The sequence below is a fragment of the Streptomyces solicavernae genome, from assembly GCF_029968095.1.
In the GTDB taxonomy this organism is placed as follows: Bacteria; Actinomycetota; Actinomycetes; order Streptomycetales; family Streptomycetaceae; genus Streptomyces; species Streptomyces solicavernae.
The window spans coordinates 1-114,834 of sequence record NZ_JASCIR010000012.1; the positions used below are offsets into that span (position 1 = coordinate 1).

At 73.2% G+C, this 114,834-nt stretch carries 98 protein-coding genes and 2 pseudogenes; 57 read left to right on the forward strand and 43 right to left on the reverse strand.

The annotated features are described in order from the left end of the window. From QIS99_RS15930 to QIS99_RS15940, 3 genes are all read right to left on the reverse strand, one after another. On the reverse strand, positions 1–345 hold a 345-nt coding region (locus tag QIS99_RS15930), incomplete at its 3' end, for a hypothetical protein (RefSeq protein WP_282514015.1). Between the two features lie 78 nt (positions 346–423). After that, positions 424–1,893, reverse strand: coding sequence for a YlbE family protein (locus QIS99_RS15935; protein WP_282514016.1), 1,470 nt, complete (start codon positions 1,891–1,893; stop codon positions 424–426). Further along, complete coding sequence (locus tag QIS99_RS15940; protein WP_282514017.1) at positions 1,890–3,455, reverse strand: transcriptional regulator; 1,566 nt, start codon at positions 3,453–3,455, stop codon at positions 1,890–1,892. The genes QIS99_RS15935 and QIS99_RS15940 overlap by 4 nt, the downstream gene beginning before the upstream one ends. 48 nt (positions 3,456–3,503) lie before the next feature. On the opposite strand from QIS99_RS15940, the gene QIS99_RS15945 reads away from it, so the two are divergent. Beyond that, positions 3,504–3,719 (forward strand): hypothetical protein, encoded by a 216-nt coding sequence (locus tag QIS99_RS15945; protein WP_282514028.1) that lies wholly within the window; start codon positions 3,504–3,506, stop codon positions 3,717–3,719. 84 nt (positions 3,720–3,803) lie between these two features. Then, the gene (locus QIS99_RS15950) at positions 3,804–5,225 is read left to right on the forward strand and encodes a purine-cytosine permease family protein (RefSeq protein WP_282514030.1); all 1,422 of its coding nucleotides are present in this window, start codon (positions 3,804–3,806) and stop codon (positions 5,223–5,225) included. Here QIS99_RS15950 and QIS99_RS15955 read toward each other — a convergent pair. Next, positions 5,206–6,789 carry a PucR family transcriptional regulator gene (locus tag QIS99_RS15955; protein ID WP_282514031.1) on the reverse strand — a complete coding sequence of 528 codons (1,584 nt, stop codon included), beginning with the start codon at positions 6,787–6,789 and terminating at the stop codon, positions 5,206–5,208. The genes QIS99_RS15950 and QIS99_RS15955 overlap by 20 nt on opposite strands. Positions 6,790–7,011: 222 nt before the next feature. Between QIS99_RS15955 and QIS99_RS15960 the strand changes: the two genes are divergently transcribed. The 4 genes from QIS99_RS15960 to QIS99_RS15975 all read left to right on the forward strand — a co-directional run bounded on the left by QIS99_RS15960 (position 7,012) and on the right by QIS99_RS15975 (position 11,556). After that, positions 7,012–8,100, forward strand: coding sequence for a carbamate kinase (locus QIS99_RS15960; RefSeq protein ID WP_282514032.1), 1,089 nt, complete (start codon positions 7,012–7,014; stop codon positions 8,098–8,100). Positions 8,101–8,278: 178 nt separating this feature from the next. After that, positions 8,279–9,406, forward strand: a complete 1,128-nt coding sequence (locus QIS99_RS15965; protein WP_282514033.1) for an acetamidase/formamidase family protein — start codon at positions 8,279–8,281, stop codon at positions 9,404–9,406. A gap of 66 nt (positions 9,407–9,472) precedes the next feature. Further along, the gene (locus QIS99_RS15970; RefSeq protein ID WP_282514034.1) at positions 9,473–10,882 is read left to right on the forward strand and encodes an amidohydrolase family protein; all 1,410 of its coding nucleotides are present in this window, start codon (positions 9,473–9,475) and stop codon (positions 10,880–10,882) included. Further along, a complete protein-coding gene (locus tag QIS99_RS15975) occupies positions 10,879–11,556 on the forward strand; it encodes a DUF1097 domain-containing protein (RefSeq protein ID WP_282514035.1) in 678 nt (225 codons plus the stop codon). Before QIS99_RS15970 ends, QIS99_RS15975 begins: the two co-directional genes overlap by 4 nt. Before the next feature lie 69 nt (positions 11,557–11,625). Here the strand turns inward: QIS99_RS15975 and QIS99_RS15980 are convergent, their stop codons facing one another. Further along, the gene (locus QIS99_RS15980; RefSeq protein WP_282514036.1) at positions 11,626–12,402 is read right to left on the reverse strand and encodes an SDR family NAD(P)-dependent oxidoreductase; all 777 of its coding nucleotides are present in this window, start codon (positions 12,400–12,402) and stop codon (positions 11,626–11,628) included. 353 nt (positions 12,403–12,755) lie between these two features. On the opposite strand from QIS99_RS15980, the gene QIS99_RS15985 reads away from it, so the two are divergent. Further along, complete coding sequence (locus QIS99_RS15985; RefSeq protein ID WP_282514037.1) at positions 12,756–14,147, forward strand: NADP-dependent succinic semialdehyde dehydrogenase; 1,392 nt, start codon at positions 12,756–12,758, stop codon at positions 14,145–14,147. Between the two features lie 117 nt (positions 14,148–14,264). Here the strand turns inward: QIS99_RS15985 and QIS99_RS15990 are convergent, their stop codons facing one another. The 4 genes from QIS99_RS15990 to QIS99_RS16005 all read right to left on the reverse strand — a co-directional run bounded on the left by QIS99_RS15990 (position 14,265) and on the right by QIS99_RS16005 (position 18,826). Beyond that, complete coding sequence (locus QIS99_RS15990; RefSeq protein WP_282514038.1) at positions 14,265–15,566, reverse strand: amidohydrolase family protein; 1,302 nt, start codon at positions 15,564–15,566, stop codon at positions 14,265–14,267. 100 nt (positions 15,567–15,666) lie between these two features. Next, entirely contained in the window at positions 15,667–16,968 is a 1,302-nt protein-coding gene (locus QIS99_RS15995; RefSeq protein ID WP_282514039.1) for an amidohydrolase family protein, read from the reverse strand. Between the two features lie 203 nt (positions 16,969–17,171). Further along, positions 17,172–17,837 (reverse strand): GntR family transcriptional regulator, encoded by a 666-nt coding sequence (locus QIS99_RS16000; protein ID WP_282514186.1) that lies wholly within the window; start codon positions 17,835–17,837, stop codon positions 17,172–17,174. A gap of 413 nt (positions 17,838–18,250) precedes the next feature. Continuing rightward, on the reverse strand, positions 18,251–18,826 hold the full coding sequence (locus QIS99_RS16005; RefSeq protein WP_282514040.1) for a TetR/AcrR family transcriptional regulator: 576 nt from the start codon (positions 18,824–18,826) through the stop codon (positions 18,251–18,253). A gap of 371 nt (positions 18,827–19,197) precedes the next feature. Between QIS99_RS16005 and QIS99_RS16010 the strand changes: the two genes are divergently transcribed. Further along, positions 19,198–20,148: an ArsR/SmtB family transcription factor gene (locus QIS99_RS16010; RefSeq protein ID WP_282514187.1), complete on the forward strand. Its 951-nt coding sequence runs from the start codon at positions 19,198–19,200 to the stop codon at positions 20,146–20,148. 287 nt (positions 20,149–20,435) lie between these two features. Here the strand turns inward: QIS99_RS16010 and QIS99_RS16015 are convergent, their stop codons facing one another. Next, positions 20,436–21,272 (reverse strand): dienelactone hydrolase family protein, encoded by an 837-nt coding sequence (locus QIS99_RS16015; protein ID WP_282514041.1) that lies wholly within the window; start codon positions 21,270–21,272, stop codon positions 20,436–20,438. A 294-nt stretch (positions 21,273–21,566) separates the two neighbouring features. On the opposite strand from QIS99_RS16015, the gene QIS99_RS16020 reads away from it, so the two are divergent. Then, positions 21,567–22,460 carry a L,D-transpeptidase gene (locus tag QIS99_RS16020; protein ID WP_282514042.1) on the forward strand — a complete coding sequence of 298 codons (894 nt, stop codon included), beginning with the start codon at positions 21,567–21,569 and terminating at the stop codon, positions 22,458–22,460. Between the two features lie 84 nt (positions 22,461–22,544). Here QIS99_RS16020 and QIS99_RS16025 read toward each other — a convergent pair whose 3' ends face one another. After that, positions 22,545–23,483: a choice-of-anchor P family protein gene (locus tag QIS99_RS16025; protein WP_282514043.1), complete on the reverse strand. Its 939-nt coding sequence runs from the start codon at positions 23,481–23,483 to the stop codon at positions 22,545–22,547. Positions 23,484–23,748: 265 nt separating this feature from the next. Next, positions 23,749–24,549, reverse strand: a pseudogene (locus tag QIS99_RS16030) (amidohydrolase); the annotation flags it as partial. Here QIS99_RS16030 and QIS99_RS16035 point away from each other — a divergent pair. Further along, complete coding sequence (locus QIS99_RS16035; RefSeq protein WP_282514044.1) at positions 24,509–24,895, forward strand: hypothetical protein; 387 nt, start codon at positions 24,509–24,511, stop codon at positions 24,893–24,895. The pseudogene QIS99_RS16030 and the gene QIS99_RS16035 overlap by 41 nt on opposite strands. A 178-nt stretch (positions 24,896–25,073) precedes the next feature. Beyond that, positions 25,074–27,179, forward strand: a complete 2,106-nt coding sequence (locus tag QIS99_RS16040; protein WP_282514046.1) for a SpoIIE family protein phosphatase — start codon at positions 25,074–25,076, stop codon at positions 27,177–27,179. A 225-nt stretch (positions 27,180–27,404) separates the two neighbouring features. Here the strand turns inward: QIS99_RS16040 and QIS99_RS16045 are convergent, their stop codons facing one another. Next, positions 27,405–29,312: an ATP-binding protein gene (locus QIS99_RS16045; protein ID WP_282514047.1), complete on the reverse strand. Its 1,908-nt coding sequence runs from the start codon at positions 29,310–29,312 to the stop codon at positions 27,405–27,407. Positions 29,313–29,822: 510 nt separating this feature from the next. Here QIS99_RS16045 and QIS99_RS16050 point away from each other — a divergent pair. The 3 genes from QIS99_RS16050 (at position 29,823) to QIS99_RS16060 (ending at position 32,397) form a co-directional block, all read left to right on the forward strand. Beyond that, positions 29,823–31,037, forward strand: coding sequence for an acyltransferase family protein (locus QIS99_RS16050; RefSeq protein WP_282514048.1), 1,215 nt, complete (start codon positions 29,823–29,825; stop codon positions 31,035–31,037). A gap of 9 nt (positions 31,038–31,046) precedes the next feature. Then, on the forward strand, positions 31,047–31,412 hold the full coding sequence (locus QIS99_RS16055) for an iron chaperone (protein WP_282514049.1): 366 nt from the start codon (positions 31,047–31,049) through the stop codon (positions 31,410–31,412). Between the two features lie 139 nt (positions 31,413–31,551). After that, positions 31,552–32,397: a mechanosensitive ion channel family protein gene (locus QIS99_RS16060; RefSeq protein ID WP_282514050.1), complete on the forward strand. Its 846-nt coding sequence runs from the start codon at positions 31,552–31,554 to the stop codon at positions 32,395–32,397. 144 nt (positions 32,398–32,541) lie between these two features. On the opposite strand, the gene QIS99_RS16065 is transcribed toward QIS99_RS16060, so the two are convergent. Beyond that, the gene (locus tag QIS99_RS16065) at positions 32,542–32,853 is read right to left on the reverse strand and encodes a DUF6401 family natural product biosynthesis protein (RefSeq protein ID WP_282514052.1); all 312 of its coding nucleotides are present in this window, start codon (positions 32,851–32,853) and stop codon (positions 32,542–32,544) included. A gap of 115 nt (positions 32,854–32,968) precedes the next feature. After that, positions 32,969–33,373, reverse strand: a complete 405-nt coding sequence (locus QIS99_RS16070) for a RidA family protein (protein ID WP_282514053.1) — start codon at positions 33,371–33,373, stop codon at positions 32,969–32,971. 284 nt (positions 33,374–33,657) lie between these two features. Here QIS99_RS16070 and QIS99_RS16075 point away from each other — a divergent pair, with 284 nt between their 5' ends. Next, positions 33,658–34,626: an alpha/beta hydrolase gene (locus tag QIS99_RS16075; protein WP_282514054.1), complete on the forward strand. Its 969-nt coding sequence runs from the start codon at positions 33,658–33,660 to the stop codon at positions 34,624–34,626. On the opposite strand, the gene QIS99_RS16080 is transcribed toward QIS99_RS16075, so the two are convergent. Then, a complete protein-coding gene (locus QIS99_RS16080; RefSeq protein ID WP_282514055.1) occupies positions 34,604–35,104 on the reverse strand; it encodes a hypothetical protein in 501 nt (166 codons plus the stop codon). The two genes, QIS99_RS16075 and QIS99_RS16080, sit on opposite strands and share 23 nt — an antisense overlap. A 25-nt stretch (positions 35,105–35,129) precedes the next feature. Beyond that, on the reverse strand, positions 35,130–35,633 hold the full coding sequence (locus tag QIS99_RS16085; RefSeq protein ID WP_282514056.1) for a nitroreductase family deazaflavin-dependent oxidoreductase: 504 nt from the start codon (positions 35,631–35,633) through the stop codon (positions 35,130–35,132). Between the two features lie 221 nt (positions 35,634–35,854). Here QIS99_RS16085 and QIS99_RS16090 point away from each other — a divergent pair, with 221 nt between their 5' ends. From QIS99_RS16090 to QIS99_RS16100, 3 genes are all read left to right on the forward strand, one after another. Further along, on the forward strand, positions 35,855–36,940 hold the full coding sequence (locus tag QIS99_RS16090; protein ID WP_282514057.1) for a PP2C family protein-serine/threonine phosphatase: 1,086 nt from the start codon (positions 35,855–35,857) through the stop codon (positions 36,938–36,940). A gap of 75 nt (positions 36,941–37,015) precedes the next feature. After that, positions 37,016–37,531 (forward strand): MarR family winged helix-turn-helix transcriptional regulator, encoded by a 516-nt coding sequence (locus QIS99_RS16095; RefSeq protein ID WP_282514058.1) that lies wholly within the window; start codon positions 37,016–37,018, stop codon positions 37,529–37,531. A gap of 40 nt (positions 37,532–37,571) precedes the next feature. Next, positions 37,572–38,003: a VOC family protein gene (locus QIS99_RS16100; protein WP_282514059.1), complete on the forward strand. Its 432-nt coding sequence runs from the start codon at positions 37,572–37,574 to the stop codon at positions 38,001–38,003. 41 nt (positions 38,004–38,044) lie between these two features. On the opposite strand, the pseudogene QIS99_RS16105 reads toward QIS99_RS16100, so the two are convergent. Next, positions 38,045–38,718, reverse strand: a pseudogene (locus QIS99_RS16105) (FGGY family carbohydrate kinase); the annotation flags it as partial. A 33-nt stretch (positions 38,719–38,751) separates the two neighbouring features. Here QIS99_RS16105 and xylA point away from each other — a divergent pair. Further along, positions 38,752–39,918 (forward strand): xylose isomerase, encoded by a 1,167-nt coding sequence (gene xylA / locus QIS99_RS16110; RefSeq protein WP_282514060.1) that lies wholly within the window; start codon positions 38,752–38,754, stop codon positions 39,916–39,918. Between the two features lie 104 nt (positions 39,919–40,022). On the opposite strand, the gene QIS99_RS16115 is transcribed toward xylA, so the two are convergent. From QIS99_RS16115 to QIS99_RS16130, 4 genes are all read right to left on the reverse strand, one after another. Beyond that, positions 40,023–41,294 carry an ROK family protein gene (locus QIS99_RS16115; protein WP_282514061.1) on the reverse strand — a complete coding sequence of 424 codons (1,272 nt, stop codon included), beginning with the start codon at positions 41,292–41,294 and terminating at the stop codon, positions 40,023–40,025. A gap of 145 nt (positions 41,295–41,439) precedes the next feature. Beyond that, on the reverse strand, positions 41,440–41,703 hold the full coding sequence (locus QIS99_RS16120; RefSeq protein ID WP_282514188.1) for a hypothetical protein: 264 nt from the start codon (positions 41,701–41,703) through the stop codon (positions 41,440–41,442). 188 nt (positions 41,704–41,891) lie between these two features. Then, positions 41,892–42,302, reverse strand: a complete 411-nt coding sequence (locus QIS99_RS16125) for a MerR family transcriptional regulator (RefSeq protein ID WP_282514062.1) — start codon at positions 42,300–42,302, stop codon at positions 41,892–41,894. Further along, positions 42,299–42,805 carry a hypothetical protein gene (locus QIS99_RS16130; RefSeq protein ID WP_282514063.1) on the reverse strand — a complete coding sequence of 169 codons (507 nt, stop codon included), beginning with the start codon at positions 42,803–42,805 and terminating at the stop codon, positions 42,299–42,301. Before QIS99_RS16130 ends, QIS99_RS16125 begins: the two co-directional genes overlap by 4 nt. Positions 42,806–43,107: 302 nt before the next feature. On the opposite strand from QIS99_RS16130, the gene QIS99_RS16135 reads away from it, so the two are divergent. Next, on the forward strand, positions 43,108–43,959 hold the full coding sequence (locus QIS99_RS16135; RefSeq protein ID WP_282514064.1) for an endonuclease I family protein: 852 nt from the start codon (positions 43,108–43,110) through the stop codon (positions 43,957–43,959). A gap of 161 nt (positions 43,960–44,120) precedes the next feature. Here QIS99_RS16135 and QIS99_RS16140 read toward each other — a convergent pair whose 3' ends face one another. Continuing rightward, positions 44,121–44,735 carry a GNAT family N-acetyltransferase gene (locus QIS99_RS16140; RefSeq protein ID WP_282514065.1) on the reverse strand — a complete coding sequence of 205 codons (615 nt, stop codon included), beginning with the start codon at positions 44,733–44,735 and terminating at the stop codon, positions 44,121–44,123. 197 nt (positions 44,736–44,932) lie between these two features. Between QIS99_RS16140 and QIS99_RS16145 the strand changes: the two genes are divergently transcribed. Continuing rightward, entirely contained in the window at positions 44,933–46,966 is a 2,034-nt protein-coding gene (locus tag QIS99_RS16145) for a hypothetical protein (RefSeq protein WP_282514066.1), read from the forward strand. After that, entirely contained in the window at positions 46,966–48,555 is a 1,590-nt protein-coding gene (locus tag QIS99_RS16150) for an ABC transporter substrate-binding protein (RefSeq protein WP_282514067.1), read from the forward strand. The genes QIS99_RS16145 and QIS99_RS16150 overlap by 1 nt, the downstream gene beginning before the upstream one ends. Before the next feature lie 26 nt (positions 48,556–48,581). Here QIS99_RS16150 and QIS99_RS16155 read toward each other — a convergent pair whose 3' ends face one another. Continuing rightward, positions 48,582–49,511 (reverse strand): aminoglycoside phosphotransferase family protein, encoded by a 930-nt coding sequence (locus QIS99_RS16155; protein ID WP_282514068.1) that lies wholly within the window; start codon positions 49,509–49,511, stop codon positions 48,582–48,584. Between the two features lie 187 nt (positions 49,512–49,698). On the opposite strand from QIS99_RS16155, the gene QIS99_RS16160 reads away from it, so the two are divergent. Together QIS99_RS16160 and ligA are read left to right on the forward strand one after the other, a co-directional pair. After that, positions 49,699–50,541 carry a Rieske 2Fe-2S domain-containing protein gene (locus QIS99_RS16160; RefSeq protein ID WP_282514069.1) on the forward strand — a complete coding sequence of 281 codons (843 nt, stop codon included), beginning with the start codon at positions 49,699–49,701 and terminating at the stop codon, positions 50,539–50,541. A gap of 205 nt (positions 50,542–50,746) precedes the next feature. Further along, positions 50,747–52,891, forward strand: coding sequence for an NAD-dependent DNA ligase LigA (gene ligA, locus QIS99_RS16165; protein ID WP_282514070.1), 2,145 nt, complete (start codon positions 50,747–50,749; stop codon positions 52,889–52,891). A gap of 96 nt (positions 52,892–52,987) precedes the next feature. Here ligA and QIS99_RS16170 read toward each other — a convergent pair whose 3' ends face one another. After that, a complete protein-coding gene (locus tag QIS99_RS16170) occupies positions 52,988–54,187 on the reverse strand; it encodes a PQQ-dependent sugar dehydrogenase (protein WP_282514071.1) in 1,200 nt (399 codons plus the stop codon). 388 nt (positions 54,188–54,575) lie between these two features. On the opposite strand from QIS99_RS16170, the gene QIS99_RS16175 reads away from it, so the two are divergent. Next, positions 54,576–55,046 carry a DUF2690 domain-containing protein gene (locus tag QIS99_RS16175; protein WP_282514072.1) on the forward strand — a complete coding sequence of 157 codons (471 nt, stop codon included), beginning with the start codon at positions 54,576–54,578 and terminating at the stop codon, positions 55,044–55,046. A 120-nt stretch (positions 55,047–55,166) separates the two neighbouring features. On the opposite strand, the gene QIS99_RS16180 is transcribed toward QIS99_RS16175, so the two are convergent. The 3 genes from QIS99_RS16180 to QIS99_RS16190 all read right to left on the reverse strand — a co-directional run bounded on the left by QIS99_RS16180 (position 55,167) and on the right by QIS99_RS16190 (position 58,795). Next, the gene (locus tag QIS99_RS16180) at positions 55,167–56,072 is read right to left on the reverse strand and encodes a polysaccharide deacetylase family protein (protein ID WP_282514073.1); all 906 of its coding nucleotides are present in this window, start codon (positions 56,070–56,072) and stop codon (positions 55,167–55,169) included. Positions 56,073–56,174: 102 nt separating this feature from the next. Next, positions 56,175–57,473, reverse strand: a complete 1,299-nt coding sequence (locus tag QIS99_RS16185; RefSeq protein ID WP_282514074.1) for a maleate cis-trans isomerase family protein — start codon at positions 57,471–57,473, stop codon at positions 56,175–56,177. Next, on the reverse strand, positions 57,470–58,795 hold the full coding sequence (locus QIS99_RS16190; RefSeq protein WP_282514075.1) for an MFS transporter: 1,326 nt from the start codon (positions 58,793–58,795) through the stop codon (positions 57,470–57,472). Before QIS99_RS16190 ends, QIS99_RS16185 begins: the two co-directional genes overlap by 4 nt. A 236-nt stretch (positions 58,796–59,031) precedes the next feature. Here QIS99_RS16190 and QIS99_RS16195 point away from each other — a divergent pair, with 236 nt between their 5' ends. The 6 genes from QIS99_RS16195 (at position 59,032) to QIS99_RS16220 (ending at position 66,910) form a co-directional block, all read left to right on the forward strand. Continuing rightward, a complete protein-coding gene (locus QIS99_RS16195; RefSeq protein ID WP_282514076.1) occupies positions 59,032–59,721 on the forward strand; it encodes a GntR family transcriptional regulator in 690 nt (229 codons plus the stop codon). A 307-nt stretch (positions 59,722–60,028) separates the two neighbouring features. Continuing rightward, entirely contained in the window at positions 60,029–61,021 is a 993-nt protein-coding gene (locus tag QIS99_RS16200; RefSeq protein WP_282514077.1) for a LacI family DNA-binding transcriptional regulator, read from the forward strand. Between the two features lie 166 nt (positions 61,022–61,187). After that, positions 61,188–62,192, forward strand: coding sequence for a 2-hydroxyacid dehydrogenase (locus QIS99_RS16205; protein WP_282514078.1), 1,005 nt, complete (start codon positions 61,188–61,190; stop codon positions 62,190–62,192). Positions 62,193–62,302: 110 nt separating this feature from the next. Then, complete coding sequence (locus tag QIS99_RS16210) at positions 62,303–63,778, forward strand: MFS transporter (RefSeq protein WP_282514079.1); 1,476 nt, start codon at positions 62,303–62,305, stop codon at positions 63,776–63,778. A 346-nt stretch (positions 63,779–64,124) separates the two neighbouring features. Beyond that, positions 64,125–65,504 (forward strand): NAD-binding protein, encoded by a 1,380-nt coding sequence (locus tag QIS99_RS16215; RefSeq protein WP_282514080.1) that lies wholly within the window; start codon positions 64,125–64,127, stop codon positions 65,502–65,504. A 356-nt stretch (positions 65,505–65,860) separates the two neighbouring features. After that, on the forward strand, positions 65,861–66,910 hold the full coding sequence (locus QIS99_RS16220) for a LacI family DNA-binding transcriptional regulator (RefSeq protein ID WP_282514081.1): 1,050 nt from the start codon (positions 65,861–65,863) through the stop codon (positions 66,908–66,910). A 13-nt stretch (positions 66,911–66,923) separates the two neighbouring features. Here QIS99_RS16220 and QIS99_RS16225 read toward each other — a convergent pair whose 3' ends face one another. The 4 genes from QIS99_RS16225 to QIS99_RS16240 all read right to left on the reverse strand — a co-directional run bounded on the left by QIS99_RS16225 (position 66,924) and on the right by QIS99_RS16240 (position 73,992). After that, positions 66,924–67,634, reverse strand: a complete 711-nt coding sequence (locus QIS99_RS16225) for a sulfite exporter TauE/SafE family protein (protein ID WP_282514082.1) — start codon at positions 67,632–67,634, stop codon at positions 66,924–66,926. Further along, on the reverse strand, positions 67,631–69,079 hold the full coding sequence (locus QIS99_RS16230) for an amidohydrolase family protein (protein ID WP_282514083.1): 1,449 nt from the start codon (positions 69,077–69,079) through the stop codon (positions 67,631–67,633). The genes QIS99_RS16225 and QIS99_RS16230 overlap by 4 nt, the downstream gene beginning before the upstream one ends. Further along, entirely contained in the window at positions 69,076–70,395 is a 1,320-nt protein-coding gene (locus tag QIS99_RS16235) for a uracil-xanthine permease family protein (RefSeq protein ID WP_408909570.1), read from the reverse strand. The genes QIS99_RS16230 and QIS99_RS16235 overlap by 4 nt, the downstream gene beginning before the upstream one ends. 501 nt (positions 70,396–70,896) lie before the next feature. Next, positions 70,897–73,992 (reverse strand): AMP-binding protein, encoded by a 3,096-nt coding sequence (locus QIS99_RS16240; protein ID WP_282514085.1) that lies wholly within the window; start codon positions 73,990–73,992, stop codon positions 70,897–70,899. On the opposite strand from QIS99_RS16240, the gene QIS99_RS16245 reads away from it, so the two are divergent. The 3 genes from QIS99_RS16245 (at position 73,981) to QIS99_RS16255 (ending at position 75,698) form a co-directional block, all read left to right on the forward strand. Next, positions 73,981–74,853 carry a GntR family transcriptional regulator gene (locus QIS99_RS16245; RefSeq protein ID WP_282514086.1) on the forward strand — a complete coding sequence of 291 codons (873 nt, stop codon included), beginning with the start codon at positions 73,981–73,983 and terminating at the stop codon, positions 74,851–74,853. The two genes, QIS99_RS16240 and QIS99_RS16245, sit on opposite strands and share 12 nt — an antisense overlap. Positions 74,854–74,998: 145 nt before the next feature. Then, entirely contained in the window at positions 74,999–75,535 is a 537-nt protein-coding gene (locus tag QIS99_RS16250; RefSeq protein WP_282514190.1) for a hypothetical protein, read from the forward strand. 40 nt (positions 75,536–75,575) lie between these two features. Next, positions 75,576–75,698 (forward strand): hypothetical protein, encoded by a 123-nt coding sequence (locus QIS99_RS16255; RefSeq protein WP_282514087.1) that lies wholly within the window; start codon positions 75,576–75,578, stop codon positions 75,696–75,698. A gap of 46 nt (positions 75,699–75,744) precedes the next feature. On the opposite strand, the gene QIS99_RS16260 is transcribed toward QIS99_RS16255, so the two are convergent. The 3 genes from QIS99_RS16260 to QIS99_RS16270 all read right to left on the reverse strand — a co-directional run bounded on the left by QIS99_RS16260 (position 75,745) and on the right by QIS99_RS16270 (position 79,480). Continuing rightward, positions 75,745–76,491 carry a class I SAM-dependent methyltransferase gene (locus QIS99_RS16260; protein WP_282514088.1) on the reverse strand — a complete coding sequence of 249 codons (747 nt, stop codon included), beginning with the start codon at positions 76,489–76,491 and terminating at the stop codon, positions 75,745–75,747. Positions 76,492–76,623: 132 nt separating this feature from the next. Next, entirely contained in the window at positions 76,624–77,916 is a 1,293-nt protein-coding gene (locus QIS99_RS16265; RefSeq protein WP_282514089.1) for a cytochrome P450, read from the reverse strand. Positions 77,917–78,085: 169 nt separating this feature from the next. Beyond that, the gene (locus QIS99_RS16270) at positions 78,086–79,480 is read right to left on the reverse strand and encodes a glutamine synthetase family protein (RefSeq protein ID WP_282514090.1); all 1,395 of its coding nucleotides are present in this window, start codon (positions 79,478–79,480) and stop codon (positions 78,086–78,088) included. Between the two features lie 361 nt (positions 79,481–79,841). Here QIS99_RS16270 and QIS99_RS16275 point away from each other — a divergent pair, with 361 nt between their 5' ends. The 11 genes from QIS99_RS16275 (at position 79,842) to QIS99_RS16325 (ending at position 91,398) form a co-directional block, all read left to right on the forward strand. Continuing rightward, on the forward strand, positions 79,842–80,030 hold the full coding sequence (locus tag QIS99_RS16275) for a ferredoxin (protein ID WP_282514091.1): 189 nt from the start codon (positions 79,842–79,844) through the stop codon (positions 80,028–80,030). A 3-nt stretch (positions 80,031–80,033) separates the two neighbouring features. Next, on the forward strand, positions 80,034–81,266 hold the full coding sequence (locus tag QIS99_RS16280) for an NAD(P)/FAD-dependent oxidoreductase (protein WP_282514092.1): 1,233 nt from the start codon (positions 80,034–80,036) through the stop codon (positions 81,264–81,266). A gap of 10 nt (positions 81,267–81,276) precedes the next feature. Next, positions 81,277–82,083, forward strand: coding sequence for an acetoacetate decarboxylase family protein (locus tag QIS99_RS16285; RefSeq protein ID WP_282514093.1), 807 nt, complete (start codon positions 81,277–81,279; stop codon positions 82,081–82,083). A 31-nt stretch (positions 82,084–82,114) separates the two neighbouring features. Next, positions 82,115–83,578: an aldehyde dehydrogenase gene (locus QIS99_RS16290; RefSeq protein ID WP_282514094.1), complete on the forward strand. Its 1,464-nt coding sequence runs from the start codon at positions 82,115–82,117 to the stop codon at positions 83,576–83,578. Continuing rightward, on the forward strand, positions 83,571–84,458 hold the full coding sequence (locus QIS99_RS16295) for a 3,4-dihydroxyphenylacetate 2,3-dioxygenase (protein WP_282514095.1): 888 nt from the start codon (positions 83,571–83,573) through the stop codon (positions 84,456–84,458). The genes QIS99_RS16290 and QIS99_RS16295 overlap by 8 nt, the downstream gene beginning before the upstream one ends. Positions 84,459–84,528: 70 nt before the next feature. Then, on the forward strand, positions 84,529–85,374 hold the full coding sequence (locus QIS99_RS16300; RefSeq protein ID WP_282514096.1) for a fumarylacetoacetate hydrolase family protein: 846 nt from the start codon (positions 84,529–84,531) through the stop codon (positions 85,372–85,374). A gap of 28 nt (positions 85,375–85,402) precedes the next feature. Continuing rightward, complete coding sequence (locus tag QIS99_RS16305; RefSeq protein ID WP_282514097.1) at positions 85,403–86,101, forward strand: TetR/AcrR family transcriptional regulator; 699 nt, start codon at positions 85,403–85,405, stop codon at positions 86,099–86,101. 191 nt (positions 86,102–86,292) lie between these two features. Beyond that, positions 86,293–87,750, forward strand: a complete 1,458-nt coding sequence (locus QIS99_RS16310; RefSeq protein ID WP_282514098.1) for an APC family permease — start codon at positions 86,293–86,295, stop codon at positions 87,748–87,750. Between the two features lie 98 nt (positions 87,751–87,848). Then, the gene (locus QIS99_RS16315) at positions 87,849–89,012 is read left to right on the forward strand and encodes an MBL fold metallo-hydrolase (RefSeq protein WP_282514099.1); all 1,164 of its coding nucleotides are present in this window, start codon (positions 87,849–87,851) and stop codon (positions 89,010–89,012) included. A 59-nt stretch (positions 89,013–89,071) separates the two neighbouring features. Further along, positions 89,072–90,565: an aldehyde dehydrogenase gene (locus QIS99_RS16320; RefSeq protein ID WP_282514192.1), complete on the forward strand. Its 1,494-nt coding sequence runs from the start codon at positions 89,072–89,074 to the stop codon at positions 90,563–90,565. Between the two features lie 113 nt (positions 90,566–90,678). Further along, on the forward strand, positions 90,679–91,398 hold the full coding sequence (locus QIS99_RS16325; protein WP_282514193.1) for a gamma-glutamyl-gamma-aminobutyrate hydrolase family protein: 720 nt from the start codon (positions 90,679–90,681) through the stop codon (positions 91,396–91,398). A gap of 21 nt (positions 91,399–91,419) precedes the next feature. Here the strand turns inward: QIS99_RS16325 and QIS99_RS16330 are convergent, their stop codons facing one another. Both QIS99_RS16330 and QIS99_RS16335 read right to left on the reverse strand, forming a co-directional pair. Then, entirely contained in the window at positions 91,420–91,992 is a 573-nt protein-coding gene (locus QIS99_RS16330; protein WP_282514100.1) for a MarR family winged helix-turn-helix transcriptional regulator, read from the reverse strand. A gap of 131 nt (positions 91,993–92,123) precedes the next feature. Next, positions 92,124–93,185 (reverse strand): Lrp/AsnC family transcriptional regulator, encoded by a 1,062-nt coding sequence (locus QIS99_RS16335; RefSeq protein ID WP_282514101.1) that lies wholly within the window; start codon positions 93,183–93,185, stop codon positions 92,124–92,126. Between the two features lie 92 nt (positions 93,186–93,277). Between QIS99_RS16335 and QIS99_RS16340 the strand changes: the two genes are divergently transcribed. Beyond that, positions 93,278–94,480, forward strand: a complete 1,203-nt coding sequence (locus QIS99_RS16340; RefSeq protein WP_282514102.1) for a M20 metallopeptidase family protein — start codon at positions 93,278–93,280, stop codon at positions 94,478–94,480. 83 nt (positions 94,481–94,563) lie between these two features. Continuing rightward, complete coding sequence (locus tag QIS99_RS16345; protein WP_282514103.1) at positions 94,564–95,940, forward strand: MFS transporter; 1,377 nt, start codon at positions 94,564–94,566, stop codon at positions 95,938–95,940. Between the two features lie 128 nt (positions 95,941–96,068). Here the strand turns inward: QIS99_RS16345 and QIS99_RS16350 are convergent, their stop codons facing one another. Together QIS99_RS16350 and QIS99_RS16355 are read right to left on the reverse strand one after the other, a co-directional pair. After that, positions 96,069–96,833 carry a glucose 1-dehydrogenase gene (locus QIS99_RS16350; RefSeq protein WP_282514104.1) on the reverse strand — a complete coding sequence of 255 codons (765 nt, stop codon included), beginning with the start codon at positions 96,831–96,833 and terminating at the stop codon, positions 96,069–96,071. Further along, positions 96,830–97,483, reverse strand: a complete 654-nt coding sequence (locus tag QIS99_RS16355; RefSeq protein WP_282514105.1) for a TetR/AcrR family transcriptional regulator — start codon at positions 97,481–97,483, stop codon at positions 96,830–96,832. The genes QIS99_RS16350 and QIS99_RS16355 overlap by 4 nt, the downstream gene beginning before the upstream one ends. A gap of 250 nt (positions 97,484–97,733) precedes the next feature. Between QIS99_RS16355 and QIS99_RS16360 the strand changes: the two genes are divergently transcribed. The 4 genes from QIS99_RS16360 (at position 97,734) to rph (ending at position 104,663) form a co-directional block, all read left to right on the forward strand. Further along, positions 97,734–98,990 (forward strand): extracellular solute-binding protein, encoded by a 1,257-nt coding sequence (locus QIS99_RS16360; RefSeq protein ID WP_282514106.1) that lies wholly within the window; start codon positions 97,734–97,736, stop codon positions 98,988–98,990. A gap of 169 nt (positions 98,991–99,159) precedes the next feature. After that, entirely contained in the window at positions 99,160–99,735 is a 576-nt protein-coding gene (locus QIS99_RS16365) for a dihydrofolate reductase family protein (protein ID WP_282514107.1), read from the forward strand. A 368-nt stretch (positions 99,736–100,103) separates the two neighbouring features. After that, on the forward strand, positions 100,104–101,651 hold the full coding sequence (locus QIS99_RS16370) for an AMP-binding protein (protein WP_282514108.1): 1,548 nt from the start codon (positions 100,104–100,106) through the stop codon (positions 101,649–101,651). Between the two features lie 282 nt (positions 101,652–101,933). Further along, positions 101,934–104,663 carry a rifamycin-inactivating phosphotransferase gene (rph, locus tag QIS99_RS16375; protein WP_282514109.1) on the forward strand — a complete coding sequence of 910 codons (2,730 nt, stop codon included), beginning with the start codon at positions 101,934–101,936 and terminating at the stop codon, positions 104,661–104,663. Between the two features lie 45 nt (positions 104,664–104,708). Here the strand turns inward: rph and QIS99_RS16380 are convergent, their stop codons facing one another. Then, a complete protein-coding gene (locus tag QIS99_RS16380) occupies positions 104,709–105,077 on the reverse strand; it encodes a hypothetical protein (RefSeq protein WP_282514110.1) in 369 nt (122 codons plus the stop codon). A 218-nt stretch (positions 105,078–105,295) separates the two neighbouring features. Further along, a complete protein-coding gene (locus QIS99_RS16385; RefSeq protein WP_282514111.1) occupies positions 105,296–105,628 on the reverse strand; it encodes a DUF4333 domain-containing protein in 333 nt (110 codons plus the stop codon). A 188-nt stretch (positions 105,629–105,816) separates the two neighbouring features. Here QIS99_RS16385 and QIS99_RS16390 point away from each other — a divergent pair, with 188 nt between their 5' ends. The 4 genes from QIS99_RS16390 (at position 105,817) to QIS99_RS16405 (ending at position 110,225) form a co-directional block, all read left to right on the forward strand. Continuing rightward, positions 105,817–106,806 carry an Lrp/AsnC family transcriptional regulator gene (locus QIS99_RS16390; RefSeq protein WP_282514112.1) on the forward strand — a complete coding sequence of 330 codons (990 nt, stop codon included), beginning with the start codon at positions 105,817–105,819 and terminating at the stop codon, positions 106,804–106,806. 170 nt (positions 106,807–106,976) lie between these two features. Further along, on the forward strand, positions 106,977–108,401 hold the full coding sequence (locus QIS99_RS16395) for an amidase (RefSeq protein WP_282514113.1): 1,425 nt from the start codon (positions 106,977–106,979) through the stop codon (positions 108,399–108,401). Between the two features lie 61 nt (positions 108,402–108,462). Further along, positions 108,463–108,678 carry a hypothetical protein gene (locus tag QIS99_RS16400; protein WP_282514114.1) on the forward strand — a complete coding sequence of 72 codons (216 nt, stop codon included), beginning with the start codon at positions 108,463–108,465 and terminating at the stop codon, positions 108,676–108,678. Further along, positions 108,675–110,225 carry a sodium:solute symporter family protein gene (locus QIS99_RS16405; protein WP_282514115.1) on the forward strand — a complete coding sequence of 517 codons (1,551 nt, stop codon included), beginning with the start codon at positions 108,675–108,677 and terminating at the stop codon, positions 110,223–110,225. The genes QIS99_RS16400 and QIS99_RS16405 overlap by 4 nt, the downstream gene beginning before the upstream one ends. A gap of 141 nt (positions 110,226–110,366) precedes the next feature. Here the strand turns inward: QIS99_RS16405 and QIS99_RS16410 are convergent, their stop codons facing one another. After that, the gene (locus tag QIS99_RS16410; RefSeq protein WP_282514116.1) at positions 110,367–110,888 is read right to left on the reverse strand and encodes a GNAT family N-acetyltransferase; all 522 of its coding nucleotides are present in this window, start codon (positions 110,886–110,888) and stop codon (positions 110,367–110,369) included. On the opposite strand from QIS99_RS16410, the gene QIS99_RS16415 reads away from it, so the two are divergent. Together QIS99_RS16415 and QIS99_RS16420 are read left to right on the forward strand one after the other, a co-directional pair. Beyond that, the gene (locus QIS99_RS16415; protein WP_282514117.1) at positions 110,887–111,477 is read left to right on the forward strand and encodes a helix-turn-helix domain-containing protein; all 591 of its coding nucleotides are present in this window, start codon (positions 110,887–110,889) and stop codon (positions 111,475–111,477) included. The two genes, QIS99_RS16410 and QIS99_RS16415, sit on opposite strands and share 2 nt — an antisense overlap. Further along, a complete protein-coding gene (locus QIS99_RS16420; RefSeq protein ID WP_282514118.1) occupies positions 111,474–112,829 on the forward strand; it encodes an MFS transporter in 1,356 nt (451 codons plus the stop codon). The genes QIS99_RS16415 and QIS99_RS16420 overlap by 4 nt, the downstream gene beginning before the upstream one ends. A 203-nt stretch (positions 112,830–113,032) precedes the next feature. On the opposite strand, the gene QIS99_RS16425 is transcribed toward QIS99_RS16420, so the two are convergent. Continuing rightward, on the reverse strand, positions 113,033–114,499 hold the full coding sequence (locus QIS99_RS16425) for a catalase (protein WP_282514119.1): 1,467 nt from the start codon (positions 114,497–114,499) through the stop codon (positions 113,033–113,035). Between the last annotated feature and the right edge of the window lie 335 nt (positions 114,500–114,834).

A 114,834-nucleotide genomic window follows, 5' to 3' on the forward strand; every position in this document is an offset into this window, starting at 1 on the left:
GGCGGGGGGGGGGGCGGGCCCCCCCCACACCCCCGCCGTCAGGCGCAGCGCCCCGACGGCGATCCGGCCACCGCCGACCCGGCCGCCCCGGCCGACAGCCAGCCCCGCGAAGGGGCCCGTGGAGGGCCCGGTCCCCGCGAGGAGTCCCGCGCACCGGGGCAGTACGACGGCGGACGGCACCCGCACCGCGTCGTACGCCACCAGCGCGAGCGGCGCCGCACTGCCCCGCACGAGCAGGTACAGCGCACCCCGCGTGGCGGCGACCACACGCGCGGGGCGCGGCGGCCCCAGCACATCGGCGGCGGTGAGGGTCGACGCCGCCCCGCACAGGGCCGCCGGGCTCACGCCGACACGCCCACGGCCGGCACGCCGGTGGCCGGGCTCACGCCGACACGCCCACGGCCGGCACGCCGGTGGCCGGGCTCACGCCGACACGTCCACGGCCGGCACACCGGTGGCCGCCACGCTGGTGGCCGGTACCGGGAACGCCTGGAGTGCCTTGTGGAAGCACTCCAGCGGGGCGTGTGTGAGGCCCGCGCCGATCTGGCCGATGCCGGGCTCGCGGTGCGAGATGCCGGTCGTGATCACCGGGACGATGCCCGTGTCGAGCACCGCCCGCAGGTCGATGCCCACGGGTGCGCCGATCCCGCCGAGCAGCGGCAGCCGGTACGCCTCGTGCCGGGTCAGCGTGATGCGGGCCATGTCCCGGCTGATCCGCACCGCCTCCTCGACCGTCCCGCCGACGAAACCGGTGATCGCCGGTGCCGCCGCGAGCGAGAAGCCGCCGAGCCCGTACGTCTCCGCGATCGCACTGTCGCCGATGTCCGGGTTGGCGTCGTCCGGCCCGTACCCGGCGAAGTACATGCCGCGGATCCGGGTCGCGGGCGCCGTGAACCAGGCGTCGCCGAGGCCGCTGACGCGGATGCCGACCTCGACGCCGTTGCGCGCGAAGGCCGTCACGAGCGTCGAGTGCGGTACGCCGGCCGCCGCTGACGTGGAGAGTTTGGCCGCCGCCATCGAGAAGTTGAGGAACCAGTAGTGGTTGCCGGCGAGGAAGCCGATGACCTCGGGGCCGTTCTCCGTACGGGCCAGAGACGCGGCCAGTTCGTGAAGCAGCAGCATGGACGCGGCCGTGTTGCGGCTGTGGCACTCGTCGCCCATCTGCAGCGCCTGGGCGGTGACCGCGCGCAGGTCGACCCCGTCAGGCCGGGCCCGCAGTGCGCTGCGCAGGGCGGGCGCGAGGATGCCGCCCATCCAGCGGAGGCGGTCCAGCACGTCGTCGCCGAGCGCCCCGTACCGCAGGCAACGGCCCGCGCCCTCGTTGAGGTTGGAGTAGGCGCGCCGGCCGGTCGCCGGGTCCTCGACGACGAGCAGCGGCATCGACGGCGAGACCACCCCGCCCATCGGGCCGACCGTGTCGTGATGGTGGCACGGCTCGAAGTCGATCGCACCGGAGTCCGCGAGCCGTCCGGCGGCCTCCGGGGTGTCCGCCCAGCCTTCGAGGAGCGCGGCGCCGACGACGCCCGCCCGCATCGGCCCGCACATCCGGTCCCAGCCGAGGGGCGGCCCGGCGTGCAGCAGCACCCGGCGGCCGCTCGCCCGGTCGTCCAGTACCGGCAGAGCCTCACGCGCGGTGACCACGTCCCGCCAGACCGGGCGGACGGCAAGCAGCCGGGAAACCGCCTCCGCGTTGGCGGCCTCCACGCGCGCGTGCGCGGTGAGTTCGGCCAGCTTCCAGGCGAGGTCCGGCTCACCGGAGGCGGGCGGCCGCCAGTCGAGCGCCGTGACGTCGGCCCCGGCGGTCCGGGGCACGTCGGCGAAGTCCGGCACGCCGACGGCGGCGATGTGAGCGGGCGCCGCACCGAGCAGCGCTCCGACGGGGACCGTGCTCATGCGTGTCCTCCCGCAGGGGTCAGATCGGTTGGCGCCGGGTCGGTCGGCGCCGGGTCGGTCGGCGTCGGGTCGGTTGGCGTCGGGTCGGTTGGCGTCAGACCGGTTTCCGCACGCCCGCGTGGTGCACGATCCGGAAGGAGGGCCACCGCGGTGCGAGCGGCGTCCGTGCTGTTCGGCGCGAGCAGCGCGCCCGCCCCCCGCAGCCGCTCCCGCTGTCCGGCGGCGTCCTGCGGATCGCGATCGGTGCCCACCACGTACGCCACGACGTGCGGGCGGCGGCGGGCCGGCACCTGCTCCAGCTCCGCGGCGAGCTCCAGCTCGGCGGCGAGCGGTCCGGCCGGGTCCGGGCCCGCGCCGTGCCCGAGCACCACGTCCACGACCACCACGGCGGTACGCGGATCACGCAGCGCCGCCCGCAGGTGCGCGGCGCGCACGGCCGGGTCGATCATCGGGTGCGGGCGGCCCGCGGTGTACGCGTCGTCGCCCAGGTCGAGGATCAAGTCCCGGTCGGGCAGGGCGATGTCGCCCCCGGGCGCGGCCGGGGTCTCCGTGACCGCCGACGGCAGCAGCTGCCGGGCCTCGTACGCGAACGTCCCGCCCGCGTACAGCGCCCGCAGCAAGTGGCCGCCGGGCGAGGGGAGTCGAGGCGGCGTGAAGGGCTCGGGGACCACGCCGCCGAGGAGACGTACCGCCGTGTACGCGGCGTCGCGCAGCGTGCCGGTCACGGTGAGCCTGCCCGAGGTGTACGGCCGCGTCCCGTCGAGGAAGCACGCGACCACCGGCTTCGCCGAGCGCCGGGCGCGCTCCAGGACCCGCTCGGCGACCTCGGGCGCAGGCGGCTTCGACACCAGCAGGATCAGCGCACAGCCAGGGTCGGCGTCGAGCAGTTCGAACGCGTCGAGCGTCGTGACCCCGCCGACCTCCGCGCTCAGGTCGCGCCCGCCGGTGCCGATCATCTGCCGTACGCCCTCGCCGCAGGCGTCCAGGAGGCACGACACCTGCTGAAGTCCCGTGCCGGACGCGCCGATCAGGCCCGTACGACCCGGGCGCAGGGCGTTCGCGAAGCCGAGCGGCACCCCGTCGATCAGGGCGGTGCCGCAGTCGGGGCCCATGGCGAGCAGCCCGCGCGCGTGCGCCTCGCGCTTGATCGCGACCTCCTGGGCGAGCGGCACGTTGTCGCTGAACACGAAGGCGTGCAGGCCGCAGCGGAGCGCCTTCAGCGCCTCGGCGCCCGCGTACGGACCGGGTGTGGAGATCAGCGCGAGCGCGGCGGCCGGGTCCGTCTCGGTGAGCGCGCGGGGCGCGGGTTCCGCGGGGGAGGCCCCGCTCCCCGTACCGCCGCTGTCGGGCCGGTCGAGCAGTCCGCTCATGCCGTCGAGGGCGGCCGCGAGCGCGTCGGGCGCGCCGCGCAGCGCCACGACCAGGTCGCTGGGCCGGGCCGCGCGCCCCTCGTCGGTGAGGAGGCCCGCGTCGGCGAGCTGCCGCAGATTGGCCGCGGTCGCCATGACCAGGCCGGCGGCGCCGACACCGGGCAGCTCGGAGAGGTGCCGCGCGGCCCGCATCAGGGCGACGGAGTCGGCGTAAGTGTCACGGCGTACGGAGTTGAGGACGTGTTCTTCACCGAGGTTTTCTTCACCGAGGTCTTCTTCACCAAGGTTCTCTTCACCAAGGTTCTCTTCGCCAAGGTTCTCTTCGCCAAGGTCCATGGCTCGACCGTACGGTTCACGCCCCCGCGGGTCTTCGGCGAACGGTGCCAGCGCACACCCGGAGATCACCGGCACCCGCTGACAGTGACCGGCGGTGCCGGGGCGGCGACCCTCTCCTGAACACCCATCTCGTACGCGGCGTGCCACCCGGAGAACTCCCCGTGACTCCCCAACTCCCGTACCGAAGCCGAGAGGTGTCCGCGCATGTCCCTCACACCCACCGACCCACCCACCGGCCCACCCACCGACCCACCAACCGGCCCACCCACAGAAGAACCCGACTCCGGCCCCGTGCAGACGGATGGGGGCTCCCGGGCCAGGCGCGCCGCCGAGGCCACCGAGGACTTCGCCGCCGACCGGCTGCCGCCGGGCCAGTCCCGCTCCACCCTGTCCATCACGCTGGTCCGGATGGGGTTCACGGTGTCCGCGACCGATCTGCTGTACGGCATGTCGCTCGGCCTGTTCTTCCCGTTCTGGACGGCGCTCGCCATCGCCCTCGGCTCCTCGCTCGTCGTCAGCGCCGTGTCGATCCTGTGCGGTCTGATGGGGCAGCGCGAACGCGTCACCACCGCACTCGGTCTGAAGGCGGCCTTCGGGCGCAACGGCAGCCGGCTGCCGTCCTTCGTGATCGCGCTGCTGTCCGCCGGGTTCGTCGGCTACAGCACCGGCATCACCGCGGGCGTCCTGCCCGGCGGCGACGACCCGTGGCTCGGCCTCGCGTACTGCGTGCTGCTCAGCGCCGTCTACACCGCCCTGTCCATCGTCGGCTTCGGCAAGGGCCTGACCTGGGTCGGCCGGATCAGTGTGCCGCTCATGCTGGTCACCGTGATCGTCGCCGTCGTGGCCGCCGTGCAGCACGCGGGCGGACTCGGCGCGATCGTGGGCGCCGAACCGGCCCGCGCGGGCGAGGCCACCGCGCTCGCCATGTTCGCGCTCGGCGTGAACAAGTGGATGACCGGCGCCACCGTCACCCCCGACATCACGCGTTTCGGCAAGTCCCCGACCACCGTGTACACCACCACCCTCGCCGAGTTCATGGTCGGCAACTTCGGCTTCAACCTGCTCGGCATCATGCTCGGACTGGGCGTCGGCATGGGCGACATGGGCGCCGCCTTCGGCGCGGTCGGCGTGGGCGTGCTCGCCGCGTTCGCGATCTTCGTGCAGGGCTTCCCGCACGAGGTCAACAACATGTACGCGGCCAGCCTCGCCGGGCGCACCGCGGTCGACCTGCCCCGGATCGCCGTCAACGTCATCGCGGGCGCCCTGGCCTGCGCGCTCGCGTACTACGGCCTGTCGGCGGGCATCCTGGACGCGTTCCTCACCTACCTCGGCTACCTCGGGTACGCGATCCCGCTGATCCCGGGCATCCTCGTCGCCGACTACTTCCTGCTGCGGCGCGGCCGCTACGACCTCTCCGAGGCCGCCGTCGCCGCCGTCAACTGGCGTGCCGTGGCGGCCTACACGGCCGGTCTCGCCGTCAACCTCGTCCTGGGCTTCGGCTTCGGCGACCGGCTGTGGCACGCGCTGCCGCTGACCGGGGCACTGCTCTACGTGCTGTTCTCGCTGCCCCAGCTGCGCGCGGCCCGCGCACGCCCCGCCCCGGACGTCAGCGCGCCCGTGCGCTGAGCAACCGGTGGGCGTGCACGGCGAGTTCGGTCTGCAGCCGGCGCATCGGGTCCTTGTCCGGTGCGCCGGTGAGCCGTTCGATCTGCTTCAGCCGGTAGCGCAGGGTGTTGTAGTGGATGTGCAGCTCGTCGGCGGTCTCCACGCCGTTGCGGTCGCGGCGCAGATAGGCGGCGAGGCTGTGCACGAGCGACCCGTCGTGCTCGGCGTCGTACGCGAGCAGAGGCCCCAGCGCGTCGTCGACCAGGGCGCGCAGCTCGTCCGTGGGCAGCTGGTCGAGCAGCCGGTAGACCCCGCCCTCGGCGTGGAGCCGTACAAAACTGCCCGTGGCGCCGTCGAGTTCACGGCCGAGCGCGAGCGTGGACAGGGCCTCGCTGTGGCTCAGGTGCAGCTCGGCGAAGTCGTCCCGGACCGTGCCCGCGGCGAGCGCGACCGTGCGCCCGGGGCAGGCGGCGAGCACCGCGCGCTGCAGCGCCTCGCACGTCACGCCGAGCGAACGCCCCGGCTCCACCAGGAGCGTGAGGCCGCCCGGCGTACCCCACGCCGGGGTGGGCGAGCCGAGCGCGGTACGCGCCGCGCACAACAGCCGCTCCTCCTGCCCCCGTACGTCCCCGGCGCCCGCGCCCCCCGCCACCTCGACGACCACCGCCGCCCGCGCCCGCGCCAGGTCCCAGCCGAGCGCGGCGGCCCGCCGGGCGGACTCGGCCCGGTCGCGCGGCGGATGCGAGACCAGTTCGGTGAGCAGCAACGTCCGGTAGCGGCGCTCCCGTTCGGCGAGCACCCGCTCCTGCACGGCCAGCATCGCGGCCAGGCTCGCCACGTGCTCGACGGCCAGCACCTGCTCCTCGTCCAGCGCGCGGCCCGCGGGCGCCCACAGGGCGACCTCCCCGCCGGAGCGGCTGCCCACGGCGATCGGCCGCGTCACGCTCGCCGCCGTACCCTCGGGCGGCGCGCCCGCCGCGGCGAGCACCGAACCGTCCGCGGACCGTACGGCGACGGCGGCGCCGGTCTCCGCCGCCAGGGCCTCGACCAGGTCGCGGTGGCCGCCGCCGTGCAGGACCGCCTGCGAGAGCCGGTCCCGCAGCGCCTGCGACCGCTCCAGGCTCAGCGCCTGCCGGTTCAGGACCGTGCCGATCACCTCGGACAGGATGTCGTTCAGCATCACCTCGCCCGGCAACTCCACGATGGGAAAGCCGAGTTCGTCCGCGCACCGCAGCATCGCCGCGGGCAGCATCGGCAGATACGGGCCCACCTTCACGCCGAGCGCGGCGAGCCCGCGGCCCGACAGCTCGGGCACCAGCGCGGTCAGCGCCCGCTCGTCGTCGCGGACCGCGTACGCGGTGGTCAGCAGGAACTCGCCGCCGCGCATCCAGCGGATGATGTCGGGCACTTCCATGATGTTGGCGACCCGGATCGCCCGCCGCGCCCCGTCCCGCCCCGCCACGAGCCGCGCCCCGCTGAGCGCGGGCAGCTCCAGGGCGCGGGCGACGGTCAGCACGGCCGGCGGGGGCACGGCTGCGGACCCCGGCTCGGCGGGCGGCGACGCGGTGCTCGGTCCTCTGGCCACGCCGCCCACTATGAGTGGGTACGCGAGGGCTGTAAACGCTGTCGGCAGAATGTTGTATACGAATCGGGGGCGCCCCGATACCCCCGCGGCCACCGCCGCCCTACGTCGCGGGCGTCCCGCAGCACCCGCCCCCGGACACTGGCAGCAGGCGTCAACACACCCCCGTACGTACTGGCACCGCCTGCCCATGACCTTGCGCGCCGGCCTTCCTATCGTCCTGGCATGCCTCGACGACCTGCGCCTTCCGCGCCTTCCGCGCCCGCCGCGCCCGCCGCGCCCGCCGCGCCGCTCACCGTCCTCGCCGTCGGCGGCAACGCACTGCTGCGCGAGGGCCGGCCCGCCACGTTCACCGAGCAGTACGAGGCCGCCAGGCGGCTCGCCGGGCCGGTGGCCGCGCTGGTGCGGGCCGGCCACCGGGTCGTCGTCACGCACGGCAACGGCCCGCAGGTCGGCCTCATCAAGCGGCGGGCCGACCTCGCCGCCGCGGTCGACCCTCAACTTCCGTCCCCTGAGCTGGACATGTGTGTCGCGGACTCGCAGGGCGGCCTCGGCTGCATCCTGACCCGCGCCCTCGCCACCGCACTCCCGGCAGCCGGGCCGCCGCCCGTCGCCGTGCTCACCCACACCGTCGTGGACACCGCCGACCCCGCCTTCGCGCACCCCACCAAGCCGATCGGCGCCCACCTCTCGCGCGCCGAGGCCGAACGGCTCGCCGACCGGCACGGCTGGACCGTCGGCGAGGACGCGGGCCGCGGCTGGCGCCGCCTGGTGCCCTCACCGGCCCCGCTCCGCATCGTCGAACTGGCCGCCGTGGCCGCCCTGTCGGCCGCCGGACACGTGGTCGTCGCGGGCGGGGGCGGTGGCATCCCGGTGGCCGTGGGGCCCGGCGGAGTGCTGCGCGGCGTCGAGGCGGTCGTCGACAAGGACGCCACCTCGGCGCTGCTCGCCACCGGCATCGGCGCCGACGAGCTGATCGTCACCACCGGCGTGGACCGCATCGCCCTGGACTGGGGCACGCCCCGCGCCCGCGAGCTGCGCCGCCTCGACCAGGACCGGGCCCGCCGCCACCTCGCGGACGGCCAGTTCCCCGAGGGCAGCATGGGCCCGAAGGTCCGCGCGGCCCTGGACTTCCTCGCGGCGGGCGGCGCCGGCGTCCTCGTCACCTCGCCCGAGGCGCTGGGCCGCGCCCTGCGCGGCCGCTCCGGCACCCGCATCGTGCCCGGGCCTGCTGCCAAACCTCGGGTGCGGCACGGCACTTCGCCTACGGCGGCACGCGTCCCCGCACGGAACGCCCCGGCCACCGACGCGTGACACCCGGCCGACGCGTGTCACCCCGCCGACGCGGGGCCGCACCCCTCGACCCGACCAGCGCGCGGCGATCAACATGCAGCGACCGAAGGACCCGCCCCGAAGGACCCGCCCCGAAGGACCCGCCCCGAAGGACCGACCCGACGCACCCCACCCGACGCACCCCACCCGAAGGACACGTATGCCTCACAGTGCCGCTCCCGCCGTGGCCGCCGCGCACGGCGCGTCGTACGCGCCCGGTCCCGGTGATCTCCCCGTCGACGGCCGCCACCACCTGCGCACCACCGTCGACACGGCCCGCTGGGGCGAGTTGCCGAACGCCGCGCGCGAGCCGGTGCTCGCCGTGGCCGACGGGGACACGCTCACCCTCGACCTGGTCTCGCACGAGGGGATCCTGCCCGACCAGGGCCGCGACCCGGTCGCGTTCTTCGGCGCCTTCGGGGTGCCGGAGCGTGCGGTACTCGCCGACGCCCGGGAGATCGCGGCGTCCGGCCTCGCACCGGACGACCGGCTCGGGCCGCACATCGTCACCGGACCGGTCGCGGTGCGCGGTGCCCGGCCCGGCGACCTGCTGCGCGTCGAGACCCTGTCCCTGTACCGGCGCACCCACTACGGCGTCATCTCCAACCGCCACGGCCGCGGCGCCCTGCCCGGCGAACTCCCGGACGAAGCAGCCGAGTTGGTCGACCCGGACACGCGCCGCACCCCGACCGGCACCGTCACCTCCTTCTGTACGGTCGAACGGCGGCCGGACGGTGCCGAGTTCGGGCTGCTGCGGTACGGGCCCTCGGGCACGGCACGGTTCCCGCTCAACCCGTTCGTCGGGATCATGGGTGTCGCGAGCGCCGCCGGCGGCCCGGTGCACTCCGTCCCGCCCGGCCGCCACGGCGGCAACCTCGACGTCAGGCATCTCGGCTGCGGCTCCTCCCTCTACCTGCCCGTGCAGGTCGACGGCGCCGGATTCCACGCCGGGGACCCGCACTTCGCGCAGGGCAACGGCGAGGTCGCTCTCACCGCCCTGGAGGCCCCGCTCCGCGCGACGGTCCGGCTCTCGGTCGTACGCGGCGAGGCGGCGCGGCGTGTGACGGGGCTGCTCGGCGAGCCGTTCGCCGAGACCCGTACGCACTGGATCGCCCTCGGCCTCGACGCGGACCTGAACGAGGCGATGCGCCAGGCCGTGCGCTCCGCGCTCGCGTTCCTCACCGCCCGTACCGGCATGGACCGCGCGACCGCCTACGCCTACCTCAGCGCCGCCGCCGACTTCGAGGTGTCGCAGGTGGTGGACGGAGTGAAGGGCGTGCACGGGTGATCCGCAAGGCGGACTTCCCGGGCGTCCTCTGAACGTTCCCGGCCGCACGACACACAGGAGACCGCCGTGACCGCTCTGCTGCTGCGCAACGCCCGCCTGGAGGCCGCACCCGACCCCACCGACGTACTGATCCGGGACGGCCGCATCCACGCGGTCGGCCCCCGGCCCGAGGCCGACCGGACAGCCCGACGCCCGCAGTCCGCCGCGGAACTCCCCCAGTCCGCCGCGGAACTCCAGCAGTCTGCCGCGGGACTCCCGCAGTCCGCCGTAGAACTCCCGCAGTCCGCCGCGGAACTCCCGCAATCCGTCGCGGAGTTCGACTGCGCGGGCCGCGTCGTCCTGCCCGGCTTCGTCGAGGCCCATCTGCACCCCGACAAGGCGCTCCTCGACCTCACCCACCCGCAGCCCGCCGGCACCCTCGCCGACGCCATCCGCGTCACCGCCGAACTCAAGGCGGGCTTCACCCACGACGAGGTGCGCGCCCGCGCCGAACGGGTGCTGCGGATGTGCGTCGCGCACGGCACCACCACCCTGCGCGCCCACCCCGACGTCGACCCGGTCGCCGGACTCACCGGACTCGACGTACTGCTCGAACTCCGCGACACCTGGGCGGAGTTGATCACCCTGCAAGTCGTCGCCTTCCCGCAGGAGGGAATCCTCAAGGCGCCCGGCACGACCGAACTCCTGCGCCGGGCGCTCGCCGCGGGCGCGGACGCGGTCGGCGGCTGCACGTACGGCGAGGTCTCACCGGAGGACTGCCGACGCCACGTCGAACTCGTCCTCGACCTGGCCGTCGAGTACGGCGTACCGGCCGATCTGCACGCCGACTTCGCCGACGACGGCTCCGATCCGCGGTTCGCGCTCGCCGAGTTCATCGCCGAGCAGACCGCCGCGCGCGGACTCGGCGGGCGGGTCACGCTCGGCCACGCCACCTCGCTGGGCGGCCGCCCGCCCGGGGAGCGACGCGCGGTCCTGAAGGCGCTCGCCGAGGCGGGCGTCGCCGTGGTGCCGCTGCCCGCCACCGACCTGTTCCTCGGCGGCCGCGGCGACACCACCGCCGTACGCCGCGGCCTCGCCCCGGTCCGCGAACTCTGGGACGCGGGCGTGCTCACCGCCTGCTCCAGCAACAACATCCGCAACGCCTTCACCCCGTACGGCACCGGCGACGTCCTCGACACAGCCCTCCTCCTCGCCCGCCTCGGCCACCTCTCCGGACCCGCTGACCTGCGCCGGGTGCTGCGCATGGTCACGTACGACGCGGCCCGCGTGGTGGGTCTGGCGGAGGGGGACTACGGCACCCATGTGGGCGCCGTGGCCGATCTGGTCGTCGTCGACACCGAGGATTGTGACTCGGTCCTCATCGAGCGGCCGGTGCGCACGGCCGTAGTCAAGTCCGGGCGGATCGTGGCCCGTTCGACCCGTACGACGGAGCTGGCGGCCGCCGCCCCGGCCGTGAGCGCGGAGGTGGCACGATGACCGGAACCCACGATCCCGCGACCGGCGCCGAACCTCCGAGGATTGCCGAGCCTCCGAGCAGTGCCGAGCCTCCGAGCAGTGCCGAGCTCCCGGCGGGCGCCGAGCCCCAGACCGCCGCCGAGCTCCCGACCGCCGCCGGGCCGCCCGTGGTCCGGGAGCGGATCCCGCACGAGATCGTCGCCTCCGTGCTCGCCGCGACCACCGCCTTCATCGGCGGCACCGCGCTGCATCTGCCGCCGTGGGCGATCTTCATCTCCTGGGCAGGCATGTTCCTGCTGAGCCCGCGGCCCACCCTCGCCAACGCCCAACGGCTCTGGCGGGCCATGCCGATGGGCTCCACCTATGCCCTCGTCATCGTGCTCCTTGAGACCAACGCGGGCACGGTCCTCGGCGACGGCAGGCTCGCCCGCAACGCCTTCGCCGCGCTGTGCATCCTCGTCGTCAACACGACCCTCATGTACACGGGCAGGCTCGCCTTCTTCTCCCTGATCCCCGGCATGTTCCTCGGCTTCGCCAGTTACTTCGCCACGTACTTCGGCGGCTTCGGCTACGACCCGGGCAACCCGTGGGCCGCCTGGGTCTGCGTCGTCGCCATGAACGCCCTCGGACCGGTCTACGCCTACCTGTCGCGCCGCCTGGCGTTCCCGGCCGCGAGGGAGGCCGGGCCGGGGTAGAGCCGGGCCGGGGTAAGAGCCGGGGGCGGCCATGCCGACGGGCCGCTGCCGTCCGCCGGTTCGCAACGCTCAGACGCTGTATCCGCCGTCCACCGCCAGGCTCTGCCCGGTGATGAAGGCGGCCCTGTCCGAGGCCAGGAACGCCACCGCCTCGGCGATGTCCTGCGCCCGGCCGAAGCGGCGCAGCGGGATGTTCCGCCGCGTCACCGCAAGGGCCTCCTCGTCCAGCTCCCCGCTGTCGATGAGGCGGGCCGCGATGCCGTCGGTGAGCATCCCCGGGCCGACGCAGTTGACCCGCACGCCGTACCGCCCCTCCTCCGCGGCGAGGGCGCGCGCGACCGCCTCCACCGCGCCCTTGGTCCCGGTGGACAGCCCGTCGCGCACCGGGAAGCGGCTGGTGGCCGCCGTCGTCACCGCGACCAGACTGCCGCCGCTCGCCCGCAGTGCGGGCAGCGCGGGGTGGACCAGCTGGTAGAACGCCGCCGCGTCCGCGTGCAGTTGCTCCCGGTAGCGGGCGGGCGGCACCTGGCTGAGGTGCACCATCGGCACATGCGGCCCGGCCGCGTACACCACGGTGTGCAGACCGTCGTGCCCGTCCGCGGCCGCCTCGACCGCCCCCGCGGCGGCCGCCTCGTCCGCCAGGTCGGCCCGCAGCGCGTGCACGTGCAGGCCGTCGGCGGCCAGCTCGGAGACCAGCCGGTGGGCGGCCACCTCACTGCTGCGGTACGTGAACATCACCTCGCTGCCCCGACGCGCCAACGTCCGCACGACCGCCGCCCCGATCCCGCCGGTGCCGCCCGCGACCAGGGCGGCGCCCCTGCGGCCGGAGAATTCCTCGACGCTCATCGGCGGTGCCGCCTTCCGTTGGGGGTCCACCAGAATGGGGGAAGGCGGTCGCGGCAACAAGAGTGAGTTCCCGTCAGAGGCCGCCGTGAACAGGGGAGTTGGAGTGAGGGGAGGAGAGCGGGGGTGGCCCGCCGCCCGCTGAACTCCCAGATGATCCCGACCGTCGCGTCCGCGTCCACCGTCGGCACCGCGTCGGATTCGTGGGCCTGAGCCGTGGGCGTCTCATCGGTCACCCCGGGCAAGGCCGTGACCGGCTCCGCGTACGGACACCGGAAACCGCCGCGTTGCGTCCGGGGCCGGGGCGCGCGAGGGTCGAGGGGGCCGAGCCGAGTCCGTCCGCGAGGAGGAACCCCATGCCCATCGCCACCGTCAACCCCGCCACGGGCGAGACGCTGAAGACCTTCGACGCGCTCACCCCCGAGGAGGTGGAGCGACGGCTCGCCACCGCCGAGGCCGCGTACCGCGAGCACCGCCTCACCTCCTTCGCCGACCGCAGGACTCTCCTCGAACGCGCGGCGGACGTCCTGGAGGCGGACGTGGAGGACGTGGCCCGCACCATGACCCTGGAGATGGGCAAACCCCTCAAGGCGGCCCGCGCCGAGGCCGCGAAGTGCGTGAAGGCGATGCGCTGGTACGCGGCGAACGCCGAGTCCCTGCTCGCCGACGAGCACCCCGAACCGCGGGACGTGGAGGACTCGGGCGCCGTCCGCGCCGTCGTCCGCTACCGCCCCATCGGCCCCGTCCTCGCCGTGATGCCGTGGAACTTCCCGCTGTGGCAGGTCGTACGCTTCGCCGCCCCGGCCCTGATGGCGGGCAACGTCGGCCTGCTCAAGCACGCGTCGAACGTCCCGCAGACCGCCCTCTACCTGGAGGAACTCTTCCTGCGTGCCGGATACCGGGAGGGCTGCTTCCAGACGCTGCTGATCGGCTCCGGCGCGGTCGACGGTGTCCTGCGCGACGCGCGCGTGGCCGCGGCGACCCTGACGGGCAGCGAACCCGCGGGCCGTGCCGTCGCCTCGACCGCCGGCGACGAGGTGAAGAAGACCGTCCTCGAACTGGGCGGCAGCGATCCGTACGTGGTGCTGCCCAGCGCCGACGTCGAGAAGGCGGCGAAGACGGCGGTCACCGCGCGCGTGCAGAACAACGGCCAGTCCTGCATCGCCGCGAAGCGCTTCATCGTGCACGCCGACGTGTACGACGCGTTCCGCGACCGGTTCGTCGCCGGGATGCGGGAGCTGACCGTCGGCGACCCGATGTCCGAGGAGACCGACGTCGGCCCGCTCTCCTCCGAGCAGGGCCTGGGGGACCTGGAGGAACTGGTCGAGGACGCGGTCGCCAAGGGCGCGGCGGTGCTGTGCGGCGGCGCCCGCCCGGACCGGCCGGTCAGCGGCTGGTTCTACACGCCCACGGTCCTCGCCGGCATCACGGAGGGGATGCGCATCCACCGCGAGGAGGCCTTCGGCCCGGTCGCGACCCTCTACCGGGTGGACAGCCTCGACGAGGCCGTCGCCCTCGCCAACGACACCCCGTTCGGCCTGAGCTCCAACGTCTGGACCCGGGACGACGACGACATCGCCCGCTGCGTACGGGACATCCAGGCGGGCGGCGTCTTCTTCAACGGCATGACCGCCTCCCACCCCGGCCTCCCCTTCGGCGGCGCCAAACGCTCCGGCTACGGCAGGGAGTTGGCGGGGGAGGGGATCCGGGAGTTCTGCAACGCGACGACGGTGTGGTACGGGCCGTAGACGGGGCTGAGGGGGCAGCCCCGTCCGGCGCTTGAGGACGAGCCCGCAGGCGATCGAGGGCGCGGCGGCCGACAGTGCGGGACGTGCCCCGGAAGGGCCCCGGGGCCGGGCCTCGCCTCAGACCAGCTCGCCGTCCCGCGCCACGATCCGCCCGCCGTGCACGACCAGGTCGCGCTGCGGCATGTCCACCACGATCTGCGGCGCGCCCTCGCCCTTGACGAGGACGAAGTCCGCGGGCGAGCCGGGCTTCAGGTCGGCGCGGTCGAGGCTCATGACGTCCGAGCCGCCGTGCGCGGCCACGTCGTACACATGGTTCAGCTCGTCGTCCAGACGGACGTCGGTGACCCAGCCGAGGATGTGCGCGCGGTGCAGCATGTCGGCGTTGCCGAACGGGCTCCACGAGTCCCGCACCCCGTCCGAGCCGAGGCCGACGCGCACGCCGTGCTCCTGCAGTTTGCCGATCGGCAGCACCAGCGACTCGTTCGGCGCGACCGTCGTCAGGGAGATGTCCAGGTCGCCCAAGTCCTCCGCCATCGCTCCGAGTTCGGCGTCGGACAGGCCCGGCAGGCAGAAGACGTGACTGACCGTGACCTTGCCGCGCAGGGACAGCGCCCGGGTGCGCTCGATGATTGCCCGCATCACCTCCAGGCCCTTCTCGTCCCGGTCGTGCAGGTGGATGTCGACACCCACGCCGTGCCGGTCCGCGAGCCCGAAGACCAGGTCGAGCTGCTCGTCCATCGCGTGGTCGAAGCTGATCGGGTCGATGCCGCCGACGAAGTCGATCCGACCGCCGCGCGCCGCCTCCTCCAGGAGCTCCGCCGTGCCGGGCGTACGCACCACACCGTGCTGCGGGAACGCCACGACCTGCACGTCGAGCGCGTGCTGCAGCTTCTCGCGGGCCTCGGCCACCCCCTCCACCCCGGCCAGGTCGTAGGCGGGCGCCACGTCCACGTGGGCGCGCATCGCGCGGGTGCCGCGGGTCACGGCGTGCGCCATCAGCCCGTACGCCCGCTCCCCGATCGGCCGCTTCTGGCTCTTGAACAGCTCGACGTCCTGCTCGCAGTACTCGGCGATGCTGCTCGCCGGCTTGCGGGAGACCCACTCGCCGCCCCAGGACGTCTTGTCCGGGTGGATGTGCGCGTCCACGAGCGACGGCAGGGCGACCCGCCCGCCACCGTCGACGACGCGCGCCCCGCGCGGGGCCGGGCCGTCCGTGATCCGGCCGTCGACGACGGTCAGGTCCACGGCCTCGGCGGCCCCGAACGGCCGGACGTCGCGGAAGACCACGGCCCGGCCGGGGCGGTCGTCGTGCCGCTCACGCGGCGCGGCGGACGAGGCGGCACCGGCCGACAGCGCGGTGGCGGTACCGGCCAGCGCGGCCGCACCGGCGATCATGCCGCGACGGGACAGAGGCGTCATGGGGTCTCCTTCGGGATCGGGCGAGAACGTGGACGAGATGGACGAGACGTACGGCTGCACGGGGCCGGCCTGTGCGCGTACCGCCGTGCGGCAGGAAAGGTCAGAGCGCGACGCCCGAACGCACCACGCGCTTGGGCGACTTGAGGACGCGCACATCGGCCAGCGGGTCGCCGTCCACGAGCACCACGTCACCGGCGAAGCCGCGCGCCAGGCGCCCGGCCCTGGTCTCCAGGCCGAGCAGCTTCGCGGCGCCGGTGGTGGCGGTGCGGATCGCGTCGAGCGCGGGCAGACCGGCCTCCCGCATCAGCTCCACCTCGCGGCCGATCGGGTCGACCTCGCCACCGGAGGAGTCGGTGCCCGCGGCGAGCGGCACACCCACCTCGTGCGCGGCGAGCGCCCTCTTCTTGGCGGCCGCCAGGAACGTGCGGCCCCGCTCGGCGAGGATCGGGTCGGAGGAGTCGGCCATGCCGGCCATCGCGGCGAGGGTCGGCGTGAAGTACGTGCCCCGGCGCTTCATCTCGTGCAGGGTGCGCTCGCCGATGAACGCGCCGTGCTCGATGGACCGCACGCCCGCCATGACGGCGTCCTGGCAGCCCTTCTCGCTGTAGCTGTGGCACAGCACGCCCTTGCCGCGGCGCCGCGCGGCCGCGACGATCGCGGACAGCTGCTCGCGGTCGTACACCTGGGCCAGCGGGTCCTGCTCCGGCAGTCCGGCGCGCTCGTTGACGCGGGTCTTGATCACGTCGGCGCCGCGCGCCAGGTTGACCTCCACGACGCGGCGCAGCGCCTCCGGGGAGCGGACGCCGTCCTTCAGCCTGGCCAGCGGGGTGAGGTCGGGGTCGGCGAGGATCGTGTCGCCCAGGTCGGGGGTGACGAACACCCCGGCGGCCCGCAGCCGCGGCGCCAGCTGCGGCACCTGCCGCGCCAACTCCCGTACGGCGATGTCCTGGTAGAAGCTGGTCGAGCCGCTGCGCGCGCTGGTGGCGCCCTTGAGGACGGCCTCGCGCGCCTCGGCCGCGGTGCTCAGGTGGATGTGCGCCTCGACCAGGCCGGGCAGGATCCAGCGGCCGTGCGCGTCCAGCTTCTCGATGCCGTCGGGGACGTGCGTGCGGCCGCGCGCCCCGGCGGCCCGCACCACGCCGTCGACGATCACGACCACCGCGTCCTCGGTGACCTCTCCGGTCGCCGGGTCGAGCAGCGTGCCGCCCTCGACGACCAGGTCACCCGTCGTGGCCCGGCCGGTGCTCGGGCCACGGCCCGTCCGGCCGTCGTCGGCGGCAGCGGCGGTACGGGGCGCGACCGCGGACAGCGCGGCCGTGGTGCCCGCGAGCGCGGCGGCGCCCGCGAGGATGCCGCGCCGGGTCAGCCGGGACGCAGGGGGCGGGGTGTTCTCGACGCACATGAGTGGCTCCAGGGCGGTAGGGCGGGGGACGGGTGTACGACGGAGCGGAGGGACCCCGTCCGGCCATTTTGTATACCGAGCCCGCGCGCATGGCAAGGAGTCGTGCGTAATCTTCGCGTTGTTGTGGGGTGTTTGACGGGAAGGTCTGCTAGGTCAGTCAGCCCTGGTATACCGGCAGGGTGCGGCTCTCGGGCCGGCCGCTCTCAGGCCTGCCCCTCGTCCTCGAACAGCGACCGCAGCGCCACGGCCCGGCTGTCCCGCACGTGAAGCAGCGTGCTCGCCGCCGCCGTCTCCTCGTCGCCCGCCGCGATGTGCCGGAAGATCAGGTGGTGCTGGGCCCGCATGTGGTCCGGTTCGGCGCGCATCCCGAACAGCAGCTGCAACTGCCAGCTCAGCTGCTCCATCATCCGCTCCAGGAGGGGATTGCCCGCCAGCGCGACAATGCCCTCGTGGAACGCCGTGTGCGCGGCCACCTCGCGCGGCCCGTCGTCGGACCGCGAGGCCGTGTCCGCGTGCTCCAGCGTGCTGCGCAGCCGTACGAGACCGGCCGCCTCCTCGGCCGCTTCCCTTGGTGCGTGCTCGGCCACCCGCCGCGCCGCGAGCCGCGAGGCCTGTACGGCCAGGGGCTCCCACACCTCGTACAGGTGCTGGACGTCGGAGCGCTCCAGGCGCCTGACCCGCACCCCGCTGTGCGGCAGCAGTTCGAGCAGGCCCTCGGTGACGAGCGCGCGCAGCGCCTCCCGGACGGGCACGCGCGACATCTGCAGCTCATCGGCGATCTCCCGCTCGACGAGCCGCGAGCCCAGCGCGTACCGCCGGTCGACGATGCGGTCGCGGACCGCCTCGCGCGCCTGGGCGCTCAACGACATCCGCTCCGTACTGCCACCCGCGCTGCTCGCCACGTGCACCGTCCTCCGCTCACACCTTCCGGCCCCGCAGTGGAGGATACGGCGCGGCCGACGGCCCCGGCCCCGCGTCATGCGCCACGATCTGTGCCTTCGCCCCGCAGCGCAGTCCTTGATCGGCGCGTACAGCTCAAGCAGCGCGAACGCGTACGGGAGTTGGGGTGCGAAGCGGAGGACCGCGCGAAGCGGTCCGTACCGCCGGGCGCGTCACCGCCGGAGCAGCGACCCGGCGGACGCCCAGGGCCTGCTCGGCGGGTCCGGACAGAAGGGGGGACGGGCAGAGGCCCTTCTCGCGCGCGCAGGCCTCAGGCGCGCAGGCCTCAGGCGCGCAGGCCCGTCTCACGCGCGCAGGCCCGTCTCACGCGCGCAGGACCGCCTCACCCGCGCAGGCCCGCCTCCAGGACGGCACGCGCCGCCTGCCGCGCGTGCCGGGCGGCGCCCGTGTCGCCGGTGAAGGTGGCCAACGCCATCGCGCCGTCGAACAGCACCGCCAGCTGCGCGCCCACCGCATCCGCCTCCCGTATGCCGACGTCGGCCACGAGGCCGGTCAGCAGCTCGCGCACGCTCTGCTTGTGGGCCTGCACGGCGGTCACCACGACCGGGGCGGCGGCGCCGGCCTCACCGAAGGCGCCCGCGAACACACAGCCGCGGAAGCCGGGTTGGTGGAACCAGTCGTCCAGGAAGTCGAACACGGACAGCGTCCGCGCGACGGGGTCGTCGTGCTGCTCCGCGCGGGCGGCGAGGGCGGAGCGCGCGATCCGGTCGCGCCGCTCCAGGCACGCGGCGAGCAGCGCGTCCTTGGACGGGAACATGCCGTAGAGCTTCTTCAGCGGCACCCCGGCCTCCGACCGGATCCGCTGCATCGTCACCGCGTGCACCCCGTGCGTGAAGAAGAGGTCGTCGGCCACCGCCACGACACGGGTGAGCGGTTCGCCCTCCACCTGGCCTTCCATGCGCTGCCGAGCCCTTCCGGAACGTGGAACGTGGAACGGGGAACGTGGGTTCTGTGGTCCACGCCGGGAGCGCGCGCGAGTGAAGCGGCGTGAGAACCGCCATTCTCACCTGTCCGGAAGTGTTCTGTCCATGGGGGAGCGGGCCGGTGCGGGGCGCGTGCGCCGTCGCCCGGCGCGGCGGAAATGCGCCGGTACCGCCCCTCGCGCCCCGTTCAATGCCTTGAGCACCACGGTGCCCGTCAGTACAGTCGCACCAAGAGAACGGCCATTCTCCCGAGCGGCGGGGCCCGGCGAGCGGGCCCCGTCGAGGGGATCGGGAACAGCGGCCGCTTGAACATCGTCGGGGGACTTCGGGGGAAGTCGTGCTGCGCATGCACTTCAGCGCCGGTGATCTGGCGCGCACCAGGATCGCGGACGGTCCGGACCCACTGTGGGAGACCGTCCTGAGCATGCAACAACTCGGTGAGCTGCGGCCCGAACCGCTGCTCGACGCCTGGCGGCGCAGAGCCTGCCACCGCGGCCGGTCCGCCCAGCGGATCCTGGCCCCGCTGATGCCGAGGCGCGGCTACTTCCCGGACTTCCTCACGCCCGCCGCGGCCGCAGGCGGCCTGGAGGAGGGCATCGACGCCGTACTGAGCACCCCGCGCCGCCAACTGCGCACGGAACTCGGCCTGCTCGCCGACGCCAACCCCCTGCCGTCCTGGGCCCGTTCACTGGCCGACGGAGAGACCGGCACCTTGCGGCGGCTCGGCGCCGTGCTGCGCCAGTACCACTCGTCCGTGCTCGGCCCCGCCTGGCCGGACATCACCGCCCGCGTCGAGCGCGACCGGCTGCACCGCACGGGCACGCAGGCCCGCGGCGACACGAACGCGATGCTGCGCACGTTCGCCCCGATGCTCCACTGGCAGCCGCCCGTGCTGTGCGCCGACTACCCGGTGGACCGCGACATGTACCTGGAGGGCCGCGGACTCCTCCTCGTACCCTCGTACTTCTGCCGCCGCACCCCCGTCGCGCTGCTCAACGAGACCCTGCTGCCGGTGCTCGTCTACCCGGCCCGCGCGCCGCGGCCGCAGCAACCGCCGAGCGCCTGCCGCAGGCTCGGCCCGCTGCTCGGGCACACCCGCGCGGCCGTGCTGCAGACCCTCCGGGAGCCGCGCACCACCAGCGAGTTGGCGCAGTACGCCGGGGTCTCGCTGTCGTCGGCCAGCGAACACGCCGCCGTGCTGCGCGGCGCGGGCCTCGTCATCAGCACCAGAGAACGGCATCGCGTACGGCACGCCCTGACGCCCCTCGGAATGGACCTGCTCACCGGGCACGGGTGAGACCGGGGCCCCAGGCCCCAGGCCCGAAGCCCCGGCCCCCTCAGCCCGCCGCGCGCACCTCACCCGCCGCGTGCCCCTCAGCCCGCAGCGAGGAGCGTCGCGGGCAGGAACGGCGACTCCCGGAACGCCCGCCACCGCTCCCGGCCCGAGGGCACCCGCCCGTGCCTCCGTGCGGAGCAGGGGTGCGCTGTTCGGCGCTGGGTCCGTCGCTCGGCTCGTCCATGCCCTCACGGTGAGCAGCCGTACGCGGGCATCCCTACCGGTGAGGGCCCGTCCGGGGCTCCCGTTCAGTCCGTGCCGCCGCCCGCCGGCAGCAGCCGCGTACGCAGCAGGTCGAGCACCCCGTCGAGGGCCGCCCGCGTCGCCTGCCCCGGCTCGTCGATCAGGTGCTCCGTGAGCACGGAGTGCGGGTCCCGCACCGCCTCCGGGTCGGCGTCGGCGTCGTCCAGCTCGACGGCCACGAACGCCTCGCCCAGCTCGCGCCGGAGGAACGCGAAGCGCTCGTCCGGCACCAGCCTGTCGCTGCGGAACCGCAGGCCGTGCACCCGCAGACCGTCGCGCGCACAGCGGTCCTTGACCTTGGCGAGGTCCGCGGAGGAGATGTCGATCCCCGCCGCGCGGCGCCCGGTGGCCGGCATCGGCAGCGAGGGCTGCGAGAGGACCGGCGCGAGCATCCGCTCGTCGGCGGCCATCGCCAGCGCGAACCCGCCCGTGAAGCACATCCCGACGGCCCCCACCCCGGGCCCGCCGCACCGCTCGTGCTCGTACGCGGCAAGGCCCCGCAGCCAGTCCACCACCGGGGAGCTGCGGCCGACCGCGAACGCGGTGAACTCCCGGCTCACGCACACCCGCAGAATGCTCGACGCCAGATAGGCGCGGGCCTTCAGCTTGCCGTGCGCCGCCGGGTGCGGGTCGCGCCCCGGCCTGCCGAACAGGACCGGCAGCACGGCCGTGCACCCGATGGCGGCCACGCGCTCGGCGAACGCCAGCACCTTCGGTGTGATGCCGGGCATCTCCGCGATGACGACGACGGCCGGTCCGTCCCCGCACCGCAGCACGTCGTGGGTGACACCGCGGTACGTGAACGAGTCGCGCTCGAAACCGGACAGATCGTGGTCGGCCATCGTGGCGTTCCCCCTCATTTCCCTTGCGGGTGCTGGTAGTTGAGACCGTTTCCGTACGTCTGCGACCGAGCATGCCACCCCGGTGATCACCGCACCCGGCGTTCCCTTCCCGCTGCGACGGACACCACACGCACGGCAGTCCGCGGGGGCCGCGCAGTGACACAGGCGAACTGGCGGGCCGATCCGCTCGGCCATGCGGAGCAGTTGCCCGGCGCAGCCCGCCATGCCCGCTTAGAACCGATGCAGAGTCATGTCTCCGGTTCCCTCGCCGAGGGAGAAAGGTCGGTGCGCGTCGTGTCGTCGCGTCTGTCTTCCGCCGCAGGGCTCGCCTGCTCGGCGGCCCTGGCCGGTCAGTTATTGGCCTCCCCGCCGGCGCTCGCCCAGGAGGGCCTGCCCCCAAGCGCCCCGGTCAAGCCGTGCACGGCCCCGTCCGGCGCCTACCAGTGGCAGTTGGAGAAGAAGCTGGGGCTGCCCCAGGACGGCGTCCAGAGCACCCGGGACTGCCTCACCATCCGGAAGGCGCAGCGGTTCCTCGGCATCAAGCCCGCCACCGGCAAGGCGGACCTCAGGACCTACCGGCTGGTGCTCGTCCACGAGGTCAGGAAGAACCCCAACGCCCAGGGCAAATGCCCGGTCCGCAAGTTCCGGGTGACGTGCGTGGACCTGAACCGGCAGATCCTGTGGGTGCAGAAGGGCGGGAAGCTCGTCTTCGCGCCCGTCCCGATCCGCAGCGGCAAGAACGGGTACGAGACCCGCCGCGGCTGGCACAAGATCTACCTGAAGCGCGCCCGGCACTTCTCGACGATCTACAACAACGCCCCCATGCCGCACTCGCAGTTCTTCAGCGGCGGGCAGGCCCTCCACGGCACTTACTCCGACCTGTTCAAGTCCGGCTCGCACGGCTGCGTCAACATGTACGCGGCCGACGCGAAGCGGCTGTTCAAGCTGCTGAAGGTCGGCGACCGGGTGTACGTCTGGGGCACCAAGCCGGGCACGGGCAAGCGCTACGGCGGCCACTCCGACGACGTCCTGATCGCCCAGGGCTTCGGCTCGTTCGGCATCGCCGAGGACCCGACGGCCGAGCAGCCGCCGACGGCCGCGGAGCTGGAAGCGGCTCTGCTGGAATCGGCTCTGGCGGAATCGGCTCTGGCGGAAGCGGCTCCGCTGGAAGCGGCTCCGGCGGAGTGACCGGGCACGACGCCTGACCGCAGCACACGAAGCGGGCGGGGCGGCCGCGCGGCCGCTTCGCCCGCTTCGTCCGGGGAGAGGGCGTCAGCCCTTCTTGCCCTTCTCCTCCGGGATCACGAAGCGCACGTACCGGTGGTTGCCGTTGACGGCGATGTCGTCCTTGCAGCGCGGCTTCGGCATGCTGTAGCCGTCGGGCACGTCGATCACACAGACCTTGTACGTGCCGGCCGACAGGTTCGGGAACGTGCAGTAGCCCATGCTGTTGCCGGTGCAGGACGGGGCGGCGGCGCGGCGGCTGGTCTGCTGCAGGTCGAAGGCGACGTTGCCGACGCGGTCGCCCTGGTCGTCGACCGCGTAGGGGGTGATCGCGCCCTTCTCCGCCGTGCCGGCCTTGCAGGTGGCCGAGGCGACGACGAGGTCACCGCGGAGCGGCGAGCTCGCGGCCACCCTGACGTGCAGCGCGTTGACGGTCAGGGAGCCGTCGGCGTTCCTGATCTGCTCGTTGAGCGTGATGGACCCGAGACCGGCGGGCAGGGTGAGCCTGGTGTTCGGGCCCGGGTTGACCGGGAGCCTCAGGGCGACGCCGCCGAGCGCGGTCCTGACGGTGCCGTTGACGATCCGGGCCGCGCCCTTCGGGGCCGAGCCGGGCTTGGCGTCGCACCGCGCGCCGATCGCGTCCGCGCCGACCGTGGCGAGCTTCAGGTTCACGGCAGCCTTGGCGGTCCTCGCGGTCGACTTCGTGACGCCGGTCGTCGAGCTGCCGGTCGCCGTGGCGTTGACCGCGTTGATGGAGCCGACACCCGGGATCGCGACCCTGGCCAGGTAGGCCGACGGGGGACCGCCGGGGTAGGCGGCCTTGACCGTCTCGGGGACGGTGACCGGGCCGAGCTTGGCCTTGACGCCGTACGCGGAGCTCTCACCCGAGGCGGCGTGTGCCGTACCGGCTGTCGTCGCGACCAGGGAGGCGGCGAAGACGGCACCGAGCGCGGCCCGCCCTGCCACGCCCATCTTGACTGAGGCCATGAGTTTCCCTTCGTGAACGTCGGACACGGCGCCCGACGTCGGCCACTCGTACCCCCTCGAAGGGCGCCCCTTATCCGCCATCCAGTCAAATGGTCTTTTTTATTCACCTGACTGGCCAAATCGGGCGCGGCATGGTTGCGGGTATCCGTTGCGGCCCCCCGCACACCGACGCGGCCGCCCGCACACTGACGCCTCCGCCTCGTCCCGACGCGGCCGCGCTGAGTTCACATCGTCCCCGGGCCAACTCCCGTACCACTCCAGGTGCTTAGAGCGTGGCGGCCCGATGCGTGGGGCGGCCGTCGAGGACCGTCAGGAGCACCGGCAGGTCCGGCAGGTCCGTGGCCGTGGTGGTCAGCGGGCTCTCCGCGAACACCGTCAGATCGGCGTGGTGGCCGACGGCCAGGCGCCCGGCCCGGTCCTCCTCGCCCGCCGCGTACGCCGCGTTGACCGTCATCGCGCGCAGCGACTCCAGGGCGGTGAGGGCCTGTTCCGGTCCGTGCGGAGGCTGCGTCAGATCGCGGGTCGGGCGGCGGTGCCGGGCGCCCGCCATCACCTGCAGCGGCGGGTACGGGGCGATCGGCCAGTCCGAGCCGAGCACCACCGTGGCCCCCGAGTCCCACAGGTCACGGCAGCGCCAGGCGCGCGCGGCCCGCTCCTCGCCGAGCCGCCGCGACCAGTTGTCGGTGTGGTCGGCGCGTGTGAAGTCGCAGCAGTGGGTGGGCTGCATGGAGGCGACGACGCCGAGCTCCGCGAAGCGCCGCAGGGTGTCGTCCGGCACGGTCTCGATGTGCTCCACCCGATGCCGTACGCCCCTGTCCTTGCCGCCGCCCGCCAGGGCCACCGCTTCGAGTACGTGCCGCACCGCCGCGTCCCCGATGGCATGCGTGGCCGTGGGCACACCGGCCCGGTGCAGCTCGGCGACGACGCGCGTGAAGGCGGCCGGGTCGGGCCGGAAGGCGTGGGTGGACTCGCCGTGGCAGTCCGGGCGCTCCAGCCAGGCCGTGCCGTTGTCGACGGTGCCGTCCATGAACAGCTTCACGCCGTCCACCCGCCACAGGTCACCGCCCAACGTCCTCCAGCTGACCGTCGTCCTGCTCGGCCCGAGCATGTCCCTCTACGCCGCCGACATCGCCCTGCGCCGCAACCGCTACGACGGGCCCGCCCTCACCGACGAGTCCCGGCACAGCCCGTTCTGGTACGACGGCGGCGTCAACTGGGCCGGCGCCTGCGCCCTGACCGGCGGCGTCACCGCCTCTGCCCTCAGCGTCAACACCCTCTGCACCGGCCCGATCGCCGCCGCCCCGAACGGCGTCGACCTCGCCCTGCCCGCCGGTCTCGTCGTCTCACCGCTCCTCTACCTCCTGCTCATGCACACCCGTCTCGCCGGCCCGACCCACGTCCGCGGCCTTTAGAGGGGCCCACGCCGTCCGAGCCCCGGAATCGCTCTCCGTACGCGAATGGCGGCACCCCCACCCGATGGGGATGATGGAGAGATCTTCGGCCGTGCCGGAGGGCAGACAGGAGACGCGACCTCGGGGAGACTCGGGAGGCCGACCGACACGGTGGCCGACGGGAGAAGGGAGCGGACCGATGAACGCGGCGGACGCCCTGCCTCCCCGCCTCGACCCGGAGGACCCCGACCCACTCCTGGAACCCGGGGGGCTCCTCGACGCGCTCGGCGTCGCCGCCGTCGTCCTCGACGCCGAGGGCCACATCGCGCTGTGGAGCCCCCAGGCCGAGAACCTCTTCGGGTACACCGCCGCCGAGGCCCTGGGCCACCCCGCCGCCCGGCTCCTCGTCGACGAGGAACACCTCGACCTGGTCCTCTCCCTCTTCACCGAGGTCATGGCCACCGGAGAACCCTGGGCCGGCGTCTTCCCCGTACGCCACAAGGAGGCCGGCACCCGCCTCGCCGAGTTCCGCAACATGCGCCTGGAGGACCAGCGGGGCAACGTCTACGCCCTCGGCCTCGCCTCCGAACGCGCCACCCTCCAGCGCATGGAACGGGACCTGGCGCTCTCCCTGCGCCTGGTCAGCCAGTCCCCGATCGGCCTCGCCGTGATGGACACCGACCTGCGGTACGTGATGGTCAACCCGGCCCTGGAACGCATCAACGGCATCTCCGCCGCCGAGCACATCGGGCACACCGTCTCCGAGGCGCTGCCGTTCCTCGACGGCGAGTCCATCGAGTCCGCCATGCGCGAGGTCCTCGCCACCGGCACCCCCGCCCTCGACACCTTCACCGTCGGCCGCACCCCCGCCGACCCCGAGACCGACCACGCCTGGTCCGTTTCCCTGCACCGGCTGGAGGGCTCCGGCCGGGAGAAGGTCATCGGCCTCGCCGTCTCCGTCGTCGACATCACCGAACAGCACCGCGCCGCCACCGCCGCCGCCCGCGCCCAACGCCGGCTCGCGATGATCGCCGACGCCACCGAACGCATCGGCACCACCCTCGACCTCGACCGCACCGCCCGCGAGCTCGCCGACTGCCTCGTCCCCGAGTTCGCCGACATCGCCGCCGTCGACCTGCTCGACAGCGTGCTGAAGTTCAGCAGCCCGGCCCGCCCGCCCGCCTCCGGAGGCGCCCTGTTCCGCGCGGTCGCCGTCGCCGCGGCCGCGCACCCCAGCTTCGCCGAGCGGGCCTCCGAACCCGCGGAGCTGACCTCCCGGTACGAGTCCACCCGCCTCGTCGCCCAGTGCGTACGCTCCGGCCGCCCCACCCTCATCGCCCACGTCCGGCAGCAGGACCTCGCCAGGATCGGCCGCGACCGCGATGTGTCCGCCCTGCTCGAAGCGGCCGGCACGCACTCGTACATGGCCATCCCGTTGAAGGCGCGCGGCACCGTGCTCGGCGCCCTCACCCTGGCCAGGACCCGCAACCCGCTGCCCTTCGACCACGACGACCTGATGCTCGCCGGGGAGCTGGCCGCCCGCGCCGCCGTCTCCATCGACAACGCCCGCGGCTACCAGCAGCAGAGCCACGCCGCGCTCTCCCTGCAACGCCACCTGCTGCCCCACCGGCCGGCCAAACCCCCCGGCCTCGACATCGCGTACCGCTACCAGCCCGCCACCACCGCGGGCGAGGTCGGCGGCGACTGGTTCGACGTGATCCGGCTCGCCGGGGAACGCTCCGCCCTCGTCGTCGGCGACGTCATGGGCAGCGGCATCAACGCCGCCGCCTCCATGGGCCAACTCCGCACCGCCACCCGCACGCTGGCCGGACTCGGACTCGCCCCCGCGGACGTCCTCAGCCACCTCGACCGGATCGCCGCCGAACTCGACGAGACCCTGGCCACCTGCGTCTACGCCGAGTACGACCCGCACTCCGGCCGGTGCCGCATCGCCACCGCGGGCCACCTCCCGCCCGTCCGGTGCCGCCCGGACGAACGCCCGCAGCTGCTCTCGCTGCCCACCGGCGCGCCCCTCGGCGTGGGCGGAGTGCCGTTCGAGGCGGCCGACTTCGACCTCACCGACGGCGACGAGCTTCTCCTCTACACCGACGGCCTGGTGGAGACCCGCGACGAGGACATCGGCACCCGCCTCGCCACCCTCATCGACGTCCTCGACCAGCCGCGGCGCTCCCTGGAGGAGACCTGCGACCTCCTCCTCACCCGGCTGCGCCGCCACGGCGACCCGGACGACGTCGCCGTCCTCATCGCCCGCACCCACCCCCTGCCTCCGGCGGACGGCAGCTGAGGCCTACGGGCGGTCACCGGTCTGTCCCGAGGGTGTTGAGGTGTGGGGCGGGGGTGCGTTTCCGCTCGGCGGGGGCCGTTGAGTCCTCGGGCCCGCCGCTCCCGCTTTCCCGGCCCACACCGGCTGACCCCTCCGGTCCGCGCCTCTCCGCCCCCGCCTACGGCAGCTCCCCCCCCCGGCCGACGGCGGCTGCGGGGGTGCCGGGGCGGGGAACCGTCCCGGGATCTACGGGGCTTCCCGCAGGGCGCCGCGCGCGAGGCTGCCGTCGGCGCCCGGCTCCGCGTGCCGGGCCGGTGCGTCGCGGCGCCTGCGCGGGACGCGCCGGCGGTCGGGCAGTGCCGGGGCCGAGGCCGGGACGCGCTGGATCTCGGCGAGCAGGCGCTCGACGACCACCGTCCCCAGCGGGTTGCCCAGCACCTCCGCCTCCCGCAGCGCCCGCCGCGCCCGCCGCCAGGCCCGGGCCGGGCGCCCCGCCAGGTGGTCCACGAACGCCAGCGCGTACGCCGTCGTGCAGCGCGCCCACCGGTCGTCCCTGGTACGCCGCAACGCCACCGCGTACCGCACGGAGCGGCGCGCAGCGGCGAGCGAGGTGTGCGCCTGGTTGCAGGCGAGCACCGCCCAACTGTGCGCCACCGAAGGCCCGTAGCACACCTCCTCCGGAATCAGCCGCACCGCGTCCCGCAGGCAGGCGATCGCCAGGTCCCGGTCGCCCAGGAACGCCGCCAGCACCCCCGACGCGTCCGCGACGTGCCCGAGGGTGGTGTCGTCACCGACCAGCACCGCCACCTCCCCGGCCGCGCGCAGCGCCTCGGCCGCGTCGTCCTCCCCGCACCGCACCGCGAGCCACCCGGCCAGCCACAGCGCCCGCGCCCGCAGCAGCGTGGCCTCGGGGGAGAGTGGAAGGAGCCGTTGCAGATACGAGCGGCCCTGCCCGGTGTGCCCGCACACGCCCCACCAGAACCAGAGCGCCACCACCGCGTGCAGCGCGGTCTCGGCCTGCGCCGCCGACCGCGGCGGCCGCACGAGCGCCGCCCGCAGATTCGCCTCCTCGGCGCACACCAGAGCGACCGCCTGCCGCTGCAGCCCCGCCTGCCACAGCCGCTGCGCGGACTCGGCCGCGTCCCGGCACCACAGCAGGTGCCGCTCGACCGCCTCGGCCGCCTCGCCCGCGTCCCGCAGCCGCTCGAAGCCGAACTCCCGCGCCGCCGCCGCCATCCGGTACCGGCCCGGCCGTACGCCTCCGGGGTCGCGCACCGGCTCCAGGACCGAGGCCAGCGCCAGCCGGGCCAGGCAGGCCGGGACGTCCCGCGTACGCAACCGCCCGCCCGCCGCGACGCGTACGGCGGTGTCCTCGTCGAAGTCGCCGCCGAGCACGCTCAGCCGGGCCCAGGTGATGCGGTCGGCCCGCTCGCACAGGGCGTAGCTCGCGCCGAGCGCCGCGTGCAGCGAGCGGTGCCGCCACCCTCCGCCGTCCCCGGCGAGCCGGCACTGCGCGGTCTCCACCAGCGTGGCCACCTCGGCGAGCGGGCGCCGGCCCACCTGTTCGGCGGCGAGCCGCAGCGCGAGCGGCACGCCCTGGAGCCGGGCGCAGAGGTCGAGCACGGTCCGGCCCGCGGCGCCGGCGGCGACCGGCCGCGCCGACCGCGGCGGCAGCCGGGACAGGAACATCCGGACCGCCGCACTCGGCGTGCCGTCGCCGGACGGTACGAGGGACAGCGGGCCGAGGCGCAGCACCACCTCGTCGCCCAGGCCGAGCGGCTGCCGGCCGGAGAGCAGCACGCGCAGTTCGGGCAGGGCCTGCAGCAGCCGCTGGACCAGGGTGACGCAGCCGCCGCGCACCGGGTCGACGTCGTCGAGGAAGAGCAGCCGCGGCCCGCCGCGCAGCGCCTCGGCGACCGCGTCGAACCCGGCCGTGACGGGCAGGCCGAGCGCCGTGGCCACCCCGGTGAGCGCGTCCGGGCCGCCCGCAGGGCCCTGAGTCCACCAGCGCGCCCGGGTCACCTCCACGTCGCGCCGCTCCACCGCCGTCCGGGCGAGGCGGCTCTTGCCGACCCCGGCCGCGCCGGTCACGGCGACCAGGCGGTGCCGGGCGAGGAGGCCGTCGAGGTGCGCCAACTCCTCGTCCCTGCCCACCAGTTGGCCCGGTGTGCCCGGGCCCGGCCGTTGCTGCCTCTGGCCCCGGCCGTGCCGGACGGACGAGCCACGAAGGCGGTCAAACACTGTCCTGCTCCTGATCGCTTCCTGCGCCGGCGCGAGACGTCCTGCGTCTCCCGGGCCGAATCCGGCTGCAGGAACGCTCCTGCAGTGAGCCGACCACAGAGGGAACTGGCGCGGACCGCAAGGGGTAGCGACCCCGAGCGCCCCATCACTCACGGGGACGACGAGGAGAACGCCCGTACGGGCAACGCCCTCCGTCCACCCGGCCGTCGCGAGGGGGACCGTCTGACCCTTACGGCAGGGAGTGCGCGCGGCCGAATTGACCGTTCCGGAGCAATCGGCGTCCGGAATTGAATGCGTGTGGGTGATTTCCTGCGCGTGTAAAGAGCATTGGCGTTCATATGGCTTTCTTTCGGTGAGGCTATGACTTCGCCCGTTCTCCGTCGCGTGCGTCCGCGACCCGATGCGTGAGAGGTCGGCCCCTTCGTGCGGAGCAGTAATCGTCAGTACCTGGTGTCGGTGGATCACCTGCGGGCCTTCGCCGCCGTGCTCGTGCTCCTTTACCACGGCACGTACATGATGCTCACCGAGATCGACCGCAACCGTGAGGGCTGGCTCTACGCGGACAATCCCCTCGGCGCGCTCGTCGCCGAAGGGCATACCGCGGTCGCCCTTTTCATGGTGCTTTCCGGATTCATCTTCACGATCGGCACCCTGGGCAAGGACATTCACTACGGCCGCTTCATCGGAAACCGCGTCCTGCGGATCTTCCCGCTCTATCTGGTCCTGATCATCATGGGCACGGGCGCGTACCGCGGCGACGCCGATCTGCTGTCCGTCGTGCAGTCCCTCGTCGGACTCGGCAATCTCCCGGGCTCGCTGCACCTCGGCAATGTCTCGCACATGTGGTGGGCGATCGCCGTCGAGCTGCAGTTCTACCTGCTGTTCCCGCTGCTCAGCAGGATCCTCACGCGCCGTGGCCCGACCGCCCTGGTGCAGCTGATGGCCGCGATCGCGGTGATCCGCGGACTCGTCTGGCTCTCCGGCGGCGGCAAGATCGCCGCGAACAGTTTCCTCTACTACAGCCTCGCGGGCCGTATCGACCAGTTTCTGCTCGGCATGCTGGCGGCCTGGCTCTTCGTCCATCACCGCGACCGGTTCCAGAGCCCGGCGAAGGTGCTGATCGCCGCCACCCTCGCGCTCGTCACGATCTGGGCCTTCAACCGCAGCCACGCCTATCAGGAGGGCCGTACCGTGCGGCTCATCTGGATCGACGTCGAGGGATTCGTGTGGGCGCTGCTCGTCCTCACCTATGTCGCGACGGTCACTTCGACCTGCCTGGCCTCCCGCGCCCTCGCGAAAGTCGGCGAGATGAGTTTCTCGCTCTATCTGCTGCACTTTCTCGTCATCACGGTGTTCCTCGCCCGGAACCGCTGGATCGAGCCGACCGGAAATCCCGTGTGGGACGCGTTCTTCACGACTGTTCTCGGGGTGCTGCCGGTCAGCCTCGCCATCGCCGCGGTGACCTTCCACGGCATCGAACGCCCCTTCCTGCGCTGGCGCCGCCCCTATCTCGATCCGGACAAGCCCCGGATCGCCGCGCAGGCCGACGGCACCAGGGCTCTCCCCGACGCGGCCCCGGCGGAGCCCGCACCCCGGCCCCGGACGGCGGAGCGGAGCGTGGGGACGGCGGATCGGTAGGGTCGGGGCATGGTGCAGAGCAGCGCTCCGGACGTCGACACGTATCTCGCCGAGCTGCCCGAGGGGCTGCGCGCGGCGCTGACCCGGCTGCGGCAGCTGTGCCGCACCGAACTCCCGGGCTTCACCGAGGTGATGGCGTACGGCATGCCCGTGTACGAACGGGACGGCCGCGGCGAGATCGCCTTTGCCGGACAGAAGCAGTACATCTCGTTCTATCTGATGCGCGACGACGTCCGCGAGGAGTTCGCCGACCGGCTCGCGCCTCAGGACATGGGCAAGGGCTGCCTCCGCTTCCGCAGGCCCGAGCAGATCGACTTCGCTCTCGTACGCGACCTGCTGCGCGCCGTCGCGGCCCGCCCGGGCCCGGTCTGCTGACCCCGCAGCGCACCGACGGCACCGCCGCGGCGAGGTTAGCAGAGCCCGGCCGTCATCCGAATGGGCCATCATGGCGCGGCGCTCGGCGTGGGAGCTTGCCCATCATGTGGGAAGGGGACCGCACCGACGAAGGGCTCCCATGAACACACTTGCCGTCAATTTCACGCAAGGTCTCGACGACGCGTGGTCCAAGATCGCGCAGTTCGTGCCGAAACTCCTCGGCTTCCTGGTCATCCTGGCCATCGGCTGGTTCGTGTCCAAGCTGATCGTCCGGGTGCTCGACCGGGTCCTGCGCAAGGTGGGCTCGGAACGGCTCGCGGAGCGGTCGGGCGCGGCACGCATGCTGCAAGGGTCGAAATTCGACCTCACGGGCCTCGTCTGCAAGATCATCTACTACGCGCTGATGCTGATCACCATCCAGCTGGCGCTCGGCGTCTTCGGGCCGAACCCGGTCAGCACGATGATCAACGGCATCGTCGCCTGGCTGCCGCGAGCGATCGTCGCCGTCGTCCTGATCGTGGTGGCCATGGCCATCGCCAACGCGGTCCGCTCGATCGTGGCCGGCGCCCTGTCCAGTGCCTCGTACGGCGCCACCGTCGCCAAGATCGTCTGGGCCTGCATCGTGGTGCTCGGCGTGATCGCGGCCCTGGGGCAGGCGGGCATCGCCACTGCGGTGACCCAGCCGCTCCTGATCGCCGCCCTCGCGGCCGCGGCCGGCATCCTCGTCGTCGGTGTCGGCGGAGGCATGATCCAGCCGATGCGGCAGCGTTGGGAGCGGTGGCTGGACAGCGCCGAACGCGAGACGACCCGCGTCCGCCCCGGTGTCACGGACTACCAGGCCGGCCGTGAGGACGCCCTGGCCAACCAGCCCGTGCAGGAGCGGGAGCAGCAGCGTGGTGGCCGGGACATGCGAGGTGGCCCGGACATGCGAGGTGGCCCGGACATGCCCGGGGGCCCGGACATGCCCGGGAGCCCGGAGAGGTGAGGCGCCCGCCCCGCCAGTGAACGCGTTCGACCCCGTCCGCCCGGGGTCCGGCCAGGTGCCGGAGTCCGGGCGGACGGGGTCGAACGCGTCTGGGCGCCGGCCCTTCGGCGGGCGGGTGGCGGACCGCCGGGGCGTGGGACGGTCTCAGTCCCGGACTTCGGGCAGCAGGTCGTGGGCGTGGACGAGCCAGGTGATCGCGGTCAGACGGCACACCGCGTAGTCGTGTCCGACGGGTTCGCGCCAGTCGATCTCGGTCAGCGCGTCCAGGAACCCGAGGGCGTAGTCGGTCAGCCGCTCCGGGTCGGGCGGCGCGAGGTCCAGGCCGGGGCCGTCGGCGCCGAGGCGCGCGCGTACGTCAGCGACATGCTGATCGACCATGGCGACGAACGCGGGCTCGAATGCGAACTCCGCGAACCGCTGTCGGTACGTACTGCTGATCTCGGCCAACGAAAACACCTGACCACGGTAGGCCGCGCCGGAACCGCGAAGTACCCGAAACGGACATGAGGTGCGTCACGTCGGGCCGGCGCCGCCCCGCAGTCCCGCCCCGCAGTCCCGCCCCGCGGCCCCGTCACGGCCGCACCGCCACCGCGTCCACCTCGAACAGCATCCCCGGCAGCGCGAGGGAGGCGACGCCGCTGAGTGTCTGGGCGGGCAGCCGGCCGCCGAAGCGGGCCTGCAGCGCCTTGCCGAGGATCTGCAGCTTGTCCTGGTCGTGGTCGACGATGAAGGTGCCGAGCCGCACCACGTGCTCGTACCCGAGGCCGACGCCCCGCAGGGCCGACAGCAGGTGGTCGAAGGCGAGCTCGACCTGTTCGGCGAAGGGGCCGGCGACCACGGAGCCGGTGGCGTCGGAGGAGTACTGGCCGCCGATGAAGACCTGCTCGCCGGGGGCGGAGACCGCGTGGCTGTAGCCGAACGGGGTCGGGTCGTGGAGGGTGGGCGGGTTGGTGATCGTGCGCTGATCGGTACTCATGCCGGGCTCAACGCCCGTTGACGGGGGCGGCATTCCGGGATCACGCGATCACTCTCTACGGCAACTCCGTTGCACGGAAGCGGAGTTGATGGCTCCTGCTCGGCTCGGGCTCGGCTCGGGCTCGGCTCCTGCTCGGCTCCGCTCGGCTCTGCGCCCCTCCGCACGGCGGCGCCCGGATGCCGGGGCGGCGATGTCAGTGGGCGGCGTTAGCGTGGAGTCGCATCCGGTCGAGCCATGGCCGGCGATGTCCCGGGGGAGCACTCCAGGGCGATGAGGAGGAACGCGTGCGACTCGCGCTTGACGCACTGTCCGCGGACGTGCCCGCGGACCAGGTCGAGGAGGCCCGTGCCTTCTACCGGTCGAGGGCGCCGGGTCGCGGCCCGGCCACCTGGGCCGAGCTCAAGGAAGTGCGGGCGGCGAGGCCCGCTCCGCGCGCGGCCGAGCCGCCCGCCGTCGAGGAGACGGTCGGGGCGGGGGACGCGTGCGTGCCGGTCCGGATCTTCACGCCGGCCGCGGGTCCGCCGCGGGGCGTGTACCTGGACATCCACGGAGGCGGCTTCTACATGGACTGCGCGGCACAGGGCGACGTACGCAACCGCGCGCTCGCGGAGGCCCTGCGGCTCGCCGTCGTCAGCGTCGACTACCGGCTCGCGCCCGAGCACCCCTGGCCCGCCGCCCCCGACGACTGCGAGGCGGCGGCGCTGTGGCTCGTCGAGGAGGCCGCCGCCCGCTTCGGCACCTCCCGGCTCGCGATCGGCGGCACCTCCGCGGGAGCCACCCTCGCCCTGGCGACGCTGCTCCGGCTGCGGGACAGAGGCGCCGTCGCCCGATTCGCCGGAGCCGCCCTGCAGTTCGGGACGTACGACCTGAGCGCGCGCACCCCGGCCGGTCGCCGGATCGCGGACGAGTACTTCATCGAGGCGTACGCGGGCCGGGCGGCCGACCGCACCCTGCCCGACATCTCGCCCCTCTACGGCGACCTCGGGGGTCTTCCCCCGACGCTGCTCGTCGTCGGCGCCGCGGACGTGCTGCTTGAGGACAACCTGGCGATGGCGGGCCGCTTGTCGGCGGCGGGCAACGAGGTCGAGGTCCGCGTCTACCCCGAGTCCCCCCACGGCTTCACGAGCCACCCCACGACACTGGCCGGAACGGCACGCCACGCCATCCACACCTGGCTGCGCGACCGGACCGCGGGGCCGGAGAGGGCCGCGCCGGTCTCGGGGACAGCTCCTAACCCGGCGGCGGAGAAGTGAACACCGCAGGAGAAGTGAACACCGCAGGGGACGGGGAGGCCTCGGCTGTCGGCTGGTCCGTGGGGGCGGGCTCCGACTCCTGGAGGACTACTCCCGGGCGCTCGCCCGGCCGGTTCGTGCCGTTCGGCAGCAGCGTGACCATGGCCATGACCGTCGCGAACAGCGCCAGCGCGCCCAACACGCGTGCCGCGCGCGCGAGTCGGCCCCGGCCGTCGAGGTCGCGCCACGCCGACGACTCCGGCACCGGGCGCGGGCGCCACAGCTCGCCGACCGCGTCCGAGCCCGGCCCACCCGAGGGGCCCCCTGCGCTGTGCGCGCCGGACCCGCCGGGCCCGGAAACCACCACCCCGGCGCCGGAAGCCCCGGACGGTTCGACCCCCGCCCCCGCCCGCTCCCGCGCCGACGGCTCCCTCGGCGCGGTCCGTCGTATCGCGGCCTCGTCGTCCCGCAGGAACCGCTCCCACACCTCGTCCGGCACCCCCGGCTGCTCCTCCCGGCGCACGTCAGCCGCGCCCGGGCGAGGAGTCGAGGCGTACGAACGGGATGTGCCGGCCCGCGTCGCGGTACGACGCCATGCTGCCGTCCACGTCGAAGCCCATGAAGGCGCACAGGCGGCGGGCCGTGCGCGGATGCCGGGGTGTGTACCGGGCCATGACCTCGCCGCCCTCGTCCGCGCTCAGGAAGTGCGCGGTGACGCGGTGGCGGCGGCGGCCGACCTGGACCGTCGTCGTCGGCGTGCGGCGGAGGTTCTGGTACCAGGCGGACTGCGGGCCGAAACCGGAGGCGAGGGGCCGGCTGCCGCGCTCGCGGTCGTACGCGACCACCTCAAGGACCACGCGCCGGTCGAGGCCGGAGTTGCGCCCGACGTGGTGCAGGAGCAGCAGCCGCCCGCCGAACAGCGGGCCGAGGCCCGCGCGGTACAGCGCGATCGGCAGCCTGGCGAGCAAGCGTCGCCAGCCGCGCGGGAGTTGCGGCCGCGCGGGGCCCGCAGGCCGGTCGGATGCCATCGACGTCCCTTCCCCCCGACAGGTCGTACGCCGGTCCCCCGACAGGTCGTACGCCGGACTCGATCGGGTAACGAGCACCCGTTGTCCGCAATGGTTCCACGCAATCTTTGCATAGTCTAAACGCGGGGGAGGCCGCCCGCCACGGGTGGCCGCACAGCCGGCGCGGACCACGCACTCGCGCGCCGGCGACGACCTTGTCGGACAACCTTGTTGGGGGTGCCATGACCGCTCCGGAGCATCGGGACGCCCGAGCCGGGCGCGGAGACGCCCGTGCCGTGCTGACCTGGCTGCCGGCCGGGGTGATGACGGTCGTGGCCGTCGCCGACGTGATCGGCGGCCCCGGCGTGGGACTGCTGCCGCTCGTCTCCCTCGGCCCCGCCTTCTCCGGCCTCATCGGCACCTGGCGGCGCACCGCGGTCACCGGCGCGGTGGCGCTGCTGCTCTGCCTCGGACTCGGCGTCTACAACGGCCTGTTCGACACCCGGCGCGGCTACACCGCCCTCGTCTCCGTCGCCGGGGTCACCGGCGCGGGCGTAGCCGCCGCAGTGATGCGCGGCCGCCGCGAGGCCGAACTGGCCAGCGTCCGCTCGGTGGCCGAGGTCGCCCAGCGCGTGCTGCTGCGCCCGGTGCCGCGCAGCGCCGGGCCGTTGGGCGTCGCCGTCTCGTACACCTCGGCCGCCGCGGAGGCCCGGATCGGCGGCGATCTGTACGAGGTGGTGGCCTCGCCGTACGGGGTGCGCGTGATCGTCGGCGATGTCCAGGGCAAGGGCCTCGCCGCCGTGGAGACGGCCGCCCTCGTCCTCGGCTCGTTCCGTGAGGCCGCGCACGAGGAGCCCGACCTGGTGGCGCTCGCCGCCCGCCTGGAACGCAGTGTGGCGCGGGAGTTGAACGCCGAGAAGTTCGTGACCGCCGTCCTCGCCGAGGTCCACGCCGACGAGGAGCGGGTCGTCCTGGTCGACTGCGGCCACCCGCCGCCGCTGCTCGTACGGGCCGACGGAACCGTCGAGTTCCCCCGCCCGCCCGCGTACGCCCTGCCCCTCGGGCTCGGCGTGCACGGCGGGGAGCCGCCGCTGCCGTACGAGGTGCGCTTCGCGCCCGGCGAGCAGCTGCTGTTCTACACGGACGGCGTGACCGAGGCGCGGGACGCCGCCGGGACGTTCTACCCGCTCCAGGAGCGGGCCGGCCTCCTCAAGGAGCCCGACGCGCAGGCCGCCCTGGAGGCGCTGCGCGAGGACGTGGTCCGGTACGCCGGCGGCCCGCCGCACGACGACGCGGCGATGCTGCTGCTGCGCTACCAGCGCGGATGAGACGCGAGGGGCGCCCCGGGGCGGTTGGCGCGGTGTGTGGTGTCGGGGGCCCGGGGCCGCGCGGTACAAAGAGGTATGGCTGAGCGAAGCGGCGTGGACGAGGGTGCGGTCGAGGTCGACGAGGTCACGCGGGCCGTACTGACCGCGTCCCGCGTCCTGGTCGCGGTCTCCGCGCGCTCGCTCGCCGCAGTCGAGGACCGGGTGACGCTGCCGCAGTTCCGGATGCTGATCGTGCTCTCCAGCCGCGGGGCCACCAAACTCGTCGACCTGGCCGAGCTGTTGGGCGTCGCGCCCTCGACCGCGATGCGCATGGTCGACCGGCTGATCGCCGCCGGGCTCGCGGACCGGCGCGTCAACCCGCGCAACCGCCGCGAGACTCTCCTGCAACTCACCGACGCGGGCCGCCGCATCGTCACGGACGTCACCGCACGCCGCCGCCAGGAGATCGCCGGCATCGTCGAACGCCTCACGCCCGAACGGCGCGCGGCACTCGTCGCCGCGCTCACCGCGTTCAGCGAGGCGAGCGGTGAGCCCCCGGCCCCGGAGGCGGACGAGGCCTCGGGCCTGCACCCCCTGGGCTGGGCCCAGTGAACGAACCCCCGCTCCGACCCGCACACGGAAAGGCACTGCCATGACCGGACCCGACGCACCCATCCCGCGGTTCCACCTGGCCATGCCCGTGGACGACCTCACCGCGGCCCGCCACTTCTACGGCGAGGTCCTCGGCCTCGACGAAGGCCGCAGCGCCGACACCTGGGTCGACTGGAACCTGCACGGCCACCAGTTCGTCACCCACCTCGCCCCCGCCCGCCCGCAGCGCGTCCACAACCCGGTCGACGGCCACGACGTCCCCGTACCGCACTTCGGCCTGATCCTGACGATCCCCGACTTCCAGAAGCTGGCCCAACGGCTGCGCGACGCGGGCACGGAGTTCGTGATCGAGCCGTACGTCCGCTTCGAGGGGCAGCCGGGCGAGCAGTGGACGATGTTCCTCCGTGACCCGGCGGGCAACGCGCTGGAGTTCAAGGCGTTCGCGGACGACGGGCAGGTCTTCGCGGTGTGAGGCGGTACGAGGCGGTGTGGTCGCGGGGTCTTTCAGCGTCACGTGCAGCCGAGGGGCAGATGGTGGCCGTCGGCCGAGGCGAAGCCGGCCAGTGCGGGCACCGCGGGCCGGGTGCGGCTCGCCGCGAAGACCGTGCCGGACGTGCCGAGGCTCACCGCCGGGTGGTCGAGCAGCCCTGCACCGCCGAGGCCGAGCCCGACCGCGGCGGCCATGTTGTCCCCGGTGCCGGCCGCTACCGGCAGACCCGCCCGCAGCCCGAGATGCGCGGCGGCGACCCCGGTCAGGCGCCCCGCGATGCTGCCGCCGCCCGGCGCGACGGGGGACAGCAACTCCTCGGCCATGCCGGTGAGTTCGAGCAGCACCGGGTCGTACGCGGAGTCCGCCGTGGACCACCAGAGGGTGCCGGAGGCGTCGCCACCGCGATCCCGGTCACGTCCCGCGCGTCCACGCCCGCCCCGCGCAGCCCCTCGGCGACCGCTGTGGCCAGCGCCCGCCACCACGCCTCGGGGTCGGTCTCGCGGGCGCCGTCCGTCCCGGTCACGGTGTGCGGGGCGCCGCTCGCCGCGTCGGTGACGGCGGCCTTGGTGGACTGGGTGGAGCTGTCCACGCCGATGACCACGGGGGTCCCCTGCGGACACGGCCCAGGGGGCCGGGGCGATGCGTCATCTCGTACCTCATGGTTGACGGGAGAGGCTTCCTGCGTATTAGTAAGCATAGAAAACAAATTGCTCGCGAAGAAGGGGCGACCATGACGGACCGCTTCACCCCGACCCCCGACGACAACTTCACCTTCGGCCTGTGGACCGTGGGCTGGCAGGGCGTCGACCCGTTCGGCACGGCCACCAGGCCCGCGCTCGACCCGGTGGAGTCCGTCGAGCGGCTCGCGGAGCTCGGCGCGTACGGAGTGACCTTCCACGACGACGACCTCGTGCCGTTCGGGTCCTCCGACGCCGAGCGCGAGGCCGTCGTCAAGCGGTTCCGCGCCGCCCTCGAAGCGACCGGCATGAAGGTGCCGATGGCGACGACGAACCTGTTCACGCACCCCGTCTTCAAGGACGGCGGCTTCACGGCGAACGACCGGGACGTACGCCGGTACGCGCTGCGCAAGACCCTCCGCAACATCGACCTCGCCGTCGAACTCGGCGCCACCACCTACGTCGCCTGGGGCGGCCGCGAGGGCGCCGAGTCAGGCGGGGCGAAGGACGTGCGGCTCGCCCTCGACCGGATGAAGGAGGCCTTCGACCTGCTCGGCGAGTACGTCACCGGCCAGGGCTACGACCTGCGCTTCGCCATCGAACCCAAGCCGAACGAGCCGCGCGGCGACATCCTGCTGCCCACCATCGGCCACGCCCTCGCCTTCATCGAGCGCCTGGAGCGCCCCGAACTCGTCGGCGTCAACCCGGAGGTGGGCCACGAGCAGATGGCCGGCCTCAACTTTCCGCACGGCATCGCGCAGGCCCTCTGGTCCGGCAAGCTCTTCCACCTCGACCTCAACGGCCAGTCCGGCATCAAGTACGACCAGGACCTCCGCTTCGGCGCCGGGGACCTGCGCCAGGCGTTCTGGCTGGTCGACCTCCTGGAGGACGCCGGGTACGCGGGGCCGCGCCACTTCGACTTCAAACCGGTGCGCACGGACGGCTTCGACGGGGTGTGGGAGTCCGCGAAGAACTGCATGCGGAACTACCTCATCCTCAAGGAGCGCGCCGCCGCCTTCCGCGCCGACCCGGCCGTGCGGCAGGCGCTGCGCGACTCCCGCCTCCACGAGCTCGCCGAGCCCACCGCGGCGGACGGCCTCGCCGGACTCCTCGCCGACCGCAGCGCGTACGAGTCCTTCGACGTGACCGCGGCCGCCGGGCGGTCCATGGCCTTCGAACGGCTCGACCAGCTGGCCATGGAACATCTGCTGGGCGTCTGAGCCCGCCCGGGGGCGTCTCACGGAATTGCGACCCCGCGCCGTCGGCGGGTCAACTTCCCGTCGGCGTAAGGTGGTTCAGTGCGGGCGCGGTACGGTACGCCGCCTCAGCGCGCGGCCCGCTCCGCGTACGCCAGTGGGTCCGCGAGGACGTCCCGTACGACCAGGGCGGCCGAACCGCGGGCCGCGTCACCGGCCGAGGACGAGGCGCGCAGCCGGCCGCTGTCCGCGGACCACAGGCCCGACACCACGCGCCGCTCCAGGCGTTCGGCGATCGGCGGGGCCAGCCACTGCAGCAGCGGGCGGAAGGTGCCGCCGAGCACGATCGCGTCCGGGTCGAACAGGTTCACCGCCCCGGACAGCACCAGGCCGAGCGTGCGGCCCGCACCGGTGAGCGCGGCGACCGCGGGCGCGTCCCCGTCCCGGGCGCGGCGCTCCAGCTCCGTGACGCCCGGCCGGCCCGCGTCCGCGGCCAGACCGGCCGCCCGCAGCAGCGCCGCCTGGCCCGCGTACTGCTCCAGGCAGCCCCGCGCGCCGCAGCGGCACAGCGGGCCGTCCTCGTCCACCACCACATGCCCTATCTCGCCCGCGAACCCGTGGGCGCCGCGCAGCAGTTCACCGTCGACGACCAGTGCGCCGCCGATGCCGATCTCGCCCGACAGGTACAGGAAGCTGCGCGGCCCGCGCCCCCCGTCGCCCGCCGGGCCGCCGAACCACAGCTCGGCCAGCGCCGCCGCGTCCGCCTCGTTGCCCGAGCCGACCGGCAGCGGCGGCGGAGCGGCCTCGGGGGCGAGCCGCAGCCGCAGGCCGGCCAGGGCCTGCGCGAAGATCCCCTCGGCGGCCACCCGGCTCCAGCCCAGGTTCGGGGCCTGCCGCACCGTCCCGCCGGACACCAGCCCCGGCAGCGCCAGCTGCGCCCCGGCCGGCCGCAGCTCCTGTGCCGTCGCCGACTCCAGGGCGTCCGCGGTGATCCGGGCGGCCCGCGCGAGCACGTCGGCGGGCGGCACACCCCGGTTGTCGAGGTGCTCGGTCAGGCGTACGCGGTCGGTGCCGGACAGGTCGACCACGCAGACCGTCACGTAATCGACGTTGATCTCCACGCCGACCCCCGCGCAGCCCGTCCGGGCCACCTTCAGGACGGTGCCGGGGCGCCCGGCCTGGCCGCTGAACGACTTTCCGGACTCGCTCAGGAAGCCGCTCGCGAGCAGCTGCTCGACCAGCGAGGACACGGCCGCGCGGGTCAGCCCCGAACGCCCGGCGACGGCGGCCCGCGTCGTTACGCCCTCGTCGTGGACGGCCCGCAGCACGAGGCTCAGGTTGTGCCGCCGCACGGCGGCCTTGTCGGCCTTGGGCTGCAGAGGGGCTCGGCGGTTGTTCATCGTGCCGTCGAGCCTATCGGGCGGCTCTGACATCGGGCGGCTCGGACAGTGGGGTGGCTCTGACTGTCGGGCGGCTCTGACTGTCGGGCGGCTCTGACTGTCGGGCGGCTCTGACTGTCGGGCGGCAGAACCCGACGGCTCGGGATCAGGCCGTCAGCCAGCGGTGCAGGGCTTCGTGGACGCTGTGCGGGAGCGCGCTGAGCTGGTCGATGGCCTCGCGGTCGCCGGGCAGCGGTGCGATCCCGGCCGCCGTCAGGGCCGCGTTGAGTTCGAGGCGGCGCAGGTCGCGCGGGTCGAGCACCGCCGCGCGGGAGGGCTCCATGCGCTGGGCCGGGTTCGGCGGCGGGAGGAGGAAGTCGTCCTGCGGCCAGGTGCGGAACGTCGAGTCGGCTACGTGAGGGGCAGTCATCGTGTGCACAACGCTCTCCTTCGCTACGGGGTACCGTCGTCGACGGCACGGCATGAGAGGCGCGCACGGCCGCATCCGGTTGCGGGACCGGCCACGGATCACCCGGTCGGTGCAATCCGCCGCTCATCGCACTCGCCCCCGCGCCCCCTGGACAAGCCGCCCCGAACGGCCGGTCAGCGCCCCGGAGTTCACCGTACGACCGGGTCCTCCGCCGCACCCCCGACGAGCGCCGCCTCGACGGGGCACGCGCACGCCCCCACCTCACCCGCGTCGGCGACCGCGGCGAGCGCCGTCCGCATCCGGGTGAGGTCGGCGATGCGCGCGTCCAGGTCGTCCAGTTTCGCGTCGACCACCGCACGCAGCCGCGCGCCCGGCACCGCACCGCCGCGCGCGAGCGCCAGGAACGCGGCCACGTCGCCCATCCCGAACCCCAGCTCCCCGGCCCGCCGCACGAAACGGACCCGCCGTACATCCGCCTCCGTGTACCGCCGGTACCCGGAATGCGGGTCACGCGCGGGGGTGAGGAAGCCGCGCCGCTCGTAGTAGCGCAGGGTGCTCGGCGGTACGTCGGCGGCGCGTGCGGCGTCGGCGGAATTCACGGGCTGACCGTCTCCTGAGTGCGTGAAGTGGGCGGGCTGGTACGTGTACGGGCGGGCCGGGACCGTGTCAACTGCCGTGCCTGCGCCAGCAGGAACCCGGCCTCGACGACGAGGAACCCGGCGAGCACCGGCGTGGCCCCGGCGGCCAGGGCGGCCGTCATCAGCAGGGCGAACGCGGCCCGCCCCGCGGTGTCCGCGACCCCGGTCACCCGGTCGCCCCGCACGAGCCGCACCACCGCCCACATGGTCACCAGTACGCCGAAGAACGTGACGAACAGCAGGTGTTCGGGCGCGAACGGCGCGGGGGCCCGGCCGGGCAGACCGAGCGCGGCGTGCGCGGCGCGGACGGCGTCCAGGGCGAGCGCGGCGGTCCAGGGAGTGGTGAAGGGGAGGGCGACGGCCAGGTCGTACCAGGCGCCGATGCGGACGGCGCCGGGGCTGCGGCGGGTGGTGGCGTCTCCGGTGCGTGGTGCCGGAGCGGTCGGTGTCGTCGTGGCGGTCATGACCGTCACGGTGCACCCTGCACCGCGGTGCAGGGTCAAGTGCGGGCGTGCGGGCGTGCGGGCGTGTGGGCGTGTGGGCGTGCGGGCGTGCGGGTGTGGGGGTGTAGGCGAGCGGCTGCCTCGGGGGGCGGCTGCGCGCGTTCATGTGTTCGGCATGAGACAGACGGGTCGGGGCTACCCCGGGAACCGGGTGGCGTGGCAGGGTGCGGGGGTCGATGCTTCGTCAACTGCCATCCGGGGGACGAGTGTTGGTGAAACGTTGTTGCTCCGTTGCCCAGTTCGGGAGAGGACACCCCCACGACATGTCCGCTCATGCCGCCCATTCCGCCCGCCGCCGTTGGCGCCGCCCGCTGCTCGTCGCGGCCGCCGCAGCCGCGATAGCCGTCCCCTCCGTGGCCTTCGCCACGGAGGGTGCCACCGACAGCACAACCGCCGACCCCGGCGCCCGCACCGCGGTCCAGGCCCTGGACGACACGTACTACCAGGACGCGATCGGCAAGACCGGCCCCGAGCTGAAGGCCGCGCTGCACACGATCATCAGCGACCAGACCAAGCTCTCGTACGACCAGGTCTGGGACGCCCTCAAGAAGACCGACGAGGACCCGGCCAACACGTCCAACGTCATCCTGCTCTACAGCGGCCGCTCGCAGTCCAAGGACACCAACGGCGGCGACCCGGACCAGTGGAACCGCGAGCACGTCTGGGCCAAGTCCCACGGCGACTTCGGCACGTCCACCGGCCCCGGCACCGACGTCCACCACCTGCGCCCCACCGACGTGTCGGTCAACGGCACGCGCGGCAACAAGGACTTCGACAACGGCGGCGAGGAACTCTCCGAGGCGCCCGGCAACTTCACCGACGACGACTCGTACGAGCCGCGCGACGCGGTCAAGGGCGATGTCGCCCGCATGATCCTCTACATGGCCGTGCGCTACGACGGTGACGACGGCTTCGCCGACCTGGAGCCCAACGACGAGGTGAACAACGGCTCGGCGCCCGCCATCGGCCGCCTCTCGGTCCTCAAGCAGTGGCACGCCGAGGACCCGCCGGACGACTTCGAGAAGCGCCGCAACCAGGTCATCTTCGACGACATCCAGCACAACCGGAACCCGTTCATCGATCACCCCGAGTGGGTCGCGGAGATCTGGAAGTAACGATTCGCCCGCCGAGGCGTACGCATGGGGCCCGGACCGCGTCGGGTCCGCATCGGGTCTGCATCGGGACCGCATCAGGACCGCATCATCGGACCGGGCCCCGTGGCGTTCTGCGGCCCGCGAGAGGACCGTTGGACGCCTACCTGCCGCAGGCTGGCTGTTCAGGCACCGGCTCGCCGGGGTGCACGGCGCATGGCCCACAACACGGGCCCGCCGCCGGGGAGTTGGGCCTCGCCGAGTACCTCGAAGCCGTAGTGCTCGTAGAACGGCACGTTGTCCGGCTTCGAGGACTCCAGGTGGACCGGCAGGCCCGCCGCGTCCGCCTGGGCGAGGCCGGAGCGGAGCAGGGCCGAGCCGTGGCCCTGGCCTCGGGCGGCCGGGTCGGCGCCGACGACCGCGAGGTACCAGTGCGGCTCCTTCGGCGAGTGCTCCGCCGCCGCCTCGACCGCGGCGCGGAACACCGGGGCGCGGTCGCCGAGGATGTCCTGCAGCTCCTGGACGGTCCCTGCGTCCGGCACGGCCTTCTCCTGGCCCTCCGGTGCCACCCAGAACGCGGCCGCGGCGTCGGTGCGTTCACACACGCCGTGCAGGCCGTACTGCCGGGTGAAGAGGGTGTGGAAGTAGCGGCGCAGTCCTGCCTCGCGGGTGGTGTCCTCGGGGAAGAACCAGCGCATCATCGGGTCGTCGTCGAAGGCCAGGGCGAGGGTGCGGCTGATCGCTTCGGCGTCGTCGGACGTCGCCTTCGTCGGGGCGTTGATTTTCGGCACACCGCTCATTCTGCACACCTGTTGATCTTCGTCTGCGGCTGGGCCCGCCCATGGGTGGAGAGCGCGGTGGTACGAGGGTGACCGCACCCTGACCGGGGCCCGCGCCCGCTGAGCAGATCGGACCCGCCCACGCGTGCGATCAACTGCCTTGCCTCATCGTGCAGTTGGTACGACGATGAAGCCTCCCGAAGCCGAGGGGAGGCCCGGTGGCGTACCAGGAGTGGGCGGGGGCGTCCGGGCGGGACCTGGTCCTCGACGACTGGTTCGCCCGGCAGCTCGTCGCCGCGAGCGGAAGCAGGCACGGGCGGGACGTGCACGTGCTGCTCGGCGGCCCGGGCAGCGGCAAGTCCAGCCTGCTCGCCGCGTTCGAGGAGCGCGCCGCCAACACCTACGTCGCCCACATCGACTGTGCCGGGCTCCCGGACGGTGTGCGCGAACCCGCGGACGTCGTGGCCCGCGTCGCCTTCCAGCTCAGCGCCGAAGTGCCCGGCCTGCCGCCCATGCAGTTGCCCGCCTACGCGGCGCTGCGGCTCGCCCTCGCCGTACGCACCGACCAGGCCGACCGGGACACCGCCCTGGCCGAGCTGAGCGCCGCCCTGGACGAGGGGCGCGGCCGGGAGCAGTCCCTCGACCTGTACCTGTCGCTCGCCGAGAAGCTCGGCTCGCTCGCCGGCATGCCCGCCTGGGGGCTCGCGGCCCTGCCGTTCCTCTCCGAAGGCATGCGGCGCCTGCAGGAACACCGTGTCCGGCGCGCCCTGGCCCGGCATGTGCACGCGCCCGCCTCCCCGGAGGACTTCCTCGTCGGGCTCGGCCACGGCCTCCAGCACGGCGACGACCGGCAGCGGCGGCGCGCCCAGGAAGTGCTGCTGCGCGCCTTCCTCGACGACCTGCGCCGCGCCTACGACACCGCCAAGGGCCACGAACTGCGCACCCTGCGCTGCCTGCTGCTCCTCGACAACGCCGACGACGACCGCGGCCAGGCCTTCCTCGACACCCTGCGCACCGCCCGCCGGGGCGGCCCGGAGGACGGCGACCCCCTGCTCGTCCTGGCCGCCGCCCGCAGCCGCCCCCGCCTGGTCGAACCGCTCGACGTCCCCGCGGGCCGCCTGCTGACCTGCTGGTCCTCGTACGCGGAGCGCACACCGGACCCGTACGCCGAAGCGGACGAGGAGCACTTCGAACCGCTCGACGTGCGCGGCAGACCGCATGTGCGCGTCGCCCAGCTGCGCCCGCTCACCCGCGCCGAGGTGGCCGAGCAGTGCCGGCCGCTCCTCGCGCACCTGCCGGACCCGGCGGGCGTGCGCCGTCCGGTGGACTGGCTGGCCAGGATCGTCCACGACCTCACCGGTGGACAGCCCTTCGCGACGGCGGCCGTCCTGCGCCGACTCCTCCGCTTCGACGACGAGTTGCCCGTCGACACGCGGCTGCGCCGGATCTTCACCCTCGCCCCGCACCGGCCCTCCGTCGCCGAGGAGGCGTACGAGCGGCTCTTCGGTGACGTGCCCGCAGCCGTCCGCGCCCGCCTCCCGCGCGTGGCCGCGGCCGCCGTTCCCGTACAGGCCCTGGCGGCGGACACCTTGTGGGGCAGGGGCAACCATCTCCTCTACCAGGTCACGGAGTTGATCGGCGACGAGCTGCGCTTCGACGTGGTGGAACTCGACGGCGGCGACGTCCTCACCGTGCCGCCGATCGCCCGCCGCCACCTCCTGCAGCGCCTCGCCCGCAGCGAGGACAGCGCCGAGGCCGGAACCTGGACCGGGGCCCACCGCAGGCTCCGGGACGCCCAGCGCGGCCGGGACGCCGCGTACCACCACCTCGCACTCGGCGACGTACCGGCCGCGACCCGGTTCCTGCACGGCCTCCTCCAGGACGTCAAGGAGGGCGGCGTGCACATGGCCGAGTGGTGCCGGGCCCTGTCGTGGGTGCAGCGCGCCCCGCACCCGCGCATCGCCGCGCCCGACGACGGTACGCAGGAGTACGAGGCCGCCGTGGAACGCCTCGGCACCCGTGTCCCCGCCGAGCAACTCCCCGTCGCACGGCTCCTGATCGCCGGCCAGCTCACCGTGCACCCGCCGGCCGACCCGTACGCCTCGCTCTGGTCGGACCCGCTGTGGGACCCGACGGCGCGGCTGCGCACGGAGATCGCCGTCCATCTGCAGCAGCTCAGCGAGGACGTTCCGCACCTGCGCGGGCTCCCGCTGCACGAGCGCGTCCAGTCCTACGACAAGGAGCCGTGGTGATGCCCGGATCGCCCGAACGGGACCGGCCCGACCGCCGCGGTCCCCTCGCCCGCCCCGACCCGGCGCCCGTCCCGTGGTGGCGCAACCGCCGCAACCTCACCGCGGGCGCGGTCGGCGCGGTCGTCCTCGCCCTCTGCGGCTATCTGGCCCTCGGCTCCGGCTGGGGCTCGATCCGCTACCTCACCCAGCGCTGCGCCGAGCGCGTCTGGGAGCGCGGGCCCGCCGAGGAGTGCACCGGTGTGAGCGACGGCGGCTTCGTCTTCGGCGAACTCGACGACATCTCCGCGGCCATCGAGAAGGAGAACCGCCGCGTCACCCGCGGCAGCCTCCCGTACGTCACCGTGGCCCTGCTCATCCCCCTGACCACCGACGAGACCGACCCGAACCGCGAGGCCGCCGTCCGCGACCAGATCCGCCACGAGGTGCAGGGCGCCCACCTCGCGCAGCTCCGCATGAACGACCGCGGCTCACCGGCCGTCCGTCTGGTGCTCGCCAACCCCGGCCTCGGCAGCGCCCACTACGCGGCCGTGGCGGAGGAACTGGACGAGATGGCACGGTCGAAGGAGCACAACCTGCGGGCCGTGGTGGGCTTCGACATGAGCGAGGAGAACACCAAGAACGCCATCCGGCACCTGACGGCCGACCTCGGCATCCCCGTCGTCGGCGGCCCCATCACCGCCTCCGACCTGACCATGCCCGGCCTCGCCCGGATCGTCCCGCCCAACGACGACCAGGCCGAGGTCCTTGCGAGCCTGCCCGGCGACGACAACGTGTTCCTGGTCGAGGACACCCGGCCGGGCGACAGCTACGTGGACACCCTCCGGGACGCGTTCAACGCGAAGCGGCCGAGCGGCGCCCTGGAGTCCGAGCAGTACCGCTCGTCCGGTGGCTCCGACGACGACCCCAGCCTCGCCGGCGACTTCGAGAACATCGCCCAGAACATCTGCCAGTCCGGCGCCAAGGACATCTACTTCGCCGGACGGCCGCCCCAACTGCGCATGCTGGTCCTTGAGCTGGGCCGCCAGCCGTGCGCCAGGACGAAGAACAGCTTCCGCGTGATCACCGGCTCTGGCGCGTCCACGGTCGACTCGTACGTCACACGCGACGACCTGGACGAGTGGCGCAGGGCCCTGGAGCGGGTCACCGTCGAGTACGCGGCCGTGGGGCACCCCGAGGCCTGGGAGGACAGCAAGGCCCCGGAGGCGGAGGACGCCCGCACCGAGATGCGGCACCTGAGGGCGGCGGCGGCCGGGCTGAAGGACGCCGACCTGGAGGACTCCCGCCTCATGACGATCTACGACGCGACGCGCACCGCCGTCATCAACATCCGCCGCCAGGCCGAGGGCGGCCGCCGCATCCCGCGCCTCGACGAAGTCGCCAGCGGCTGGCACCAGTTGAAGAGCGTCAACAAGATCAGGGGTACGACGGGCTGGATCTGCCTCGACAACCAGGGCAACGCGTACAACAAGGCCGTGCACCGCGTACGGCTCGACCCGAAGTGGCAGCCGGACCAGAAGCTCGACTTCGTCGGCGTGGCCTGGCCGGAGGGCAAGCCCCTCGAAGCGACGTGCACGGCACCGCGGCGGTGATGAACCGGCCCGTTCTCGTGCGCCCTTCAGGAAGTCAGGGTCTGCGCGAACTGCTCGGCGAACGCCACCAGCCGCCCCAGCTCCGCGCCGCCCGCCCGGGTCACCCGGAAACCGTGCCGCCGCCCCCAGAACGCGGCCTGCACGGCGTGCAGTTGGGCCCAGCGCCGCAGCCGCACCGGGTCGAGCCCCGCGGCCTCGGAGAACACGTCCAGCGAGCGCAGCGCCGCCCGCCGCAGGTCGTCCGCCTCCAGGAAGGCGAGCGCCCGCGACTTGAGGAACGTGCCGCCGTCGTACGCGGGGTCGCCGACCTGCCCCTTGGGGTCGACGGCCAGCCACGGCTCGCGGTCGGCGCGCAGCACGTTCCGGGGGTGGAGGTCGCCGTGGACGAGGGTGTCCGGCTGAGAGGCGGCGAGTTCCCGGACCGTCGCGAGGGCGGCGCCGAGCGCGCGGTCCGACACCCGGTGCGTCAACTCCTCGGCGTCCCGGCGGAGTTCGGCCTCCCACTCCCCGGCCCGGTCCTGCAGCCGGGGGAGTCCGGGAGGCGCCGCCACCGCCAGGCGGCGGCTCAGCAGTCCCGCGACCGTCGCGACCTCGTCGCCGTCCTCGACCTCCGCGAGGGTCGCCGTACGGACCCGCTCCAGGAGCATCGCGAACCGGTCGTCGTCCCGCTCGTACAGGCGGACCGCGCCACGGCCTCGCCAGGCGGCGAAGGCGTCCGGTTCGTGGACGTTGCCGGGGTGCGGGAACGACACCTTCAGGACGGCGGCGCTCCCGTCCCGCGCACGCACGGGAACGACGACCCCGACGCCCCCGTGCCGCACGGCCCCGTCGGGCGCGCAGCCCCACTGTTCGAGCAGCGCGCTCACGACACCGGGCAGCCGGCCGAGCCAGACGGCCCCCGGCTCGCCCTCGCGCGCGACGGTCGCCTCGGCGAACGTGTCCGGTACGTCGATCACCCGGGTCACCTTACGCGCGCCGCCCGTTGTCAGCGCCGCGTGCCAGAATCCGACGGGTGAAGATCAGTGCGGCGCTCTGTCTGTAGGGGGCGCTCTGTTTGTGGGGCCACCCGGAGTTCCTTATCGTGCGAACAGCGGGCGGTGGCGCTCCACGACGAGAACTCACCCCACGACGAGAGAAGCGGCCATGGCACAGAGTCTGATCAGGCAGATCGAAGGCATGGAAGCGCTGGACGGTGTCTGCCACAGGCTTTCCGGCCTGGTGGGACGGGTCACGGGTGCCGAAAAGGTGAAGAACGCGCTGTCGGGAACGTGGCTGGGCCACCCGCTGCACCCCGTGCTGACGGACGTGCCCATCGGGGCGTACGTCATGGCGTCCGTCCTTGACGTGACCGCGGGTCCCGCCGGGGCCGGGGCCGCGCGTCGTCTGGTGGGCGTGGGACTGCTCGCGACGGTCCCGACGGCCGCCTCGGGGGCTTCGGACTGGTCCGACACCTACGGCCCCGAACGGCGGGTCGGCGTCGTGCACGCGGTGTGCAACGCGACCGCGTCCACCCTGCAGGCGGCGAGCCTCGTGGCACGCCGGAAGGGCCGGCGCGGCGTCGGCGCGGTGTTGAGCGGCATCGGGCTCGGGTTCACCCTGAGCTCCGCCTACCTGGGCGGTCACCTCTCGCTCGTGCGCGGCGTCGGCGTCAACCACACCGCGTTCCAGCCGACGGTCGGCCAGTGGACGGACGTGGCGGCGCTGTCCGACCTGGGCGACGGCAAGCCGCTGCGGGTCACGGCGGGGGGCGTACCGGTCGTGCTCGTACGCCGGGGCGAGACGGTCCACGCCCTGTCGGCCGTCTGCACCCACGCCGGCGGACCGCTCGACGAGGGCGAGATCCGGGACGGCTGCATCCGGTGCCCCTGGCACGGCAGCGAGTTCCGCCTGACGGACGGCGCCGCGGTCCGCGGTCCCGCCGCGGTCGACGCGCCCCGCTGGGACACGAAGGTCGACGACGGGCGCGTTCAGGTCCGTTCGGCCTGACCCTGTGCGGGGCTGACCTGCAGCGCGTCGCCGACGCGTGCTCAACCGCCGCCCCGGGCGCCCCTCCGCGTCCGTGCCCGTGCCCGTGCCCGTGCCCCCGCTCGTGCCCGTGCCCCCGCCCGCGCCCGTGCCCGCGCCCGCCCCGAGGGCGGCTGCCGGGCGGCCGTCGAGGCCGATTGTCAGTGGGGCACGGCAGGATGGGGGCATGACGACAACCTCTGCCGTTCCTTCCGCTGTTCCTGCTGGTCAAGCGCCCGCCGAGGCCATCGCGCTGCCCTCCGCCACGGCCTACGCCGAGGCGGTCGGGCAGGCGGTCCGCGCTGCCGCCGCGTACTACGACAACGGCAGCTCCGCCCTGGACGACGACGCGTACGACCGACTGGTGCGCGCGATCGCCGCGTACGAGGCGGCCCACCCCGGCGAGAACCTGCCCGACTCGCCCTCGGGCAAGGTGGCCGGCGGCGCGGTCGAGGGGGACGTGCCGCACACGGTCCCGATGCTCAGCCTCGACAACGCCTTCTCCGACGAGGAGTTCACCGCCTGGGCCGCCTCCCTGGAGCGCAGGATCGCCCGGCCGGTCGCGTCCTGGAACGTCCAGCCGAAGCTGGACGGCCTCGCGATCGCCGCCCGGTACCGGCAGGGCCGCCTCACCCAACTGGTCACCCGTGGCGACGGCACAGCCGGGGAGGACGTCTCGCACGCCATCGGCACCATAGAGGGGCTGCCCGCCGAGCTGACCGAACCCGCCACCGTCGAGGTGCGCGGCGAAGTCCTCATGACGACCGCCCAGTTCGAGTACGCCAACGAGGTGCGCACCCAGCACGGCGGGGACCCGTTCGCCAACCCGCGCAACGCCGCCGCAGGCACCCTGCGCGCCAAGGACCGCGCGTACACCGTCCCCATGACGTTCTTCGGGTACGGCCTGCTTCCGCTGCCCGGCACCGGCGACGGCCTCGCCGCCGAGCTCGCCGACTCCGCGCACGGCGCCCTGATGGACCGGGCCGTGCGGTACGGCGTCAACACCCCGGCGAGCACGCAGGTGCCGGGCACGGTCGTCAGCACGGTCGACGAGGTCCTGGCACGCGTGCGGGAGATCGGTGCGCTGCGCGCCCAACTCCCCTTCGGCATCGACGGCATCGTCATCAAGGCCGACCTCGCCGCCGACCAGCAGGCGGCCGGGGAAGGCTCCCGCGCCCCGCGCTGGGCCCTCGCCTTCAAGCTCCCCGCCGTGGAGAAGATCACCAAGCTGATTGACGTGGAGTGGAACGTCGGCCGCACCGGCATCATCGCGCCCCGAGCGGTCCTCGAACCCGTCGACATCGACGGCTCCACGGTCACGTACGCCACCTTGCACAACCCGGCCGACATCACGCGGCGCGGCCTGCGGCTCGGGGACCACGTCATGGTCTACAAGGCAGGCGACATCATCCCCCGGGTGGAGGCCCCGGTGGCCCACCTGCGGACGGGCGAGGAGCGGGAGATCGCGTTCCCCGCGGCCTGTCCGCAGTGCGGCTCGGGGATCGACACCGGCGAGCAGCGGTGGCGCTGCGAGCGCGGCCGCAACTGCCACCTGGTCGCCTCCGTCGCGTACGCGGCCGGGCGCGACCAGCTCGACATCGAGGGCCTCGGCCACTCCCGGGTGGTGCAACTCGTCGAAGCGGGGCTGGTCTCCGCGCTCCCGGACCTGTTCGACCGCCTGACCCGGGACGACCTGCTCGGCCTGGAACGGATGGGGGAGACCAGCACCGACAACCTCCTCGCCGCCCTGGACGCAGCCAAGCGGCAGCCGTTGTCGCGGGTGCTGTGCGCCCTCGGCATCCGGGGCACGGGACGCTCGATGTCGCGCCGCATCGCCCGCCACTTCGCCACGATGGAGCTGATCCGCGCGGCGGACGCGGAGGCGATGCAGCAGGTCGAGGGCATCGGCGGGGAGAAGGCCCCGGTGATCGTCGCCGAACTGGCCGAGCTCGGCGACCAGATCGACCGGCTCGCGGCGGCCGGCCTGTCCATGACGGAGCCCGGCGCCACACCGCCCGCACCGGCCACCGAGCCCGACGCGACAGATGCGAGCGAGAAGTCACAACCTTCTGCCGCCTCAGGCCCGTTGGCGGGCATGAAGGTCGTGGTGACCGGTGCGATGACCGGCCCACTGGAGAAGCTCTCCCGCAACGAGATGAACGAACTCGTCGAGCGAGCCGGAGGCAAGGCGTCGGGCAGCGTGTCGAAGAACACCAGCCTGGTCGTCGCGGGCGAGGGCGCGGGCTCGAAGCGCACGAAGGCCGAAACCCTGGGGATACGCCTGGTCGCGCCGGACGAATTCGCGGCGCTGGTGGGCGAGTTCATACGGTGACGGGCCCGCCGGCTTCAGGGTGACGGCGAGCCCGGCCCCGCCGGGGTGCGCGGGGCCGGGCCGGGGTCAGGCGGGGTGCGCTGGGCCGGGCCGGGGTCAGGCGGGATCGATCCGGGACACGCTTCCACCGAGGTCGAGGACGTACAGCTCACCGTCGCCGTCCTGCGCGAACGAGACGACCTCGCCGCCGTTGACCCCGAGGTCGTGCTCGCCGGTCACCTTGCCGTTCTCGATCTCCAGCGAGCGCAGGGTGCCGTCGCAGTAGTCGCTGAACACGTAATGTCCCTGAAGCCCCGGGACCTTGTCGCCCCGGTAGACGTAGCCGCCGGTCACCGAGCAGCCGAGGCCGTTGCGGTCGTACTCGTGGATCGGCGGGACATGGTTCGCGGGCTCGGTGCCGCCCCGGAAGGGATGGTTGCCCTCCATCGCGGACCAGCCGTAGTTCTCGCCGCCCTTGCTGTCGGCCGGAGCCCAGTCGATCTCCTCCCAGGCGCTCTGGCCGACGTCACCGATCAGCAGATCGCCCGTACCCGAGTCGAAGGAGAACTTCCATGGGTTGCGCAGCCCGTACGCCCAGATCTCGTCCCTCGCCTCCGGATCGTCGACGAACGGGTTGTCCGCGGGCACGGCGTACGGGTCGCCGCCGCTCGGGTCGATCCGCAGCAGCTTGCCGAGGAGGGTGCCGAGGTTCTGTCCGTTGCCGTGCGGGTCCCCGCCGGAGCCGCCGTCGCCGAGCGCGATGTACAGATAGCCGTCGGGGCCGAACCTGATGTCGCCGCCGTTGTGGTTCGCGTACGGCTGCGTCTGGGTGAGGACGGTGCGCCGGGTGCCGGGCTGCAGCTTGCCGTCCTCGACGGCGAACTCGTCGACGGTGCTGGTGCCTTCGCGGTCGGTGAACGAGATGTAGAAGTGGCTGAAGTCCTGGTCGAAGGCGATGCCGAGGAGGCCGCGCTCGCCGTCGGTGGTGGTCTCGCCGGAGATGTCGAGGACGGGTTCGCCGAGGCCCTGGTCACCCAGGACCCGTACGGTTCCGGCGCGTTCGGCGATCCAGACGGCGCCACCGGGACCGGCGGTTCCTGCGGACGGATTCTTGGCGGTGGCCACTTCCTTGAGCGCGACTTGCGGGGCCTGCGGGGCCTGTGCGGCTCGGGCCGCGTGTGCGGCCTGGGCGGTGGTCCGTGCGCGGGCGGTGCCGGTGTCGGCCTCCTCGGCGGAGGCCGTGGCGAGGGCGAGGGAGGCGATGAGGCAGACGGCGGCGGTGCCGACGACGGCCGAGCTTCTGGTGCGTAAGTTCACCGTGGCCCTCCTAGGGGCGGCGAAGGGCGAGGTCGCACAGTGCAGGGCACGGGCGCCGATCTGCGCTCCGCTGTGCCCGCGGCGACACTCGACCGGGGTGGGGGGATGGTGTGTCACGGATGGTGTGTCACTGGCTACGGCTGAGGATACGGAGACGTCGGCGGCTGGCATAGACCAATGCCGGGATTCCTCCCCGAATGGCGGCTGCCGGCCCCTCGGCCCCCGGCGGGTCCGCCCTCGGCCGCTCAGGCCCGAGCTGCCGTGTTTCGGGCAGGCCCGAAACATCCCCGCGGCCTCTGGTTGACCGGGGGACTGGTCCGTCAAGCTGCCTGGGCAACGAGGAAAACGGGTCTGGAACGATCATCCATGTTCAAACGGGGAGGAACTGATGGCACGTGTCCGCCTGGCGACCGCAGCGGCATCACTCACGCTGGCTACCGGGTCGCTCGTTCTCGCACCTGCTGCTGCAACTGCGGCCGAGCAGGCACCTACCGGAGGATGCTGGAACTGGGGATGCGAGGGGAAGAACCCCGCCGCCTACTGCGGCGGTGACGCACGTACCGTTGACAGTGCGCGTCTCGGCGGCAGCAATGGCGCCCTGCTGGAGCTGCGCTACAGCCCTTCGTGCGAGGCGATCTGGGCCCGGCTGTCCGACGCCCCCTTCGACGAGAACAACGCGAAGGCCGGAGACGCGCAGATCCAGCGCAATGGCTCCAGCAAGGACTACTGGTGCCAGGTTCCGGTCAACGGCTCGTCCTGCTACACGGAGATGCTCGCGGATCACAACATGACCGCGTATGCGTGGGCCGACTACGACACCTCGGTCTACTACTACAAGGGCCGCACCGGCTCCTACTGACCGACAGCATCACGACAACGCCTGCCCCTGAGGCCCCGAGGCCCCGAGGCCCCGGGGCGGGCGTTGCCGTGTGTCCGTCCCGGGCTGTTCGTCAGCGCCGCCGAGGACCGCCCGCCCCGCTCACCGCATGTCCACCGGCCGCTCCTTCCCCGCGAACGGGAAGCGGGCGCGGAAGTCGTCCGCCGCGTCCTCAAGCGTGCAGAAACTGACGCCCTCGTGGCCCGAGACGTACTCGATGAACCGCTCCAGCATCAGCAGCACCTGCGGGCGGCCGGAGACGTCCGGGTGCAGCGTGACGGGGATGACCGCGTAGTCCAACTCCCGGTGCACCCAGTCGAACTGGTCCTTCCAGTCCTGCTCCAGGGCGCGCGGGCTGACGTAGCCGTGGCTGTTGTGGGAGTGCTTGTTGAACATCATCGGCGGCAGGTCGTCCACGTACCAGTTGCCGCAGAACTCCACCAGGTCCACCTCGTGGCCGTGGACCAGGGGCTTCATCCAGTCCGCCGCGTCCTTGGTGTAGTCGATCTTCGTCCAGCTGTCGCCGACGCGGGCGTAGAACGGGGTGAAGTCCCGGTAGTTCTGGGAGTGGTCGTAGGAGAAGCCGTACTTGTGCAGCAGCGCGGCCGTCTGGGCGGACATTTCCCACCAGGGGGCGACGTAGCCGCGCGGCTTGCGGCCCGCGAAGGACTCGATCAGCTCGACGCTGCGGGCGAGGACGTCCTCCTCCTGCCGTGGGGTCATCGCGATGGGGTTCTCGTGCGAGTAGCCGTGCGCGCCGATCTCGTGACCGGCCTCGATCACCATCTCGGTCTGCGCCGGGAAGGTCTCGATGGAGTGGCCGGGGATGAACCAGGAGGTGCGGATGGAGTACCGCTCGAACAGCTTCAGCAGCCGCGGGGTGCCGACCTCGCCGGCGAAGACGCCGCGCTGGATGTCGTTGGGCGAGTCCTCACCGCCGTACGAGCCGAGCCAGCCGGCGACGGCGTCGACGTCCACGCCGAGTGCGATCTTGATGTCCTTGGCCATGTGGGGTCCTTGTCTACGTACGAATACGTACGGATACATACGAATACATACGGATATCTACGGATATCTACGGATACGTGGGATGGGGTACCAGAATCGGGTTCAGTGGGCGTCGTCGAGCGCCGCGTGGATGCGCGCGACCGCGTCGGCGACGGCCGCGGAGTCCTGCTCGCTCCACTCGCGTTCGGCCATGCTGTGCACCGAGATCCAGCCGGCCATCGCCCCGTCCCGCTCCACAGGAGCGAGCAGCTGCGCGTGCACCCCGTACACGTCGACCAACGCCTGCGGCGGCTGCGGATCGGTGCGGAAGTGCGGCTGTACGAGCGGCCTGCGGTGCTGCTCCAGCCACTCCACGGTGTTGAGGCGGCGCTGGTCCAGCGAGGCGTCGCGGCGGATGGAGCGGATGCCGTCGCCCAGCGCCTCCCCGGCGGTGAGGTCCACGGTGAGGCCGTGCCCGGGCAGGTCGACGCGGAACGTGGTGCGGTCCGCGCCGGTGGCCCCGCGCAGCTCGGTCAGGGCCCGCTGGATGCGGGCGCGCAGGCTGCCGGAGCGCAGCAGGTCGCCGTGGCCGGGCAGCGCCGGGTGTGCGTCCGCCAGGTCGAGGGCCTGCCAGAGGGTGGCGGCGACCGAGTCGAACACCGGGATTCCCAGGGCGGGTTCGAGCTCGGCGGCGGGCCGGGCCCCGTACACGTTGGTGCAGACGACGGCGACGGCGTGCGCGTCCCCGGCGGCGCCCCCCGCGGTGTCCCCGGCGGCTGCCGCGGCCTCGATCTGCCGGGCGACGTCCCGCTCCGGGACCCGCGCGAACGCCTCGTTCTCGCTGATGCCGAGCGGCTCGGCGAGCGTGCAGGCCACGCCCTCCTTCGCGTACGTCCGCACGATCCGCTCGGCGACGTCCCGCGTGTACGGCACCGCGAGCCCGAGGCTGCTCACGCCGTACGCGGCGCAGGCGCCGAGCAGCGCGAGGGTGGACGTGGTGGCGGGGACGCCGGTCTCGGCGGTGATCGACTCGCACAGCGCGCGGTCGCGGTCGACGCCGAGCCACGAGCCGGAGGTGCCGTTCCAGGCGATGACGTCGACCTGCGCGTCGGCGAGCTGCAGCGCGGCCGCGAGCATGGGCGCCGGGTCGAACTGCGCGTCGGACCCGGAGTCGAGGGCGATCCTGGTGACCGGCACCCGGGCGAAGTGCGCCGTGGCCGTGGCCGTGGCCGTGGCCGTAGCCGCGGCCTCGCCGGAGCCGGTGCCCGAGCGCGTGCCCGTGCCCTTGCCCGTTCCCGCGGTGGAGCCGTGCAGCAGGTCGTTTCCCGTGCCCGTGGCGGAGCCGTGCAGCAGGTCGTAAGTGACCGGTTCCAGGCAGGTGTTGGAGGACGGGGTGAGCATCCCGATACGGACGGAACTCATCGGACGGACAGCCTCCTGCTGTAGTCGAGGACGAGGGACGAGGCGGTGAAGAGGAGACCGGCGCCGACGAAGTAGAGCAGCGCCCAGGTGTACGAGCCGGTGCCGCCGACGATGAAGCCGACCGCGATCGGCGTCACGATGCCCGCGATGTTCCCGGCGAGATTCATCGCACCGCCCATCACCCCGGCGTTGGCGCGCCCGCCGAGCAGCGACGGAAGGGACCAGTACAGGCCCGCCCAGCGCAGGAAGAACAGCACGCCGGAGAGCAGCAGTACGGCGGTCAGCGCGTCCGGCACCAGGACCACGCCGAGCAGCCCGCCGACGACGGCCGCGCCCGCGGTGCCCATCAGGGTCCGCAGGACGCGGTTGGCGCCCGCGCCCCGGGACCGCCAGTGGTCGGCCAGCCAGCCGCCGATGAGCTCGCCGACGAAGCCCGCGCCGAAGATGACGAGCGTGGACCAGCCGATGGCGGCGATGTCGAAGCCCTTGGTCTCGGAGAGATACAGCGGGCCCCAGGTGAGCAGCCCGTAGAAGACCCCGTTGAAGCCCATCCAGCCCAGGCACATCGCCCAGAACGAGCGGTACTTGAGGTACGGGCGCAGGCCGGTGCGCTCGTCCGTGGCGTCCGCCTCGGCGTCCTCCTCGGCGTGTGCGCGCTCGATGTACGCGGCCTCCGCCTCGTTGACGGCGGGGTGCTCGCGCGGGGTGTCGCGTACGTACCAGTAGGCGAGCAGGCCCACCACGACGGTGGCGACGCCCGCGATGACGAAGCTGGTGCGCCAGCTTCCCGTCAGGCCGATCAGGGCGGAGATGATGATGCCGCCGAGTGCGGCGCCGAGCGGTGCGCCGCCGTCGAGGAGGACGGCGCCGCGGCCGCGCTCCTTCGCGGGCAGCCACTGGGCGTTGAGCTTGCCGCCGGCGGGCATGACGGGCGCTTCGACGGCGCCGAGCAGCAGCCGGTAGCCGAGCAGCGAGCCGACGCCGGTCGCGGCGGCGGTGACGCCCTGGGCGACGCCCCAGCCGACGCAGGCCCCGGAGGCCATCAGGCGCGGGCCGAACCGGTCGATGAGCCAGCCGCCGGGGATCTGCATCAGGGCGTACGTCCAGAAGAACGCGCTGAGCACAAAGCCGGTGGTCTCCTTGCTGAGCCCCAGATCCTCGGTGATCAGGGGCAGGGCCACGGAAACGGAGCCGCGGTCGATGTAGTTGAGCGAGACCACGCCGAGCAGCAGGACGAACATCTTCCAACGGACCCGGCTCGGCCGGTCCTTCGCGGTCCGTCTGTCGGCGGTGGTGGACTGTGGGGCCGTGCGTGAACTCATGGCATACCCTCAATTCGGGCAGGGGCAGGGAGAGGCTGCAGGCAGGGGTGAGGCAGAGATGACGCGCCGATGACCTGGGGGTTTCCCGTTATGGCATACCAAAAAGTAGGGGCGCTCCGCTGGGGCGTCAAGAGTTTGGTATACCGTAAGTGGAAGATCTTTTACGGGGACGCACACGAGGGCGCACACGAGGACGTACACGAGGACGTACACGGGGGCGTACACGGGGAGGAAACGTGACTCAGGACGGATCGCAGCCGGCAGCCAGGCGGCCCGCATCCCTCACCAGGACGGCCTGGCTGCGCGACCAGGTCTGCGAGGAGCTGCGCGACCGCATCATCACCGGCCGGCTCGGCCCCGGCGACCGGCTCGTGGAGCGCGATCTGGCCGAGGAGTTCAGCGTCTCCCGCGTGCCCGTGCGCGAGGCGATCCGCATCCTGCTCGCCGAGGGGTTCCTCACCGCGGCGTCGCCGCGCCGGATCGTCGTCAAGGGGTACGACCGCAAGGACGTGGAGAACCTTTTCGACCTCCGCGAGGCCCTGGAGGTCCTTGCGGTCCGCCGCGCCGCCGAACGCTGCGACGCGGCCGGACTCGCCGTCCTGAAACGCCTGTTGGAGAACGCCCGCCGGGCGACGCTCTCCGGCAGGCCCGACCGCATCTCCCGCGCCAACGCGGCGTTTCACCACCAGATCATGGAGCTCGCCGACAACGAACTCCTCGCCTCCACGGTCGAACCTCTGGAGGGCCGGCTCCGCTGGCTGTTCCAGCAGGTCGACGAGCCGGGCGCGCTCTGGGAGGAGCACAACTCCCTCTACCGCGCGATCGCTTCGGGCGACGCGGACGCCTCGGCGGAGGCGTCACTGCGTCATGTACGCCACTACCGGGCGGTGGCGTTGGGGATGCTGTTCGGGGAGGGGGAAGGGTAGGGGGGCAGGGGTAGGGGGGCAGGGGCAGGTGAAGCCCCTGCTCACGCCTTGAACGCGTCCCGAACGCCCCCGGAAGCGCCCCCGGAACCGCCCCCGGAACCGCGCCCGGGTGCCCCGGAACCGCGCCCGGGTGCCCCGGAACCGCCCCGAACGCCGCTGAACTCCGACTGGACTCCCGCGTACGGAAACCTCTGCGGCAAGCATTGACAACCTTGCGCAATCCTTCGCAGGATAGGCGCCACCGGTCACCGATGACCGGCCGCGTCCCGGCGCTTCGCCGGGGCAACTGCACTCCGGAGGTGGACCGTTGGCGGCAACGCTCACCGATGTGGCCAAGTGCGCCGAGGTCGCCCTGTCGACCGCGTCCCGCGCCTTCAGCGACCCGGGCCGGCTCGGCCCCGCGACCCTCCGCAAGGTCCTGTCCGCGGCACAGGAACTCGGCTACGCACCGCCGGCCGCCCGCCAGGCCGCGCCGGAACCGGCGGGCGCGACCGTCGCCGTCGTCGTCCCCGACATCGCCCACCCGTTGTTCGGCGTGTTCGTCAAGGCCGCCCAGGCCGCCGGACGTGGCCGCCGTACGACCGTCGTCCTCGCCGACACCGACTTCCGGCCCGAGCGGGAGCGCGAGGTCATCGCCCAACTCCGCGACCGGGCCGACGGGTTGCTGCTCTGCACCCCCTGGCTGGAGACCGACGAACTGCTCGGTCTGTGCGGCGCCACCCCGGTCGTGCTCGTCAACCGCGAGGCGCCCGGCACGGCCTGCGTGCTCACCGACACCGCGGACGGGCTGCGGCAGGCCTGCGAGCACCTGGCCGCGCTCGGCCACCGCCGGCTCGCGTACGTACAGGGTGAGCGCCGCTCCCGGCTCAACCGGGAACGCCTCGAACAGGCCCGCACCGCCGCGAAGGAAGCCGGTCTCGCACTCCTCCCGCTCGGCTGGCAGGCCCAGACGTACGAGGGCGGGAAGGCCGCCGCGGCCGGGGTCCTCGCCACCGGGGCGAGCGCGGTCCTCACCCACAACGACCCGATGGCGCTCGGCGTCGTCGCGGGCGCCCGCGCGCTCGGCGCCCGCGTGCCCGAGGACCTGAGCGTCGTCGGCGTGGACGGCATCCCCTTCGCGGAACTCGCCCAGCCCGCGTTGACCACCGTCGCGGTGCCGCTGCGGGAGGCCGGCGGCGCGGCGCTCGACCTGCTCGAACTGTCCCTCGGCGGAGCCCCGGCCACCCCGCGCACCGTCACCCTTCCCACTCAGCTCGTCGTACGCGACACCACCGGGCCCGCCCCCGCTCCGCGGGCCTGAGCTGCCGGACCCCGGGCGTCAAGCACACCAGCCACGGCTGGTCACGGCCGGTCACCGTCGGTCATCGTCGGTCACCGCCGCCACCACCAGCCGCCGCCGGACGTCCCCGGCAAGCTCGGCAACCCTCGGCAACATCCCGCAAGCCCCGCTCAGAAGGGCCTTACCCGTGAACACTCGTGCCCTGCGCGTCGTCATGGCCGACGCCAGCATCAAGCCCCAGCGCGAACGTCTCGAAGCGCAACTCCCCGAGGGGACCGTCACCGACTGGCCCGACCCCCGCGACCCCGCCGCCGTCGAGGCCGCCGTCGCCGACGCCGACGTGCTGGTCTCCGGGCAGTGCCCCGCCCCGATCGCCACCGCGGGCAAGCGGCTGCGCCTGGTGCACGCCGCGGGTGCGGGCACCGACCGGATCGACGTCGCCGCCCTGCCGCCCGGCACGGTCGTCGCCAACACGCACCACCACGAGGAGTCCATCGCCGAGTACGCCGTCGCCTCCGCCGTCCTGCTGCACCGCGGCTTCCTCGCCCAGGACGCCGCCCTGCGCCGCGACACCTGGGACAGCCCCGCCTACGACCCCACCGCCGCCTGGCGGGACTCCCTGGCCGGGTCCACCGTCGGCTTCGTCGGCTTCGGGCACATCGGGCGCACCGCCTGGCAGCGCTTCGCCGCGTTCGGCACCCGCGGCATCGCCGTGACCGGCAGCGGCTCGACGGACGCCGCCGCCGAGGGCCTGGCCTGGGCGGGCCGCACCGACACCCGGCTCCCCGCGCTCCTCGCGGAGTCGGACACCGTCGTCGTCTCCGCCCCGCACACCCCGGCGACCACCGGCCTCATCGGCGCCGCCGCACTGGCCCGGATGAAGCCGACCGCCGTCCTCGTCAACGTCGGCCGCGGCCCCGTCGTCGACCAGCACGCCCTCCACGACGCGCTGCGCGAGCGGACCATCGGCGCCGCCGCGATCGACGTCTGGTACCAGTACCCGGCCGCCGGCCACCACGGCGCCCCCGCCGCGCACCCGTTCCACGCGCTGGACAACGTCCTGATGACCCCGCACTCCTCCGCCCTCACCCGGCAGACCTTCCAGCGTCGTGCGGACGACATCGCGGCCAACATCCGCCGCCTCGCCGCGGGCGAGCAGCTCCAGCGCGTGGTCACGGTCACCCCCGCCTGACCCACCCCCCGGCATCCCCGCCCATCACCCCGGCATCACCCCGGCATCACCCCGGCATCCCCCGGCATTCCCCCCGACATCCCCGTCACCCACCCGAGGAAGTGTGGCCCGTGACCTCCAACTCTCCATCCGGCAAGGCCCCTTCGCCGCGCAGAGCCGCCTGGGCCGGATTCATCGGCACCGCTCTGGAGCAGTACGACTTCGTCATCTACGGCACCGCGTCGGCCCTGGTGTTCAGCAAGCTGTTCTTCCCCAACGTCTCGCCCGCCGTCGGCATCCTCGCCAGCTTCTCCACGTACGCCGTCGGCTTCGCCGCGCGCCCCCTCGGCGGGCTGTTCTTCTCCCGCTACGGCGACCGCCTCGGCCGCAAGTGGGTCCTGGTGATGACGCTGCTCCTGATGGGCGGCTCGACGCTGGCCATCGGATTCCTGCCCACGTACGAGCACGTCGGCCTCCTCGCCCCCGTACTGCTGCTCCTGTGCCGCATGGCCCAGGGCCTCGGCGCCGGAGCGGAGCAGTCCGGCGGCGCCACCCTGCTGACGGAGACGGCACGGCCCGGACGGCGCGGCCGCACCGCCTCGCTCGTCATGTCCGGGGCGGCGCTCGGCACCGCGCTCGGGGCCGTCGCCTGGATCCTCGTCCAGCTCCTGCCGCACGACGCGCTGATGAGCTGGGGCTGGCGCCTGGTCTTCGCCAGCAGCCTGCTCGTCACGGTCACCGCGCTCGTCCTGCGGCGCAAGCTCCGGGAGAGCCCCGTCTTCGAGGAGATCAAGGAGGAACGGGAGGATCCGCCGGCCCCCGTCAAGGAGGTCTTCACGCGCGGGCGCAAGCCGCTGCTCCTGGTCATCCTCATGAACGTCGGCTCCAACGCCCAGTCGTACACCTTCCAGGTCTTCATGGCGTCCTACCTGATCACCACGGTCGGCGTCGCCGAGGACTTCCCGCCCAAGGCCCTGCTGCTCGGGGCGCTCTGCGGATCCGCCGCGGCGTTCGGCTTCGGGGCCCTGTCCGACCGGGTCGGCCGCCGGCCCGTGTACGCGACGATCATGGCCAGCCTCGTGGTGCTGCCCGTGCCCGCCTTCCTCGCCCTCAACACCGGCTCCGCCCTGGCCATCACGCTCGTCATCTGCCTGGGCTTCGTGCTTCCGGCGTACGGTGCGGTCGGCGTGCAGACCAGCTACTTCCCGGAGCTCTTCGGCAGCCGCTACCGCTACGCCGGTGTCACGATGGGCCGCGAGATCTCCGCCGTGCTCGGCGGCGGTATCGCCCCGCTCGTCGCGGCCGCCCTGCAGACCGCGTTCGGCGGCTCGTGGATCCCGATCGCCGCCTACATGATGCTCGTCGCCGCGATCAGCACCTGGGCCGCGGTCCGGTCCCCGGAGACCCTCGACCGTGACCTGACCGACCCGCGGGACGCCACCGACAGTACGGCAGCCCTCCCCTCGCTCCGGCCGGGCGCCGACGCCGTCCCGGCCCAGCCGTCCGGCGCCGGGACCCGCACCTCCGGGACCCGCACCTCCGGGACCCGCACCTCCGGGACCGGTACGTCCGGAACCAGCACCTCCGAGACCCGCACCAAGGCCTGACCCCGGGGCACCCCCCTCGTACGGCACCGGGCCGGCTGCGCGCATTCGACAGATGCACGTAGTCGGCCGCCCGTTTTTGTACACGCCGACGAATCGGAGCCCCCTGGCCTGCTGCTAGAAAGAAACCCGTCAGAAAGAATCCCGCCAGTAAAATCCCGCTTCACCACGCCCCGGCCGCGCTCCTCACCCCGTGAGCGCGAGCGACCGGGGCGCGCGCACACCCGGACCGAACCGGGCGGCGCCGAAGCGTATGCGCCAGCCTCGACCAGGCACTGCCGCGCCTTCCGGAGCAAGGGGCGCCGGGGATCTCCCCCTCGGCCCCCGATGTCGTAGAGAGGCCGACAGCTTGAGCCCGCAGATAACCAGAGCCGCCCGGGACCGGCGCGGCGAACCGCGTTCGCACGTCCCCGCCACCGGCCGCAACGTCGTGATCATCGAGGACGACGAGACCCTGGGCCGCTCCGCCGCGGCCTGCATCGAACGCTGGGGCAGCACCGCGCACCGCCTGCCGCGCCCCGACGACGACGCCCTGCGACGGCAGCTGAGCGGCCCCGTCGACAGCGTCGCCATCGTGTCCCGCGACGACATGGTCGCCCTGCGCTACGCCCTCCTCGCCGAACACCTCAAGCCCGGCGTCCGCCTGGTCGTGACGATCTTCGACCGTACGGTCGCCGAGGAGGTCTCCCGTACCGTCCCCAACTGCACGGCGCTGAGCATGACCGACGCGATCCTGCCCAGCCTCCTCGCGAACTGCCTCGCCCCGCAGTACGCGATGCTGCAGCCCGTCGGCGACGACCTGGTGGGCGTACGGCGGGAGGGCGTCACCACCAACGTCGAGCACCTGCCGCGCCGCGCGCTGGCCACCGCGCCCGAGCCGCACCGGCGCAGCCCGCTCGGCACCTGGTTCCGCTCCCTCGGCACCTCCGCGAAGGCGCTGGTAGCGAGCCTGCTCGCGCTGCTGCTCGCGTTCTCAGTGGACGTGGCGCTCGGCGTCCTCGTCCTGCACGAGCACTGGACCGAGGCCGTCTGGAACGCGGCCCGTACGCTCACCACGATCGGCTCCTCGCACGCCGCCGAGCACGGGCCCGGCTGGTACAAGGTGTTCTCCGCGGCCTCGATGATCGGCGTCCTGGCCCTGGCGGCCGTGTTCACCGCGGGCGTCGTCGACCGGTTCACCGGCCACCGCATGACCAGCATTCTCGGCGCCCGCTCCATCCCGCGCCGCAACCACGTCATCGTCGTCGGCCTCGGCCAGGTCGGGCTTCGGCTCTCGGCGCGGCTGCGGGACCTCGGCGTGAAGGTCGTCGCCGTCGAACGCAACCGTCAGGCCGCGTGCCTGCCGCTGGCCCGCTCCCTCGACATCCCCGTCGTCATCGGCCGCGGCGGCGACCGGTTCCTCCTGGAACGTCTCTCCGTACGACGCGCCCGCGCGCTGGCCGCGGTCGCCTCGGACGGCCTGGAGAACATCGCCGTCGCCGTCGCCACGCGCGCGGTGGCGGGCGATCAGCGCATCGTGCTGCGCGCGGGCGGCGACGCGGTCACGACGGAGTCGCAGTCGCTGTTCCGCATCGGCGCGGTGTGCGACTTCCCGCTGATCGTCAGCACGTTCGTCGCGGCAACGGTCCTGGACGCGGAGCTGCGCAGCGTGTTCGTGGCGGACGGCCGCACGTGCGCGCTGTTCGCGGACGACCGCGTACTGGACCTGGCCACGTGGAACGCACCCTGAGCACGGGGTCCAGGCGTTGCGCAGCCGACGCGTCTTCCTACCCTGCCCCGCCCCGCACCGCCCCCGAGTCGCCCGTGCCGCCCCAACTCCCGCTCGGTGGCGGCCAGTTCCTCCGGAGTACCCCCGGAAGGCGGGGCCGCAGTGGGGTGGGAGACGGTCCAGGGGTGCAGCCGGCGCAGCAGCGGTTCGGCGTGCGCGACCCGGACCAGGTGGGCGAACGGCCGCAGTAGCGGAGGCCCGCGGCCCCCGCCGCGCCCCAAAGCACCGCCGAAACCGCACCGGCCCGCACGCCCGCCACTCCCATCGGCGAAGATGGACGCGTCCGCCCGCCCCAGCAGCGAGGAGCACGCGCGCAGATGGCCAGTTCCGGCTCCACCCCGAGGCCGCCGACGATCGCCGACGTCGCGCGGGTCGCCGGGGTCTCGCGTACGACCGTGTCGCACGCGCTCAACGACCTCGGCAAGGTCGACCCCCGGACGCGGGAGCGGATCAAGCAGGTCGCGGCCGAGCTCGGCTACCGGCCCAACCTGCGTGCGCAGCGGCTGCGGAGGGGGCAGGCGAAGGCCATCGCGCTCGCCTCGTCCATGCCGTTCGCGGTCGCCGGCGGGCCCTCGCGGCTCGGGTTCTACATGGAGGTCGCGGCCGCCGCCGCGGAGAGCGCGCTGCTGCACGACTACGCCCTCGTCCTCGTACCGCCGGTGCAGTCCGGCTCCGCGCTGTACTCCGTGGACATCGACGGCGCCATCGTCGTCGAACCCGACGTGCAGGACGCCGCCGCCGCCCAACTGCGCGAGCGCGGCCTGCCGTACGTGGCGCTCGGGCGGCCGGTGGCACCCGACGAGGACGCCCCGTACGTCGACCTGCACGGCGGGCTCGTCGCCGAGCTGCTCCTGGCCCACCTGCACGAACAGGGCGCCCGGCGACCGGCGTTGATGGTCGGCGCAGGCTCCCGGCACTCGACCGTCGACGCGCTCGCCGCGTACGGGCGCAGCTCCGCCGAGCACGGCTGGGAGCCGATCGTGGCCAAGGTCCCGGAGTCCGGCGGCGAGCAGGCGGGCTACGAGCAGTGCGCCGCGCTGCTCGCCGAACACCCCGGCATCGACGCGGTCTGCGCCCTCGTGGACGCCTTCGCGGTGGGCGCCGTCCGGGCCGTCACGGACAGCGGGCGCCGGGTGCCCGACGACGTCATGGTCGTCACCCGCTACGACGGGCTCCGCGCCCGCACCTGCGAACCGCCCCTGACCGCCGTCGACCTGCACCTGGACAAGGTCGCGGCCGACGCGGTGGAGCTCCTCCTCGGGCGGCTGCGCGGCGACACCGGCGCCGCCGAGGCGAGGACGGCGGCGCCCGAGCCCCGCCTGATCGCCCGGCAGTCGTCGGTCCGCAGCACGCCGCAGAGAGGCTGAGGCGGCCCCGCCCTCACACGCCCAGCATCAGCACCACCCCCGACACCAGCGCGAAGACCAGCACGAACAACCGCATCCGGCGCGCGTCCAGGCGGTGGTGCACCAGGCGGCTCAGCCACGCGCCGAGCGCGATCGCCGGCAGCAGCAGCACCGCGTCGCCGAGCTCCGCGACCTGCGCCCTGCCCGTCGCGAACAGCAGCACCAGGGACGCCACTTCCCCCACGAGGAAGCACGCGGCCACCGTCGAACGCAGTTCGGCCGGCGGCCGGTGCTGATACACCAGGGCCAGCGGCGGACCGCCCACCCCGGTCGCCGTCTCCGTGAGCCCGGTCACCGCACCCGCACCGAGGTACGCACCCTTGCCCGGCGTGAACGAGGGCGCGGCCAGGCTCGCCACCGCCGCAAGCACCGTCGCGACGCCCACGAACAGGCCCAGGCTGCGCTCCGGGATCAGCCACAGCAGCGCAAGCCCGGCCGGGGTCGCCGCGAGCCGCGCACCCGTGATCCAGCCCGCGCCGCGCAGATCGAGCGAGGCCCGCTCACGCCACGCGACGTACAGGTTGAGCGGGATCATCGAGGCGAGCACGAAGACCGGTACCAGAGCGGGGTCCACGATCCCGGCCACCGGCGCCACGATCAGCGCGAAGCCGAGACCGCTGCTGCCCTGGACGAACGCGGCGACCGCGACCGTGACGGCGAGCACCGCCAACGTCATGACGCTCACTGTGCCGTACCCCGCTCTCGTACGCGGGCGGCCTCCCGCGCACGGACCACCTCCCGCGCCGCCATGGACGGCGGATGCGCCCGGGTGATCTCCGCGCGGCCCACGGCCGCCCGCGCCAGCTCCGCGGCCCGCCGCACCAGTGCGGGACCGTCCCAGTCCGTGGGCCGGCCGTGCCACATCCGCAGCCGGCCGTCGACGAACACGGCGCTGATCTGGTCCCGGTTGCCGCGTCGCACCAGCTCCCACGGCAGGTCCCAGGAGAACGCCAGCTCCGGCGTCTCCACGTCGACGAGCAGGAAGTCGGCCGCAAGCCCCGCGGCGACCGTGCCCGTCACCGCGCCCAGGCCGACCGCGTCGGCACCGCCCCGGCTCGCCTGCTCCAGCCATGTCCAGCCCGCGCCGCACGAGGAGTCGCCGGTGGTCAGCCCGTACGCGAGGCGCTGCGCGAACTCGGCGGCCTCCGCGAGCCGGAAGCCGTCGCCGCGCGTGCCGTCCGTGCCGAGGCCGAAGCGGATGCCGCGCTCGGCCATGGCGGTGGCGGGCGCCACGGCGTTGCCCTTCCAGGCGCTGGCGACGGGGTTGTAGCTGATCGCCGTGCCGGTGTCGGCGAGCAGCGTCAGCTCGCGCGGCGTCAGCAACGTGGCGTGCGCGCCGAGGAGTTGAGGCCCGAGCACGCCGATGCTGTGCAGATACTCCAGCGGGCGCAGGCCGTGCCGTACGAGGGAGCGCTCCACGCCCGCGAGGTGCTCGTTGACATGGATCTGCACGACCGCCCCGGCCTCCCTGGCCAGCCGTGCCGTGCCCCGCAGGGTCGCCTCGGTGGCGGCCTCCGGGATGGAGACGGCCAGGGAGGCGTGCACGAGCCGGTCGTCGGCGTAGCGCGCGAGATGCTTCCCGGCGCCGTCGAGGACGGGCCCGCCCGGGCTGTCCGCGTCGTTGCACACCAGGCCGAGCACGCACCGCACGCCGGCGTCCCGCGCGGCCGAGGCGACGACCTCCACGTCCACATCGGCCCGCGTACCGGCGTCCGCGACGGTCGTGAACCCGCCGCGCAACGCCTCGTACGCCGCCAACTTGGCCGCCGTATAGGCCGATTCCTCGTCGAGCGCGCCTTCCAGGGGCACCCAGACCCGGCGGAAGATCTCCGAGGGCTCCCCGAAGGCGAGCGCGGAGCCGAAGCTCTGCGTGAGGTGGTGGTGCGCGTCCACGAACCCGGGCATCAGCAGGTGCCCCGGCAGTCGTACGGCCTGGAGCTGCGGGTGCGTACGAGCCAACTCCTCGGCGGGGCCGACGGCTTGGAAGCGGCCGTCGTCCACGAGGACCGCCAGGCCGTCGACGGGACCCTCGGGCAGCAGCACCGCGCCGGGGACGATCAGGAGCGGGCCGGGGGCGGAGAGGGCACTTCGGTCGGGGGCGGAGAGGGAATGCCGGTCGGGGTGGTTCATCGGTCGCTTTCTGTGCGTACGGTCGACAGGCGGGCGGCGATGCCCGGCCTGACGTGGTGGAACAGGACGTTGAGGACGGCCGCGGTGAACGCGCCGACGGCGACGCCGCTCTCCAGGAGGATGCGGACGTTCGGCGGGAAGCCCCCGTACACGCCGGGCACGAGGATCGGCAGCAGGCCGAGGGCGAGCGCGACGGCGCAGATGAACGTCGAGGTGTGCCGGTCGAGGTCGCTGCGGCCGAGCATCTGGATGCCGAGCACGGTGATCACGGCGAACACGACCATGGCGGTGCCGCCCACGACCGCGGACGGGATCACGCTGATGGCGTGCGTCACCGGCGCCAGGAACCCGATGACGATGAGCACCGCGCCGGCCGCGGCGGTGACGAAGCGGCTGCGTACGCCCGTGACGCGGACGATACCGATGTTCTCGCCGCTGGTGACGATCAGCGGGAGGCCGAAGAACCCGCCGAAGAGGCTGGTCAGCGCGTCGCCCCTGACCGTCTTCGGCACGTCGGTGCGCCGGTCGATCTTCTTGCCGACGGCCTCGGCGTTGATCACGGTCTGGCCGGTGGCCTCGGCCATGGAGGCCAGGCTGTAGAGCATCAGCGGCAGCGCGGCGACAAGGTTGAACTGCGGCGAGCCGAACGGCATCAGCTGCGGCAGGTTCACCAGACCGCCGCCGCCCGCCTGCCCGAAGTCGACGGCACCGACCGCGGCCGCGAGCGCGGTACCGGCCAACAGGCCCAGCATCACCGCGAGTTGGCGTACGACACCGGAGAACAGGAGGTAGAACGCGACGGTGAAACCGATGGTCGCCAGGCCGAGCCCGAGGTTGCCGGGATCGGCGAAGCCGGGCGTGCCGGGGCGCCCGGTGACGAGGACCGCGCCCACCTTTACCAGATTCACCCCGACGATCACGATCATCGTGCCGATGACCAGGGCGGGGAAGAACTTGAGCAGCCGCGAGAACACGGGCAGGACCACGAAGCAGAACAGCGCCGTCAGGACGACCGCGCCGGTGGCGGTGCGCAGCCCGTGCTGCTCGGCGATCGCGAGGAACAGGATGAGCGGCGCCCCGCCCGGCAGCATCACGAACGGCAGCCGCGGCCCGAACTTCCACGGCCCGAGCGACTGGATCAGCGACCCGACGCCGGACAGCACGAAGGCCGCGGAGAGCAGATCGACGGTGAGCCCGGCGTCCAGGCGGAGCGTGGCGCTCATCAGGAAGATCGCCGAGATGGGCGTGGCCGCCATGACGAGCACATGCTGAATCCCGAACAGCAGGATCCGCCCGAAGGGCCGGGACTCGTCCACGGGGTGAGGGGCGTGCTTCTCCGGGCTGGGGGCGGCCGGGCTGGGGCTGGGGCTGGGGTGGGGATCAGGTGCGGAGGTGGAGCTGGGGTCGGGGGCGGAGGTGGGGTCGAGGGCGGAGGTGGTCGACGTCGCTGGTCCGGACTCGGGTGCTTCCGCGGGTCCGGGCCGACGCTGGCGGGGACTGAACACGTTCGGGCTCCGTTCGGGGGCTACGGCACGCTCGGGTTCTTCAGCCGCGATCCGGCCCTGGACGGAGAGCCAAATCGATTTGGCCAAATCGATTTGGCTGCCAGTATGGGAGGGGGGTGGGGGAGCGTCAAGGGCAGTGGAGCGTCAAGGGGAGTGCGGGATGGAGCGTCGCGTGGAGTCCGGGGGGTGCTCAGGCTCCGCGGCCGGGTGGGCCGGGTGGGCCGGGTGGAGGGGGCGCCGCCTGCCCCCTCCGCTGCACGGCCTTGCGTACGCTCCGTAGGCGGGCGGAGTAACAGTCACAGCCCGGGGTGCCTACGGTTGCTCCGCCCCCTCGCCTGCGAACAACCCCGCATACCGAGCCCGGAGTTCCGCCTTCTGGACCTTGCCCATGACGTTGCGCGGCAGTGCGTCCACGACGCGGACGGCGCGGGGGTGTTTGAAGCGGGCGAGGTCGTCGGCGACCGAGGCGAGCAGCGCGTCGGGGCGCGGTCGCGCGCCCGGGGCCGGGACGACGACGGCCACCACCGTCTCCCCGAAGTCCGGGTGCGGCACACCGATCACGGCGGATTCGAGGACGTCGGGGTGGGCGTCGAGGAGCTCCTCGATCTCCTTGGGGTAGATGTTGTAGCCGCCGGAGATCACCATGTCCTTGCCGCGCCCGACGATGCACAGATAGCCGTCCTCGTCGATCCGGCCCAGGTCGCCGGTGATGAAGAAGCCGTCCGCGCGGAACTCGGAGGCGGTCTTCTCGGGCAGCTGCCAGTAGCCGGTGAACACGTTGGGGCCGCGCACCTCGATGCCGCCGACCTCGCCGTCCGGCAGGGCCAGGCCGGTCTTCTCGTCCACCACCCGGACCTCGGTGCCGGGCAGCGGCCGGCCCACGGTGCCGGGCTTGCGGGGGCCGCCCTCGTACGGGTTGGTGGTGTTCATGCCGGTCTCGGTCATGCCGTACCGCTCCAGGATGGCGTGGCCGGTGCGGGCCTCGAACGCCTGGTGGTCGGCGGCAAGCAGCGGGGCCGAGCCGGACACGAACAGCCGCATCGACGCGCAGGACTCCGCGGTCAGGCCGTCGTGCTGCAACAGCCGCGTGTAGAAGGTCGGTACGCCCATCAGCACCGTGGCCCGGGGCAGCAGCCGCACGATCGCGTCGGCATCGAACCTGGACAGGAAGGACATCGAGGCCCCGGCGGTCAGGGTCATGTTGGCGGCGACGAACAGCCCGTGGATGTGGAAGATCGGCAGGGCGTGGATCAGCCGGTCGTCGGCCGTGAACCGCCAAGCCTCCAGCAGGGCACGGCAGTTGGAGGCCAGGTTGCCGTGCGAGAGCACCGCGCCCTTGGAGCGCCCGGTGGTGCCGGAGGTGTAGAGGATCGCGGCCGGGTCGTCGGCGGAGGCTTTGAACACCTCGGGAGCGCCGGGTGCGTCGGGCGCGCCGGGCGCGCCGGGCGGGCCGGGCTTGTCTTGCCCATGGGACGCGTTCGATCCGTCGGTGGGGCGGGTGTCGCCAGCGAGGAGCGTGCCGTCGCCGGACACGCCGAGGGTTTCCACGACGCACCCGTCGCCCTCACCGAGCACCCCGTCGGCCGCGCGCTCGGGAGAGCGGACGAGCACGCGGGGCCGGGCGTCGCCGATGAAGTACGCCGTCTCCGTGTCCGTGTACGCGGTGTTGAGCGGCAGGAACACCCCGCCGACCCGCAGCGTCGCCAGGTACAGCGCGACGGCCTCGGGGGACTTCTCCACCTGCATCGCCACCCGGTCGCCGGGGGTGACACCGTCCGCGACCAGCCGGGCCGCGATGCGCCGCACGGTCTCCTCGGTCTCCGCATACGTGACGCTCCGACCGTCGGGCAGCTCGAAGAGTGCCTTGCCGGGCCGCAGGCGGACCTGCTCGGCGAAGGACTGGTAGACGGTGGTGACGGGTGGCATCGCGGGTGTTCCCTTCTCGTGCTCGTGCTCGTGCTCGTGCTCGTGCTCGTGGTCGTGCTCGTGGTCGTGCTCGTGGTCGTGCTGGTTCTCGTTCTGGTTCTTGTTCCGGCTCTCGTACTCGCACGCGCGCGCCGGGGCGGTGTCAGCGTCGGCAGCCGCCGCGCGCAGCGGTCCGCCGAGCGCCACGGTGCGGCGGCGGACGTAGTCCTCGTGGCGGCGCTCCAACTCCCCGGGTTCGTAGCGGTAGTTGATCATCACGCCGTACGACTGCTCCCAGGCCTCGGCCGCATGGTTGGCCGGCCAGTTCAGCTGCCAGGCCGCCGCGCCGTTGCCCAGGTGGAAGCGGGCGACCGGGTCGAGCGGCCGCCCGTCGTCCCGCCGCTCGACCGTGACGTACCGGGCGACGGCGCGCAGCAGCCGGGGGCGCAGCCGCTCGACCTCCGCCGGGCCGAGCTCCGCCACGCCGTCCACCTCGGCCAACTCGGCGGCCAGCGAACGGAGTCCGGGCTCGCGCCCCGACTGCGCGGCGAGCCAGCCGCGGAACCCGGGCACGGGCGAGAGCGTCGCGAACCGCGTCAGATGCGGCAGCTGCTCGCCCACGTCCTCGATCACCTGCTTGATCAGGAAGCTGCCGAAGGAGACCCCGGCGAGGCCGTCGAGCGCGTTGTTGATGGAGTACAGCGCCGCCGTGTCCGCGTCCCGCGGGTCGAGCGCGGGGCCGGGGTCAAGGAGCGGGGCGATGCGGTCCGGGAGTCCGCGGACCAGGGCGACCTCCACGAAGATCAGCGGTACGTCGCCGGTCGCCGGGTGGAAGAACGCGTACACCCGCCGGTCGGCCGGCTGCACCCGGCGGCGCAGCTCGTCGAGGCCCGCCATCGGGTGGACCCGCTCGCCCCGTACCAGACGGTCGTGCAGCTCGGCGGGCGCGTCCCAGGTGACCTCGGCCATGCGCAGGAAGCCCCGGTTGAACCAGGAGGTGAGCAGATGGTGGAAGTCGTGGTCGAGGGCGCGCAGCTCCGGCCGGCCCGGCAGCAGCCTGCGCAGGTCGGCACGCATCCCGACCAGGGCGAGCGTGGCGTCCGGCGCGTGGTTCATCCGGCGCAGCAGCTGCTGGCGGGCCGGCTCCACCACGTCGAAGAGCCGCACCAGCTCCAGCTCGCCGCGCGCCCCGGAGTCCCGGGCGGACTCCCAGCGGCGGAACGCGGCGCGGACCCGGTCGGCGTCGACGTCGTAGGTCCGCGTGACGTGCGTGAAGAACGCCGCCTTGGCCGCGTCGTCGAGTGCCGCGTACGCGGCCAGGGCCCGGCCCGCGACCGCGCGCAGGGAGGCCTCGCCGACGTCGCTCATCAGGACCTCGCAGGCGGCCAGGAGCTGGTCGAGCGGGGTTCCGGGCGCGGCCTCCGCGGTGGACCGGGTGGCGCGGTCCGGACTCCCGAGCGCCCGGAACAGATCGGTCAGCAGCCAGCTGTCGTGGCGTTCCATCCGGTTCCCTTCGCGGTACGGCGTACGGACAGCAACGCGTCTAAGGTATACATCGAACCCACTGATGTATATAACGTCGTTCCGGAGAACCCGGAGAACCCGGAGAACATCGCCCCGGAGGTGCCCATGGCCAGAGTCCCGGAATCACAGCGCGTGCGGGACGCGCTGGAGAACGCCGTCGTCGACGGCCGCTACCGCCCCGGCGAACGCCTCGACCCGGCCGAGCTGGAGCGGGAGTTCGGCTGCTCCCGCACCCCGGTCCGCGAGGCCCTGCAGGCCCTGCAGCGCTCGGGACTCGTACAGATCCGCCCCAAACAGGGCACCTACGTGACGGAGCTGAGCGTCGCCGAACTCGCCGAGCGCTTCGAGGTGATGGCGGAGCTCGAAGGGATGGCGGCCCGGCTCGCCGCGAGCCGCATCGAGCGCCGGGACCTCGCCGAGCTTGAGGGTGCCCTCGTCGAGTGCGAGACGCACGCGAGCGCCGGTGACGCGGACCGCTACTACTACGCCAACGCCCGCTTCCACGACACGATCTACGGGGCCTGCGGCAACGCGTACCTGCGGCAGCAGGCGCACGCGCTCCAGCGCGCCCTGCAGCCCTACCGGCGGCTGCAGCTCCGTGTGCCGGACCGGATGCGGCGCTCCCTCGCCGAGCACCGGCGGATCGCCGTGGCCGTCACGGACGGCGACGGGGACGCCGCGGAGAACGCGGCCCGCGACCATGTGCTGGTGCAGGTCAAGGAGTTCAGCCACCTCGTCCGTGCCTGGAACCAGGTGCGGGAAGCGGGGCCGGCGAAGGCGGAGCCGACGGGGCCGACGGGGCCGACGGAGGCGGCAGGTCAGGGGGCCGGTGGCCGGTAGTCCGGTGAATCGGCTGAATCGGCTGAATCGGCTGCATTCGCCGTACGCGCGTCTCCTCGGCGGTCTACTGTGCGGAGATGTAGTCGTACGTACACGCCGCGTTGCCAACTGCCGTTCCATGAGGAGGAATTCCGTGCCTTCGCCCATGCCCTCGCCCTGCGACCCCGGGGACGCCCCCGCCGGCGACGTGGGCACGGCCCTGATGCTGATCGACTCCCGCCTCAAGGCCATCCACGCGGGCAGTGCCGGGACCGGCACCGAACAGGAGGTCCTGGCCGCGCAGTTCGCCGCGTCCCTCGGCCCCACGGGAGCGGACGACCTCCTGGACGGCGCCTGCACGCTCATCTACATGTACATGCAGTGGCTGTGCCGGGTGTACGAGGAGCACGACGAGGACGTCATCGGCGGCGTCGTGCCCAACATCGTGGCCTCCCTGCGCATGATGCCCAAGAGCGTCCGCCCGGAGGCCGTCCCGACCATGGCCGGACTGCTCATCGCCGCGGGCACGGGCCTGAGCCCGAGCCTGTGGCGCAAGCAGTACGGCTACTGGACGAAGGAGGAGATGAACCCCCTGGAGGCCACGGCGTTCCTGCTCGCGGAGCACATCAACCGCGTCACCGACGACCCCGACTTCGCCACCCGCCTGATCAGCGAGGCCCTGAGCGCGGTCGAGGGGGACTGACCGACCCGGCGGGCGGGCGGCCACGGCCGGTCAGGAGACCGTGGCCGGTCAGGAGACCGTGGCCGGTCAGGAGACCGTGGCCGGTCAGGAGACCGTGGCCGGTCAGGAGACCGTGGCCGGTCAGGAGACCGTGGCCGGTCAGGAGACCGTGGCCTTCAGGTGACCGCGCCGGTTCAGGCGACCGTGGCCGGTCAGGCGACCGCGCCCGTTCAGGCCCGGCAGCGGAACATCGCAAGCGGCGGGTTCGTCAGCAACTGGGCCCAGAACTCCTGGCCGTACTCCCGGATCCCCGCCTCGGAGATCTGCAGCGGAACCCACTCCACCGCACCGAACCCGGCCGCCTTCAGGCACTGCTCGTACACCTCCCGGCGCGGAGTGGCGACCCGGATCGTGATCGGCTCCGGCTCCAGGAGTGCGGTGACCTGCGAGCGCGGGCCGGTCTCCAGCTCCCCTTCGGCCCGCTCGCACCGGAACCCGTACTTGTCCAGGGGCGGACCGTCGAACCGGTAGTCGGGCTGCTGGCACAGCACGAAGAACTCGCCGCCCGGCACCAGACTGCGGTGAACGGTGCGGCACATCCGCTCCATCTCCGCGATGTTCCCGGCGTAGTTGAGGCACTGCACCCCCAGGGCGACATCGAACTTCCGCTCCAGGGGCCGCAGTTCGGCGACATCCCCGACCTCGTACCGCACACCCAGCGGGTCACGCTCCTCGAATTCCCGCGCGGCGGCGATCATCTCGACGGAGATGTCCACACCGAACACGTCCGTGGCACCGCGCCGCTTGAACTCCCTGCTGTAGAAGCCGGTGCCGCACGCCAGGTCGAGCACCGACTTGCCGGTCACGTCCCCGACCATCCCGAGAAAGCTCGGCACCTCCCCGTACCGCATCAACGGCAGGGACTTGAACCCCTCGAATGCCTCGCCGATCCCGTCGTACTGATGCTGCACGGTCATGCGCCGCCCCTCCTGTGGGTCGTTCGGTACGAGTACGCGCGACCGAGTCTGCTGCGCCGGGGCCGACAGGCCGTACTGGCAGATGACACGAAGAACCGGCCAGGTCTCCCTCGTATCACCCAACCAGCGTTTTCAGACGCGTGTGACCTCCACCGGCAGCTCCTTGATGCCGTTGACGAAGTTGGAGCGCACCCGCGGCACCGGTCCCGCGAGGCGGATGTCCGCCAGGCGCGGGATCAACTCCTCGAACATGATGCGGATCTCGGTACGGGCCAGCAGATTGCCCAGGCACAGGTGCGGGCTGCCCTTGCCGAACGTGACGTGGTCGTTGTCCTGCCGGGCGACGTCGAAGTCGTACGGGTTGCCGAAGACCTCCTCGTCCCGGTTGCCGGAGGCGAACCACATCACCACCTTGTCGCCCTCCTTGACCTGCTTGCCGCCCAGTTCGACGTCCCGTGTCGCGGTCCGCCGGAAGTGGTAGACGGGGGAGGCCCAGCGCAGGAACTCCTCCACCGCCGTGGGGATCAGCGACGGGTCGTCCCGCAGGCGGGCCAGCTGCTCGGGGTGCTGGAGCAGCGCCAGCATCGAGTGCGTGATGGTGTGCCGCGTCGTCTCGTTGCCGGCGACGACCAGGAGCAGGAAGTAGTTGTCGAAGTCCTGCGCGGAGAGCGGCACCCCGTCGCGCGGGGTCTCGTTGACGAGCCGCGAGATCAGGTCCGTGCCGCTGCCGCCGCGCCGCTGCCGGGCCAACTCCCTTCCGTACGCGAAGACTTCGAGGGAGGCGGGGGAGCGGAACGGCAGATCGCGGTACTGCTCGCTCTCCGCGCTGTGCAGCAGCACGTCCGCGTAGTCCGGGTCGGTGTTGCCGATGATGCGGTTGCCCCAGTCGATGAGCTGCTGGTTGTCCTCGGGCGGCACGTCCAGGAGGCGGGCCAGGACGTTGATGGGGAAGTCCGCCGACACCTCCTTGACGAAGTCGAAGGTGCCCTTGGCGAGGGCGGTGTCGAGAGTGGTGGCGGTCAGGCCGCGCAGGAAGTCCGCGTAGCTGTTGATCACGCTCGCGCCGAACTGCCGCTGCAGCACGCTGCGCAGCGCCCGGTGGCGGACGCCGTCCAGCTCCAGGATGGAGGCGCGCTTCTTGATCTGGTCCTCGTCGACCTCCTCCAGGTTCACGAACCTCGTGGACGTGAAGGTCTCCGCGTCCCGGTCGACCCGGGCGATGTCGGCGTGCCGGGTCACCGACCAGAAGCCGGAGTTGGGCGCGTCCTCCGCCTGCCAGTGCACCGGGTCCTCGTGCCGCAGGGTGTGGAACATCCGCCAGGGCGTCACGCCGTCGGTGAAGCGGTCCAGGTCGGCGAGGTCCACATCGGCGAGGGGGAGGGGTTCGCGGACGGCTTCGGTCAGGGGGCTGGTGGTCGTGGTCATAGGGCGATCTCTCTTCGGATTCGGTGTGACGGTGTTGCAGGCGGCACAGGCGGCACAGGCGGCACAGGCGGCACAGGCGGCACAGGCGGCACAGGCGGCACAGGCGGCACAGGCGGCACAGGCGGTACAGGCGGTACAGGCGGTACAGGCGTCACAGGCGTCACAGGCGTCACAGGTGGAAGGCGTACTCCGTGAACTCCCAGTCGGTGACGTGCCGTTGGAAGCGGGCCACCTCGTCGCGCTTGTACGTCAGGTAGGAGGCGGTGAACTCCTTGCCGAGGACGTCGGCGAGGGCGGTGTCCGCCTCCAGGGCGTCCAGGGCGGCGGGCAGGTTCTGGGGCAGCAGGGCGGACCTGGCGGTGTCGTAGCCGTAGCCCTCCAGCGGGGCGGGCGGCTCCTCTCCGGCGAGCACGCCGAGCAGCGCGGCGGCGATCGTCCCGGCGATCATCAGGTACGGGTTGGCGCTGGCGTCCCCGAGCCGGACCTCCAGGCGCGCCCCGGAGCCGCGCTCGGGCGGGATCCGGACCAGGGCGCTGCGGTTGTCCAGGCCCCAGTCGACCAGCCACGGGGCGAGGGTGTCCGGGCCGAACCGCTTGAACGAGTTGACCGTCGGGTTGGCGAGCGCCGTGAGCGCCGGGGCGTGCGCGAGCACCCCGGCCACGGCGTGCCGGGCGGCGGCGGAGAGCCCGTACGGCGCCGAGGGGTCGTCGAAGGCGTTCGCCCCGCCGCCACCTGCACTGCCGCCCTCCTCGGTGCCGTCTCCCGCGTCCGTGAGGCACGACAGGTGCAGATGGAAACCGGAACCGCCCGCGTCGTTGAACGGCTTGGCCATGAACGTGGCCAGCCTGCCCTCCTTACGGGCGAGTTCCTTGATCGCCGACTTGAAGCGGAAGGACCGGTCGGCGGCGTCCATGGCGTCCGTGTGGGTCAGGTTGATCTCGAACTGCCCGCCGTCGAACTCGTGGTTGCCGTTGGTCACGCCGATGCCGAGCTCGCGCAGCTGGCGCAGGGTGCGCAGCAGGTGGTTGTCGCCGTCGGCGCGCAGGCCCGCCGTGTACACGACGCCGGCGGCCTCGTCGTAGCGCCGCCAGCCGGTCGGGGTGCCGGGTGCGGGATCGCAGAGGAAGTACTCCAGCTCCGGGCCGATCACCGGGTGCAGGCCGTGCTGCGCGCACCGGTCGAGGACGGTACGGAGCAGGTCCCGCGGCGACTCGGGGGCGGGCCGGCCGGTCGCCGGGTCGGTGACGTCGCCCAGGCAGCTCGCGACGCCGGGCTCCCACGGCAGCGCGGTGAGCGTGTCGAGGTCGGGGCGTACGCAGATGTCGGGCAGCCCGGCGTCCAGGCCGCCGGCGACCGGGACCACGTCGCCCTGCGGGCTCGTGTGGTAGACGGCGCGGCAGAAGGCGAGCCCGTGGTCGCAGGCCGAGGGCAGATGGCCGAGCAGGACGTCACGGGCCCGGTCGCTGCCGATGAGGTCGGGATAGGTCACCCGGACCACGTCGATGCCCTCGGCGGCGAGCCGCTCCATGTGCCGGTGTGCGGGGTGGGTTTCGGATGCGCTCACCGATGTCTCCTCAAGGGGAAGTGGGGCGCCTCCCAGGGCGCGAAAGGCACTGGGGGAAGGGGGGGGGGGGGGACGGTGGACGCGGCGACGCACCGCGTGGGGAACGCGGGGCCGCATCCGAATCCGTCGTTTGGCGTCAAACCGTAGGGACGGAAGTCATCGGCCCGCAAGGGGTCGGCAACAGAAATTTATCCATCCGGATAGCTATTGACCAGGGTCCCGCGGGTTCCTATGTTGTTTGACACCAAACGAGAGCGGGCGGTGCTCACCGCCCACGCCGGCCGGACCCGTCCCCGCACGCCCCGGCCCGCCCCGGCTCTTCCTCTCCCTGCCCGACGCCCCAGTACCCGGAGGTACGGCCATGAAGGTCGTCGTCGACATGAACAAGTGCCAGGACCACGGCCAGTGCGTCTTCGCCGCCCCCGATGTCTTCAGCTTCGACGACGCCGGTCGTCTCGCCTACGTCGGCGACCCCGACGACGCGCTGCGCGACGAGGTCGAGGAAGCCGCGGACGTCTGCCCCCTGCAGGCCATCCGGATCGAGGGCTGAGCGATGAGCACGCCCACCGTGCGGGCCGTGCGCGCACCCGTCGTGGTGGCCGGCGCGTCCATGGCCGGACTGCGCGCCGCCGAACAGCTGCGCGCCGCCGGCTGGGACGGCCCGGTCACGCTCGTCGGCGCCGAGCCCCACATGCCGTACAACCGGCCCCCGCTGTCCAAGGAGGTGCTGGCCGGGAAGGCGTCCTTCGAGTCCCTCGCCTTCCGGCCCCGGGCGAGCGTCGCCGACGTGACCTGGCGCCTCGGCACCCGCGTCACCGCGGCCGACCTGGACCGGCGCACCGTCCGGCTCGACGACGGCGACACCCTCCCGTACGCCGGACTCGTGATCGCCACCGGTATGCGCCCGCGCCGCCTGACCTGCCCCGGACCGCTCGCCGGCCGGCACGCCGTCCGCACCCTCGACGACGCCCGGGGGCTGCGCGCCGCGCTGACCCGGCCCGGGGCGCGGGTGGTCGTGGTGGGGGCCGGGTTCATCGGCTGCGAGGTCGCCGCCACCGCCGTCGCGCTCGGTGCCGCCGAGGTCACCGTCGTCGACCCGCTGCCGCTGCCGATGGTCGGCCCGCTCGGCGAACTCCTCGCCGCCGCCCTCCGGAAACGCCACGAGAACCGCGGGGTCCGCTTCGCGCTCGGCACCGGAGTGACCGCCTTCGAGGGCGAGGACCACGTCACCGGGGTCGTCCTCGGCGACGGCGCCGTCCTGCCCGCCGACGTGGTCGTGGAGTCGGTCGGCTCCGTCGCCAACACCGAGTGGCTGGACGGCAACGGGCTCGACCTCGCCGACGGCGTCCGCACCGACGCCCACCTGCGCGCGGGCGGACGGCCCGAGGTGGTCGCCGTGGGCGACGTGGCGCGCTTCCCCAACGCCCGCTACGACGGTGTCCCGCGCCGCGTCGAGCACTGGTCGATCCCCACCGACACCGCCAGGCACGCGGCCCGCGTCCTCACCGCCCGGCTCACCGGTGAACAGCACGACCCGGACCCGTTCGCGCCGCTGCCCACCTTCTGGAGCGACCAGCACGACTTCCGCCTGCAGTCCTTCGGCGCCCCAGCCCTCGGCAAGGCCGACGTACGCGTCCTGGACGGCGACCCCGACGGCGACGTCCTCGCCGGATACCACCGAGGCGGCCGCCTCGTGGGCGTCGTCGCCCTCGGTGGCCCGACCGCGGCGGCGGCCGCCGCCCGGCACCGCACCGCACTCCTCAAGCAGCCCGCCCGCACCGCGTAAGGAACCCCAAGTGCCCCCAGTCCGTGGATACTTCCACCCCAAGACCGCGACCGGCGACGCCTCGCTCATCCCCGCCCCGCCCTGGCGCTACTCCGGCGACCTGCTCACCGTCGAGTACCGCACCGACCCCGCCCGCGTACGCGAACTCCTCCCGCAGCCCCTGGAGCCGGCCGAGGACGACCCCGGCGCGGTGGCGCTGATCTGGGCCGACTGGCAGTCCTGCTCGGCCGACGGCCACGAACTCCTCGACCCGGTGCTCGCCCAGTACAAGGAGGCCTTCGCGGTCGTCCGCTGCACCTACCGGGGGCGGACCTACAGCCGCTGTGTGCACATCTGGGTCGACAAGGACTTCGCCATCGCGCGCGGTCTGCACCAGGGCTACCCGAAGAAGCTGGGCTCCATCCACCAGACCCGCCCGCACCCGTACGGACCCGCCCCGCGCATCGAGGCCGGCGCCCGCTTCGGCGCGACCCTCGCCGCCGCCGACCGGCGCCTCGCCCAGGCCGTCGTCACCCTGCGCGAGCCGTCCGAGAGCAACGGTTTCGTCAACGGGCACCCCATGGCCCACCACCGCTGGCTGCCGTCCGTCGAGAAGGGCAAGGGGCTCGCCCTCGACGAGCTGATCGAGACCGGCGCCGCCTCCTTCGAGGCCGGCCAAGCCTGGGTCGGCGACGCCGAGTTGGAGCTGTTCGAGGCGCCCACCGAGGAGCTGGCCCGCCTGGAGGTGCGCGAGCCGATCGCCGCGTACTACCGGCAGGTCGGCGTCGTCTGGGACGGCGGCCGGCTCCTGGAGTCGCACACCTCCGGCGCCGAGTGACCCCCGCCCACCCACACGAGGAGCCTGACCCATGACCGAGCACACCCTCACCGTGGCCGGTGTCACCGTCGACACCCGGCACTGGATCGGCGGCGAACGCCTCGCCTCCGCCGCCACGTTCACCGATGTCTCGCCCGTCGACGGCGCCGTGATCGGCGAGATCTCCCGCGGCACGCCGCAGGAGGCCGAGGCCGCCGTCGCCGCGGCCAAGGCCGCCTTCCCCGGCTGGGCCGCCACCCCGCGCGCCGAACGCGCACGCCTGCTGCACGCCGTCGCCGACGGCGTCGAGAAGCGCCTCGAAGAGCTCGCGATCGTCGAGACCACCGACAACGGCGCGCTGCTCCGCTCCCACCGGCGCGGCGTCATGCCCCGCGTCGCGCACAACTTCCGCTTCTTCGCCGACTGGCTGCTCACCCTCGGCCACGAGGACTTCGAGACCCGCGGCCACACCAACCACGTCAGCTGGGACCCGGCCGGGCCCTGCGTGCTGATCACCCCGTGGAACGCGCCGCTGATGATGGCCTCCTGGAAGATCGCCCCGGCCCTCGCGGCGGGAAACACCGTCGTCCTGAAGCCCGCCGAGTGGACCCCGCTCACCGCCTCGCTGCTCGCGGACATCGCCGCCGAGGCCGGTCTGCCCGCCGGTGTCCTCAACATCGTCCAGGGGTACGGCTCCGAAGTCGGCGACGCGCTCACCTCCCACCCGGACGTGGCCCGCATCAGCTTCACCGGCTCGGTGCCCACCGCACGGCACATCGCCGCCCAGGCCGCCCCGCAGCTCACCCCGCTCAGCCTCGAACTCGGCGGCAAGTCACCGCTGCTGGTGTTCGCCGACGCCGACCTGGACCTGGCCGCCGACCTCGCCGTCGAGCAGTACGACAACGCCGGGCAGGTGTGCCTCGCGGCGACCCGCATCCTCGTCGAGGAGAGCGTGGCCGAGGAGTTCACCCGCCGCTTCACCGCGAGGGCGGCCCGGCTCAGGCAGGGCGACCCGCGTGACGAGGCCACCGACATCGGCCCGAACATCCACCCCCGCCAGCTCGACAAGATCGACGGCTTCGTGCAGCGCGCCCTCGCGGCCGGCGCCCGCGCGGTCGTCGGCGGCCACCGCGGCGAGGGCCAGTACTACGAGCCCACGCTCCTCACCGACGTCGCCCAGGACTCGGAGATCGTGCAGGAGGAGGTCTTCGGCCCCGTACTGACCCTGCAGACCTTCCGCACCGAGGACGAGGCCGTCCGCCTCGCCGACGACACCCGCTTCGGCCTGGCCGCCACCCTCGCCACCGGCAGCCGTGAGCGCGCCGAACGCGTCACCGCACGGCTCGTCGCGGGCACGGTCTGGGTCAACTGCTTCTTCGTACGCGACCTCCAGGCGCCCTTCGGCGGCTCCCGCCAGTCCGGCGTCGGACGCGAGGGCGGCACCTGGAGCTTCGACTTCTACTGCGACCTGAAGAACACCGTCACCGCACCGAAGGGATGGCAGGACCATGGGTGAGATCGTCGGCGCGGGCCTCCTCGCGCACGTCCCCACGATCGTCCTCCCCGAGGCCGTCCGGTGGGAGCTGAACGAGGGCAAGGAGATCACCCTCGTCACCGGCCTCAAGGAGCTCCGCGCGGACGTCTTCGACAGCGACGCCTACGACACCGTCGTCGTCCTCGACTCGCACTGGGCCACCACCGTCGAGTTCGTGGTCACCGCCCAGGACCGCAGGGCAGGGCTGTTCACCTCCGAGGAACTGCCGCGCGGCATGTGCCGAATGCCGTACGACTACCCCGGCGACCCCGAACTCGCCCGCAACATCGCCTCGTTCGCGGACCGGCACGGCACCTGGATCACCCCGATCGACGATGCCTACCTGCCCGTCTACTACGCCACCATCAACCTCTGGAAATACCTCGGCGAGGGCCTGCCCGACAAGAAGTGGGTGACCGTCGGCGTCTGCCAGACCGGCGACATGGAGGACCACCTGCGCCTCGGCCGCGCCCTGGCCGACGGCATCGCCGCCACCCCCGGCCGCCGCGTCCTGCTCATCGCCTCCGGCGCCCTCTCGCACACCTTCTGGCCGCTGCGCGAACTGCGCGACCACGAGTCGAGCGACCCGGCGCACATCTTCACCCCCGAGGCCCGCGCCGCCGACCTCGAACGCATCGCCTGGTTCAAGGAGGGCCGACACGACAAGGTCCTCGACACCATGGACGAGTTCTGGAAGTACAAGCCGGAGGCGAAGTTCTTCCACTACCTGATGATGGCCGGCGCCCTCGGCGAACAGGCCTGCACCGCCCCGGCCCGCCAGTACGGGGAGTACGAGAACTCCATCGGCACCGGCCAGGTCCACCTCTGGTTCGACCGCCCGGCCTCCGGCTGGACCCAGTGACCCAGTGACCCAGTGACCCAGTGATCCGGGGTGACCCGGTAACCGTCAACCCTTGAACCCAGGAGCCCTCATGCCCGAGTACCGCCGCATCCTCCTCGACGGCGCCGCCGTCCAGGTCACCGTCGACGGGGACGAACTCGTCGCCGGCGACGGCCGCCGCGTCAAGACCGAGGACGCGCGCCACCTGCCGCCGGTCGTCCCCTCCAAGGTCATCGCCGTCCACCTCAACCACCGCAGCCGCGTCGACGAATTCGGCATCGGGCTGCCCGACACCCCCACCTACTTCCACAAGCCCACCTCCGCCCTCAACTCCCACCAGGGTGCGATCGTCCGCCCCGAGGGCTGCACCTGGCTCAACTACGAGGGCGAGGTCGCCATCGTCATCGGCCGCACCGCCCGCAACATCGCGCCTCAGGAGGCGGGCGAGTACATCGCCGGGTACACCGTCGCCAACGACTACGGCCTGCACGACTTCCGCGACACCGACGCCGGGTCCATGCTGCGCGTGAAGGGCTCCGACACCCTCTGCCCGCTCGGCCCCGGCCTGGTCACCGACTGGGACTTCCACGGCAAGCGGCTGCGGACGTACGTCAACGGCGAGGTCGTCCAGGACGGTTCCACGGACGAGATGACCTGGGACATGCACTACCTCGTCGCCGACATCGCCCGCACCATCACCCTGTACCCCGGCGACGTCCTGCTCTCCGGCACCCCGGCCAACTCCCGGCCCGTGCGGCCCGGGGACATCGTCGAGGTGGAGGTCGAGGGCCTGGGCCGGCTCAGCAACCACGTCGTCACCGGGCCCACCGCGATCCGCGCCGACGTGGGCGCGCAGCCCACCGAGTCCGAGGAGGTGCTGTCCACGGCACTCGGCGGCGACTGGGAGTTCCGTGGCATCCGCCCGCCGAGGCGCTGAGCGGAGCGGAGTCGGTAGGCTCCTCGGCATGAGCGAGCCCGTCGAATCCGCAGGTTCCGCAGCTTCCGCAGGTTCTGCAGCTTCTGCGGCTTCTGCGGCTTCCGCGGCTGGGAACCGTCCGCGCAAGCGGGTGCGGAACTACGGCACGGGCCGCGTCGCCCTCCTGGAGGCCGCCGTGCGCGTGGTGGCCGCCGGCGGTCTGCGCAAGCTGACCTACCGGGCCGTCGCCGAGGAGGCCGGCGTCACGCACGGACTCGTCGTCCACCACTTCGGCACCCGCGACGCCCTCATCGAGGAGACCGTCGGCCACGCCATCCGCTCCTCGCTCAGCGTGAGCACCCTCGGCCTCGGCACCGGCAAGGCCGCCGACTTCGCCACCGGACTCGTCGACATGGTCGAGTCCGGGCCCGACGTGCAGGCCTTCCAGTACGAGCTGCTCCTTGAGGCCCGCCGCCGCCCCGAACTCCTCCCGCAGCTGCGGCACTTGTACGAGGAGTACTTCGAGGCCACCCGCAGCGAACTGGCCCGCCTGCTTCCCGGTGAGCCGCGCCAGGGGCTGTCCCGCCTGGTCTTCGCCGCCCTGGAAGGACTCGTCCTGCACCAGCTGGTCTTCGGCGAGCGGGACGTGACCGAGGACGCGCTGACCGAACTGCGTGGGCTGCTGGGGGAGTTGGCCGACCGGGAGCAGGGCGAGCGCTCGCCGGGCGCGGCGGACGGCGACGCCTGACCCTCGCCGGTCACGCCCGGACGGGTAACCGTCCACACCTGACCCTCGCCGGTCACGCCCGGACGCGTAGCTGTCCACTCCACACCCCTTGCCAAACGGATAGTTCCGGCCCACGATGAGGCCACTCGTTTGGCCTGAAACGATCCTTGGCCCGATGTGGCCCTCCCCTCTCCCTCTGGCAGGTGATCCGAGTGGACAGTCAGACGCTCTCCGCCCAGCGGACCGCGACGGACGGCACTCCCACGGCGACCGCCCTGAAGCCCAACGCCCTCGGCGTCCTGGGCATCCTCTTCTTCGTCCTCTCCGGCCAGGCCCCGCTGACCGGCATCGCCGGCGCCGCCCCGATCTCGGTCGCGATCGGCAACGGGGCCGGCACGCCCGCCGCGTACGTCCTGGCGGGAGCGGTCATCCTGCTGTTCTCCGTCGGCTTCGTCGCCATGGGGCGGCACGTCGTGGACGCCGGCGCGTTCTACACCTACATCGGCACCGGCCTGGGCCGGACCGCGGGCGCGGGCAGTGCGGCCGTCGCGCTGTTCTCGTACTGCATCATCCAGGGCGCCATGTACGGCCTCTACGGCGCGACCATGAGCCCGCTCGTCGCCCACCACACCGGGCTCGAACTGCCCTGGTGGGTCTGGGCGCTGCTCACCATGGCCGTGGTGCAGGCGCTCGCCGCGACCGGCATCGAGGTCGGCGCGAAGGTCCTCGCGGTGCTCGTGCTCGCCGAGTTCAGCATCCTGCTCGTCTTCGGCCTCGTCACCCTCCTGAAGGGCGGGGGCCCCGAGGGGCTCGGCGTGGCGGAGAGCTTCGCGCCGTCGGCGGTGCTCGCGGGTGCCCCGGGCGTCGCCGTGATGTTCGCGGTGGCGTCGATGTTCGGCTTCGAGGCGACCGCCATCTACGGCGAGGAGGCCCGGGACGCCAAGAAGACCGTGCCCAGGGCCACGTACCTCTCCGTGATCGTCGTCACCGGCTTCTTCGCGCTCACCTCGTGGATGCTGATCTCCGCCTGGGGCGCCTCGAAGGCTCCGGGCGCGGCGGGCGAGGCGCTGGCGGGCGGCGACTCCTCGGGGTTCGTGTTCGCCCCGATCGCCGCGCAGTTCGGCGGCTGGGTGAACGAGGTGCTTCCGGTGCTGCTCGCCACCTCGCTCTTCGCGGGCATCCTCACCTTCCACAACTCCGCCAACCGCTACCTCTTCTCGCTCGGCCGCGACCGGCTCCTCCCGCGGCGGCTCTGCCGGCTCAACGCCCGGCACGCGCCCTGGCTCGCGGGCTGCGTGCAGACGGCGATCGCCCTCGCGCTCGTCCTGCCGTTCGCGCTGCTCGGCAAGGATCCGGTGGTCAGCCTGTTCTCCTGGTTCAGCGGACTCGCCGTCCTCGCGATGATGCTGCTCTACCTGCTGACGTCTCTCTCCGTCATCGTCTTCTTCCGCCGCGAGCGCGCCGACGCCCGCCGCTGGAACACCCTGGTCGCCCCCGCCCTGGGCGCAGTCGGCCTCGCGGGCGCCGTCTGGCTGATCCTCGCCAACTTCACGACCCTCATCGGCGGCGACACGGGCACCGCGATGTGGCTGGTGGGGTCGGTCCCGGTGGTGCTGGGGGCCGGGGTGGCGGCGGACCGGGTGCGGCGCCGGAGGACGACGGTGCGCTGAGTGCCCCGACCCGTACGACGCCGATGCCGTACGCCCGGCCGAGCCCGCCCCGTTCTCCCGTACGGCACGGCCTCCCCGACCCCGAAAGGACCGGCACATTGACCCTCGACCTCCGCCACCGCCTGAACCGCAGGACCGTCCTCGGCGGCACCGCCGCCGCGACCTCCGCCGCACTGCTGCCGACGCTCACCGCCACCCCGGCCGCCGCCTCCCGCCGCCCCGGCCCCGACCCGGAGAACCGTCTGGTGCTGCTCGGCACGGCGGGCGGTCCGCCGCCCGAGCCCGGCCGGGCGGGCATAGCGTCCGCGCTGGTCGTGGACGGGCGGGTGCACCTCGTCGACGCCGGCCGGGGCGCCGTCACGCAGTACCTCGCCGCCGGCCTGCGCTACCGCGACCTCGCCGCGGTCCACGTCACCCACCTCCACGCCGACCACGTCGCCGACCTGCACAACTTCTTCCTGCTGCCCGGCTTCGGCGCCAACGACAGCGGGGACGGCATCACGCACCCCGTCGACGTCCACGGCCCGGGACCGGCCGGGGCGCTGCCACCCGTGTACGGCGGCGGCACGGCCCCGACCGTCGCCCCCGACCGCCCCACCCCCGGCCTCGCCGACCTCCTGGACCGGCAGATCGAGGCCTTCGCGTACAGCACCAACGTCTTCCTCCGCGACTCCGGCATCCGCGACGTGCGCGAGCTGATCCGCGTCCACGAGACCGCCGTGCCGGACGTGGGCGCCGACCCGCTCGGGCCGACCGCACCCGACATGGAACCCTTCACCGTCACCGACGACGGCTCGGTCAAGGTCACCGCCGTCCTCGTCCCGCACGGCCCGGTCTTCCCGTCGTACGCCTACCGCTTCGACACCCCGTACGGCTCCGTCGTCTTCTCCGGCGACACGGCCGCGTCCGACAACCTGGTCCGCCTGGCCCGGGGCGCCGACATCCTGGTGCACGAGGTCATCGACCTCGACTTCTACGACGGCCAGGGCCTGGACGACGCCCTGCTCGACCACCTCCGCGTCTCGCACACCGACGTCACCGAGGTCGGCCCGCTGGCCGAACGCGCGGGCGTCGGCACGCTCGTGCTCAGCCACATCGTCCCGGCCGACCCGGCCCTGGTCGGCCGCGGCTCCTGGGCGCGCAGGGCCGGCCAGGGGTTCGGCGGACGGGTGGTGGTGGGGGAGGACCTGCTGTCCCTGCCGCTCCACGGACTCCCGCACCCCGCGACATCTCCCACTGCACGAAACGAGGACGCACGGTGACCACCACCCGCGACGACACCGCCCGCGACACCGCGCGCGACGACACCGCGCGCGACGACATCACCCGCGACGACATCACCCGCGACGACTGGCTCCGCCGCGCCAAGACGCTCCCGCTCCCCGCCACGCACTTCATCGACGGCGCCGCACACGACGGCGGCGGCGCCTTCACCGTCGTCTCCCCGCGCGACGGCCAGGCCCTGGCCGAGGTGGCCGACGCCGGGACCGCCGAGGTCGGCCTCGCCGTCGCCGCCGCCCGCCGCGCCTTCGACCACGGACCCTGGCCCCGCCTCGCGCCCGCCGAACGCGGCCGTGCCCTCACCCGCCTCGCCGGCCTGCTCGACGCCCACCGCGCCGAACTCGCCCTCACCGTCAGCCTGGAGATGGGCAAACCCATCACCGACGCCCACGACATCGAACTGCGCGCCCTCGTCAACACCTTCCGCTGGTACGGGCAGTTGGCCGACAAACTCACCGACGCGTCCCCGCACACCGCGCCCGACGCCCTCGCCCTCGTCACCCGCGAACCCGCCGGCGTCGTCGGCGCCGTCGTCCCGTGGAACTTCCCGCTCACGCTCGCCGGCTGGAAGGTCGCCCCCGCCCTCGCGGCCGGCTGCACGGTCGTCCTCAAACCGTCCGAGAGCTCGCCGCTGTCCGCCCTGCGCCTCGCCCGGATCGCCGCCGAGGCCGGACTGCCGCCCGGCGTCCTCAACGTCGTGGCCGGTGACGGTCCGACGGCCGGGCGGGCGCTCGGCCTGCACCCGGACGTCGACGTGCTCGCGTTCACCGGCTCCACCGCCGTCGGCCGCCACTACCTGCGGTACGCGGCCGACTCCAACCTCAAGCGCGTCTGGCTCGAACTCGGCGGCAAGTCACCGAACATCGTCCTGCCCGACGCCCCCGACCTGGACCGGGCCGCCGCCACCGCGGCCTGGGGCATCTTCTTCAACCAGGGCGAGATGTGCACCGCCCCCTCCCGGCTGCTCGTGCACTCCTCCGTCGCCGAACGCGTCACCGAGGCGGTCGTCGACCGGGCCCGCGCCCTGCGCGTCGGCGACCCCCTCGACCCGGACACCGAGATGGGCGCCCTGGTCGGCCGCGTCCACCTCGACCGGGTCCTCGGCCACGTCCGGGCGGGCGTCGAGGCCGGGGCCCGGCTCCGTACCGGCGGCGAGTGCACCCTCACCGGGACCGGCGGCACGTACCTCGAACCCACCGTCCTCGACCGCGTGACGCCCGACAGCCGCCTCGCCCGCGAGGAGATCTTCGGGCCCGTCCTGTCCGTCCTCACCTTCGACGACCTCGACGAGGCGGTCCGGCTCGCCAACGCCACCGAGTACGGCCTCGCCGCGGGCCTGTGGACCTCCGACCTGACCACCGCGCACCGGGTCTCGCGCGCCCTCAAGGCCGGCACGGTCTGGGTCAACTGCTACGAGGAGGGCGACCTGACCGTGCCCTTCGGCGGCGTGAAGCAGTCCGGCAACGGCCGCGACAAGTCCGTACACGCCCTGGAGAAGTACACCGAACTGAAGACCACCTGGATCCAGTTGTGACGAGGACGACCAACCCAGCGAACAAAGCGAACACAGCGAACACGGCAAAGGCAGCGAACACAGCGAACACGGCGGAGGCGACGGCCACCACCACCACCGCACGCCGCCCGCTCATCGCGATCCCCGCCCGGTTCTCCGCCACGACCTCCGCGCTGCGGTACGCGGCCGAGGTCAACGCCCGCGCCCTGATCGAGGCCGTCTGGCGGGCGGGCGGCGAACCCGCCACCGTCCACCCGTACGCCCCCGACGGCAGCTGCGACCCGGCCGAGGTCGCCGCCCGGCTCGCCCGCTTCGACGGCGTACTCCTGCCCGGCGGCGGCGACCTCGCCCCGCGGCGCTACGGGGCGGGCGCGGCGCACGAGGCGGTCTACGACGTGGACGAAGAACAGGACGCCTTCGACCTGGAGACCGCCCGCCAGGCGCTCGCGCTGCGGCTGCCGCTGCTCGCCGTCTGCCGGGGACTCCAGGTCGTCAACACGGCCCTGGGCGGCACGCTCCACCAGGACATGGGCGGCCCGGGCCGCGAACACCGCCACGTCACCCACCCGGTGTCCCTCGCGCCGGGCTCCGCGGTCGCGGGCATCGTGGGCGGCGACAAGGCGGAGGCGTCCTGCTACCACCACCAGCACGTCGACCGCCTCGCGGACGGCCTCACGGTCACCGCCCGCGCGGTGGACGGCACGATCGAGGCCGTCGAATCGGCCGCCCCGGCGGGCTGGTTCGTGGCCGTCCAGTGGCACCCGGAGGACACCGCCTCCTCGGACCCGGCTCAGCAGGGGTTCTTCGACGCGCTCGTCAGGGCGGCGGGCCCCATCAGCCCCTCCGGCGTTTGAGGAGCGGGGAGGGGATCAAAATTACCCTTTCGCCCGCCGCCCGCTCCGCCGGGGCGCCGGCTCCGCCCCGCCCAACAGCTCCCGGCGCCGCTCCTCCCCGCGCTCCTCCACCTGCAGCACCACCCGCCGCAACCCGTCCGCGAGCCCCCGGCACTCCTCGTCGCTCAACTGCGAGGTGACGAACGCCTCTTCCTCGTTGAACGCGGGGAACACCTCGCGCATGAACGCCTCGCCCTCGTCGGTGAGACGCAGCAGCACCAGCCGCCCGTCGCTCGGGTGGCCGGCCCGCCGCAGCAGCCCGCGCGACTCAAGGGTGCGCGCGACCCCCGTCAGGGTGCCCTTGGAGATTCCCGCCTCCTCGGCGATGTGCCGGGTCTCGGACTCGCCCCAGACCCACACCACCCACAGGACGACGAACGCCGTCCACGTCAGATCGGAGCCGCGCAGCACGGAGTTCTCCAGGTGGTGCCGTACCGTGGCGGCGGCCCGGTAGATGTTCGCCACGGCCGCCATCTGCTCGCGGCGGATCGCGATACCGCCGAGCTTGGCCTGCGCGAGCTTCTCCGCTTCCGTGATCGATCGGTGGCCCGGCAAGCTTGCTCCTCGGTCGTCTGGGCGACGGAACCGGACGCACCGCGCGGCCGGGTCGTTCGACACCGAAGTGTACGGGCGGGACCCGCGCGGCTCCCCGGAGAGCAGCACACCCGCCGCCCGCCCCGGCCCCCTCACGACCCGTCGAACGGATCCGACCACACATCCATCGGCACCACCCCCACACTGCGCCCCACCGGATCGAGCAGCCGCCCCATCCGCTTCACGAACCGCAGCACCACCGCCCGGTCGAGGACGACCAGTTGGGGAAACCGCTGCGCGAGCACCTGCTCCAGCCGCTCCGCGTCGTCCAGGGACCGCAGCCACGCGCTGTACGAGAGGTTGCCGCGGCTGCCCGTGAGGCCGAGGCACACCCGCGTCTCGGGCAGTTCGGCGAGCTGCCGGGCGATCTCCTCGCGCTCCGCACCCGGCACGTCCGCGAGCAGCCACGTCGCGATCGGCCACCCGGACAAGGGCTGCGCGACCTCGCACCGCAACTCCAGGTCCCCGCCCGCGACCAGGGTGTGCAACCGCCGCCGTACGGTGCTGACGCTCACCCCGAGCCCGTCGGCCAGCTCGGTGAGCGGGGCCCGCCCGTCGGTGCACAGCCGCAGCAGCAACTGCCGGTCCTGCGCGGTGAGCCGGCGCGCCCCGGCCGTCGCCGCACGCTCGGGCCCGTCCGCCGCGAGCCGGGCCCGCTGGCGCGGGTCGAGGGCGCGCGGCCGCCAGTCGCCGCCCTGTGCGTGCACGCTGGTGATGAGGTGGCTGCGCGTATCCCGTACGCCCGGCAGCGCGCCCAGGGACTCGACCAGATACCGCGACAGCGCCGCGAGACTCGGCACGGCCACCGTCACGAGCAGGTCCCGGCTGCCCGTGGTGTGCTCCACGGTGAACGCGTGCGGCCGCTGCGCGAGCGTCCCGGCGACCTCCAGGGACCGCCCCGCCTCGCAGCGCACCTCGACCACCGCGGTGAACACCCGCCCCGTCTCCCGCCCCAGTTGCGGCGTCACCCAGGCGAGCCCGGCGTCCGCCATCCGCGACCAGCGCCGGGCCACCGTCACCGGATCCAGATCGAGGGCCGCGCCCACCCGCGTCCACGGGGCGCGCGGATCGAGCTGCAGGGCATGGACGAGGCTCAGATCGGTCTCGTCGATGGCCGACGCATCTGCGAACGAATCCTGCACGTCATCTGTCATGCAAGAAAAATAGCTGCAAAATCCTGGCCACGGTCGCTCGGGCGGCACGCTTTCCACCACCTCACCCCCGCCCCCGACGAAAGGAGCACCCCATGTCGGTCCGTGACGACGCGGCCGCGGTGCACGACGACCTCGTCCGCCTGCGCCGCGCCCTGCACGCCGAGCCCGAGACCGGCCTCGACCTGCCCCGTACGCAGGAGAAGGTCCTCACCGCACTCGACGGACTCCCGCTGCACACCACGACGGGCGCCGGCCTCAGCTCGGTCACCGGAGTCCTGCACGGGGCGCGGCCGGGCCCGACGGTCCTGCTGCGCGGCGACATGGACGCCCTGCCGCTCACCGAGGCCGTCGACCTCGGCCACCGCTCCCGGATCGACGGGCGCATGCACGCCTGCGGGCACGACCTGCACACCGCCATGCTCGTCGGCGCCGCCCGGCTTCTCGCCGCCCGGCGGGACACGCTCGCCGGGCAGGTCGTGTTCATGTTCCAGCCCGGCGAGGAGGGCTTCGACGGGGCCGGGCGGATGCTCGACGAGGGCGTCCTGGACGCGGCGGGCCCGGACGCCGGACCGGTCGCCGCGTACGCGCTGCACGTCAACTCGGCCGGGTTGCCCCGGGGTACGTTCCAGACCCGCCGCGGACCGGTGCTCGCCGCCTCGGACCAGCTGAGCGTGACCGTCCGGGGCTCGGGCGGCCACGGCTCCGCCCCGCACCGCGCGCAGGACCCCGTGCCGGCCGCCTGCGAGATGGTCACCGCGCTCCAGACCTTCGCCACCCGCACCTTCGACCCGTTCGACCCGGTCGTGCTGACCGTGGGCTCCTTCCACGCCGGCACGAAGAGCAACGTCATCCCGGACCGGGCCCGCTTCGAGGCGACCGTCCGCTCCTTCTCGCCCGCCGCCCACGCCCGCGTGAAGGACGGCGCGGTCCGCGTCTGCCGGGGCATCGCCGCCGCCCACGGCCTGGACGTCGACGTCGACTACGCCGAGCAGTACCCGGTCACCGTCAACGACCACGAGGAGGCCGAGTTCGTCGCCGACACCGTGGCCGAGGTGCACGGCGAGGAACGGTACGCGTGGGCCGAGCAGCCGCTGACCGCATCCGAGGACTTCTCCCGCATACTCGGCGAAGTCCCCGGCGCGATGGTCATGCTCGGCGCCTGCCCACCCGACCGCGACCCCGCGCGGGCGCCGTACAACCACTCCCCGCTGGCCGAGTTCGACGACGCGGTCCTGGGCGACGGCGCCGCCCTCTACGCGGAACTCGCCCTGCGCCGCCTGGCCCGCGCCGACTAGGGCACCATCACGCCGAGCCGCCCCCACGCCGCCCCCCACGCCGCACCGCACGCCCCCCTCCTCCCCGTACTCCGGAGTCGCCGATGCCCCGCGAACCGCACCCCACGGAAGCCGTCGCCGCCACCACGGCCACCGATGCCCCCGCCCCCGCTCCTTCCCCCGCGCCCGCGCCCGCTCCCGCCCCCGCAGGGGCCCGCGCGTCCCGCCGCCGCACCGTCTTCGGCACCGGCATCGGCAACGCGCTGGAGTGGTACGACTGGAACATCTACGCGGTGTTCACCCCGTTCTTCGCCCCGCAGTTCTTCCCCGGCTCCGACCCGGCGTCCGCCCTGATGGCCACGCTGGCGATCTTCGCGGTGGGGTTCCTGATGCGTCCGCTCGGCGGCCTGGTCTTCGGCCGGCTCAGCGACCGCAAGGGCCGCCGCATCGCCATGATCGTCTCGGTGGGCCTGGCGTCGGCGGGCAGCCTGGTCATCGGTCTCGCCCCGACGCACGCGACGATCGGGGTCGGCGCCTCGGTCCTGCTCCTGGTCACCCGGCTCGTCCAGGGCCTGGCCCACGGCGGCGAGCTGCCCGCCGCCCAGACGTACGTGTCCGAGATGGCCCCGCACGGCCGCCGCGGCCGCTGGTCCAGCCTGATCTACGTCTCCGGGACCTGCGGCATCGTCGTGGGCGAGGTCCTCGCCGCGATCCTCGCCGGCACCCTCAGCGAGGGGCAGCTGCACTCCTGGGGCTGGCGGGTGCCGTTCCTCGTCGGCGGCCTGATCGGCGCGTACGCGCTGGTGACGCGGATGCGTCTGGCCGAGACGGAGGCGTTCGAGAACCAGCGCAAGCAGGGCGCCGCGACCGCCGCGCCGCGTGCCTCCCTGTGGCGCGACTTCCGCGCCAACCGCCGCGCCTGCCTGCGCGTCGTCGGCATCACCCTGGGCGGCACGGTCACCTACTACACCTGGGTCGTCTCGGCGCCCGCGCAGGCCATCGCCGTCAAGGACTTCGACCCGGAGGCGGCGCTGTGGGCGGGCGTCCTCGCCAACCTCGTCTTCATCGCCGTACTGCCGCTGTTCGGCATCCTCTCCGACCGCGTCGGCCGCAAGCCGGTGATGCTCCTGTCGTACGTCGGCATCCTGGTCCTGACGTTCCCGCTCGACCTGCTGATCCGCGACCAGGTGTGGCAGCTCGGGGTGGCCATGACCATCGCGATGCTGTTCATCGCCGCGAGCTCGGCGATCCTGCCGACGGTGTACGCGGAGATGTTCCCGACGGGCATGCGCACGGCCGGGGTCGCGGTGCCGTACGCCTTCGCCGTCGCGGCGTGCGGGGGCAGCGCCGCCTACCTGCAGACCTGGCTCGGCTCGCAGGGGCTCGGGCACGTGTTCCTGCTGTACACCATGGCGCTGCTGCTGCTCGCGGTGGTCGTGATCTGGCGCATGCCGGAGACGAAGGACGTCGAACTGACCTGAGCGGCATGGGCCGTTGACGGCGCGAACGTCGACGGCGGGGGAGCGGAGGGCGGCGCCACCGGTGCGGTGGGGCCGCCCTCGGCGATGGCGGGGTGCCTCACCCCTCATGCCTCACCCCTGCTGCCCCATTACTGCCCCATCACGTACTTCACCGTCGGCCCGGTGGTCCAGCCGCCGTCGACCGCCAGCTCCGCGCCCGTCACGTACGACGACGCGTCCGACAGCAGGTACACCACCGCGTCCGCGATCTCCGAGGACTCGCCGACCCGGCCCATCGGGGTGTTCGGGTAGTTGCCCTCGCCCTGCTGGATGCCGACCTGTGCGGTCATCGGCGTGTACGTCATGCCCGGGTGCACGGAGTTGACCCGGATCCGGGACGTGCCGAGCTCCACCGCGCCGATCTTGCTGAGCCCGCGCACACCCCACTTGGACGCGCCGTACGAGGAGGTCAGGGCGAGCCCCATCAGACCGGCGGCGGAGGAGATGTTGACGATCGAGCCGCCGCCGTTCTCCTTCATGCCGGGGATCACGGTCTTCATGCCGATGAAGACACCGGTCAGGTTGATGTCGAGAACCTGACGGAAGTGCTCCACCGTCTCGGTCTCCAGCGGCTGACCCGTCGAGATGCCCGCGTTGTTCACCAGGCCGTCGACCCGCCCGAACTCCGCCACGGCGAACTCGGCGGCCCGCCGCCAGTCGTCCTCCGACGTCACGTCGAGCCGCACGAAACGCGCCCGCTCGCCGAGCCCCTTCGCCAGGTCCTGGCCTTCGGCCTCCAGCAGGTCGGCGACGACCACGTTCGCGCCGGCCGCCACGGCCTTGCGGGCCGCATCGGCGCCGATGCCGCGGGCGCCGCCGGTGATGATCACCGTCTTGTTGCTGAGATCGGTCATGAGGAGCTCCAAGGGAAATCACGGAGGGATTCGAAACTGCGGGCCGCGAGGGCGCCGGGGCCCTCGCCGCCGTCGGCCGGTGCGTCGGTGTCGGCCCAGCACTCGACGGAGACCCGGATCGCCGCACTGGCGACGCCCGCCGCGAGACGCAGGCCCCTGGAGGCCCGCGCATCGTCCAAGGCGCCGAGCCCGTGGCGTTCGGCGAGCACATCGAGGAGTGCCGTCTCGGCGGCGAAGCACGCGTCGTTCCACACGGAGCGGAGCGCCGGAGCGTCCTCGGCCATCCGCAGCAGAGAACGGACCCACTCCAGGGACTCCGCGTTCGCCACCGTGCCGGCGTCCCCCGCGGCGGCCGGGTCGAGCGCGTCGTCGGCCGCCTTGATCAGCGCGTCCGCCACGGACAGGCCCTCCGGCGCGGCACGTACACACTCGACCCACCGCTGCGTGCCCTCGGTGAAGAGCGGAGCGACGGACTCCTCCTTGGTCGCGAAGTAGCGGAAGAACGTACGCGGTGAGACCCCCGCGGCGCGGGCGATGTCCTCGGCGCGCGTGGCACGCAGTCCGTGCTCCACGAAGAGTGCGGCAGCGGTGTGGGCGATGTCCCTGCGCGTGGCGGCCTTGCGCCGCTCGTTCAGTGAGCTACCGGGCATGACTGCATGCTATGCCTGTGTGGCAGAATCTGCCACCAATGTGCCGGGTGACCAGCCGGGCGAAGGCTCAGGCGCAACGGACGGCAGCGAACGACGGCGATCGACGGCGATCGACAGCGAACGACGGCGATCGACAGCGATCGACAACGAACGACGGCGATCGACAGCGATCGACAACGAATGACAGCGATCGACAGCGATCGACAACGAATGACAGCGAACGACACGAATGATGGGACGGCAGGACCAAGTGCGGCGACGGCGTTTCCTCCAGCAGACGGCCTCCCTCGCCTCGGGAGCGGCACTCGGCCTGGCAGGCTGCGGCGCCGACGAGGCCAGGACCCCGCTGCGGGTGCTGGTGGCCAGTTACGACGACAGCGTCGGCGCCGCCATCGGCGACCAGTGGGGCGACGTCGCCAAGGCCTTCGAGAAGAAGCACCCGACCATCGAGGTCACCGTCGAACGCGTGCCGTTCGCGAAGCTGGACGCCACGCTCGCCCGCCGCGTGGAGCAGGGCCGGGCCCCCGACATCGCCCAGTCCAACCTCTTCGCGAGCTACGCAGAGGACCAGCTCCTGTACGCCGCATCGGACCTCTTCGACATCGCCACCGAGTCCGACTTCACGCTGTCCCTCGCCCGCGCCGGCCGGTTCCAGCGCGTCCAGTACGGCATCCCGCTGATGGCCAGCACCTCGCGCCTCTTCTACAACAAGGCCCTCTTCGCCGAGGCGGGCGTCGCCGGCCCGCCGCGCACCTGGACCGAACTGCGCGCCACGGCACAGGCGTTGAAGGCCGGCGGCGTCCCCACCCCGTACGGCCTCCAGTTCGGCCCCGAGGCCGCCGAGGACGAGCTGTACGCCTGGCTGCTCGCCGGCGAGGGCGACTACACCACGTCCAGCGGCTACGACTTCGACTCCGAGGTGAACGTCGACACGCTCACCTGGCTCCGCGACAACCTGGCCGCCCCGGGCCTCGCAGGCCGGGACCCGGCGAAGCTGAGCCGCACCGCCGCCTACGAGCAGTTCCTCGGCGGACGCATCGGCATGATGCTCGCCCACCCCGTCCTGATGGACGCCGCCGACCACGTCGAACTCCCTTACGCGCACGCCGCGTTCCCCTCCCGGGACGGCGGCGCGGCCCCGCCCGTCGGCATCAACGACTGGCTCCTCGCCTTCCGCGCCAACGGCCGCCGCGCCGCCTGCTCCGCGTTCCTCGAATTCGTCTACGGCAAGGAGTCCGCGGCGAGTTACGGCGGCGGACAGGCCGCCGCCCTGCCCGTCACCGAGTCCGGCGCCGAAGCCGTCGCCGGCAACGACCGCCTCGGCAAGTTCATCGACCAGCTGCCGCGCGCACGCTTCCAGCCGACCGGCATGCGCTCCTGGCCCGCCGTCCGCAAGGAGATCCGCACGGAGATCGGCGGCGCGGTCCGCCCCGGCGGCGACCCGGACGCCGTGCTGCGCTCCCTGCAGGCCGGCGCCACCCGCAGCGAGGCCTTGGCCGAATCCTGAACACGCCCGCCGCCGCGGGGCGTTGTCAGTGGCAGCCCTTACGTTCGTCCCTCCGCGCCCTGCGGCGGGCGCTCCGGCGGGACGCTCCGCTGCCGCGCGGCGATGAGTTTGGGCGACGGGCCGGGTCTACCCGTACGGGGGCCGCCGCAGCGGACGTGAGGAGAAAGCCATGACCGCCACCTACACCTTCGACGTCTTCAGCAGCCTCGACGGCTACGGGGGCGCCGGCGGCGACTGGACCGGCTACTGGGGCCGACAGGGCCCCGAACTGCTCGACCACCGCCTCTCCCAGTACGAGGAGGAGCAGCGCATGATCCTCGGCGCCCACACGTACCGCCTGTTCGTGCAGATGCTCGCCGACAGCACCGAGGACTCCGACGTACGCGACCCCTGGGTCACACGGATGCGTAACCTGCCCCTCACGGTGGTGTCGACGACGCTGGCGGGCCCGCTCGACTGGCCGGACGCGACCGTCGCGCACGGGGACGCCGTGGATGTCGTCGCCCGGCTCAAGAAGGAGTCCGACGTCCCGCTGCGCTCCCACGGCAGCCTGTCGATGAACCGCGCACTCCTCGCCGCGGGCCTGGTCGACCGCCTGCAGGTGACGCTCTTCCCCGTGATCACCGGCGCGTCCGGCCTCGACCCGGTCTTCCGCGGCGCGGCCGACTTCGACCTGGAGCTGGTCGAGCAGCGCACCCTCGACGGCCACATCCAGGAGCTGATCTACCGGCCCACGCTCCACTGAGCCGTACGCCCGCGCGGCCCGAAGGCGCCGCGTTCCTGCGGGCGTCGGCCTGCCCGCCACGGCCGGGCAGCCGCATCCGGAGAACCCAGGTCAAACGCAGGAACGGCCAAGGAAAAGAGGGAGTCAAGTGTGCGGGTGTGGCCGGATCTGAGGCGCGCGTGACGGAAGGGGCGCGCTAGCCTGGCAGTTGGTTGTCTGGGGCAATCAAAACACCTGGGTGGGCCCACTCACCCCGGGCGCTGCGCGCTGCGCGCACGCCGCACGCACACGCCGCCCCGGACCACCGCTGACCACCGCTGACCACCAGAGCACCACCCACCGGCACGCGCAGGGACGAGCGGGCGCCGGTGACGTCAGAAGGACACCTCATGCCCGAACAAGAGCCCTTCCGCAGCCACGTGGAGGAGACCCTCGACGCGCTGGCGGCCGACCCCGGCCGCGAGCTCCTGGTGCACGGCGACCGACGCCTGACGGCCGGTCAATTCCGGTCGCTGGTCCACCGCATGGCCCACGCGCTCACCGCCCGAGGCGTCTCGCGCGCCACCACCGTCACCCTCCTCAGCGGCAACCTGCCCGAGACCATCGCCGCCCGCTACGCCGCCAACCTCGTGGGCTGCCGCGTCAACCACCTCTACAACAAGCTGTCGGCCGACGTGCAGGCCGCGATCGTCGACGACGTCGAGACGCAGGCCCTGATCGTCGACCCGCACTACGCCGACCGCGCCGCGGAGATCACCCGGACCACGCCCGTACCGCATGTCCTCCTACTGGGCGACGGCAAGCGCGACATCGGCCCGGACCTCCTCGCGCTCGCGGCCCAACAGCCCGCCGACCCGTTCGCCGCCCGAGCCCGCCCCGACGACATCTGCACCATCCGCCACACCGGCGGCACGACCGGCCACCCCAAGGGCATCGTCACCACCTTCGCGCAGGCGGCCCGCATGCACCGGACGGCCGACGCGGTCCGCCCCGCGGGCGAGGAGGCGCCGAGGCAACTCGCCTGCACCACCCTCGCCCACGCCGCGGGACTGCTCGCCGACGTCGTGATCCGCGCCGGCGGCGCCGTCGTACTCCACGACGACTTCGACCCCGGCGAGGTCCTCGCCGCCATCGAGCGCGAACGCATCACCCGCCTCTTCCTGCTCCCGCCGCTGCTCTACCAGCTCCTCGACCACCCGGACGCCGGGCGCCGCGACCTGAGCAGCCTGCGCGGCCTCACGTACGGCGGCTGCCAGGCCTCGCCCACCCGGATCGCCGACGCCGTACGCCGACTCGGCCCCGTCCTCGTCCAGTTCTACGGCCAGAACGAAGCCGGCGGCATCAGCGTCCTCACCGCCGAGGACCACGACCCGGACCGGCCCGGGCGGTTGCGTTCCGCGGGCAGGGTGCTGCCGGGCGTGGAGGTCGCCGTACGCGACGCCGACGGCAACGACCTGGCGGCCGGGGAGCACGGCGAGATATGCGTCCGCTCCGACGGCGCCATGACGGGCTACTGGAAGCAGCCGGACCTCACCGCGGAAGTGCTGCGCGACGGCTGGCTGCACACCGGCGACATCGGCTTCCTCGACGACGAGGGTTACGTCACCGTCGTCGACCGCCTGAAGGACATGATCGTGGTCGTCGGCGGCCACGTGTACACCACCGAGCTGGAGGATCTGCTCAACTCCCACCCGAAGGTGCGGCAGAGCGCCGTCTTCGGCGTGCACGACGCAGACCGTACGGAACGGGTGCACGCCGCCGTCGTACCCGTGCCGGGCGCAGGGGTGGAGGCCGAGGAACTCCGGGCGGCGGTACGCGAGCGGCGCGGCGCGATGTACGAACCGGCCCGCCTCACGTTCCTGGACGCCCTGCCGCTGACGGACGCGGGCAAGCCGGACAAGAAGCTGCTGCGGCAGCGCGCGGGGCAACCGGCCTGAGGACGGCGGCGAGAGCCGAGCAGACAGCGCAAGCCGAGCAGACAGGCGAGCGGACAGAACGGCAGGAGGCAAACAGAAAGGCAAGGAGCGCACTCTCCTTGCCACGTTCAACTTATAGCGCGGCGGGGGGCTTGCGGCAAGGCCCCCGCCAGAGCGCAGAATCATCCGCCGAGGCCACGGCCTGCGGAAACGCGGCCGCCGCGCGAGTGTGGTGCCGTACGCACACGTCCGGCTGGGACGTGGCCGACCAGAGATCCGAGAGAGTGGGAGGCGGGGACCGCGATGAGCGAGCAGTACGTACGGGATCTCCACGAGGTCGACGAGCAGCAGGTTCCCCTCGTCGGCGGCAAGGGCGCACACCTGGGTGCCCTCGCACGGATGGACGGCATCCGCGTACCGGACGGCTTCTGCGTGACGACGGACGCCTACCGGCGGGTCCTCGCGGAGGCGCCGGCCGTCGACGGTCTGCTCGACGAGCTGGACCGCCTGAACCCCGACGACCAGGACGCCATCCGCACGCTCAGCGCGCAGCTCCGCCGCACCATCGAGGACACCGGTGTCCCGGACGACCTCACGGAGGCCGTCACCCGCGCCCTCGCCCGGCACGGTGAAGAGGCCGCCTACGCCGTACGGTCCAGCGCGACGGCCGAGGACCTGCCGGCCGCCTCCTTCGCCGGGCAGCAGGACACCTACCTCAACGTGGTGGGCCCGGCGGCGGTCCTGAGGCACATCAGCCGCTGCTGGGCCTCGCTGTTCACCGAGCGCGCCGTGATCTACCGCGGGCGGGGCGGCATCGACCACCGCACGGTCCACATGGCCGTCGTCGTGCAGCGGATGGTCCTCCCGCAGGCGTCCGGCATCCTCTTCACGGCCGACCCGGTCACCGGCAACCGCAAGGTCGCCACCGTCGACGCGGGCTTCGGCCTGGGCGAGGCCCTGGTCTCCGGCCTGGTCGACCCGGATGTGTTCACGGTGCGCGACGGTGAGGTCCTGACCCGGACGGTCGCCGCCAAGCAACGGGCGATCGACGCGCTGCCGGCCGGCGGCACGCAGGAGGTCGCCATCGACGCGCAACGGCAGCGGCAGCCCGCCCTGACGGACGCGCAGGCCCTACGGCTCGTCCGGCTCGGGCGGCGGATCGAGGCGTACTTCGGCCGTCCGCAGGACATCGAATGGTGCCTGGCCGACGGCGAGTTCCGGATCGTGCAGAGCCGCCCGATCACGACGCTGTTCCCCATCCCGGACCGCGGCCCGGAACCGGCGGACGACGGCCTGGGCCTGCGCGTCTACCTCTCTGTCGGCCACCAGCAGATGATGACCGACCCCATGAAGCCCCTGGGGCTCTCCCTGTGGCAGCTGACCGCCATGGTCCCGATGCTGACGGCCGGCGGGCGGCTGTTCGTCGACTCCACCCGTCATCTGGCCCGGCCCGCGAGCCGCGCCGCCTTCCTTGACCTGGTGGGCCGGGGCGACCCGCTGACCCGGGACGCACTGGAGACCATCCTCGAACGGCACGACTTCACCCCCGAACTCCCCGCGCCTCCCACGCCCACCGCACACCCCGACCAGGCCCCCGCCGGACCGGCCCCAGGCGACCAGACCCCAGGCGACCAGACCCCAGGCGACCAGGCCCCCACCGGACCGCCCTCCGCCGAGCCGCCGGTCGGCGGTCCGCCCGCGACGGTCGAGACCGACCCGGCCGTCGTCACCGAACTGATCGAACGCAGCCGCAAGTCCCTCGCCGCCCTGGAACGCGACATCCGTACGAGGACCGGTCCCGACCTCTTCGACTTCCTCCTCCAGGCCTTCGAGGAGCACAAGCGGATGCTCCGCGACCCGCTCAGCATGCAGGCGATCATGGCCGGTATGGAGGCCACCTGGTGGCTCAACGACCACCTGGAGGAATGGCTCGGCGAGAAGAACGCCGCCGACACCCTGACGCTGTCCGCCCCCGACAACATCACCTCGGAGATGGGCCTGGCGCTCCTCGACGTCGCCGACGTGTTCCGCCCGCACCCGGAACTCGTGGCGTTCCTGCAGACCGTGGAGCAGCACGGCGACGACGGCACCTTCCTGGACGAGCTGGCCCGGCTCCCGTACGGAGCCGAGGCGCGCGATGCCGTCGAGGCCTACCTCGACCGGTACGGCATGCGCTGCGTCGGCGAGATCGACATCACGCGGCCCCGCTGGCGCGAACGCCCCACCACCCTCGTACCGGTGATCCTCGACAACGTCAGGAACTTCCCGCCGGGCGCCGCCGAACGGCGCTTCGAGCAGGGCCGGCAGCGGGCGCGGCAGAAGGAACAGGAGGTGCTGGCCCGGCTGCGGACCCTGCCGGACGGTGAGCGGAAGGCCGACGAGACCCAGGGGATGATCGACCGGGTCCGGACCTTCATCGGCTACCGCGAGTACCCCAAGTACGCCATCGTGAGCCGCTACTTCGTCTACAAGCAGGCCCTGCTGGCGGAGGCCGGACGCCTCGTGCGGGAAGGAGTGCTCGCCGAGCGGGAGGACGCCTTCTACCTCACGTTCCAGGAACTCCACGCCGCCGCCCGCGCCCACCGGGTGGACGCCCGGCTGCTCCGGGACCGCAGGGAGGCGTTCCGTGCGCACCACGCGCTCACCCCGCCCCGCGTCCTCACCTCGGACGGCGAGGCCCTGTCCGGCGCGTACCGGCGGGACGACGTACCGGACGGCGCCCTGGCCGGACTGCCGGTCTCCGCCGGAACCGTCGAGGGGCGGGCCCGGGTCGTCCTCGACATGGCCGACGCCGACCTGGCGGCGGGCGACATCCTGGTCACGCCGTTCACCGACCCCAGCTGGTCCCCGCTGTTCGTGGGCATCGCCGGCCTGGTGACGGAGGTGGGCGGCCTGATGACCCATGGCGCGGTCATCGCCCGGGAGTACGGCCTGCCGGCCGTCGTGGGCGTGGCACAGGCCACCCGCCTCATCCGCGACGGCCGGCGCATCCGCGTCCACGGAACGGACGGCTACGTCGAGCTTCTCCCCTGAGCGGAAGGGGAGTTCGGGAGTTCGGCCGTGGACGCGGAACCGGCGTCAGCAGTCGCGGACCGGGTCGGTCTCGCTGTAGATGTCGGTGTCCTTCATGAACCCGAGCCGGCCGTTGTCCGCGACCGTCATCAGCCAGCGGGTGGGATGCGGGCCGCCGACCCAGTCCTGGCCGTCCATCTTGCAGTAGAACCAGCTGGGGTTGGAGTACATGTGGCCGACCACGGTGTCGGGGTCCGGGTAGACGTGGTTGTTGCCGACGGTGCCGTAGACCGGGGCGCCGGGCACGTTGTGGCACCAGTAGCGGTTGCCGTCCGCCCAGCAGGTGTCCGCGGCCGAGGCCGTGGGTGCGAGGGTCAGGACGGCACCGGCGGTGAGGGCGACGGCGCCCAGGGCCGAAGCGAGCTTGCTGCGCATACAACTCCCCATGCTGTGCCCCGGGTCGGGGCGACGAACGTCGTTGTCGAACCGCCCTGGTCGGAGGCGGCCGCTGGGGAAGACGCCGCCGCGTCCGGCGCCGGTTGCCGGGGTCGTACGGTCTTCACCCGTCCGGCGCATGAGGAGGCCGCTCGTGCCGAAGGGGGCCGCCCCGCAGGTGGGGGCCGCCCCGCAGGGGGCCGCCCCGTGCCCCGGGCTCACCCCGAAGGTGTGTCGTCCACCTTGAAGCCCATGTCGACCTGCGTGCCGTCGACCGACTTCGCGGTGACCGTGAGGCCGTACGTCTGGCCGTCCGCCGTCAGTTCGCAGCGCACCGTCGCATCCACCTCGGCCTTCAGGTCCTCGTCGCAGGTGACGCTGTCGGGCTCCCGGCCGACCTGCTTGCCCAGCGCCTGCGACGCCTTCTCGGCGACCTCGTCCTTGCTCACCGCCGCCGGACCGCCGACGCTGCAGCCCGCCGTGAGCAGCACCGCCAGCACCCCCGTCGCCGTCCCGGCCGCCATCCGGATCCCCACCGCTCGCCGCTGCACCGCACGCTCCTCGTTCGAATGTTCATGACAGGCTTGTGCGTGGGGAAACTACCACCCGCCAACTACCAACCGCCCGGGCACCTTGGCGGGCAGGACGCCGCGGGACGGCGCCGCGCAGGGCGAGGGCGCAGTCGAGCGATCCGTACTGTGGGGCGCGGCGGCGATCGCGGCTTCCGTACTGTGGGGCGGTGACGACCGCAGCTGACACGCCCCTGGACGCGCTGGACCGCCGCATCATCGCGGCCCTGCAGATCGACGGACGCGCCTCCTGGCGCCGGATCGCCGCCGCGCTCGGCGAGCCGCAGCGCACGGTGGCCCGCCGCGGCCTGCACCTCCTGGAGAGCGGGCAGGTGACGGTCACCGGTCTGGTCGCGCGCGGCGAGACCGCTATCGTACGGCTGACCTGCCGCCCGGGCGCGGCACGGGAGGCCGCGCTGGCGGCCGCGGCGCGTACGGACACGATCTTCAGCTACGTCCTGTCGGGCGCTCCGGACTGTGTGGCCGAAGTGCAGTGCCCGCCGGGGGAGTTGGCCCGGCTGATGGTGGACGAGGTGCCGGCCCGCCCCGAGTTGCGGGCGCAGGAGGTCGCCCCCGTGCTGCGGTACTTCCGTACGGTGCACGACTGGCGGCCGGGGATCCTGGGCGCGGACGAGGAGGCGGCGCTCTCGCAGCACCCGGTCCGCCGGGAGGGGGCGAACGCGCCGGCCGTGGAACTGGGCCCGGAGGAGCGGCGGATCGTGACGGCGCTGGCCGAGGACGGGCGGCGTACGCACGAGGAGCTGGCGGCGATCGCGGGGGTGTCGGAGGCGACGGCGCGGCGGCGGGTGGAGGCGCTGACCGGGGCGGGCGTGGTGTCGATCCGGGCGGCGGTGGAACCGGCGCTGCTGGGGCTGCCGGTGGAGGCCCTGCTGTGGATCAGGACCCGCCCCGACGCGGTGGAGGCGGTCGGCCAACTGCTCGTCGAATCGCCGCTCGTGCGGTACGCGGCGGTGGTGATGGGCGAGTACCAGCTGCTGGTGGACGTCACCCAGCCGTCCATGGCCGCGCTGCACACGTTCCTCACGGAGGGCGCGTGGCTGAGCGAGGTCGAGGCGGTCAGCTCGCACCTGGTGATCGAGGCGCTGAAGCGGAGCGCGACGCCCACGCCGTTGATGCGGGGGTTGCTCACGGCGGGGTGACGGGTGACGGGTGTCAGGTGTTGGGGTGGCGGGGTGACCGGCCTGGTGTGACCTTAAGCGTCACGCAATCAATTCCAGTGACCAAAAAATTCATACACGCAGATCTCTTGACCACTTTCGGCAGGCGGGCTCAGGATGAGCCACCATCACGCCCCTGCCCTAGGACGGTCATGACCGAGGACATCACGTACGCCGACGCCACCGAGCTCGTTGCGCGCCTGCGCAAGGGGGAGGTGTCCGCGCGGGAGGTCGTGCGGGCCCACCTGGAGCGGATCGAAGAGGTGAACGCGCACGTCAACGCGATCGTGACCCTCGACGCGGAGGGCGCGACGGCCGCCGCGAAGGAGGCCGACGACCGGCTCGCGAGGGGCGAGGAGGTCGGACCGCTGCACGGACTGCCGATCGCGTTCAAGGACACCCACCTGACCCGCGGGATGCGCACCACGCACGGCTCGCCGCTCTTCGCCGACCACGTGCCCGACGTGGACGAACTGCTCGTCCAGCGCATCGAATCCGCCGGCGCCATCCGCATCGGCAAGACCAACGTGCCCGAGTTCGCGGCCGGTTCGCACACCTTCAACCGGGTCTTCGGCGCGACCCGCAACCCGTACGACCTCACGAAGTCGGCCGGCGGCAGCAGCGGCGGGGCGGCGGCCGCGCTCGCCTCCGGGCTGCAGCCGATCGCGGACGGCAGCGACATGGGCGGGTCCCTGCGCAACCCGGCCTCGTTCTGCAACGTCGTCGGCCTGCGCCCCACGCCGGGGCGGGTGCCGAGCCTCCCCGTCGCCGACCCGTGGGACACGATGGCCGTCGCCGGACCGATGGCCCGCAGCGTCGCCGACGCCGCACTGCTCCTCTCCGTCATGGCCGGTCCCGACCCGCGCTGCCCGATCTCCCTGGACGAGCCCGGGTCCGTGTTCCGCACGCCGCTGGAGCGCGAGCTGCGCGGACTGCGGGTCGCCTGGGCGCCGGACCTGGGCGGGCGCGTCCCCGTCGACCCGGAGGTCAGCGCCCAACTGGCCTCGCAGCTACGGGTGTTCGAGGAGCTGGGCTGTACGGTGACCGAGGACTGCCCGGACCTCGACGGCGCCGATGACGTCTTCCGCACGCTGCGCGCGCAGCAGTTCGCCCTGGGCCTCGGCGCGACCCTGGAGGCCGACCCGGGCTCCCTCAAGCCGAGCCTCGCCCGGAACATCGAGCAGGGCCTGCAGCTGACCGGCGCGGACCTCCGGCGGGCCACCACCGCACACGCCCGGATCCAGCAGGCCGCGGTGGAGTTCTTCGCCCGCTACGACGTGCTGCTCGCGCCGGTCAGCCAAGTCGTGCCGTTCGACGTGGAGTCGGAGTACCCCGCCCTGGTCGGCGGGCAGGAGCAGCACACCTACCTCGACTGGATGCGGTCCGCGTACTACGTCACCGTCCTCGGTGCACCGGCCGTCTCCGTGCCCGCCGGGTTCACGCCGGGCGGACTGCCCGTCGGGCTGCAGCTGGTCGCCGCGCCGCGCGCCGACCTGACCCTCCTGCAGATCGCCGCCCGCTACGAGGCCGCCACCCGGCACGGCCTGCGCCGCCCGGCTCTCGTACCCGCCGAATGACCTCCGTCGGCTGACCATCGCCCTCCGATCGCCAACTGAACGTCTCCTGACGGGATTTCGCATGAGCCAGCGTCATCTGGCGTACCTAGCCGTGCCCGCGGCCGGGTTCCTCGCCACTCCCTATCTGCCGTTCGTCAACTCCACCCACCTGTGGTTCGGCCTGCCCTCGGTTCTCGTGTGGTGCGTGCTGTGGACGGTGGGGACCACCGCCGCGCTCGCGCTGTACGAGGCGCACGCCCCGCACCCCGAGGACACCGACGAGGAGGCCGCCAAGTGAACACGACCATGGCCGTCACCCTGGCCGGAATCATCGCCATCGCCGCGATCGGCGTCAGCGGCCGCCGCACCGCCGGCCACGGCCAGGACCTGGGCGAATGGGCCGTCGGCGGACGCCGGTTCGGGACCGTGACCATGTGGTTCCTGCAGGCCGGCGAGTCGTTCACGACGTTCAGCTTCCTCGGGCTCGCCGGACTCGCGTTCAGCGACGGGGTCGCGGCCACCTACGCGCTGGGGTACCTGTCCCTGTGCCTGCTCGGGCAGTACCTGACCGGCCCGCGGCTGTGGCGGCTCGGCAAGGCCAACGGGTACATCACGCAGGCCGACTTCTTCGCCGACCGCTTCGACAGCCCGCTGCTCGGGAAGGTCGTGGCGGTGGTCGGCGCCGTGTTCCTGCTGCCGTACCTGCAACTGCAGATCACCGGCCTCGGGCTCATCGTGCAACTGGCCACCGGCAGCGAGACCGGGGCGACCGGCAGCATGGTGCTGGCCACCGTGCTCACCGTCGGCTTCGTCCTGTGGTCCGGCATCCGCGGCATCGCCCGGGCCGCGTACTTCAAGGACGTGCTGATGGTCGTCGCGCTGATCGTCCTCGTGGTCGCCGTACCGCTGACGATCAGCGGGGGCCTCGGCGGGCTCTTCGAGACGGTACGGGAGTCCCGGCCGGCGCTGCTCACCCTCGACGGTGCCGCCACGGACGCCACCTGGTTCACCACGGCCATGCTGATCAGCGCGATCGGGGCGGGCCTGAACACGATGCCGCACCTGTGGTCCGCGATCCTGTCGGCGGGCAGCGCGCGGTCGCTGCGCCGCAACTACATCTGGCTCCCGCTCTACCAGGTCGCGATCGCCGTCCCCGTCATCGTCGGATTCGCCGGGGCGATGGCGCTGGCCCCCGACGCCGACAGCCGGGCGGCCCTGCTGACCATGACCGGGCACGCCCTGCCGGGCTGGCTGGTGGGAGTGGTCGCGGTGGCCGCGGCCGCCACCGCGATGGTGCCGTCCGCGGCGATCCTGCTCGGCATCTCCACCCTGGTCTCGCGCAACCTGCTGCCCGCTCGCAGCGAGCGCGCCACGCTGCGCGTCAACCATGTGTGCGTGGTGCTCGCCTCCGCGCTCGCCCTGGTCCTGGGCATCGCCCGCCCCGGGCTGCTCGCCGACCTGCTGCTGCTCACCTTCGGCGGGCTGGCCCAGATGGCCCCGGCCACGGTGGCGGGGCTCGCCCGGCACAACCGGCTCGGGGCGGTGCCCGCGCTGCTCGGCATCGTCACGGGCGTCCTGACGCTGGCCTGGCTGACGTTCGGCGGGGTGGACATCGGGACGGTGGACGCGGGCCTGCTGTCCCTCGTCCCCAACATCGTGGTGACCGTGGTGGCCCAACTCCTCCTGAGCTCCGGCCTGTTGGGCTCCCGCCGCCTGGGCGCCGGCTCCGGGAGCGGCCGTATGGTGGACTGCGGGGACGCGCTTGCGGACGGGACGCCCGCCGACGGGGGCGTTGCGGCGCCCGCCCGTGCCACCTCGGGTCGTGGCCCGACGGCCCGGGACTGAGGGCACGGCTGCGGGCCCTTGGACTTACGGCCTCCGCACCGAGGGCTCGTACGGGCTCCGGGCCGAGGGCTCGTACGGGCTCCGGACCGAGGGCTCGTACGCGCTCCGCGTGGGCGGCGCGTGGACCGACCGGCCGCCGGATCAGGCGAGCGTCAGCCGCATGATCGTCAGGTCGAGCCAGCGCCCGAACTTGGTGCCGACCTCCGGCACGGTGCCGACGACCTGGAACCCGTGGCGTTCGTGCAGCCGGATCGAGGCCGTGTTCCCTGCCTCGATGTCGGCGATCATGACGTGGTGGCCGGCCTCGCGCGCGGCCCCGACCAGGGCCGTCAGGAGCGCGGAGCCGATCCCGAGGCCGTGCCGCCCGTCGCGCACGTACACCGAGTCGTCCACCGTGTGCCGGTACCCGTCCAGGGCGCGCCACGGCCCGTAGGCCGCGAACCCCGCGATCTCGCCGTCCGCCTCCGCCACGAAGGCCGAGCCGCGTTCCCGGTGCGCGGCCAGCCAGGCAGTCGCCTCGGCGGAGGACTGCGGGGTCTGCGTCCACAGGGCCGTGGAGTGCTCGATCGCGTGATTGCGGATCGCGCGGACGGCCTCCACGTCCTCGGGCCGGGCGGGGCGCACGGTCACGGCCGTGCGGTGGCTCTCGTATATTGGTGCCATGTCCAACATAGTAGATCCTCTGGTGGGGCGGATCGCCGCACGCGTCCGGGCCGAGCGGGACCGACGCCGCTGGACCCTCGCCCAGCTCGCGGAGGCCTCCGGGGTGTCGCAGGCCATGATCAGCAGGATCGAGCGCGGCGAGAGCAGCCCCACCGCCGTCGTCCTCGGCAAGCTCTCCGCCGCGTTCCGGCTCAGCGTCGCCTCCCTGCTCGCCCTGGCCGAGGAAGGGCAGCCCGCGAGCGACGACGCGACGGACGTGCGGCGCGGGGCGGACGCGGCGGAGTGGCGCGACCCCGCGACCGGCTACCGGCGCCGCCAGATCACCGGCGCGCGCTTCCCCGCCGAGGTCGCCGAGGTCCGCCTGCCCGCCGGCGCCCGAGTGCCGTACCCGGCCGCCGCCTTCGCCTTTGTCCGACAGGTCGTCTGGGTCCTCGACGGCCGCCTGACCTTCCACGACGGCGACACGGTCCACGAACTCGACGCGGGCGACACCATCGAACTGGCCCGGCCCGCCGACCGCGTCTTCGCCAACACCACGGACAGCGAGTGCCGGTACGCCGTCGTCCTCGCCCGCAGCGTGACGCCGTGACCCGCCCGTTCCCCCGGGGCGGGGTGCTGCTGCTGTCCGCCATCGCCGGGACGGCCATCGCGAACAACTACGCCGTCCAGCCCGCCCTCACCTCCGTCGCCGCCGACCTGGGCGTCCCGCCCGCCGCCATCGGCCTGGTGCCGACGGCCGCGCTCGCGGGCTGCATGGCCGGCTTCGCGCTGCTGCTGCCGCTCACCGACCGCATCGCGCCCCACCGCCTGGTTGCCGCGCAGCTCACCGCGCTCGCCGCCGCGCTCTGCGTCGCCGCCGCCGCACCGGGCGCCGCCGTGCTCCTCGTCGCCTACCTGGGCATCGGCGCGGCCGCCGGCGTCGCCGCCCAGGCCGGTGCCATCGCCGGCCGGCACGCCCCGCCGGGGCGCCGCGGATCCGGCGTCGCCTGTGTCGCCGCCGGCATGTCGGCCGGGATCCTGCTCAGCCGGCTGGCGGGCGGGGCGCTCACCAACCTGCTCGGCTGGCGGCCGATGCTCCTCGTCTTCGCCGCGTCGGCCCTGCTCGGTGCGGTCGCCGCGGCCGCACTCCTGCCGAAGGAGCGGCCGTACCGCGAGCACGGCTACCGCGCCGCGCTCGCCCAACTGCCGCCACTGCTGCGCCAGTTCAGGGAGCTGCGCCGTGCCGTGGCCGTCGGCGGGCTCTGGTACTTCGCCTTCAACCTCATCTGGGTCGCGCTGGTCCTCGCCCTGGCCGCACCGCCCCACTCCCTGGAACCCACCGTCATCGGCCTCTACAGCCTGACCGGACTCCTCGGCTTCGCCGCGCTCCCGTTCACCGGACGCCTCATCGACCGGTACACGCCGCACGCCGTGATCACCGCCGCCCTGCTGACGGCTGCCGCCGGAACCGCCCTCCTCGCCACCGGACTCGACAGCCCGCCGGCCACCGCACTGGGGCTCGCCCTGTTCGACGCGGGCTGCTTCGCCGCCCAGGCCGCCAACCAGAGCCGCATCATGGCCCTCGCACCGCAGCGCGCCGGCAGCCTCAGCAGCGTCTACCTGATCCTGTACTTCGCCATCGGTTCCCTCGGCACCGCCCTCGCCGCACCCCTGCTCACCCTGTCCGGCTGGCACGGCGCCACCCTCACGGCCCTCGCGGCCCTGCTCCTCGCCGCCGCGCTCGGACACGGATGGGGCCGCCGGGCCCGGAACCAGGGCACGGGGGAGCAGCGGACGGGGGAGCCGCATGGGGACGAGCCGCATATGGACGAGCCGCATATGGACGAGCCGCATGTGGACGAGCCGCATATGGACGAGCCGCATGTGGACGAGCAGCGGTCGGGTGAGCAGCGGACCGACGGCCACCCGTCGGCCCGCCCGGGTGGTCACGCCGCGCGGTAGCGGCCCGGTTCCACCACCTCCACCCGCCCCGCGGTCCCGCAGGAACGCCAGCGGCCGCGTCTCCCGCCGCGTCTCCCGCCGCGCCTCAATCTCCCGGCACCGACGCATCGGCGCATCGGCGCATCGGCGCATCGACGCATCGACGCATCGACGCACCGACGCCTCGAAGTCCGCCCGTTCGCTGCCGACGTCCGGGCCGTCTCCTACGACCCGTCGCCCCCGGCCCGCACACCCTCCTCGATGCGCTTGCCGAGGGACGCGTCGATGCGGGTCCAGTACGCGAAGGCCCGTACGAGAACCGGCTCCGTGACCCCGTCGAGCAGATGGCCGACCACGTTGTCCACCAGGCGGGTGCGCGCCGCGTCGTCCAGGACCTCACGCACCAGTGTGCCGGGCTGGCCCCAGTCGTCGTCCTCCGCGTGGGCGACGTAGGCGGCCCGCACGATGTCCCCGTCGGCGTGCCAGCTCGGCGGGTCCCCGTAGCGCTCGGTGTCGGCCGCGGGGCCGCCCTTGGAGTTCGGCGCGTACACCGGGTCGGTCGTGTTCCGGTACGCCATCGCCCCGTCCTTCGAGTACGTGCGGACCGGCACGACGGGCGCGTTCACGGGCAGCTGCTGGTAGTTGGCGCCGATGCGGTGCCGGTGCGCGTCCGCGTACGAGAAGAGGCGGGCGAGCAGCATCCGGTCCGGGCTCGGGCCGATCCCCGGGACCAGGTTGTTGGGCTGGAACGCCGCCTGCTCGATCTCGGCGTGGTTGTCGGTGGGGTTGCGGTCCAACGTCATACGGCCCACCGGGATGAGCGGGTAGTCGGCGTGCGGCCACACCTTGGTGAGGTCGAACGGGTTGAACCGGTAGCCCGCCGCCTCCTCGTACCGCATGACCTGCACATGCAGCGTCCAGGACGGGAAGTCCCCGTCGCGGATGTGCTCGAAGAGGTCACGGGTGTGGAAGTCCGTGTCGGTCGCCGCCATCCGGTCGGCCTCGTGCTGGGTGAAGAACTCGATGCCCTGGTCCGTCTTGAAGTGGTACTTCACCCAGAACCGCTCGCCGGAGGCGTTGATCCACATGTAGGTGTGGGAGGTGTAGCCGTTCATGTGGCGCCAGGTGCGGGGGACCCCGCGGTCGCCCATCAGCCACGTGACCTGGTGGGCGGTCTCGGGGGACAGGGTCCAGAAGTCCCACTGCATGTCGTGGTCGCGCAGATTGCTGTCGGCGCGGCGCTTCTGCGACCGGATGAAGTGCTGGAACTTCATCGGGTCCCTGACGAAGAAGACCGGCGTGTTGTTGCCGACCATGTCGTAGTTGCCCTCGCCGGTGTAGAACTTCACCGCGAAACCGCGCGGGTCCCGCCAGGTGTCCGGGCTGCCGCGCTCCCCGGCGACCGTCGAGAACCGCACCACCAGATCGGTGCTCGCGCCCGGCTGGAAGAGGGCCGCCTTGGTGAACCGGCTGACGTCATGGGTGACTTCGAAGCGGCCGAAGGCGCCGCTGCCCTTCGCGTGCGGCTGGCGCTCGGGGATGCGCTCCCGGTTGAACTGCGCCATCTGCTCGATCAGGTACGCGTCCTGCAGCAGGACCGGTCCGCCGGGCCCGAGGGTGAGCGAATGCTCGTCGCTCTCCACGGGGGCCCCGGAGTCGGTGGTGGTCGGTTTCGGCGTGCCGTCGTTCATGGTCGTGCCCTTCGCTGTGGGGGGTACAGCTGGCCACCAGAGCCGCAGACAGGATCTCCCGGATGCCGCGGGGGCGCTCATCGGTTGCACCCAGGTCCACCACGGGACGGCGGCCGGGGGCCGGTGAACCCCTCGTGCTCGACGGGCGCGTACGTACGGGGGAGGGCCGGGCCGGGCCCGGTGCATCCGGGTGCGTCGATCGCTCCGAAGCGGTCAGGTAGACATGACAGGCAGACATGAGTCGTCGGTTCGGCATGAGTCGTCGGTTAGACATGAGTCGTCGGTTCGGCATGAGTCGTCGGTTAGGCATGAGTCGTCGGTTCGGCATGAGTCGT

Coding starts and splice junctions, on each gene's coding strand:
- QIS99_RS16295 (WP_282514095.1), top strand. CDS start 83,571: ATGGGTGAGATCGTCGGCGCGGGCCTCCTCGCGCACGTCCCCACGATC.
- QIS99_RS16230 (WP_282514083.1), bottom strand. CDS start 69,079: ATGAACCACCCCGACCGGCATTCCCTCTCCGCCCCCGACCGAAGTGCC.
- QIS99_RS15980 (WP_282514036.1), bottom strand. CDS start 12,402: ATGAGCGTCGAGGAATTCTCCGGCCGCAGGGGCGCCGCCCTGGTCGCG.
- QIS99_RS16410 (WP_282514116.1), bottom strand. CDS start 110,888: ATGGCACCAATATACGAGAGCCACCGCACGGCCGTGACCGTGCGCCCC.
- QIS99_RS16355 (WP_282514105.1), bottom strand. CDS start 97,483: ATGCCCGGTAGCTCACTGAACGAGCGGCGCAAGGCCGCCACGCGCAGG.
- QIS99_RS16265 (WP_282514089.1), bottom strand. CDS start 77,916: ATGACCACGACCACCAGCCCCCTGACCGAAGCCGTCCGCGAACCCCTC.
- QIS99_RS16035 (WP_282514044.1), top strand. CDS start 24,509: ATGAACAGCTTCACGCCGTCCACCCGCCACAGGTCACCGCCCAACGTC.
- QIS99_RS16180 (WP_282514073.1), bottom strand. CDS start 56,072: ATGGCCAAGGACATCAAGATCGCACTCGGCGTGGACGTCGACGCCGTC.
- QIS99_RS16340 (WP_282514102.1), top strand. CDS start 93,278: ATGTCGGTCCGTGACGACGCGGCCGCGGTGCACGACGACCTCGTCCGC.
- QIS99_RS16350 (WP_282514104.1), bottom strand. CDS start 96,833: ATGACCGATCTCAGCAACAAGACGGTGATCATCACCGGCGGCGCCCGC.
- QIS99_RS15995 (WP_282514039.1), bottom strand. CDS start 16,968: ATGTGCGTCGAGAACACCCCGCCCCCTGCGTCCCGGCTGACCCGGCGC.
- QIS99_RS16055 (WP_282514049.1), top strand. CDS start 31,047: ATGGTGCAGAGCAGCGCTCCGGACGTCGACACGTATCTCGCCGAGCTG.
- QIS99_RS16220 (WP_282514081.1), top strand. CDS start 65,861: ATGGCCAGTTCCGGCTCCACCCCGAGGCCGCCGACGATCGCCGACGTC.
- QIS99_RS16365 (WP_282514107.1), top strand. CDS start 99,160: ATGACCGCCACCTACACCTTCGACGTCTTCAGCAGCCTCGACGGCTAC.
- QIS99_RS16250 (WP_282514190.1), top strand. CDS start 74,999: ATGCCCTCGCCCTGCGACCCCGGGGACGCCCCCGCCGGCGACGTGGGC.
- QIS99_RS16370 (WP_282514108.1), top strand. CDS start 100,104: ATGCCCGAACAAGAGCCCTTCCGCAGCCACGTGGAGGAGACCCTCGAC.
- QIS99_RS16060 (WP_282514050.1), top strand. CDS start 31,552: ATGAACACACTTGCCGTCAATTTCACGCAAGGTCTCGACGACGCGTGG.
- QIS99_RS16400 (WP_282514114.1), top strand. CDS start 108,463: ATGAGCCAGCGTCATCTGGCGTACCTAGCCGTGCCCGCGGCCGGGTTC.
- QIS99_RS16395 (WP_282514113.1), top strand. CDS start 106,977: ATGACCGAGGACATCACGTACGCCGACGCCACCGAGCTCGTTGCGCGC.
- QIS99_RS16185 (WP_282514074.1), bottom strand. CDS start 57,473: ATGAGTTCCGTCCGTATCGGGATGCTCACCCCGTCCTCCAACACCTGC.
- QIS99_RS16010 (WP_282514187.1), top strand. CDS start 19,198: ATGCACTTCAGCGCCGGTGATCTGGCGCGCACCAGGATCGCGGACGGT.
- QIS99_RS16425 (WP_282514119.1), bottom strand. CDS start 114,499: ATGAACGACGGCACGCCGAAACCGACCACCACCGACTCCGGGGCCCCC.
- QIS99_RS16300 (WP_282514096.1), top strand. CDS start 84,529: ATGCCCGAGTACCGCCGCATCCTCCTCGACGGCGCCGCCGTCCAGGTC.
- QIS99_RS16335 (WP_282514101.1), bottom strand. CDS start 93,185: ATGACAGATGACGTGCAGGATTCGTTCGCAGATGCGTCGGCCATCGAC.
- QIS99_RS16260 (WP_282514088.1), bottom strand. CDS start 76,491: ATGACCGTGCAGCATCAGTACGACGGGATCGGCGAGGCATTCGAGGGG.
- QIS99_RS15985 (WP_282514037.1), top strand. CDS start 12,756: ATGCCCATCGCCACCGTCAACCCCGCCACGGGCGAGACGCTGAAGACC.
- QIS99_RS15990 (WP_282514038.1), bottom strand. CDS start 15,566: ATGACGCCTCTGTCCCGTCGCGGCATGATCGCCGGTGCGGCCGCGCTG.
- QIS99_RS16175 (WP_282514072.1), top strand. CDS start 54,576: ATGGCACGTGTCCGCCTGGCGACCGCAGCGGCATCACTCACGCTGGCT.
- QIS99_RS16415 (WP_282514117.1), top strand. CDS start 110,887: ATGTCCAACATAGTAGATCCTCTGGTGGGGCGGATCGCCGCACGCGTC.
- QIS99_RS15965 (WP_282514033.1), top strand. CDS start 8,279: ATGCCTCACAGTGCCGCTCCCGCCGTGGCCGCCGCGCACGGCGCGTCG.
- QIS99_RS16345 (WP_282514103.1), top strand. CDS start 94,564: ATGCCCCGCGAACCGCACCCCACGGAAGCCGTCGCCGCCACCACGGCC.
- QIS99_RS16290 (WP_282514094.1), top strand. CDS start 82,115: ATGACCGAGCACACCCTCACCGTGGCCGGTGTCACCGTCGACACCCGG.
- QIS99_RS15935 (WP_282514016.1), bottom strand. CDS start 1,893: ATGAGCACGGTCCCCGTCGGAGCGCTGCTCGGTGCGGCGCCCGCTCAC.
- QIS99_RS16090 (WP_282514057.1), top strand. CDS start 35,855: ATGACCGCTCCGGAGCATCGGGACGCCCGAGCCGGGCGCGGAGACGCC.
- QIS99_RS16130 (WP_282514063.1), bottom strand. CDS start 42,805: ATGACCGCCACGACGACACCGACCGCTCCGGCACCACGCACCGGAGAC.
- QIS99_RS15940 (WP_282514017.1), bottom strand. CDS start 3,455: ATGCGGGCCGCGCGGCACCTCTCCGAGCTGCCCGGTGTCGGCGCCGCC.
- QIS99_RS16305 (WP_282514097.1), top strand. CDS start 85,403: ATGAGCGAGCCCGTCGAATCCGCAGGTTCCGCAGCTTCCGCAGGTTCT.
- QIS99_RS16040 (WP_282514046.1), top strand. CDS start 25,074: ATGAACGCGGCGGACGCCCTGCCTCCCCGCCTCGACCCGGAGGACCCC.
- QIS99_RS16085 (WP_282514056.1), bottom strand. CDS start 35,633: ATGGCATCCGACCGGCCTGCGGGCCCCGCGCGGCCGCAACTCCCGCGC.
- QIS99_RS15950 (WP_282514030.1), top strand. CDS start 3,804: ATGTCCCTCACACCCACCGACCCACCCACCGGCCCACCCACCGACCCA.
- QIS99_RS16115 (WP_282514061.1), bottom strand. CDS start 41,294: ATGAACAACCGCCGAGCCCCTCTGCAGCCCAAGGCCGACAAGGCCGCC.
- QIS99_RS16095 (WP_282514058.1), top strand. CDS start 37,016: ATGGCTGAGCGAAGCGGCGTGGACGAGGGTGCGGTCGAGGTCGACGAG.
- QIS99_RS16135 (WP_282514064.1), top strand. CDS start 43,108: ATGTCCGCTCATGCCGCCCATTCCGCCCGCCGCCGTTGGCGCCGCCCG.
- QIS99_RS16120 (WP_282514188.1), bottom strand. CDS start 41,703: ATGACTGCCCCTCACGTAGCCGACTCGACGTTCCGCACCTGGCCGCAG.
- QIS99_RS16150 (WP_282514067.1), top strand. CDS start 46,966: ATGCCCGGATCGCCCGAACGGGACCGGCCCGACCGCCGCGGTCCCCTC.
- rph (WP_282514109.1), top strand. CDS start 101,934: ATGAGCGAGCAGTACGTACGGGATCTCCACGAGGTCGACGAGCAGCAG.
- QIS99_RS16005 (WP_282514040.1), bottom strand. CDS start 18,826: ATGGAAGGCCAGGTGGAGGGCGAACCGCTCACCCGTGTCGTGGCGGTG.
- QIS99_RS15975 (WP_282514035.1), top strand. CDS start 10,879: ATGACCGGAACCCACGATCCCGCGACCGGCGCCGAACCTCCGAGGATT.
- QIS99_RS16190 (WP_282514075.1), bottom strand. CDS start 58,795: ATGAGTTCACGCACGGCCCCACAGTCCACCACCGCCGACAGACGGACC.
- QIS99_RS16100 (WP_282514059.1), top strand. CDS start 37,572: ATGACCGGACCCGACGCACCCATCCCGCGGTTCCACCTGGCCATGCCC.
- QIS99_RS16380 (WP_282514110.1), bottom strand. CDS start 105,077: ATGCGCAGCAAGCTCGCTTCGGCCCTGGGCGCCGTCGCCCTCACCGCC.
- ligA (WP_282514070.1), top strand. CDS start 50,747: ATGACGACAACCTCTGCCGTTCCTTCCGCTGTTCCTGCTGGTCAAGCG.
- QIS99_RS15960 (WP_282514032.1), top strand. CDS start 7,012: ATGCCTCGACGACCTGCGCCTTCCGCGCCTTCCGCGCCCGCCGCGCCC.
- QIS99_RS16000 (WP_282514186.1), bottom strand. CDS start 17,837: ATGTCGTTGAGCGCCCAGGCGCGCGAGGCGGTCCGCGACCGCATCGTC.
- xylA (WP_282514060.1), top strand. CDS start 38,752: ATGACGGACCGCTTCACCCCGACCCCCGACGACAACTTCACCTTCGGC.
- QIS99_RS16070 (WP_282514053.1), bottom strand. CDS start 33,373: ATGAGTACCGATCAGCGCACGATCACCAACCCGCCCACCCTCCACGAC.
- QIS99_RS16015 (WP_282514041.1), bottom strand. CDS start 21,272: ATGGCCGACCACGATCTGTCCGGTTTCGAGCGCGACTCGTTCACGTAC.
- QIS99_RS16275 (WP_282514091.1), top strand. CDS start 79,842: ATGAAGGTCGTCGTCGACATGAACAAGTGCCAGGACCACGGCCAGTGC.
- QIS99_RS16240 (WP_282514085.1), bottom strand. CDS start 73,992: ATGGAACGCCACGACAGCTGGCTGCTGACCGATCTGTTCCGGGCGCTC.
- QIS99_RS16140 (WP_282514065.1), bottom strand. CDS start 44,735: ATGAGCGGTGTGCCGAAAATCAACGCCCCGACGAAGGCGACGTCCGAC.
- QIS99_RS16160 (WP_282514069.1), top strand. CDS start 49,699: ATGGCACAGAGTCTGATCAGGCAGATCGAAGGCATGGAAGCGCTGGAC.
- QIS99_RS16280 (WP_282514092.1), top strand. CDS start 80,034: ATGAGCACGCCCACCGTGCGGGCCGTGCGCGCACCCGTCGTGGTGGCC.
- QIS99_RS16025 (WP_282514043.1), bottom strand. CDS start 23,483: ATGGCCTCAGTCAAGATGGGCGTGGCAGGGCGGGCCGCGCTCGGTGCC.